Source organism: Pseudomonas sp. FP1154, from assembly GCF_030687245.1.
Classification (GTDB): Bacteria; Pseudomonadota; Gammaproteobacteria; order Pseudomonadales; family Pseudomonadaceae; genus Aquipseudomonas; species Aquipseudomonas rhizophila.
In genome coordinates this window covers 3,675,944-3,791,286 of record NZ_CP117465.1, presented here as the reverse complement: position 1 = coordinate 3,791,286, position 115,343 = coordinate 3,675,944, and the positions used below count along the sequence as shown (strand labels likewise).

The window sequence follows — 115,343 nt, the reverse complement described above, 5'->3', positions numbered from 1 at the left end:
GCCCTGGCAACAGAAAACCAGATGCCGAGCTGGCATGTGGAGCCGGCCCAGAGCTTGCCGGACTTCACCACCCTGGTGCTGAAGAAACGCCTGGAAGAACTGCTTGAAGCACCGTCGCGCACCACGCTGGAGCAAACCATCCTGCCGAGCTGGCTGCAGAACCGTCGCTGGTTTGCCGGCAAAGACAGCGCGATCGAGAAGGTCAATATTGTCTATGGCGTGCGTTTCGGCGATCCGCAGCACCCGGTGCTGCTCAGCGAAATCGACGTCACTAGCGCTGGCCAGACACTGCGTTACCAACTGCCCTTCGGTCTGCTGGCCGAAGACCAGGTGGGCGCGGCGTTGCCGCAGCAATTGGCACTGTCTCGGGTTCGCCGGGTTCGTCAGGTCGGTTTGATCACCGATGCGTTCAGCCTGGAAAGTTTCGTGCGGGCGGTTCTGCAAAGTATGCAGGCCAATACGGTGCTGCCTTGCAGCGAAGGCGAGCTGCGGTTTGAACCCACCGAAGGCCTGGCCCCATTGAACTTGGGAGACGAGCCGGAGGTGCGTTACCTGTCCGCCGAGCAGTCCAACAGTTCGGTGGTGGTGGGCGGCAGTCTGGTGCTCAAACTGATCCGCAAAGTGGCGTCGGGCGTACACCCGGAGCTGGAAATGAGTGCCTACCTGACAGCCGCAGGTTTCAGCAATATTTCGCCGCTGCTCGGTTCGGTGATTCGCCGTGACACCGAGGGCGAAGATGCGCTGCTGATGATCGCCCAAGGCTACCTGAGCAATCAGGGCGACGCCTGGGAATGGACCCAGAACAACCTCGAACGCGCCCTGCGTGATGAGCTGGCCGATGCCGTGTCCGAGCAGGAACAGCACTACAACGCCTTGGGCGAACTCAAGGACTTCGCCGGCATGCTCGGCCAGCGCCTGGGGGAAATGCACGAGGTACTGGCTCAGGCCACCGATAACCCGGACTTCGCGCCCCAGGCCACCAACGCCAAGGAGGCCCAGGCCATCGGCAAGGATGTGGCCGCGCAGGTTGAGAACGCCTTGCGCCTGCTCAAGCAGAACCAGGGCCAATTGAACCCGGCGGACCAGGCCTTGGTCGCCCGCTTGCTGGAACACAAGAAGACCGTTCTGGCGCACATCCAGGAACTGGCCGGCAAGGCTGTCGGTGGCTTGCGCATCCGCGTCCACGGCGACCTGCACCTGGGGCAGGTACTGGTGATCAAGGGCGACGCCTACCTGATCGACTTCGAGGGCGAGCCGGCACGACCACTGCATGAGCGCCGCGGCAAGCACAGCCCGTACAAGGACGTCAGCGGCGTGCTGCGCTCCTTCGATTACGCAGCCGCCATGGCGATCCACCTGAACACCGTCGACAGCACCGCCGACGCCGACGCGGCGCGGCAACGGGTGGCTGATCGTTATTTGAAAGAGGCCCGTCAGGCATTTGTTGAGGCATATCGGCTGGCGGCAGCTAGTCTTGCCCATGAGTGGAAGGATGCTGAAGGCGAAGACGCCGCACTGGCGTTGTTCGGCCTGGAGAAGGCGGCCTATGAAGTGGCCTATGAAGCCGAGAATCGCCCCGCCTGGCTGCCCGTGCCATTGCACGGTCTGTACGGGTTATTGAGCGGGCTGAAACCCTTTTCCGACATAGCCGGACCGATTTAGTGGAGAGAATCATGAGTGTCTCGAACAAAGAACCACAGGGGCAGGCCAAAGAGTCGTTGCTGCCGTCCCCCCATGACATCGACGCGCTGGTGCGCGCAGAACATCAGGACCCGTTTTCCATCCTTGGCCCTCACGGCGATGGTGCCGGCGGACAGTTCATCCGGGCGTATCTGCCCGGCGCCTTGAGCGTGCAAGTGTTGGCCCGCGAAGGCGACGAAGTCCTGGGCGATTTGCAGCTCAGCGAAACCCCGGGGCTGTTTGTCGGCCATTTCGACCGCGCCCAACCCTACCTATTGCGCACCCGCTGGGCCGGCGGTGAGCAGGTGGCCGAAGACCCCTACAGCTTCGGGCCACTGCTGGGGGAAATGGACCTATATCTGTTTGCCGAAGGCAATCATCGCGACCTTAGTTCCTGTCTGGGGGCGCAGTTGACCACTGTCGATGGCGTCGACGGCGTGCGCTTTGCCGTATGGGCACCGAATGCGCGACGAGTCTCGGTGGTGGGCGATTTCAACGTCTGGGACGGGCGCCGGCATCCAATGCGCATCCGTTATCCGTCCGGGGTATGGGAGTTGTTCATCCCGCGGCTTGGCGCGGGCGAGGGTTACAAATATGAAATCCTCGGCGCCCACGGCATTTTGCCGCTCAAGGCTGACCCGGTGGCGCTGGCCACTCAAATGCCGCCGGATACCGCTTCCAAGGTCGCCGCGCCGCTGAAAATCGAGTGGCAGGATGGGCAATGGATGCAAGATCGTCGCGAGCGGCAGTTGCCTGGCGCACCGCTGTCGATCTACGAATTGCACGCCGGCTCCTGGCAGTGCGAAATCGACGAGGCGGGAGAAGTTGCCCGGCAATACACCTGGCACGAAATGGCCGAACGGCTGATTCCGTACGTCAAGGACCTGGGGTTCACCCACATCGAGCTGATGCCGATCATGGAGCATCCGTTCGGGGGGTCCTGGGGTTACCAGCCGCTTTCACAGTTTGCCCCGACGGCGCGTTTCGGCTCGCCGGACGATTTCGCGGCGTTCGTCAATGCCTGTCACCAGGCCGACATCGGCGTGATTCTCGATTGGGTGCCGGCGCATTTCCCCACCGATACCCACGGTCTGGCCCAGTTCGACGGCACCGCGCTGTACGAATACGGCAACCCGCTGGAAGGCTTTCACCAGGATTGGGACACCCTGATCTACAACCTGGGACGCACCGAAGTCCATGGTTTCATGCTCGCTTCGGCGCTGCATTGGCTGAAGCACTTCCACATCGACGGCCTGCGTGTGGATGCCGTCGCCTCGATGTTGTATCGCGACTATTCACGCAAGGCCGGCGAATGGGTGCCCAATCGCCACGGTGGACGGGAGAACCTGGAAGCCATCGACTTCCTGCGGCACCTCAATGACGTGGTGGCGCTGGAAACCCCCGGTGCGTTGGTTATCGCCGAAGAGTCCACCGCCTGGCCCGGCGTCAGTCAGAGCACGCAACAGGGCGGCCTGGGTTTCGCCTATAAGTGGAACATGGGCTGGATGCACGATTCGCTGCATTACATCCAGCAGGACCCGGTGTACCGCGCTCACCATCACAACGAACTGAGTTTCGGCCTGATGTATGCGTGGTCCGAGCGCTTTGTCCTGCCGATTTCCCATGACGAAGTGGTGCATGGCAAACGCTCGCTGATCGACAAGATGCCGGGCGATCGCTGGCAGAAATTCGCCAACTTGCGCGCCTATCTGAGTTTCATGTGGGGCCATCCCGGCAAGAAGCTTCTGTTCATGGGCTGCGAGTTCGGCCAATGGCGCGAGTGGAACCACGACCAGCAGCTGGACTGGTACCTGTTGCAATACCCGGAGCACCGTGGGGTGCAGAAGCTGGTGAGCGACCTGAACCGTCTCTATCGCGAGGAGCCGGCGCTGCACGATCAGGACGACGCGCCTCAGGGGTTCCAGTGGCTGATTGGTGATGATGCGGTGAACAGCGTCTACGCCTGGTTGCGTTGGAGCAAGGAAGGTCGACCGGTGCTGGTGGTTGCCAACTTCACGCCCGTGCCGCGCGCGGCATACCGCATCGGCGTGCCGTTCGCCGGGCGCTGGGTGGAATTGCTCAACAGTGACGCCGACACCTATGCCGGTTCCAACTACGGTAACAGCGGCGGTGCCTTCACCGAAGAAGTGCCCAGCCATGGCCAGGCGCTTTCGCTGGAACTCAACTTGCCGCCATTGGCGGTGTTGATTCTGCGGCCGGAGGGTTAGGAGCAGGTCCTATCATGCACTAACCCTGTGGGAGCGAGCCTACTCGCGATGCGGTTGCGATGTTGGATGTGCCGCCTTCATCGCGAGCAGGCTCGCTCCCACCTGGATAGGTGCTCAGCCAGAAGGTTCGTTCAGCGCACCAGGCACGGCTGCTTGTTGTTGAACGTCCAGCCCGGAATCAGATACTGCATTGCGACCGCATCATTACGTGCGCCAAGCCCCATCCCTTTGTACAGTTCATGAGCCTTGGCCAATTGGTCGGTGTCCAGCTCGATCCCCAGTCCCGGTTTTTTCGGCACCTGCACGCAGCCACCCTGGATCTGCAACGGAGCCTTGGTCAGCCGCTGCCCATCCTGCCAGATCCAGTGCGTGTCGATCGCCGTGATGTCACCCGGTGCGGCCGCAGCTACGTGGGTGAACATCGCCAGGGAAATGTCGAAGTGGTTGTTGGAGTGCGAGCCCCAGGTCAGGCCCCATTCGTTGCACATCTGCGCCACTCGAACGGAACCTTGCATGGTCCAGAAGTGTGGGTCGGCCAGGGGAATGTCCACCGACTGCAAGGTGATGGCATGGCCCATTTCGCGCCAATCGGTGGCGATCATGTTAGTGGCGGTTTTAAGACCGGTGGCGCGGCGGAACTCGGCCATCACCTCACGGCCCGAATAACCGTTCTCGGCACCACAAGGATCTTCGGCGTATGCCAAGACCTTGTGCTGGTCCCGGCAGAGGCGGATGGCCTCCTTGAGTGACCAGGCGCCGTTCGGGTCCAGGGTGATACGTGCCTGAGGGAAGCGTTCGGCCAGGGCGGTGACGGCTTCGATTTCTTCGTCGCCCTTGAGCACGCCGCCCTTGAGCTTGAAGTCCTGGAAGCCGTAACGCGAATGAGCGGCTTCGGCCAGGCGCACCACGGCGTCGGCGTCCAGGGCTTTTTCGTGGCGTACGCGGAACCAGTCGTTGTCGGCGTCCGGCTCGCTGCGGTAGGGCAGGTCAGTTTGCTGGCGATCACCCACATAAAACAGATAACCGAGCATTTTCACTTCATCACGCTGCTGGCCTTCGCCGAGCAGGGCGGCTACCGGTACATCCAGGTGCTGGCCCAGCAGGTCCAGCAACGCCGCTTCCAGGCCGGTGACCGCGTGGATGGTGATGCGCAGGTCGAACGTCTGCAAGCCACGACCACCGGCATCCCGGTCGGCGAAGGCCTGGCGTACGGTGTTGAGAATCTTCTGATAGGTGCCGATGGGGCTGCCGACCACCAGCGAGCGGGCGTCTTCGAGGGTCTGGCGAATGCGCTCGCCGCCGGGCACTTCGCCCACGCCGGTGTGGCCGGCGTTGTCTTTGAGAATGACGATGTTGCGGGTAAAGAACGGGCCATGGGCGCCACTGAGATTCAGCAGCATGCCGTCATGACCGGCCACCGGCACGACCTGCATGCTGGTGATGATGGGGGCTTTGGTGGCTTCTTGGGTCTGCATGTTTTTCCCACTCGTTGTTTTTATGCGGGGCATCGCAGGAGGGCGATGTTGATAGACATCATATAACTTGATTTTTTTATCTTACAAGGGAGGCTGGTCGGTTTTTTTGGATGGTTTGCCTTAAAAAACTCGGAAATACCTTTATTTGCTGGATTTTTTAGCAAGGAAAAGAAACATGGGGAAGATCAGTTTAGCGCTGGCGGAACCGTTCGATGACTGAGATGATTGCACTTGTCATACAAGCTAAGGGCCGTGGAGTTTTTACCTCACGGCCCGCCTGCTCCGTTTCGAGGACCCACGGCCCATGCACCCAGACATCGAGGCAACGCCGCGCAAACGCACCCACAACCTGGCCCATGACCTGGTGGCGAAGCTAAGCCAGAGCATTTTGCTGGGGCAGTTGAAACCGGGGGAAAAACTGCCGTCGGAAGGTGCCATTGTGCAGGCCCATGGTGTCAGCCGCACGGTGGTGCGCGAGGCGATATCCAAGCTGCAGGCCTCGGGGCTGGTGGAAACTCGCCACGGCATCGGCACCTTTGTGCTGGAGCAGACCGGTGAGCCGGGCCTGAGGCTCAATGTCGACACCGCCGCAGGTGTGCGGGGGATCTTGGAACTGCGCCTGGGCCTGGAAACCCAGGCAGCGGCCCTGGCGGCCTTACGGCGCAATGAACGCCAACTGCAGCAGATGCGCCAGGCCCTGGATGATTACCAGCGGTTGCTCAGCAATAACGACAGTTGCGTCGACGCCGACCGGCGCTTTCATTTGCTCATCGCTGAAGCCACGGACAACACCTGTTTTGTCGAAATCATGCAGCACCTGGGCAGTGCGATGATTCCCCGAACCCGGGTGAACGTGGTCGAACGCGGTCAAGCGGACCTGGGGAAACTGGCGCAGTTGGCTAATTTGGAGCACGAGGCCATTTTCAATGCCATCAAACGCCAGGACCCGGACGCCGCCCGCGCCGCCATGTGGCTGCACCTGACCAACAGTCGCGACCGGTTTGGCGCGGGGGCCTGAAGGCTCATCGTCGCCTGACCCACCGCCATCGCGAGCAGGCTCGCTCCCACAATGGATCGGTGGTGGACGCCAATCTTGCAACCGCCCGAGATCCCTGTGGGAGCGAGCCTGCTCGCGATGAGGCCGGCAGATCATGCTCAAAACCAGCAGGCAAAAAAAACCGGCGCAACCCAGGTTGCGCCGGTTGTGTTGCCAGTGGATGGGCGGATGTTCGTGGGTCCGCTCAACCACTGTTGAACCCTTTGCCGGTTACGCTCGTTCCAGCGCCAAGGCCACGCCTTGACCGCCGCCGATGCACAGCGTGGCGAGGCCTTTCTTGGCGTCGCGCTTGATCATTTCATGGAGCAGCGACACCAGCACTCGGCAACCCGAAGCACCGATCGGGTGGCCCAGGGCGATGGCGCCGCCATTGACGTTGACCTTTTCCATGTCCCATTTCAGCTCTCTGGCCACGGCCAGTGACTGGGCGGCGAAGGCTTCGTTGGCTTCGATCAGGTCCAGTTGGTCCAAAGACCAGCCGGCCTTGTCCAGGCAGCGGCGGGTAGCCGACACCGGGCCGATGCCCATGATTGCCGGGTCTACCCCCGCATTGGCATAGGCGCTGATTTTCGCCAGTACCGGCAAGCCCAATGCCTTGGCTTTTTCCGCGCTCATCAGCAGCACGGCGGCGGCGCCATCGTTCAGCGACGAGGCATTGCCGGCGGTAACGCTGCCGTCCTTCTTGAACGCCGGCTTGAGCTTGCCCAGGGATTCAGCGGTGGTGCCGGCCCGGGGTTGTTCGTCGGTGGCGAAGGCCACAGGATCGCCTTTGCGCTGGGGAATCAGGATCGGCGTGATCTCATCAGCAAACCGGCCACCTTCAATCGCCGCCACGGCCTTCTGCTGGGAAGCGGCGGCAAAGGCGTCCTGCTCCTCGCGGCTGATCTCGTACTTGTCCACCAGGTTTTCGGCGGTGATGCCCATGTGGTAATCGTTGAACGCATCCCACAGACCATCGGTAATCATGCTATCGATCATCTGCGCATGGCCCATGCGCAGGCCAGTGCGGGCAGCCGGCAGTACGTACGGAGCCAGGCTCATGTTTTCCATGCCGCCGGCAATGATCACCTCGGCATCGCCACAGCGGATCGCCTGGGCACCCAGGTGCAAGGCCTTGAGCCCCGAGCCGCAGACCTTGTTCAGGGTCAGCGCCGGCACCGCGTGGGGTAGGCCGGCGAGGATCGACGCCTGGCGCGCCGGATTTTGTCCGGAACCTGCGGTCAGCACTTGGCCAAGAATCACTTCATCGACCTGCTCGCCGGACAAACCGGTCTGTTCCAGCAACCGACGAATCACCGCGGCACCGAGTTGCGGTGCGGGAATGGAGGCCAGCGAACCCTGGAAACTGCCAATGGCGGTACGGGTGGCGGCGACAATCACGACTTCTTGCATCGAATCTCTCCTCACTGGGCAGCGAACTGCATTTCAGGCACGTGGTCCGGCACGATCAGTTTGCCGGCAGTCTTGGCGACGATTTCCTCGACGCTGACGCCTGGGGCACGTTCTTTGAGAATGAAGGCGCCGTCCTGGATTTCCAGGTAGGCCAGGTCGGTCAGCACGCGCTTGATGCAACCGGCACCGGTCAGCGGCAGGCTGCACCGGGGCAGCAGTTTCGACTCACCGTCCTTGGACGCGTGAGTCATGGTGACGATGATGTTCTCGGCACCGGCCACCAGGTCCATCGCGCCGCCCATGCCCTTGACCAGCTTGCCAGGGATCATCCACGAGGCAATGTTACCTTCCACGTCTACCTCGAAGGCGCCCAGCACGGTCAGGTCGATGTGCCCGCCACGGATCATGGCAAAGGATTCTGCCGAAGAGAAGATCGAGGCGCCGATACGTGCGGTGACGGTCTGCTTGCCGGCGTTGATCATGTCGGCATCGACCTCCGCTTCGGTAGGGAACGCGCCCATGCCGAGCAGGCCGTTTTCCGACTGCAGCATGACTTCCATGCCTTCGGGGATGTAGTTGGCGACCAGGGTCGGAATGCCGATGCCCAGGTTCACGTAGTAGCCGTCCTGCATTTCGCGGGCGACGCGTTGAGCCATTTGTTCGCGGGAAAGTGCCATGTTGTTATTCCTTCATTCGGGCCGGGGGCAGGGGATCACTTACGCACGGTGCGCTGTTCGATGCGCTTTTCGAACGTGCCGCAAATGATCCGGTCGACGTAGATGCCTGGGGTATGGATCTGCGTCGGGTCCAGCTCGCCCGGTTCGACGATTTCTTCGACTTCAACCACGGTGATCTTGCCGGCTGTGGCCGCCAACGGGTTGAAATTCTGGGCGGTATGGCGATAGACCACGTTGCCGAAATGGTCGGCTTTCCAGCCTTTGACGATGGCGAAGTCGCCGGTGATGGATTCTTCCATCAGGTACTGGCGGCCATGGAATTCACGCACTTCCTTGCCTTCGGCCACTGGCGTGCCGACCCCGGTGGCGGTGAAGAAGGCCGGAATGCCCGCGCCGCCGGCGCGCATTTTTTCGGCGAGGGTGCCTTGCGGGGTGAGCACGACTTCGATTTCGCCGCTCAGCAGCTGCTTTTCGAAAAGAGCGTTTTCGCCGACGTAAGAGGCAACCACCTTGCGGATCTGCCGATCTTCCAGCAATACACCCAGACCGAAACCGTCGACGCCGCAGTTATTGGAAACCACGGTGAGGTCGCGGATACCCTTGCGCTTGATCTCGGCGATCAGGTTCTCCGGGGGATGCCGCAGAGGCCGAAGCCGCCAGCGATCACCGTCATGCCGTCTTGCAAGCCTTCCAGCGCTTCTTCGTAGCTACTCACACGTTTGTCGAAACCTGCCATAGACACCTCTTTTATTCTTGATGGGGTCGCAATGAAACGCAGTGTTGCGCCAAGTCATATATTTGTTAAGTTGATTTTTAGGTTGGATTGATTGATAAAACTCACTAATTGCCGATATCCGTTTGCGGCTTGAAACTGACCGCTTGCCGCCGGGAGCACAGCGACCCATGACCCTCAAGCAAATCCGCGCTTTTCTCGCCGTGGCCCAAAGCCTGAGCTTCGCCGTGGCCTGCGAGCGGCTGCACCTGTCCCAGTCGGCCCTGAGCCTGACCATCAAGGCCTTGGAAGAAGGCTTGGGCGGGCGTCTGTTCAGTCGCAATACTCGCAACGTGGCGCTGACGCCTGAAGGCGAATCGCTGCTGCCCCTGGCCCGGCGCCTGGTTGCCGATTGGGACAACGCCGAGGATGAAATGCGCCAACGCTTCACCTTGCAACGCGGCCGCGTCACCTTGGCGGCAATGCCGTCCTTTGCCGGCAACCTGCTGCCGCCGATCCTCAGGACCTTCCGCGCCCGCTATCCGAATGTCAACGTCACGGTCAACGATGTGATCAACGAACAGGTGCTGGAAATGGTTCGTGATCGGCACGTTGAACTGGGGGTCGCGTTCGAGCCGATGCAGAGCTCGTCGCTGGCCTTTACCCCGTTGTATCTGGACCGCTTCGTCGCGGTGGTGCCGCTGGACTCGCCACTGGCGCAGCGCAGTGAGATCCAGTGGCAGACGCTGCTGGAGCAGCCGTTTATCACGCTGCAAAGGCCCTCCACCGTGCGGGTGATGCTGGAGGAGCATTTGCAAAACCGAGGCATGAAACTGCCGGTGGAATTCGAGAGCCATCAGTTGGCGACAGTTGGACGGATGGTCGCCAGCGGGTTGGGGGTGAGTGCGGTCCCGGCGCTGTGTGTCGGGCAGATGCATGAGCTGGGCGCCCGCTGCATCACCCTCAGCGATCCAGTGATAGAACGGGCCATCGGTGTGCTGACCAAGCCGGGGCATGAACTGTCGGCGGCGGCGCAGGCGTTGTTCGATACGCTCAGGGATCAGGACATCGGTGCGCAGTTGACCACGCGGTAAACCACGGTTCCCTTGTGGGAGCGAGCCTGCTCGCGATAGCGGCGGCACATCCAGCATAGAGGCTAGTTGAACCAGCGCAATCGCGAGCAGGCTCGCTCCCACAGGGGGGCTGCGGTGCTGTTAGAACTGGCGTTGAGTCAGCAGCGGCAGCAGTTGCTCACAAGGCTCTTCAAGCTTGAGATCCAGCAACTCGTCGGCCCGTGTCTTGCCCCGGTTGATCGCCAGCAGCGGCTTGCCCCGTTCCTTGATCGCCCGGCACAGGCGAAACGCCGACCACGCCATCAGCGAGGAGCCCACCACCAGCAGGCCGTCCGCCTGTTCGACGGCTTGCATGGCGCGAGTGGCGGTGACGGCGGCGACGTTTTCGCCGAAAAACACCACGTCGGGTTTCAAGCGCTCGCCGTCGCAATGAGGGCAGCGGGGCACCTGGAAGCGCGCCTCGAACGCGGCATCCAGCAGGGTATCGCCGTCCGGCGCCTGAACCGCGTCGACACCGGCCAGGTAAGGATTCTGCGCTTGCATCAACAGCTGGATCTGCTGGCGCTCACTGTGCTGCTCGCAATCGAGGCACACCACCCGATGCAGGCTTCCGTGAAGTTCGATTACGTCGTGGCTGCCAGCCTGGTCATGCAGGGTGTCGACATTCTGGGTGATCAGGCCGCTGATGCGTTGGTGCGCCTGCAACATCGCCAACGCCTCGTGGGCCACGTTCGGCCGGGCCTGATGGACCCGCGGCCAGCCCAGCATCGCCCGCGCCCAGTAGCGCCGCCGTGCTTCGGGTTTGGCGAGAAACTCCTGGTACATCATGGGTTGCCGACCCCGTCGCACACCCTCGCTGTCCCGGTAGTCGGGAATGCCCGAAGGGGTGCTGATGCCGGCACCGGTGAGCACCAGAAAACGGCGCCCGGCCATATGCTCCAGCAATTGATCGATCGGTTGACGGTGAAAGTCGTCGGGCATAGAGGTCGCTCCGCTGGCCTGGAGTCGTTGAGGTTAGCATCGTGGTTCGTCGAGAGGGCGGTGGGAATGCCTTTCGTCGCACAGCGTTGTTGTTTCTTCAAACTTTCCCCGGTTGCGCGACATCCACCTCTATGAACGGCACTCAAAACTGTCGTGTTGCAATGCTGTGTCGACCCCAAGCGCTGAGTGTGAAAAATGCTGCCGCTGACGTGCTTCGGCATTTAACGCACCGAGAAGAGGAGGCGTATGAAACAGACCACCGGTGAAGTACGGGCCATCAATCGACAGAGAGCAATGGTCGGTGTGTACGTCGAGGAGGAAGACAACCACACAGTCCTTGAGCTCGATTCCGCCAACGACATCGATATTGGTGACGTCATGGAGTGGGACAGTGGCAAGGCCTTGGGCACCCAGTCTTATCGCAACCTGACCAAAGGCTGGACCGCCGAGGTTTATGTGGCGAACCATGGCGTTGCGGCGGCGAACCTTGAGGTTCAATTGCTGGTGTGATCCTGACGACAGCTTTAAAACCGGAACCCAGGAGAACGAACATGAGCGAGTTAAAGTGCGGTTGCCCCGATTGCCAATGCGATGTGGACCCGCAACAGGTGTTCAATCGCGATGGCGAGGCCTATTGCAGTCAAGCCTGCGCCGACCAACATCCAAACGGTGAACCTTGTCCGGCACCGGATTGCCATTGCGAACGCAGCGGCAAGAATGGCGGGCCAGACATGGATGGCAATTAACGGGATGAAGCGCTGGAGGACACCTTTGCGCCCAGCTATCCCATTTCATCCTGAATATAAACCGAGATTGCGGCCCGCTAACGATGGGTATCGCTCAAGTTGAGTAGTTGAATTCATTATTGGGCGTCATTTCTTTGAAAGGCCGTTGTAACTCGACGCCGCAGTGAGAGTGTGGGATTGCATGAGCCGTTCGTCGCTGTTTTCAAGATGTGTTTAAAACCTTGTCGGCGCCAGACTTTCAGATTGTTAGGAGTCAGCAGGTTCGCAACATCAACTAACGAGGTGAATGAAATGGCTAACACAGGAAATAAGAATCCTGGCAATTTCGCTAACGATCGTGAAAAGGCATCGCAAGCGGGGAAGAAGGGCGGCCACGTGTCAGGTGGTAACTTCGCGAATGATCCGCAGCGCGCATCCGAGGCCGGGCGCAAGGGGGGGCAAGCTTCGGGCGGCAATTTTGCCAATGACCCGGAACGAGCCGCCGCCGCCGGCCGAAAAGGTGGCCAAGCCTCGGGTGGCAATTTTGCCAAAGACCCTGAGCGGGCCTCCGAGGCCGGTCGAAAGGGCGGTCAGGCATCCGGCGACAACGTTACCAGCGACCGCTAGACAGTTTCCGAAACAAGTCAAAAAGGCCCTGGAAACAGCCAGGATCATGGGCGCAACTCTGAATACTCAATGACGTTACGGGCCCTGTGTTAATCGCATGGGGCCTGTCGGATTTATATACAACGGGATCGCGGCAAGGAATGTCTTCAAGCGTGAGGGGAGGGTAAGTTGTTCAGTTACCTGGCATTTCTGCAAGTGCGCCTTACCGATTACCGTTCGTCTCGTTTATTAAATAAAAGATAAATTTTAACTGTTTAACTTCTTCAGATTTTCTGTGGGCCTGCTCCCGGCAGTGTCCCTTTGGCTTGTGTCCTGAACGAGGAGTTTCATCATGTTCTTACATAACAAAAGACTGCAGTACACCGTACGTGTCGCCGAGCCTAACCCAGGGCTGGCTAATCTGTTGCTTGAACAGTTCGGCGGTGCCCAGGGCGAGTTGGCGGCGGCGTCGCGCTACTTCACCCAGGCCCTGTCCGAGGATGATCCCGGCCGCAAGGATTTGTTGATGGACATTGCCACCGAAGAGCTCAGTCATCTGGAGGTGATCGGCTCGATCATCGTGATGCTCAATAAAGGCGCCAAGGGCCGAATGGCCGAGGGTGTGGAAAAGGAAGGCCAGCTGTACCGGGACATCAACGGTGCCGGCAACGACTCTCACATCACCAGCCTGCTTTATGGCGCCGGTTCCCCGCTGACCAATTCGGCCGGTGTACCTTGGACAGCCGCTTACGTCGACACCATAGGTGAGCCGACAGCGGACATGCGGTCCAACATCGCCGCCGAGGCACGGGCGAAAATCATCTATGAGCGCCTGATGAATCTCACCGATGATCCTGGGGTAAAAGAAGCGCTGGGCTTTTTGATGACCCGTGAAATCGCGCACCAGATGTCCTTCGAGAAAGCCCTGCACTCGATCCAGCCGAATTTCCCTCAAGGTAAACTGCCAGGCATGCCAGAGTTCACCAACGTGTACTTCAACATGTCCCAAGGCGAGCCTTCGGTGCGTGGCCCATGGAACCAGGGCGATGAGTGGGAATTCGTCGAGAACCCAACGCCGGCGGTGGATGGCGGCGATGGTCTGGCGAGTGTGCAACTGAGCAAGAAAGACGAAGCGCTGCTGATGGACATGAAGGCGCGGACCATGTCCAACCCGGAAAGCGACCCCATGACAGGTGCCGACTTGGGTTCAGGGATGCAAGGTGACAAACTGTAGGAAACCGGCGAGGGGGCCTGGCTCCTTCGCCTGAAAATTGCGTTTGAGCGGACCCCTCGTTGGGGGAACGATCAGACATGACCTGGCGCAAAACCAGTAAGGATATTCGATGGACCAGCCCACCTCCCGGATCCGATCACCCTGGCGTACCTGGCTGGATCCTGTGCAAAACAACCTGCTGCTGGGGGTAAGCTTCTGGCTGGGGCTGGCGGTGATCGCCGCGCTGTTGCTCTACAGCGGTTACAACGCATTGGTGGGGGCCGACCGGCACAACCTGGGCTACGCCGTTCTGGGCGGCACCGCCGGTTTCGCCGCCACGGCGCTGGGCGCGTTGATGGCGGTGGTGCTGCGTGATATCTCCTCGCGGACCCAGGACATCATGCTCGGTTTTGCCGCGGGCATGATGCTCGCCGCCAGTTCGTTTTCGCTGATCCTGCCGGGTATCGAAGCGGCACAAAGTATCGTGGGCAATCAACTGCTCGCCGCGTTTGTCGTTGTGGTCGGCCTGGGTCTGGGCGTGCTCCTGATGATCGGCCTTGACCGTTTCGTGCCCCACGAACATGAAGTGAGTGGCCGGCGCGGTCCGCAATCGGAACGCATCAACCGTGTCTGGTTGTTCGTGCTCGCCATCACCTTGCACAATTTGCCCGAGGGCATGGCCATCGGCGTCAGTTTTGCTAACGGTGATCTGCGGGTCGGCATGCCCCTGACCACTGCCATTGCGATCCAGGACATCCCCGAAGGGCTTGCCATCGCCATGGCGCTGCGAGTCACCGGGATCAGTGCGCTGCGTGCCGCGCTGATCGCGGTGGGCTCGGGGCTGATGGAGCCACTGGGCGCGGTGATCGGGCTGGGCATGTCTTCGGGCGTGGCCGTGGCGTATCCCATTAGCCTGGGGCTGGCGGCGGGGGCCATGATCTTCGTGGTGTCCCACGAAGTGATTCCGGAAACCCACCGCAACGGCCACGAAACGCCAGCCACGCTGGGGTTGATGATGGGGTTTGCGGTGATGATGTTCCTCGACACGGCACTGGGTTAGCAGGCCGTCGAGCACTGAACCACGAAGGGTATCAGCAGGATCGAAATCGGGCCTGGCGAATGCGCCAGGGCCCGATTTTTTTGTGCCCGCAGACAAACCAGCGGCCTGTGATACCGCACGGCGTCCCGCAGTGAAACTCGTTTGAACTACGCCTCAACCTGCTCCGTCATCTGTACTGAGAGGCACGTAGTCGGGCACCCCTCGGGGCTTCCCGGTATCGAGTATTCATCACGGAGGCGATGGGCAGACATGACTATCCCGGACAACAACCCCGAGCGAGAAAACGGCACGTCGGGCCAGGCCCGACCCGAGGATCACCTGAACCACATCAAGGAGGACGTGAGCGAGGCCATAGGCAGCGCTCGTGAGCAGGCCGATGCGCATTTCGGCCAATACCGCGATACGGCAGCGGATCAGATCGATGCACTGGCGCGTGGTGCCAAGTCAGCCGTGTCGGAAATCGAAGCCAACGACACCCTGGGCCTGTCCCACTATCTGGCAGACATGGCCGATTCGATGAGCGGCCTGTCCAGCAAATTACGCCACATGAGCGCCGAGCAATTGCTGCACGATGGTTCTCGACTGGCTCGGGAAAACCCGGGTCTGTTCCTGGTCGGCAGCGTAGCGGTGGGGTTTGGCCTGTCGCGGTTTCTGAAGGCCGGCAGCTCGCCTGTCCCGGCCGAAGTAGTCGATCCCGCCGCCGGCCACTCAAGCCCGCCAAGCGGAGGATTTGCCGCCCGTGGACCCTTTGATCCGAACCCGGATCCTATCGCACCGGGCGTCAATTCTGCCGGCGGCCACGCCACCGCCAGCACTCCCGCTGCGTCCGGCACCCAGGACCAGCCCAGTGATGCCACTACCGGCTCGTTGCCCGGTTCGGCCAATACCCGAGGAGAATTGCAATGAACCGACCAGACCCAGATATTCAGCGTCCCGTCGGGACGTCGGTGCCCGATAACGATGCGTCAGTGATGGGGCTGTTAAAGCAATTGACCCATGAAGTCCCATCGCTCTTTACCAAGGAGCTGGCGCTGGCCAAGGCCGAATTCCAAGCGAGCCTGAACACTTTGAAAGCGGGTATCGCCGGGGTGGCCGGTGGTGCGATGGTGCTGCTGGCCGGTTTCATTATCCTGCTGATGGCGGTGGTCTACGGCTTGAGCACGATCATGCAGCCCTGGCTCGCAGCGTTGATCGTCGGCGCAGTGGTCATGATCATTGGTTTCATCATGGTGCAGTCGGGCAAGAAGCAATTCGAACCGTCCCACTTCAAGCCTGAGCGAACGCTCGATGCGTTGAACAAAGACCAGGAAGCCCTGCGGAGGAAAGTCTCATGAAGGATGAATTCAAAACCGAATCCCAGAAGAGCCCGGAAACCATCGAGCGCGAGATCGACGAGCAACGGGCCCACATCAGCCATATCGTCGACGCCCTGGGCAGCAAGTTCACGCCGGGGCAGATGCTCGACCAGGCGCTGACCCTGGCCAAAGGCAACGGGTCGCAGTTTTTTGGCAACCTGGGTACCACCGTGCGCAACAACCCAGTGCCCACCGTGCTGACCACCGTGGGGCTGTGCTGGCTGATGCTGGGTCAGAACCGTCCGCCACGGGTCGGTTATCGCGTCGGGCCGGACCAGGATGCCAGCGGCTGGAGCGAAGGGCTTGCCGGTGGCCTGGACAGTGCCAAGGAGCATCTGCACAGCACCACCGACTCGTTGCGCGACGGGTTTCATCATCTCAAGGACAAGGCTTCGCATCTGGCCGACGGTTTGGGCGCCAGCGCCAGCCATGCCCGGAGCAAAGCTCACGAGACGGGTGAGCGCGTGGCCCATGGCTCGCAGGACCTGGGTGATCAATTCAGCCGTCTGCTCAAGGAGCAACCGTTGATGATGGCGGCCGCGGGAATCGCGCTGGGCGCCATGCTCGGCGCCGCACTGCCCAGTACTGCCACTGAGCAGCGGGTGATGGGCAAGACCAGCGCCGATCTGGCCGACAAGGCCAGGCAAGCGGCACGCGAGGGGTATGCAACGGTGCGCGATAGCGTGAGCAAGACCACCGAGCATCGTGACGAAACTTCACCGCGTGCTCAGGCGCGTTCCGGTACGGACCTGTCTGAGGGGCTGGGCACGTCTTAAGTTGAACGCGGTCCACGGCGCAGGGCCGGCAACGCCTGCGCCGGGTGCCTGTCGAGCCTGACAGTAGCCAAAGTCCGGTGACCGGTATTTCATGGCTCCATCGTCAACGTTCCGGGGAGACTGCACATGAAGCACCGGGTCAGGTTTTCGGGCCATCTGATCTTCATCGGATTTGGCTCCATTACCCGGGCCACGCTGCCGCTGCTGTTGCGGCAGGATCACGTCCCGGTCAATCAGATCACGGTCATTGCGCCCGTGATCGAGAAAAATATCTGGTTCAAGGAGCGGGGCATTTGCTTTGTCCGCAAAGCGCTGACTGAACACACCTTCACGCAGACCCTGGACCGCTTCATCAAACCTGGCGACTTCATCGTCAACCTGTCGGTGGAAGTCAGTTCGCTGGCCCTGATGACTTATGCCTTCGGCAAGGGCGCGCTGTACCTGGATACCTGCATTGAGCCTTGGGCCGGCGGCTACGATGACCCTTCATTGGATTTATCGCATCGCACCAATTACGCGTTGCGCTACCAGATGCTGGGCCTGCGCAAAAAACTGGGCCATGGCCCGACCGCCGTCGTGGCCCATGGCGCCAACCCCGGTTTGATCACTCATCTGCTCAAGGCTGGCCTGGTGGAACTGGCCGTGCAATTGAACCATCGCTTGCCACAGAACCGCGAAGGCGTGGACTGGGCCAGGCTGTGCATGGAGACCGGCATCAAGGTGATTCATTTTGCCGAGCGCGACACTCAGCGCTCCAGCCGCCTCAAGCAGGACGATGAGTTCGTCAATACGTGGTCGGTGGAAGGCTTGATCAGCGAGGGCCACCAACCGGCCGAGTTGGGCTGGGGCACCCACGAGCGCACCTGGCCAACGTCTGCCAGGCGCCACCGCTTCGGCAGTCGCAATGCCATCTACCTCGAGCGCCCGAGCGCCACTGTGCCGGTCAAGACCTGGACACCGTTGGGCGGGCCGTGCCTGGGGCTGATGATCACCCATCACGAAACCGCCTCTACAGCGGATCTGCTAACACTCAAGGACCAGCAGAAACTGATCTATCGCCCCACACTGCATTACGCCTATCACCCGTGTAACGATGCCTTGCTGTCGATCCATGAGTTGATCGGTCGAGACTGGCAGAGCCAACAGCAGCAACGCATTCTCAACGGTGAAATCGACAGCATCGGAGCCGATGCGCTGGGCGTCTTGCTGATGGGGCATGAACTCAATGCCTACTGGTTCGGCTCGGTATTGACCATCGATGAAGCCCGGGCGCTCTTGCCCTTCAACAATGCCACCAGTTTGCAAGTGGCGGCGGGGGTTTTGTCGGGGATTGTCTGGGCGGTGGAAAACCCGGATCGCGGCATCGTCGAGCCAGAGCACATGGACTACGAACGTGTGCTGGAAGTGGCCAGGCCTTACCTCGGTACCTTGGTGGGCAAGCAGACCGACTGGAGGCCGACCGGCGCGGTGCACACGTGTTCCCTGGACGGGGCGGCGGATGATTGGCAGTTCGAGCATTTCACGCGGTTTTGAGCCGCCATCGCGAGCAGGCTCGCTCCCACATTGGTTTGTGTTTTTCCTCCAGGCCCGTGTTCCTCGCGACCTATACTCAACCCCGTGGATGACTTGACCTCGGGATGGCGCAATCGTGCGGCGTTCACTGATGCTGGCCGTTTTGTTGGTTCTGGCGGGGTGCGCCACGTCGCCGCGCGAGCAGCAGGTCGCCACCGTGGCGGTTTCCCAGGATACCTGGCGGCAGGTTGACCGGCAGATCGTCGCCGCGTCGAAAAGCGCTATCGAACAGGCCGGGCTCTACGCTCGTGGTTCGATGGAGCATTGGCGCCGGCTCGTGTATGAACGGACCGAGATTCAATTCATCCCCTGGTTCAGCAGCTACTGGACCCAGGAATGGCTGGCGGTGAAGGTCAGTTGGTATGCCGCCAGTGCCGAAGGCGAAGAGGACTCCGCGGCCAGACGTCTGGCGGTTTATCTGCAAGAGCAGTACCGCGAGCAGGTGCTGGCACCTGTGGCGGTGGAAATCGACCCCGAGGCGATCAGGGCCAACGCGACGGGCTACTACGTGCGCCTGCTCAATCAACAGGTCCAAGTGATTGCCCGCCAGCACCGAATCCCGCCGGAGCTGATGAGTCGGCGCCTGCACGGCATTCCTGCCATCAGCCTGGGGCCGCCAGCGGCGCGTAACGCCTCGTTGTATGAGATGGCGCATACCGAGCCCCTCAATACATTGCCGGCGTACGCCGCGCTGATCGACCACGTCAACAAAGCCGCTGTGACAGGTTCGGGGCCATCGGATGCGGTGATCGCCACGGTGGCACAACGCACCAGTGAAAAAATCGAAGCGCAATTCGCCACGCGAGGTGCGGCCGGTGCGGCGGCAGCCGTGGCCGGGAAAGCGGCGGGGGCGTTGATCTCAGTTGGCGTGGCGGGGATTCGCGCGATCATTCATGAGGGCGAGCGTCCGGAAATGGAGACTCAAATCCGCAAGAGCCTCAGCGCAGCGTTCGACGAAGCCTGGTTCCAGTCGCTCAAGCATCCCCTCAGCGGGGTGATGGCACCGGTGTACTACCTGGCCGAGGAAATCGAAGGCAGCCTGGTGGCGGCGGACCTGGCCAATCGCGCGGTGGAGTTGCCAGCCATCAAACCGTGACGGACGGTTCATTCTGCCCCGAGGGTGACGCGGCAACCCTTGCGATGACGGATCTGTTCGTCCGAGGGCCGCTCCTTGATGAATTCGAAGCGCGGCTCTCCTTCGCTGTAGATCACCAGCCAGCCCCATTCCAGCTCACTTTCATCTTGACCGGGTCTGGGGGGCGAGGCCCACCAGGGTTCCTTCTGCATGATCTGTCGCATCGATGTCTCCTGCCGATTGATCCCTTCAACTATAGACCGCTCGATTGGATGACAAGCGCCCATGAAATCTCTTGAATTCTGTGGGAGCAAGGCTTGCCCGCGAAGCAGGCGATTCGGTTCCAGAAAGACCGCGTGAGCTTGATCGCGAGCAAGCTTTGCTCCCACGGATCGCCTCGCAACAGATGTTGCTGGTCTATTGAGTGTGCTCTGATCGCACCCATCAGCGTCTAGCGTCTGTATCCCCGCACTCGAACGGGGAATGATTGGACCCATGCGCATATGCAAGCATTGTTGAACGAGATCCTCGATGCGGTTCGCCCCCTGATCGGTCAGGGCAAGGTGGCCGACTACATTCCCGCCCTTGGCACCGTTGCGGCCAACCAGTTGGGCATTGCCGTCTACGGCAACGATGGCGAAATGTATTGCTCAGGTGACGCTGAAACGCCGTTTTCGGTGCAGAGTATTTCCAAGGTTTTCAGCCTGGTGCAGGCCATCGGCCATTCCGGCGAGGCAATCTGGGAGCGTTTGGGCCATGAGCCCTCCGGCCAGCCCTTCAATTCTCTGGTGCAGCTGGAATTTGAACGCGGTCGGCCGCGCAACCCGTTCATCAACGCCGGCGCCTTGGTGATCTGCGACATCAATCAGTCGCGTTTTGCCGCGCCAGCGCTTTCGATGCGTGATTTCGTACGGCGCCTGTCGGGCAATCCACAAGTCATGGTGGACGGCAAGGTCGCTGAGTCGGAATACCAGCACCGCGCCCGCAATGCGGCGATGGCCTACCTGATGCAGTCCTTCGGTAATTTTCATAACGACGTGGAAGCGGTGCTGCGCAGCTATTTCAGTCACTGCGCGTTGCGCATGAGCTGCATCGATCTGGCCCGGGCGTTCTGCTTCCTGGCCAACGACGGCTTCTGCAAGCACAGTGGCGAACAGATCCTGAGCGCCCGCCAGACCCAGCAGGTCAACTCCATCATGGCCACCAGCGGGCTGTACGATGAAGCCGGCAATTTTGCCTATCGCGTTGGCCTGCCGGGCAAGAGCGGGGTGGGCGGCGGGATTGTTGCCGTGGTGCCGGGGCGTTTCACGGTGTGCGTCTGGTCGCCGGAACTCAATGTCGCGGGCAATTCCCTAGCAGGCATGGCGGCGCTGGAATTGCTCAGCCAACGAATCGGCTGGTCGGTGTTCTAACGCCCAAAAAAAGGGCCCGTTCCAATCAGGAACGGGCCCTTTGTTTTAAGCGCGATCAGCAGAGGCGGTCGATGACCCGAACTTCAGAGGTGTTCTGCATCGACTGCCACGCCTGGGTCAGCGTTTGCAGCACGCGACCCATGAAGTCTTTGTCGGCCGCGGCCTTCTTGCCGACGTAGCCCTGGCCACGACGGTACATCTTCAACCGGGCACACAGGTCCTGCTGATTCTTCTCGAATTCGTCTTCCTGGGTGAACGGCGACAGGCAGTCCATATGGACCTGGCCATTCTTGCTGATCCACAGGATATGGCTGTCCAGGGTGTCTTTGTGTGCTGCGAACATGCGAGCCAGTTCATCAATAGATGGTTGATTATTCAGATTCATGTGTAAGCCCCTTGACCATTTGGTTGATCTGTCTGGTGGTTCGCAAAAACTTCGCTTCTTTCGGTAAGTGCCTGTCCAGTGCTGCATGGCTAGCACCGAAACCAGGCCGTCAGCACCCGGCCGTCTGACTTCGACGGGGTCGTGCATCGGTTGTGTAGTGTTATCGAAGGGCTGCTACGCAAATGCGCTACAACGAAGAGAAACAGCGAAGAACCTTCAGGCATTGTCAACTTTCGAGGGTCGACCACGCGCGTCATGAGGATCGTCGCCGACGTTTCTCGTCCTTGTCACCGGACGGTCATGCCAGGTCAGCACCTTCAATCTGCCTTGTGGGCAGTCCCTTATCCAAAAAACAGCTCGGCGGTCAGACGAGCTTGCTCAAGCATTTACCTGTACTCCCGATCGGGGAGACGTCTGCATCATGCAAGGCCAAATCGGAGGCGTCAACGGTTTTGTAGTGATTATTTTTGGTCACTACATATTGTCGGACAAAATGGTTTTGTTATGAAAATTCTGGATCAGGGCAGATATCCCTGTGGGAGCGAGCCTGCTCGCGATGGCGGTGTATCAGTCGGTATCCATGGTGACTAACATAACGCTATCGCGAGCAGGCTCGCTCCCACAGGGCGACGCGTCGAACATGTATTTATCAGGTCGTCTTGGCTTTGCTCGCCTTGCGAGGTGTACCGCTGGCCTTGCGCTTGGCCGGCTTGCGTTTGCTTTTCCATGGGGTGGCCCCACGGCCGGCAGGGCTGGCAGGGCCGTTGATGGTCAGGTTCATGCCCTGGCAGCGGGCGATGTGCTTGCTCATCCAGGCGGCCTGGCGGGTCACGAACTCTTCCAGGCTCATCTCTCCGCTTTGCACCATGTCCAGCGCCTGCTCCCAGATGGCGGTAGTGCCTGGATCGGCGATGGCGCGGGGCACCGCATCGATCAGGCTGAAGGCCGCCGGTGTGGCAGACAGGGCCTTGCCGTTTTTCACCAGGTAACCGCGGTCGAGCAGGCCCTGGATGATCGAGGCCCGGGTCGCTTCGGTGCCGATGCCGGTGGTGTCCTTGAGCTTTTGCTTGAGCAGCGGATCCTCCACCAGCCGGGCAACGTTCTTCATCGCCTTGATCAGGTCGCCCTCGGTGAACGGTTTGGGGGGCTGGGTCCACAGGTCCTTGAGTTTGACCTCGTCCACGGCGCAGTCGCGACCTTCGACCAGGGCCGGCAAGGTTTGTGGTGCCGGTGCTTCACGGCCTCGTGCCGGAGCCAGCGCTTCGGGCAGGGCGCGTTTCCAGCCGGGTTCGACGATTTGCTTGCCCACGGCCCGCAATGCCTGGGCGGCGCAGTCGAAGTCGGCCTGGGTCCGGTCGTATTCGTGGTTGGGCAGGAACTGCGCCAGATACCGCGCCCGTATCAGCGTATAGACGGCCCGCTGCTTGCCGGCGAGCTTGTCGAGGTTCTTCGCCGCAGCGGTAGGGATGATGCCGTGGTGGGCGCTGACCTTGGCGTCGTTCCAGGCCCGGGATTTGCGTTGGGGCTGCAAGTGCTCGCGCAGCGGCGCAAGACCCGGGTCGGCCTGGGCGAGGGCGGCGAGGATGGCCGCAGCTTCGCTGTGCTGGCTCAAAGGCAGGAAACCGCAATCGCTGCGCGGATAGGTAATGAGCTTGTAGGTCTCATAGAGCGACTGGGCAATGTCCAGGGTTTCCTGGGCGCCGAGGCCGAGTTTCTTCGAGCAGACTTCCTGCAGGGTGCCCAGGTCGAACGGCAACGGCGCCGCTTCGCGCAAGCGCTCGGTGCGCACTTTCATCACCCGGGCGGTGGCAGCGTTGCCCATGGCTTGGGCGGCGTCCTGGGCGAGGGCCTGGTTCAAACAACGTTCCTGATCGTCGCAGGCATCCGGGTCGGCGCGCCACTGGGCGGTGAACACAGTGCCGTCGTGGCGCAGTTGCACGTCGATGGCCCAATAGGCGACCGGTACGAAATCCGCGATGCTGCGGTCGCGATCCACCACCAGGCGCAGGGTGGGGGTCTGCACGCGGCCCACCGGCAGCACGCCCTGATAACCGGACTGGCGCCCCAGCAACGTGAACAGGCGGCTCATGTTCATGCCGATCAGCCAGTCGGCCCGGGAGCGGCCGAGGGCCGAATGGTAGAGGTTGAAGGTTTCGGCGCCCGGCTTGAGTGCGGCCAGGGCCTTGCGGATCGACGCTTCGTCCAGGGCCGACAGCCACAGACGCTGGATCGGTCCACGGTAGCGGCAATGCTCCACCAGTTCCCGGGCAATCATTTCGCCTTCACGGTCGGCGTCGGTGGCGATGACCAGCGTCTTGGCTTCCCCCAACAGGCGCTTGACCGCCTTGTACTGGCCCGCGGTTTTCGGCTTGACCGTCATTTTCCACTGCGTCGGCACGATAGGCAGGTCTGCCAGTACCCAGCGCTTGTAGCGGGCATCGTAGGCGTCGGGCGGGGCGGTCTCCAGCAGATGGCCGATGCACCAGGTGACTGTGATGTTCGCGCCCAGCCAGCAACCGTCACCGCGGCGCGTGGCACCGAGCACGGCAGCGATGTCTTTGGCCTGGGACGGTTTTTCACACAGGTACAGCTGCATAGCGCCCTTTTCCTAAGCAGATTTCATGGGGCTGTAGCATGGTCATGGATGGGCGTCGGAGCAAGTTTTATCTGTATGGATATACAGATAAAGCGTTGCGATGCGTTGCTCCAGGGCGGTTATCGCAACGTTTGGCGGTGTATTTGCACGCAGAATGAATTTCTCGCAAGGGCATCGCTCATAACTTGCAGAGCGGTTGAAACCGCAAAGAACGTTTATGGGGTCAAGGAGAGTCACTTACATGAATTCGATGCCAAAGGGCAACGGACAGGCGGCCGCGCGTTTGATTCTCGTCGTTGAAGATGATCAGACCATTCTGGAGTTCCTGTGTGAGATCCTGCAAGACGAGGGCTTTGCCGTGGAGCCCCGGGAAAGCGCCGACGCGGCGCTGGAATTCCTCAAGCAGAGCGCTGACGATGTGGACTTGTTACTCACCGATATCACCATGCCCGGCAAACTGAACGGCGCGGACCTGGCCAATTTGACCGGCGACCGGTGGCCACAGATACCCTTGTTGATCATGTCCGGTTTCGAAACCCCGGAAAGCGCCGGGATCAAGCATCATGCCTCGTTCATCGCTAAGCCCTGGGCGCTGGGGCAGATGCTGGATCTGGTGGAGAGCACGGTGAAAAATCACTCTGTGCATTGAGCAATGCCAAGAGGGTGAGGTGGCAGGCCTGGGACTGTGCATGTTTGGGTTGCAAGCGGCGATGCGCTCCATGACAATGCGAGTCATTATCAGTCGCGAATTATTCCATTGCCATGCCCGCCAACGATCTGTCCTTACGCAGTGCCGTCGACGTTCTGTACAGTGATCATCACAGTTGGCTCCAAGGCTGGCTGCGCAAGCGTTTGGGCAATGCTTTCGATGCCGCGGACCTGACCCAGGATACCTTCGTGCGTGTCATTAAGGCTCGCTCCGCGTTGGATATTCGTGAGCCGCGACCGTACCTGTCGATGATCGCCAAGGGGCTGTTGATCGATCTGTTTCGCCGCCGTTCGTTGGAACAGTCCTACCTCGAAGCCTTGGCCGCCATGCCGCAAGAGCAGCACCCGTCGCTGGAAGAACAGGCCATCCTGCTCCAGGCCCTGATGGAGATCGACCGCTTGCTGCTAGGGTTGGGGCCGCGTGTCAGGCAGGCGTTCATCCTGTCGCAGTTCGACGGCCTGACTTACCCGCAAATTGCCGAGCGCCTGGGCGTCAGCGTACGCACGGTGAATAACCACATGGCCAAGGCCATGGAACATTGCTGCCTGATGCAGATTCAATTACAACTTTCATGAACCTGCCAGCCGAAGAGTTGCAAGCCATCCGTGTGGCGGCGCAGTGGTACGCCCGGCTTCACTCCGGCATCACGACCGACGCGGATCGAGCCGGGTGGAATGCCTGGCTGAGTGCAGACCCGCTGCATAGCCAGGCCTGGCAACGAATGACAGCGGTGGCTGAACAGATGGCGAGTGTGCCGGGCGCCCTGGCGGCACCGACCTTGAGCGAACGCCACAATCGATCCCGTCGCCAGGTATTGCGCAGCGTCTTGTTGCTCACGTCCGCCAGCGGCCTGGGTTGGTTGGGCTGGCGCAGCCAGGCTACGCAGAACCTGCTTTGCGATTACCGCACCGCAGTGGGCGAGCGCCGCGAGTTTCAGCTGGCGGACGGCAGCACCGTGCTGCTCAACACCGACACCTCGGTCAATGTTCGTTTCGATGGGCGCCAGCGGCTACTGGAGCTGTTGTGGGGGGAGATCCTCGTCACGACGGCGATCGATCCCTTGCAGCGGCCTTTCAAGGTCATCACCGGTCATGTCGAAGTGCTTGCGCTGGGCACGCGTTTTATCGTCCGAGGCCAGGCGCGGGGCGGTGAGGTGGCGGTGCTTGAAAAAGCGGTCGAGGTGAGTCTCCCGGCGATTGGCTCGAGGATGCGCGTCGAAGCCGGCCAGCGCCTGGATTTCAATGACCGGTCGCTGGGTACGCTGCGCGGCAACGATGTGTCGGTCGGTGCCTGGCAGAAGGGAAGCATCATCGCCATTGACCGTCCTCTGGCGGTGCTGCTGGATGAACTGTCGCGTTACCGCAACGGCGTGTTGCGTTGTGATCCGGCCATTGCCGACTTGAAGGTTTCCGGCGTGTTTCCCGTCGATAACACCGATCTCGCCCTGGCGGCGCTGGAGAGTGGCTTTTCGTTACGCGTGACCCGCTACAGCCGATTTTGGGTCCGGGTATCGAGCGGCGATCAGCGCTGACGTGGCGGCGCGATAAAAAAGAACACTGTCCTGCACTTTTTATCTCCATCGTTCGGCTCTTCCTCAGTGAGTTTTTATCGACCGTTTGGGGGAGGGGAAGCATGTCTTGGGTAAGCGCGCCAGGTCGTCTGGTGTTTGCAGTGAAAATCGGCTTGCTGGCAGCCGTGACCGGCAGCGTCGGGGTCGTGAATGCCAGTCCGGCTCCAGGTGCCTCGGCGCAGCAGCGTTCGGTGCAGGCCTACGATATCGGGGCCGGCAGCCTGGTGGATGTCCTGACCCGGTTCTCCAGTGCCGCCGGTGTCGCCATTTCGTTTGATGCCCGGCAACTCCAGGGCCTGCAATCGCCCGGCCTGAGAGGTTCGTTCGGCGTGGGCGATGGATTTGCCCGCATTCTTGGCGGTAGCGGCCTGCAAGCCGACCGCCAGGCCAACGGCACGTACGTGCTGCGCTCCGTGCCCGCCAACGGTTCGGCCATGCAACTGGGAGCAACCACCATCGAGGCGCAGATGCTCGGAGCGACCACCGAGAACAGTGGCTCCTACACGACGGGGGCGGTCACGATCGGCAAAGGCGAGCACTCCTTGCGCGAGACGCCGCAATCGGTGACAGTGATCACTCGCAAGATGCTCGATGACCAGAACCTGAACACCATCGATCAAGTGATGGAAAAAACGCCCGGCATTACCGTCTACGACTCGACCATGGGCGGCAAATATTTCTACTCCCGTGGGTTCCGGATGTCCGGTCAGTATCAATACGACGGTGTTCCGCTGGACATGGGCAACAGCTATGTCCAGGCCGACAGTTTCAGCAGTGACATGGCGTATTACGATCGGGTCGAAGTCCTGCGCGGTGCCGCCGGGATGATGAAGGGCGCCGGCGGCACGTCCGGTGGCGTCAATTTCGTCCGTAAACGCGGCCAGGCCACGGCCCAGACCGAACTCAGCCTCTCGGGCGGCACCTGGGACAACTACCGCGGGCAGGTCGATACCGGTGGCCCGCTGAATGATTCCGGCACCCTGCGGGGCAGGGCGGTGATCGCCGAACAGAGCCGGCATTATTTCTACGACGATGCTCGGCGCAAGGACCAGATTTACTACGGTGCCCTGGACTTCGACCTGACGCCCGACACCACCCTCGGCCTGGGCCTGGCCTATGAGGACGTCGATGCGAGTCCTTGCTGGGGCGGGCAGCCGCGCTACAGGGATGGCAGCGATTTGAAACTCAGTCGCTCTACTTGCCTGGATCCGTCGTGGAACACTTGGCGTAGCCAGCGGACCACGGTGTTCAGCGATCTCAAGCATCAACTCAATGACGACTGGGCCGTGAAGGTGGCCGGTGTCTATACGAAAAACACCCAGGACATCAAATACGCCTTTGCATCCGGCTCGGTGACGCCGGGTGTCTCGACCACCAATGTGCTGGGCAGCATGTACGACTATGACCAGGTCGATTACGGCCTCGACGCCTATCTGGACGGCAAGTTCGACGCCCTCGGGCAGCAGCATGAATTGATCGTCGGCTTCAACGCCAGCCGTTCGGACAAGGACGATTTTTTCTCGGTCGCCTTCCTGCCGCAGCAACAGAACGTATTCGATCCGGATCGACACATTCCGGAACCGGATGACAGTTACTTCATCGAGAACTCGACGCGCGGTGGCCCGGTGAAAACCGTCACCCGGCAACAAGGCCTGTATTCGACCCTGCGCCTGAAACTGGCGGACCCATTGACCTTTGTCGTGGGCAGCCGGGTGAGTTGGTACAACTCCAAGACCGACTCGGTGTTCCTCACCGGCGGTTCGGAACACGCCAAGAGCACGGAGACAGGCCAGGTCACCCCGTTTGCCGCTGTGTTGCTGGACCTCAACGAACACCTGACGGCCTACGCCAGTTACTCGGACATTTTCACGCCCCAAGGCAACTACCGTTCCGAAAGCGGTTCGGCACTCAAGCCCCTGGTGGGTGAAAGCTATGAGCTGGGGATCAAGGGCGAATGGTTCGAGGGACGCCTGAACAGCGCCTTCAACCTGTTCCGCACGTTGCAGAAAGACCAGGCCCAGACCGACTACAACTCAAGCTGTGCGTCCTCGGACGGTTACTGCTACGAGAACGCCGGCAAGGTTCGCGCCCAGGGTTTCGAAGCCGAGATCAGCGGTGAAGTCATCGAGCGCCTGCAACTGCTTGCCGGTTACACCTACACCCAGACCAAGACCCTGAACGACATTGATACCAGCCTCAACGGCGGCTCGTTCAACAGCTATGTGCCGCGTCATGTGCTGCGTCTGTGGGGCGATTATGCCCTGGGTGGGGCGTTCGAACGGTTCAGCGTCGGTGCGGGGGTCAATGCCCAAAGCGACAATTTCCGGGTATCGCCGGCGACGGGGGAGAAGATCACCCAGGCCGGTTATGCCGTGTGGAATGGTCGGGTCGGCTACCGCATTGATGACACCTGGTCGCTGGCCCTCAACGGCAACAACCTGTTCGACAAGCGCTACTACAGCACCATCGGGACCGAGAGCTTCGGTAACTATTACGGTGAGCCGCGCAACCTCACCATGACTCTGAAGGCGCACTTCTGATCCGCTGGCGAGGGAACAAACGCCCTCGCCACGGTTTTGCCCTCAGTTTTTATCCAGGTCCACGTTCCGGGTTTCCCGCAGGCAAATCATGCCCACCACCAGGCTCACCCCGGTGATCATCACCGGGTACCACAGCCCGTAGAAAATGTCCCCGGTGTAGACCACCAGGGCAAACGACACGGTGGGCAGGAAACCGCCGAACCAGCCGTTGCCGATGTGGTAGGGCAGGGACATGGAGGTGTAGCGGATCCGAGTGGGAAACAGTTCGACCATCAGCGCCGCCAGTGGGCCGTAGCACATGGCTGAAATGATGATCAGCGCCACGATCAGTGCCACGATCATCGGCCGGTTGATCTGCTGGGCATCGGCCTGTTGTGGGTAGCCCGCCAGGGTCACCGCGCCGCGCAGGGCGGCTTCGTCGTAGCCTTCAAGCTTCACATCACCGACGCTGACCTGCACATCACTGCCGGCCGGCGCCGCGACACTGCTGTAGGGCAGGCCTTGCTTGACCAGGAAGGTCTTGACCTTGTCGCATGGGCTATCGAAACGGGCCTTGCCCACCGGGTCGAACTGGAAGGTGCACGTGGCCGGATCGGCGATCACGGTGATCGGCGCCTGACGGCTCGCCAGGTCAATGGCCGGGTTGGCGTAGTGGGCCAGTGTCTTGAAGATCGGAAAGTACAACGCCGTCGCCAGCAACAGGCCAATCATCAGTACCGGTTTGCGCCCGACCTTGTCCGACAGCCAGCCAAAAAAGATGAAGAACGGTGCGCCGATGACCACGCTGACGATCAGCAGGCTGTTGGCCAGGGCCGGATCCATTTTCAGGAACTGGGTGAGGAAAAACAGCACATAGAACTGCGCGGCATAGAAGGTCACCGCTTGCCCGGCGTTGATGCTGAACAGCGCGATCAGCACCACCTTGAGATTTTCCCACTTACCAAAGGATTCGCGGATCGGCGCCTTGCAGCACTTGCCTTCTTCTTTCATTTTCAAGAAGGACGGCGATTCATGCAGGCTCAGGCGGATCCAGGTGGAGATGCCCAGCAACACGATCGACAGCAGAAACGGAATGCGCCAGCCCCAGACTTCGAACTGATCGCCCGTGAAATAACGACAGCCCAGTACCACCAGCAGCGAAAGCAGCAGCCCGAGGGTGGCGGTGGACTGAATCCAGCTGGTGTGGAAACCGCGCTTGCCCATCGGCGCGTGTTCGGCGACGTAGGTGGCAGCACCGCCGTACTCACCGCCCAAGGCCAGGCCCTGGAGCATGCGCAGCACCACGAGGATGATGGGCGCGGCAATGCCGATGCTGGCGTAGTTGGGCAACAGGCCGACGCAGAACGTCGCCAGGCCCATGAGTACGATGGTGGCCAGGAAGGTGTATTTGCGTCCGATCATGTCTCCCAGCCGTCCGAACACCAGTGCGCCGAAAGGCCGCACGATGAAACCGGCGGCGAATGCCATCAGGGCGAAGATGAATGCCGTGGTGTCGTTGACCCCGGCAAAGAACTGCTTGCTGATCACCGCCGCCAGGGCGCCATAGAGGAAAAAGTCATACCACTCGAACACCGTCCCCAAGGACGAGGCGAAGATGACTTTCTGGGTTTCCTGGCTGGTGCCGGCGCTGCGCGTGGCTTCCAGGGACTGAACATGTTCAGACATTTGGGTATCCCTCACAGTGATTGTTTTTGTTGTTCCACTGTCGACGCCGGTACAGCGTCTCCTGTTTTGCTGCATACCTTGAATTCAAAGGGTTCTCCTTGTGGGAGCGAGCCTGCTCGCGAAAGCGGTATGCCGGTCGACATCATCGTGAGCTGATACACCGCCTTCGCGAGCAGGCTCGCTCCCACAGGGGGATTCTGTTGTTCTTCAGACCGTGGCAGGTTCCTTTTGGGGCGTGGTGCTGCGGATGTCCGCCTCGAGGATCATCTGCGCCGCCTTCTCGGCAATCATCAGCGTCGGCGAGCAGGTGTTGCCCGAGGTGATGCGCGGCATGATCGAGGCGTCAACGACGCGCAGGCCGTTGATGCCGTGAACCCGCAGTTGCGCATCCACCACTGCGTCGCGGTCCTGGCCCATGCGGCAGGTGCCCACCGGGTGGAAAATCGTCGTGCCTATACGGGCGGCGGCCTGGTGCAGTTCTTCCTCGGTTTGCAGGCTTGGTCCCGGCAGGTATTCCACCGGCTTGAAGGCGCTCAACGCCGGGGCGGCGACGATGCGTCGGGTCAGGCGGATGGCGTCGGCGGCGACCCGCAAGTCTTCGGGATGGCTCAGGTAGTTGGGCTGGATCAGCGGCGCCTCGTGCGGGTCGGCCGAGCGAATGTCCACCCGGCCACGGCTTTGCGGACGCAGGTCACAGACCGACGCAGTGAACGCCGGGAAACTGTGCAGTGGTTCGCCAAAGCGTTCCAGCGACAAGGGCTGCACGTGGTATTCGAGGTTGGCCGAGGTCTGTTCCGGCCCCGAGCGGGCGAACGCGCCGAGTTGGCTGGGGGCCATGGACAGCGGGCCGCTGCGATCATAGAGGTAGCGCAGCCCCATGCCCATCTTGCCCCATAAAGTGCCGGCGATCTGGTTCAGGGTACGGGCGTTTTCCAACTGGTAGATCAGCCGCAGTTGCAAGTGGTCCTGCAAGTTGCCGCCCACGCCGGGCAGCTCATGAACCACGCCAATGCCCAGGCGTTGCAACAGGTTGCGCGGACCGATTCCCGAGCGCTGCAAAATACCCGGCGAGCCGACGGCGCCGGCGCACAGCACGATTTCCTTGCGCGCCTTGAACGTCATGCTTTTGCCTTGCCAACGGGCGCTGACGGCGTGGGCCCGGTTGTCACGCAACAGCACGCGGTCGACTTCGACATCGGTCATTACCGTGAGGTTGGGGCGCTGGCGAACCGGTTTGAGGAAGGCCTTGGCCGCGTTCCAGCGCACCCCGGCTTTCTGGTTGACCTGGAAATAGCCGCAGCCTTCGTTGTCGCCGCCGTTGAAGTCGTCGACGCTGGGGATACCGCTCTGCTCGGCGGCGGTGCGAAACGCATCGAGAATCGGCCATGACAGGCGCTGGCGTTCGACCCGCCATTCCCCGGCGGCGCCATGGAGCTCGGAGTCTCCGGCAAAGTGGTTTTCGCTCTGTCTGAACAACGGCAGCACGTCTTTCCAGGCCCAGCCAGGGTTGCCCTCGGCGGCCCAGCTGTCGTAATCCGCGGCCTGGCCGCGCATGTAGATCATGCCGTTGATGGAGGAGCAGCCACCCAGCACCTTGCCCCGTGGGTAACTCAGTGCGCGCCCTTGCAAACCCGCTTGCGCCTCGGTCTTGAAGCACCAGTCGGTGCGCGGGTTGCCGATGCAGAACAGGTAGCCGACCGGGATGTGAATCCACGGATAGTTGTCGCGCCCGCCCGCTTCAAGCAACAACACCCGGTGCTGCGCGTTGGCGCTAAGCCGGTTGGCCAGCAGGCATCCGGCAGGGCCGGCGCCCACGATCACGTAATCGTATTCATCGACGACAGGTTGCATTCGCGACCTCATTTTTGTTCTTGTGGGATGCATCCTAGTTGTTAGGTTTCGTCAAAAGAATGTTAGTTTTTGCGCAACCACTGTGCGTTTTTAAACAGTCCTGCCTTCAGGCGTGTTCAAGGATGGCCCATGTTCGACTGGAATGACCTGCGCTACTTTCTGGAACTGCAACGCAGCGGCCGTTTGCTCACGGCCGCACGACGCCTGAACACCACCCATGCCACTGTGGCCCGGCACATCGAAGCCATCGAGAAAAGCCTGGGCACCGCGTTGTTTGTCCAGCATGCCCAGGGTTATGAACTGACCCCCGCGGGCGAATCGTTGCTCAAGCACGCCGAAGCCATGGAAAACGTGGCGCTACTGGCTCAGGAGGACATCACCCAGTCCAGCGCGCCCTTGGGCAAGATCCGCGTGGGGGTGACGGAAGGGCTGGGCATCATGTTTTTAGCCAGCCGCATGGACGGTCTGTTCCAGCGCTATCCGGGGCTGGAGGTGGAGTTGGTGGCGGTGCCGCGTTTTGTCAGCATCCTCAACCGCGAAGTGGAAATCAGCATTCACCTCGAACGCCCGGTGGCCGACCTGCTGGTGACCCGCAAGCTCACCGACTACAGCCTGGCGCTCTACGCCAGCCAGGCCTACCTGGACCGCTCGCCACCGTTGCGCAGTCGCGAAGACCTGGCCCGCCATGCCTGGATCGGGTATGTCGACGACCTGCTGTTCAGCCAGGAACTGATGTTTCTCAACAGCTTTTGCCGCAACCCTCGGGTGGTGTTCCACAGCACCAGCGTCATCGCCCAGCAACAGGCTGCACGCTCGGGATTGGGGATTGCCGTACTGCCTTGCTACATGGCCAGCAGCGACCCGGCCCTGGTCCCTTTACTGCCCGATGAAACCATCCGCCGCAGCTACTGGATCAGCACCCGCCGCGAACTGCACAAATCCGTGCGCCTGCGGGTGCTCTGGGATTATGTGGTGCAGTTGTGCGAGCGCGAGCAGGGGCTGCTGCTGCCCTGATCGCCAATGTCCCTGGCCATCGATCATCCAGCGCTGGCCGCGCAAGTCCCCTTTTATGGCCCCCAATGACCTCAAGCCAACGCGCGGGCGTGCCTTAGTGTGAGTCTGTCTGACCCAACACAATAAAGGCGTGCTCATTGCGCCACCAAGAGGGGCCCCATGTCGGTACCAACGTCTTCAGCCTGGACTCACGCCGCGGCGATTCTTTCGCTTGGCGTATTGCTCGCCGGTTGCGGCGAAGAGGCCAAAACGAGCCCGCCCAGGGCCTTAACGAGTGTGCCCGCCGACGGAGCGCTGGCACAAATCTACGACAGCAGTTGCAAGCTCTGCCACGCCAACCCCGGCGCCGGAGCGCCCCTGACCGGCGACGCCAACGCCTGGGCGCCGCGAGTGGCCCAGGGCAGCGACACCCTGCTTGATCACACGATCAACGGCTACAACGGCATGCCGCCGATGGGGCTGTGCATGCACTGTTCCGAAGAGCAGTTCCTGGCCCTGATCGGCTTCATGTCCGGCCAGCCATTGCAATGACCAACAGGGGAACGACGGCATGACGATGGACTATTCACGGCGCCAGTGGCTGCAACGGGCCGCCGCTGTCGCGGCCTTCACGGCGCTGGGCAGCCAGGGCGCCCTGGCCGAGTTGATGCGCGCCCCGCGACTGATTCCGTGGCGCAATTGGTCCGGTGCGCAAAGTTGCCTGCCGGGAGCGCGTCTGGCTCCCAAGAATCTGGATGAACTGGTGCAAATCGTGGCCCGCGCCGAAGGGCGGATTCGTCCGGTGGGTTCAGGCCATTCCTTCAGCGCCCTGGTGCCCACGGACGGGACTTTGCTGTCGCTGAGTTTTTTCAGCGGTCTGCTGGATCACGATGTCGCCAGCCTGCAGGCTGAGTTCGGTGGCGGCACGCCCATGTCGCGCATGGGCACAGCGCTCAAGGCCATCGGTCAGGCGCTACCGAACATGGCCGACGTGGATTACCAGACCCTGGCCGGGGCCATCGCCACCTCGACCCACGGCACCGGCAAGGCATTCGGTTCGTATTCGGCGCAGGTGGTCGGGCTGCAACTGGTGACGGCCGGCGGCGAGGTGCTTGATTGCGATGCCAACCGCCATCCCGAAGTGTTCAAGGCCGGGCGGGTGTCACTGGGTGCGCTGGGGCTGGTGACCCGTGTGCGTTTGCAGAACCGTCCTGCTTATCGGCTGCGCGAGCGCCAGTGGGTGGCGAAAACCGAAGAGTTGCTCGAGGACCTGGACACCAACACTCGGGACAACCAGCATTGGGAAATGCAGGTGGTCACCCATTCCGACTATGCGTTGTCGATTGCCTTGAACGAAACCACCGATCCGGCCACTGCACCGGTGAGCCCCGAGGAGGAGGGTGGCAACGAATTCGTCACCCTGATCGAAAAGCTCGACAAGTATGGCAGCGACTTTCCGACGATCCGGCGCACGTTGCTCAACAGCCTGCGACTGGTGGCCGACTTCGAGGATCGGGTTGGCGATTCCCACGACATCTACGCCAATGCGCGCACCGTGCGCTTCAACGAGATGGAATATTCGGTGCCAGCTGAACACGGTCCGGCGTGCCTGCGGGAAATCCTCAAACTGATCCGCGACAAAGACCTGCGCACCTGGTTTCCCATTGAGTACCGCTACGTGAAGGCCGATGACATCGCCCTGAGCATGTTCGAAGGCCGCGACAGTTGTTCGATCTCCGTGCACCAGCATTACCAGATGGACCATCACAATTTCTTCGCCGCCATTGAGCCGGTCTTCTGGAAATACCAGGGGCGCCCGCATTGGGGAAAACTGCATTCCTTGAACGCCAGGACGCTCCAGGCGCTCTACCCACGCTGGAATGAGTTTGCCCAGGTGCGCCAGGCCCTGGACCCTGGCGGAAAATTCCTCAACGGGCATCTTTCAACGATTCTGGGAGCGAGCTGATGGGTTTCAATCGTCGAGGGTTCCTGGCTGGGACGGTGGGCGCCGGACTGTTGCTGGCCGGCGCGTCGGTGCCTGGCTGCGACCGCCGGGACCAGGGCGGGCCGTACAGCGATTATTTCCGCCAGTTGAACCGGGAACTCAAGGCCCACGGTCCCATGCGACCAGTGATGCTGATTGACCTGGACCGACTCGATCACAACATCGACGTGGTAATGGCCTCGGTCCGGCGCGCCGGCAAACAGCTGCGCTTGGTGGAGAAGTCCCTGCCATCGCCGGGGCTGTTGAACTACATTGGCCAGCGAGCCGAGACTCGACGGTTGATGTCGTTCCACCAACCGTTTCTCAACCACGATGCGTTGCAGTTTCCCACGGCTGATATTTTGCTGGGCAAACCTCTCCCAGTGCGCAGCGCCGCGTTGTTCTATGAGCTTCACAAAGGACCCTTCGATCCGTCACGCCAGTTGCAGTGGCTGCTGGACACACCTGAACGGCTTGAGCAATACCGGGCCCTGGCCCAGGGGCTTGGTACTCGCTTGCGGATCAATATCGAACTGGATGTAGGCCTGCACCGGGGCGGAGTAGCCGACGATGCCACGCTGGAGGCGATGCTCAAGCTGATCCGGGCGAACCCGACGCACTTGGAATTCACCGGGTTCATGGGCTACGACCCGTTCGTGGGCATGGGCGTGCCCGAGCTGCTGGCAACCCCTCAGGAGCTGCTGGCGCGGGTCATGGCGATCTACACCGCACGGGTGGATTTCGTGCGTCTGCGCTACCCCGACCTCTGGCATCCTGGCCTGACCCTCAACACCGCCGGCAGCCCCAGCTATCGCTTGCACGAACGGGAGAAACTGAGCAGTGAAGTCTCGGTGGGCACGGCCATGCTCAAACCCAGCCACTACGACCTGCCATCGTTGAGCGAGCACGTTCCGGCGGCCTACATCGCCACGCCTGTCTTGAAGCGCACCGGCCCGGTCAACATCCCGGCACTGGACGACAAGTCGCGGATTTTTTCCTGGTGGGACGTGAACCAGCGCGGGACTTTTTTCATCTACGGCGGCAACTGGATGGCCAATCTCGAATCACCCTCAGGCTTGAAGCACAACGACCTCTACGGTCGCAGCTCCAATCAGGAAATGGTCAATGGTTCTGAAACGGTGGGGCTGGCGGTGGAGGACCAGGTGTTCCTACGACCGACCCAGAGCGAGTCGGTGCTGTTGCAGTTCGGTGATCTGCTGGCCGTGCGCGGAGGGCGGATAGTCGAGATGTGGCCGGTCTATAACTGACGACGGATCCTGTGGGAGCGAGCCTGCTCGCGATGACGGCGGTACATTCAGCATCAATGTAGGCCGATCCACCGCTATCGCGAGCAGGCTCGCTCCCACAAGGGATTGCTGGTGAGCCTGCCGGAACCGAATAGAGCGTTCACAACGCAAACGGAATACTGATCTTGGCCCAGAGCATTTCGCCTTCGGGGCGGTTCTCTACGTTGAACTCCTTGGCCCAGCGGATCTCGGCGCTGGCGTATTTGAGAAAGGTCAGGTGCAGCGCCGGACCGATGGCGAACACCTGGCCGCGCACGCCGTCATCCACGTCCTGACCGGCGAACTGCACGGTGCGGCCGTATTGTTTGTCGTCGGTGGTCTGCTTGAGGTAGTAACCGTTGAGCCCCAGCATCACGTTGTCCGTCAGCCGGTAACTGGCGGAATAATCGAAGTGGAAAATCTGCCCTGAGCGGTAGTCGGTGTCCTTGTTCTCGCGATTGAAACTGTAAGTGCTTTTCATCGACACCTCGGTGTTTTCCGTGGGCAACCAGGTGAAGGAAAACAGCGGCTTGTAGGTGTAGAAATTGGTGCTGGTGTTGGCCAGGCGGTCGGTGCTGTATTCGCCGGTCGGCACGGTGATTTCCAGTGCGGCGGCCAGGGTCAGGTTTTTGCCCATGTCCCACAGCACGATGGGCGAAATGGTGGTGTCGCCCATGCCTTCGCGAGTGTCCTGCAGGCCGAACACCGAGATTTCCTGTTTGATCCAGGGCTGGCCAACGTAGATACCCAGGCGTCCACCGGCCACCCGCAAAGGGCTCAGGTAATCGATCCGGGGGACCACCGCCGTGGATTCGATTTCGACATCCGGGACTTCGCCGCCCAACGAACTGATGTTGAATTTCCTGGCCTTGTAATGGTTGTAGTAGAGGTTGAACGCAAACATGTGGTCGGGAAGGTTGTCGACGTCCAGCGGCAACACGAAGAAACCGTCGGTGCCGGTGCCGATGTTATCGACTCCGGTTTCGGTGGCCAGGGCCGGCAGGGCACAGGCCAGGCCGAGGGTCAGTTGCAAGGCGAATGTCGTGCGGGTCGGGTTCATGCGGGGGCTCATTATTATTGTTGGAAATGCACCAAAGGTCCGAGCCATACAAATAAGCCGTTCGCCGCCGGTAGGGCAGGGTATTGGCGGCCACACAGGGGACATGGGCGGCCAGATTTTTGTGCCCCTCTATACGCTGGGTCATGCTAACGTTTATGAAACAACCGGTTACAAAAACGCCGCCTAACGTACCCCGGAACCCGCCCATGCAGATGAAAGTCATCGACCCGACCTATGAACTGGCGCTGGTGTCGCCGTTTCTTTTGCAAACCTTGGCCGACGTGGTGGCAGACCAGGGTTTCGATGCCGCCAGCCTGTGTCGCGGCCTTGGTTTCGGGCTCGACGATCTGCAGGATCCTGCCCAGCGGATTTCCTATCGCCAGGCCGTGGTCATGATCCAGCGGGCGCTCAAGCTGTTGCCTGATCGGGGCCTGGGCTTGTGGGTTGGCGATCGCAATGTATTGGGTACCCTGGGCCTGCTGGGCCACGTGTTGTCGCTGTGCGAAACCCTGCGCGATGTCTTTGCCCTGGGGATTCGGTATCAACACACCACCGGCGGTATCGCAGTCTCGAGTGTTGAAGAGGCCAGTGACCGGATCATGGTCGAGGCGACTTGCCGCCTGCCTTTTGCCGAGGTCCAGGTCTTTGCGGTCGAAGAGTTTTTCGCCAGCCTGATGGTGTACGGCAGGGCGTTGGCAGGGCCTGACTTCAGGCCCCAGGCCGTGGAGTTCATGCACGCTGCGCCGTCTTATGCCCAGGAATACCAAAGGGTCCTGGGGCCGGATGTGCGTTTCGGTTGTCGTCACAATCGCATGCTGATCGATGCCTGCTGGCTCGGCGTACGCCTGCCCAACCATCACCCGCTGGCCTTGCGTCAGGCCCTGGCCTTGCTGGAACAGGAGGCCACTGAGGTCCATCGCAAGATCGATCTGATCCAGGCGGTGGAGCGGGCGATTGCCCGGGACCTGACCCGTGGCAGCCACATCGAGAAAATCGCCAGCGACCTCAACATGAGCAGCCGCACCCTGCGCCGACGCTTGACGGAGCACAACCTGACCTTCGAAGCCTTGCTGGAACAGGTGCGTCGTGGCCGGACCCTGAACCTGCTGGCCAACCCCGACTGGTCCATCGAGCGCATCACCGAAGAGGTCGGCTACAGCGATGTGCGCAGTTTCCGCCGGGCGTTCCGGCGCTGGACCGGGATGAGCCCGAGCGCGTTTCGGACCGAGGGGTCGACACCGGCTTAGCCGGGACGGTCAATGGTCGGCTCCCTGTGGTTGACTGACTGGCGGTGCTTGTCAGAAAAAACCGACAAGAGTACAAATGTACTCCATGACGACTCTCACCCCCCGCCGTACCGCCATCCTGACCTTCATCCGCGAACGCATCGCCGAGCAGGGCCAGCCCCCCAGCCTCGCTGAAATCAGCGAGGCGTTCGGTTTCGCCTCCCGCAGCGTGGCGCGCAAGCATGTGCTGGCGTTGACCGAAGCCGGTTTCATCGAAGTCAATCCGCACCAGGCCCGGGGTATTCGCTTGCTGAACCAGCCGCCGCGTCCCGAGCTGCTGGACGTACCGGTGCTGGGGCGGGTGGCCGCCGGCCTGCCGATCGGTGCGGATGCCGAGGTCCACAGTCGCCTGATGCTCGACCCGGCGATATTCACCAAGGCGCCGGATTACCTGCTACGGGTCCAGGGGGACTCGATGATCGAGGATGGCATTCTCGACGGCGACCTGGTGGGCGTGCAGCGTACGCCCCAGGCCTCCAACGGCCAGATCGTCGTGGCGCGCCTGGACGGTGAAGTCACCATCAAGCGCTTCGAGCGAATCGGCGAGCGGATACGTTTGCTGCCGCGCAACCCGGCCTACCAGCCGATCATTGTCGAAGCCGACCAGGACCTGGCCATCGAAGGCGTGTTCTGTGGCTTGCTGAGGCAAGGCTGATGGGCGCTGTCGTTGCGCTGGACACGCTGTTCAACGGTGGCCAGGTCTGGAAGGGCCGGCCCGCGCCCCCGGCTGCCAGCCCGCAGCCCACCGGTCATGCGGCCCTGGACGCGGCGTTGCCCAGCGGTGGCTGGCCGGAAGCGGCGCTGACGGAACTGCTGGTCGCCGCGCCGGGCGTGGGCGAGTTGCAACTGGTCTGGCCAACCCTGGCGCGGCTGACGGCGGCGGGGGAGCGGATCGTGCTGGTGGCACCGCCATTCGTGCCCTATCCCCAGGCCTGGCAGAACGCCGGGGTGGACCTGCGCCAGTTGTCAGTGATCCGGGCCGATGAGCGCGACGCCTTGTGGGCCGCCGAACAATGCCTGCGTTCGGGCAGTTGTGGCGCGGTGCTGTGCTGGCCCCGCCAGGCTGATGATCGCGCCCTGCGCCGCTTGCAAGTGGCGGCGGAAACCGGCCAGACCCTGGCGTTCGCCTGGCGCTCGATTCAGGAAGCCATCAACCCCTCGCCGGCGGCCCTGCGCATCGCCATCGATGGCCGGCCAGGGCAATTGCGAGTGCTCAAGTGCCGGGGCGGGCTGGCCCGTTCGACGCCGATTGCCTTCGCCACGCTCAGCACACCGACCGAGCATTGAGGTTGCGATGCGCTGGGTCTGCATACTCTTCCCGCAACTGGCGCTGGACGCCGCGCTGCGTCAGCGTCCCGATCCCGACGAGCCCTTGGCGCTGTTGACCGGTCCGGCCCAGCGCCGGGTCCTGCAAGCGGTCAATGACCCGGCACGGGCCCTGGGTTTGCGCCCCGGCCAGACCATGACGGCCGCCCAGGCCCTGAGCAAAGGCTTTGCCACGGCCGAATACGATGCGGCGCAGATCGAACACTGGCAACAGTTCCTGGCGGCCTGGGCCTACCGTTTCAGCTCCCAGGTCAGCGTGCATTACCCGCGCACGGTGGTGTTCGAGATCGAGTCGAGCCTGGGCCTGTTCGGCCCCTGGCCGGTGTTCGAGAAGCGCCTGCGGGCCGAGCTGACGCAACTGGGATTCCGGCATCGCATTGTCGCCGCCCCCAACCCGGTGGCGGCGCGGGTGTTGGCCAATGCCTACGACGCCCTGGTGGTGCCCGATATTGAAACCCTGCAAGCCTGCCTGGGGCAGATGCCGGTGGAGCGTATCGGCCTGGAACCCGACGTCGCCACGGCACTGTCACGCATGGGGCTGCGCCAGTTGAGCCAGGTCCAGGCCTTGCCCCGACACACCCTGGCGCGGCGTTTTGAGGCCCAGGTGCTCAAGCATCTTGACGCGCTGACGGGCAGCCGCACCCTGGCGCTGTCGTTTTACCTGCCGCCGGACCGTTTCGATGTGCGCATCGAGCTCAATTACGACGTGCAATCCCACCAGGCGTTGTTGTTTCCGTTGCGCCGGTTGACCGGTGATCTCTCGGCTTTCCTGTGCGGTCGCGACAGCGGCGTGCAACGCTTTGACCTGCACCTGGAACACGCCGGGTTGCCGGACACGCTGATCAAGGTCGGCTTGCTCAGCGCCGAGCGGGATCCTGCGATGCTTTTCGAACTGGCTCGTGGTCGGCTGGAACAGGTGCAGGTCGAGGCACCGGTACGTGGCTTTCGCTTGTGTGCTGAAGACCTGCCCAGTTTCGTGCCCCAACGCCTGGAGCTGTTCGACGAGCGCCCCCAGCAGTCCTTGCCTTGGGAGCAATTGCGCGAGCGGCTGCGGGCCCGGCTGGGGGACGACGCAGTGCAGGGCCTGGGGTTTCGCGATGACCATCGGCCTGAATGTGCCTGGCAGATGACCTCTCAACGCCAGGCCCTGGCATGTCCGGTGCGCGAGGGCGTCCGGCGTCCCGGCTGGCTGCTGGACGAACCCCAGGCCTTGCAGGAGAGCCAGGCGCGAATCCTCATGGGCCCGGAGCGCATCGAGTCCGGCTGGTGGGACGGCGCCGACGTGCGCCGGGATTACTATCTGATCGAAACCCGCGCTGGCCAACGGGGCTGGGCCTATCGACCGGTGGGCGAGGGTGGCCCGCTGTGGCTGCAGGGCTGGTTCGCATGAACATCGAATATGCCGAGCTGCATTGCCTGTCGAACTTCAGTTTCCAGCGCGGTGCCTCCAGCGCCCTGGAGCTGTGCCGTCGTGCGCAACAACAAGGTTACAAGGCCCTGGCAATCACCGATGAGTGCACCCTGGCCGGGATTGTCCGAGCCTGGCAGGCTGCCAGGGAGCTGGACCTGCACTTGATCGTCGGCAGTGAGATCCAGATCGAGAACGGTCCGAAACTGGTGCTGTTGGTGGAGAATCTGCAAGGCTATCAAGCCTTGTGCCGGCTGATCACCCGCGCCCGCCGCCGCAGCGAGAAAGGTCGCTATCGCATCGTGCGAGAAGACTTCGACGAGCCCTTGCCGGGGTTGCTGGCGTTGTGGGTGCCCGGTGACAACGATTCCGAAGAGCAGGGGCGCTGGTTGCGGAAGATATTCGCCGAGCGCTTGTGGCTGTCGGTCCAGTTGCATTGCGGGCAGGACGACCGGCGTCGGCTGGCGGACTTGCTGGCGCTGGCCGAGCGTTTGGACCTTCCGGCCGTGGCCACGGGAGACGTGCACATGCATGTGCGCGGCCGGCGCGCCCTGCAGGACACCATGACCGCCATCCGACACCACGTCACGGTGGCCGAGGCCGGCCAGCGCCTGCACCCCAACGGCGAGCGCCACCTGCGCAGTCTCCCGGCCCTGGCCGAAATCTACCCGCGCGCCTTGCTCGACGAAACGTTGAACATCGCCCGGCGCTGTACGTTCGACCTTGGCCAACTGCGTTATCAATACCCCCGTGAACTGGTGCCTGAGGGGCATGATCCAGCGTCCTGGCTGCGGGAATTGACCGAACGCGGTATGCGCGAGCGATGGGCCAAGGGTGTGGAAGACAAAGTACGGGTACAAATCGATAAAGAACTGACTCTGATCGCCGATCTGGGCTACGACAGCTATTTCCTGACCGTACAGGACATCGTCAGCTTCGCCCGCAGCCGCAATATTCTTTGTCAGGGGCGTGGCTCGGCGGCCAACTCGGCGGTGTGCTACGCCTTGGGGATCACCGAAATCGACCCGAGCCAGACCAGCATGCTGTTCGAGCGATTCCTGTCCCGGGAGCGCAACGAACCGCCGGACATCGACGTCGATTTTGAACACGAGCGTCGCGAAGAAGTGCTGCAGTACGTGTTCCAGCGCTATGGCCGCCATCGTGCGGCATTGACGGCGGTGGTCAGCAGCTACCACGGTGCCGGCGCGGTGCGGGACGTCGCCAAGGCCTTGGGCTTGCCGCCGGATCAGGTCAACGCGCTGGCCGACTGTTGTGGGCGCTGGAGTGACGAGGCACCGCCAGTGGATCGCCTGCGCGAAGGTGGCTTCGACCCGGACAGCCCGGTGTTGCGCCGGGTCCTGAGCCTGACCCAACAACTGATCGGTTTTCCCCGGCATCTGTCCCAGCACCCTGGCGGCTTCGTGATCTCCGAACAGCCTCTGGACACTCTGGTGCCGGTGGAGAACGCCGCTATGGCCGAGCGCACCATCATCCAGTGGGACAAGGACGACCTGGACGCGGTCGGGTTGCTCAAGGTGGATATCCTGGCCTTGGGCATGCTCAGCGCAATTCGTCGCTGTTTTGATCTGATCGCGCAGTACCGCGGCCAGCACTACACCTTGGCGACGTTGCCCAAGGACGACGCGGCCACTTACGAGATGATCACCCGCGCCGACACCATTGGCGTGTTCCAGATCGAGTCGCGCGCACAGATGGCGATGTTGCCTCGGCTCAAACCCGAGTCCTTTTATGACTTGGTTATTGAAGTGGCCATCGTGCGACCGGGGCCGATCCAAGGCGGGATGGTGCACCCGTATCTGCGGCGTAAAAACAAGGAAGAAGCGGTGACTTACCCCTCCAAAGCGTTGGAAGAAGTGCTCAAGCGCACCTTGGGCGTGCCCCTGTTTCAGGAGCAGGTCATGCAGATCGCCATCGTTGCGGCGGATTACAGCCCCGGCGAAGCTGACCAGCTGCGTCGTTCCATGGCTGCCTGGAAACGTCACGGCGGCCTGGAACCGCATCGGGAACGCCTGGCGGCGGGGATGGCGAAAAACGGCTACACCGCCGAATTCGCCGCGCAGATCTTTGAACAGATCAAGGGGTTCGGCAATTACGGTTTTCCCGAGTCCCATGCCGCCAGCTTCGCCTTGCTGACCTACGCCAGCAGTTGGCTCAAATGCCATGAACCGGCGGCGTTCGCCTGTGCCCTGATCAACAGCTGGCCCATGGGGTTCTACAGCCCGGACCAGATTCTGCAGGATGCCCGCCGGCATCAGTTGCAGATCCGCCCGGTGGACGTGCGCGCCAGTGACTGGGATTGCAGCCTCGAACCCATGGAAGGCCGACAACCGGCGCTTCGCCTGGGTTTGCGCATGATCAAGGGCTTTCGCCAAGAGGATGCCCATCGTATCGAAGCGGCCCGCCGGCATCGGCCCTTCAGTGACGTGGCCGACCTTGGCGAGCGCGCGCAACTCGATGCCCGGGCCCAGGCGCAACTGGCCGACGCCGGTGCCTTGCGGGGCTTGGCCGGTGATCGTCATCGCGCTCGCTGGGAGGTGGCCGGGGTACAGAAACAGCTGGGCTTGTTCGCCGGTTTGCCCAGCCAGGAAGAACCGCCCGTGGACCTGCCAAAACCTACGGTGGGGGAGAATCTGTTCGCCGATTACGCCAGCGTCGGTACGACACTGGGCCCCCATCCACTGGCTTTGCTGCGCCCCGAACTGCGCGCCCGGCGCTGTCGCAGCTCGCGGGAGCTGCAGGATGTGGAGCATGGCCGCAACGTCAGCGTCGCCGGGCTGGTCACCGGCCGCCAACGGCCAGGTACGGCCAGCGGCGTGACTTTTGTCACCCTGGAGGATGAGTTTGGTAACCTCAACGTGGTGGTCTGGCGCGATCTGGCCGAGCGCCAACGCAAAGCGTTGGTGGGTTCGCAATTGCTCAGGGTCGACGGGCGTTGGGAAAGTGTCGGTGAGGTTCGTCACCTGATCGCCGGCCGCCTGAGCGACCTGACCGAGTTGCTGGCGGGTATCCAGGTGCATAGCCGCGATTTCCGCTGAACCCGGCTGCCACACAGCAAGCATGTCGCCAGCCCGGACAGGTTTGCATCATGACCTGCCCATGAAACCAAACGCCAGCGCAGCGCTCGAAGCTCTGAGCACAAGGGACTTGTGGTATGCCGATTCCCTGCTGGCATTTTCGAGGTTCAGAATCGACTCATGCAGTTCTTATCCCAGAATCATGGATGCCCCGGTTGGGGCGGTGAAATGGCCGGGCGTATCCGGTCGTTCGATTGGAGCCAGACCGAACTGGGTGCCATCGAGCACTGGTCCGCCAGTCTGCGCAGCGCAGTCCAGGTGCTGCTGGCGTCGCCTTTGCCGATGGTCATGTTGTGGGGCCGTCAGGGCTTCATGATCTACAACGATGCTTATGCCGAGTTCGCCGGCGGGCGCCATCCGTACCTGCTGGGCTGCGCGGTAGAGTTGGGCTGGCCGGAAGTGGCCGAATTCAATCGTCACGTACTGGATGTCTGCCTGGCCGGTGGCACCTTGTCCTATCGCAGCAAAGAGCTGGTACTGCTACGCAATGGCAAGCCTGAAGATGTCTGGATGGACCTTTATTACAGCCCGGTGCCCGACGATGATCAGTCTCCGGGCGGCGTTTTGGCGATCGTCGTGGAAACCACCGAGCTTGTGCTGACCGAGCGTGCCCGCCAGGAGGCCGAACGCAGCTACCGCGCCGTCAACGAGCGCATTCAGTTGGCCCTCTCGGCCGGGCCACTGCTGGGGTCGTTTGTCTGGGATATCCAGAACGACACACTTTCCGGCGATGAGCGTTTTTCCCGCACGTTCAATTACCCGCCAGACACGCCTCTGGATGCACTGCCTGTCGAGATTGCCCGCCAGAACATCCACCCCGATGACCTGGAGGAGGTGAACCGGCGGGTCGAACTGACCTTGCGTACCGGAACCCCCTACAACGCTGAGTATCGGGTGCGTCGACTCGGCGGTGATTACCTGTGGGTGCTGGCCAGCGGCCGATGTGAATTCGATACGTTGGGCCGGCCGTTGCGTTTCCCCGGTGTGCTGATTGATATCAACGAACGCAAGGCGGCTGAAGCCTCGCTGCTCAAGTTCACCCGTGATCTGGAGCAGCGTGTCGCCGAGGAAGTGCATGCGCGGTTGACGGCCGAAGAGCAGTTGCGCCAGTCGCAGAAACTCGAAGCCATTGGCGGACTCACCGGCGGTGTGGCTCATGACTTCAACAACTTGCTGCAGGTGATCGCCGGCAACCTGCACCTGTTGGCTCGCCACGAACCGCACAACGCCAATGTGCAGCGGCGGGTCAGTGCCTCCATTGAAGCGGTGGAACGGGGCGCCAAACTGTCCTCGCAATTGCTGGCGTTTGCCCGCCGCCAACCGTTGTCACCGGCGGTCTACAACCCACGACGAATCTTCGACGGTCTGGGCGAATTGTTGCAGCGGGCCTTGGGCGAAACCATCCAGATCGAAGTGACCTTGCCCGCCGAGCCCTGGTGCATCCACGTCGATCGCAATCAGCTTGAAAACGCTTTGCTGAACCTGGCGATCAATGCCCGCGATGCCATGTGTGGAGAGGGCACCATCGGCCTGATCGGCGAAAACATCGTGCTCGACGAATCGTCCTGCGCCGGTAAAGACATTCCGGCCGGTGACTATGTGCGCCTGTCGGTGATCGACCGCGGCGCGGGCATGCCACCCGATGTCCTGGACCATGTGTTCGAGCCGTTTTTCACCACCAAGACTGACGGCCAGGGCACCGGGCTTGGGTTGAGCATGGTGTTCGGGTTCGTCAAGCAAAGTGGCGGGCATATCGAGATTACCAGTGACGTGGGAGAGGGCACGCGAGCACAGATGTATTTCCCCCGCAGTCGGCAACCTGAAACAGGTGAAGAGGCCCCACACAGCCCGCTTCTGACTGGTGGGCAAGAGACGATTCTGGTGGTGGAGGATAACGAAGAGGTGCGCAGCGCGTCGGTGGAGCTGCTGGAACAGTCCGGTTATCGGACCCTCACGGCCGCCAATGGTGACGAGGCCATGAAACTGCTGCTGGAGGGTGTCGTGGTGGACCTGATCTTCACGGATGTGGTCATGCCCGGGCTGATCAAGAGTTCCGACCTGGCCGCTTGGGCTAAGGTGCAGTCACCACCGGTACCGGTGCTGTTCACCTCGGGCCACACCCGGGACATCATCTCCCGCAACCACCAGTTGAGCCCCGACACTCATTTGCTGAGCAAACCCTACGGCTCGGACGCGCTGACCCGGATGGTGGGAACCGTGTTGGGGCGCTGAGCGCGGCACCGTAAACAAATGGAACCGAAGCCGCCATGCCACCTTCAAATGACCATGACCGGTCATCAATCCGGCCTGTCATGAATGAGGTGCCTATGAACCAAGATCCTGCAAACACCCAGCAACAAGGCCAGACGCAGGCCCCGTCACCGCGCAATGATCCGGCTATCGATCCTCAGGTTCCGACCGAGCCCGCGGGCACCCAGCCAGTAAGCCCGGCTGGGGCAGGCCAAGCCCAAAGCGCCGACAGCGAAGTCGATCAAAAAAATCACCACCAGGACAACGACAACACCTTCAGCCCTGGCTTCAAGCCTGACCCGGACCGCCCGGAATCCGGTGAGAGCACTGACGCCGATATCGACACCGATGGCGGCTAGCAGAGCCTAGAAAAAGCCCGACTCGATGGTCGGGCTTTTTCAGGTTTCAAGCTTTATTTGCTCGGATGGGCTGCCTGGAGTTTCTTGGCCATCTGCAGATGTTTTTCCAGGTCTGGAAGCATTTTCTGCGCGAACGCCTTCAGCTCGGTGTTGCCGGGCTTCTTGTCGTCAGTGACGGTCTCGGCTTCTTTCTTGAACAGGGCAATGGTTTCTTCGTGGGCCATCACCTGGTTGTTGGCGTAGGCCGCATCAAACGATTCCTCGCGCATATCGAGAATCTTGGCCTTGGCCTTTTTCACCAGCGTGGTTTCGTCCGGCACTTCGATATCGTGTTTTTTCGCCAGCGAGATCAACTCCTCGTTGGCTTTGGTGTGGTCGGAAATCATCATGTTGGCGAATTCCTTGACGTCCGCCGAACTGCTTTTTTCCAGGGCCAGTTTGCTGGTTTCGATTTCCGCGATACCACCGGCCGCCGCGTTGTCGACGAAGTCGCTGGAAGTCGCGGCCCAAGCCATTCCCATACTGGTGCTCAAGGCAACTGCCAGGCCGAGTTGACGCAGGTTGAATCCGTCCATAGGTAAGTCTCCACACAGGTTGTACAAGGGACTTGTGTCGTCCTGTTCAATGGAGAGCGGCGGGCGGACAAAGGTTTGATTGCAAAGCGGTGCGGTACGACGAACGGTCACCGCTGGTCGGATTGACGGTCGACAGAACCCCGTTGGCGAGGCCATTCTGATAGTCGACGAGCGCCGTAGAAGGCGTTAGCCATCGTTCTACCAAAGGAGGTGTTCCATGCCGGTGATCCACGATTTGTGCCAGGATCTCAACTGCACAAAAGACGACATCCAGCAAAAGCGCAGCGAGAATCCCAGGCTCGACTCGTTACTTCTCAAGTATTCCCAAATAGATGCCGAAGTGGTCGACGCCGAGAAACCGTCCTCCGCGGCACTGTCCGATGTTGCCCTGAAGACGCTCAAGGAGAAACGTTTGCAGGTCAAGGACGAGATCGCGCAGTACTTGCAGGGATAGTCCTAGGGCCGGGCTGTCGGTGAGGAGCCCTCTGCTTGCAGGAGGGCTTTTTTCGGCAGACTCGTCAGGTCAGCGGGTCCCAGCGCTGGGACCAGTCGCTGCCGGTCGTGACGATCTGGCGCAGCACTTCGAACGCTTGCTGCAACGCCGCCGAATCCCGATCCCTGGAGTACACGAGGTAAGTCGGGTAGTTGAATTCCGGCGCCTTGGGCACCCGCTCCAGGATGCCGCTGTCCAGATAGCTCTGCACCACTCGGGTCCGGAAGTAGCCGCTGCCGCCGTTCTCCAGGATGTACTGCAGGGCCAGGGGGCCGAGGTTGAACGTCACGGCCGCCTTGGCCTTGTCCGGCAGCGCAGTGTCGTGCTGACGACGGAAGTCGGCACTCCAGTCGATGTACACGTAGGGCTCTGGACGGGTCGCCAGGCGCACCAGGATCAGTTTCTCTTCCAGCAACTGTTCCACTTGCAGCCTCGGCCAGTATTCGGGCTGATACACCACGGCGGCATCCAGCAGGCCCAGTTCCAGTTGTTGCAGCAGTTTTTCGCCATCGCGGATGTCCATGCGCAGGGCATGGCCGGGGATTTTATGGCGCAGTTCCTCGGCCCAGGCGAGCATCAAGGGGTTGCATAGACTGACCTCGCCACCGAGGTGCAAAACGTTGCGAAAGCCTTCGGGCAAGGGCAGGTCTCGGCGGGCCGCTTCCCAGGTCTGCACCAGTTGATTGGCATACACCACGAACGTTTCACCGTCGGCAGTCAGGCGCGCGCCGGCACGGTTGCGCACAAACAGCACGCAGCCAAGCTGGCTTTCAAGCTTCTGGACTCGCGCCGTGATAGCCGTCTGGGTGACGTGCAGCTTGTCGGCCGCGGCGGCGAGGCTGCCGTGGCGGACGATTTCCAGAAAGGTGCGGGCGAGGTCGATGTCCATGGTCAGGCCGATACGGGGAAAGCGGGGATTGTACGATACCTGCGAACTACCGCAGGGTCCTTTGCTGAATGTACCGGCGCTATCGCGAGCAGGCTCGCTCCCACAATTGCTCCGGGTGATGAGGATTGAGCATCGCCCCAGATCCCCTGTGGGAGCGAGCCTGCTCGCGATAGCGATGGACCGGCCAGTGGAAATGCTCAAGTAAAAACACAAATCCCGCCACAGAGGCGGGATTTGTTTGCAGCCAAGGCGCCCGTAGAAAGGGCAAGCAGACTCAGGCCGGGAACAATTCGGACAGCTTCATCGACAGCATCATGTCGCCTTCGACGCGCAGCTTGCCGCCCATGAACGCTTGCATGCCGTCGGTATCGCCGCTGACGATGCCCTTGAGGGTTTCGCTGTCCATGATCAGCGTGCAGTTGGCGTTCTCATTTTCGCCTTCTTGCAGCTCACAGGTGCCATCCTTGACGATCAGGGCGTAGTGCTTGTCTTCGTCAGTGATGTTGAAACCAAATATCAAGTCCAGGCCGGTAGCGGCGTCTGGGTTGAACTTGGCTTTCATGGCTTGTACGGCGTCGGCTACGGAGGTCATGGTTTCGATCCTTATTTGGGTTATACAGCAAGGGTCTACAGTGATCCGGACTCAGCGAAAGGTGATGAGGTCCGGGGCCTTCAGCAGTTGCAGGTGGGCATGACTGTTGAAGGAAGCCAGGGCCACCTCGCGGCCCCTGAATTTCAGGTGGTTGAGCGAGGTGTTGACGATTTGCCAGTTCAGTTCGAAGGCCTGCCGCGCAGGCATCTGGGTGATCAGGTGGAGCAGGGCGGTGATGGTCCCGCCGGAAGTGAACACGGCGATTTTCTGGGAATTGTCGGCTTGCTCCAGAATGCGCTGCAGGCCGGTCTGCACGCGTTCGACGAAACCCAACCAGCTTTCCAGTTCGGGCGGGTCGTACTGGCCGCTGAGCCAGCGCTCGATGATCAACGCGAAGATGCGCTGGAACTCGGCGCGGTTCTGTGCGGCATTGCGCAGGATGTACAGGGCTTCGGGTTCCTGGGGCAGCATGTCCGGCAGCAGGGCGCGGATCACCGCGTCGGCATCGAACTCATTGAACGCCGAATCGATCTCCAGCCCGGGAACCGGCAGCCCGGCGGCGGACATCTGGCCCAGCGCACCTGTGGCGGTATCCTGCTGGCGACGCAGGTCGCCCGAGAGGCAGCGATCGAACACGACACCCAGTTCGGCCAGATGGCTGCCCAGCACTTGTGCCTGGCGTACACCGTTTGGCGAAAGGACATCGTAGTCGTCCGCACCAAAGGAGGCCTGGCCATGTCGAATCAGATAGATACTGCCCACGTCCGCGTCATCCCGGTACGTTGAAGGTTTGGCGAGGTTATGAGGATGGCGGTGAGCTGTCAATGAAAAAACATACGCTTGTTTGAAATGCCCGTTACAGCCTTGTCCAGCTACGCTCCCGTTAAGGTAACCACAGGTTTCACGGCTGGTCGTGGCGCAGGCGCATGGGTATGCTGAACGTGTTGAGTGCCCGCCCTTGAGCGGCGTTTTGAATTTATTAGGAGCCATCGTGGAGTTTTTCATCGAATACGCCAGTTTCCTGGCCAAGACCGTGACGCTGGTGATCGCCATCCTGGTGGTGCTGGCCAGTTTTGCTGCCCTGCGCAGCAAGGGCCGGCGCAAGTCTGCCGGCCAGTTGCAGGTGAGCAAACTCAACGACTTCTACAAGGGACTGCGTGAGCGCCTGGAGCAGACGCTGCTGGATAAAGACCAGCTCAAGGCCCTGCGCAAGACCGAAGGCAAGGCTGAAAAGGCCGCCAAGAAACACAAGGACAAGCCGGCGGCCAAGCCTCGGGTATTCGTGCTGGATTTTGACGGTGACATCAAAGCCTCGGCCACCGAGAGCCTTCGTCATGAAATCACCGCATTGCTGACCCTGGCGACCCCGAAGGATGAAGTGGTGTTGCGCCTGGAAAGCGGTGGCGGCATGGTCCACAGCTACGGTCTGGCCTCCTCGCAACTGGCCCGGATCCGTCAGGCCGGCGTGCCGCTGACGGTGTGCATCGACAAGGTCGCGGCCAGCGGCGGCTACATGATGGCGTGCATCGGCGAGAAGATCATCAGCGCGCCTTTTGCCATTCTTGGCTCCATCGGCGTCGTGGCCCAGTTGCCAAACGTCAACCGTCTCCTGAAGAAGCACGACATCGATTTTGAAGTGCTGACGGCCGGTGAATACAAGCGCACGTTGACGGTGTTTGGCGAAAACACCGAGAAGGGTCGGGAGAAGTTCCAGGAAGACCTGGACATCACCCATGAGTTGTTCAAGAACTTCGTGTCCAACTACCGTCCGCAACTGGCCATTGATGAAGTGGCGACTGGCGAAGTCTGGCTGGGCGTCGCAGCATTGGACAAGCGCCTGGTGGACGAGCTGAAAACCAGCGATGAATACCTGGCCGAACGAGCCAAGAGTGCCGAGCTGTACCACTTGCACTACGCCGAGCGCAAAAGTTTGCAGGAGCGTATTGGCATGGCGGCCAGTGGTTCGGTGGACCGGGTGCTGCTCAGTTGGTGGAGCCGCCTGACCCAGCAGCGGTTCTGGTAACGGCTAACCCTGTGGGAGCGAGCCTGCTCGCGATGACGGTGGTTCATCCAGCATCACCTGCTCAGGCGAGCCGCTATCGCGAGCAGGCTCGCTCCCACATTGGGTTCAGGGTGAGCTGAAGATCAGGTTCCGCACCAATCATCCATCCATAAAAAAGCCCTGAACCGGAACACCCGGATCAGGGCTTTTTTTGTATCAGGTTTCAGCGACGACGAAACAACGGCAACGGTTCGTCAGTGGCAGCCTGGTAGGTCACCGAGAAATCCTTGAGGCTTTCGAGGGCTTCAAAGGGGTCCTTGTCGGCGCGCAAGGCAAAGGCGTCGAAACCGCAACGGCGCATGTAGAACAGTTGGTCGCGCAGCACATCGCCAATCGCCCGCAATTCGCCCTTGAAGCCATAACGCTCACGCAGCAGGCGAGCGTTGGAGTAGCTGCGCCCGTCGGTGAAGGCCGGGAAGTTCAGGGCGATGACCTGGAACTGATTGGCGTCATCACCGATTTCCTCCGCCTCTTCGTCGGCGTCCAGCCACACACCCAGGCCGCCATCGCGGGCCTTGAGGGCGTGAGCATGATCGCGCCACAGGGCCAGGGGCACGATCAGGTCGTCGCAGTTGGAAATACCATCGAGGGTCGCGTCCTTGGGCAGCAGGTGCCAGGTTTCGTCGATAACCTCGTCGTTCTTAATTATTCGCTGCATAGACGCGTTCCTTGAAGAGGTCGATGCCGATACGTTGATAAGTGTCGATGAAACGCTCGTCTTCGGTACGTTGTTCGATGTAAACGTCGATCAGCTTCTCGATCACGTCAGGCATGTCGTCCTGGGCAAACGATGGGCCGAGGATCTTGCCCAGGCTGGCGTCGCGGCTACCGCTGCCGCCCAGGGAGACCTGGTAGAACTCCTCGCCTTTCTTGTCCACGCCCAGGATGCCGATGTGGCCGACGTGGTGGTGACCACAGGCGTTCATGCAACCGGAAATGTTCAGGTCCAGCTCGCCGATGTCGAACAGGTAGTCCAGGTCGTCGAAACGACGCTGGATCGACTCGGCGATAGGGATCGACTTGGCGTTGGCCAGGGAGCAGAAATCGCCGCCCGGGCAGCAGATTATGTCGGTCAGCAGGCCGATGTTCGGCGTGGCGAACCCTTGCTCGCGCAACTCGCCCCACAGGGTGAACAACTGGCTCTGTTCAACGTCCGCCAGGATGATGTTCTGTTCGTGGGAGGTGCGCAGTTGACCGAAGCTGTAGCGCTCAGCCAGGTCGGCCACGGCGTCCAGCTGCTTGTCGGTGATGTCGCCCGGCGCGACGCCGGTCGGCTTCAGGGACAGGGTCACCGCGACGTAGCCCGGTTTCTTGTGGGCCAGGGTGTTGCGAGTGCGCCAACGGGCGAAGCCCGGATGTTCTTTGTCGAGCGCGGCCAGCTCGGCGTCCTGGTTGCTCAGGGCCTTGTAGTCCGGGTCGACGAAATGCTTGGCTACGCGATGGACTTCGGCTTCGGTCAGGGTGGTCTGGCCGCCGCGCAGGTGAGCCATTTCGGCTTCGACCTTTTCGGCGAACACTTCTGGCGTAAGGGCCTTGACCAGGATCTTGATCCGCGCCTTGTACTTGTTGTCACGACGGCCGTAGCGGTTGTACACCCGCAGGATGGCGTCGAGGTAGCTCAGCAGGTCCTGCCATGGCAAGAACTCGTTGATGAACGCGCCGACCACCGGCGTACGGCCCAGGCCGCCGCCCACCAGCACACGGAAGCCCAGCTCGCCGGCGGCGTTGTAGACCGTCTCCAGGCCGATGTCATGGACTTCAATGGCCGCACGGTCCGAGGTCGAGCCATTGATGGCGATCTTGAACTTGCGCGGCAGGTAGGCGAATTCCGGGTGGAAGGTGGTCCACTGGCGAACGATCTCGCACCAGGGGCGCGGGTCGATCAACTCATCGGCCGCGACACCGGCGAATTGGTCGGTAGTGACGTTGCGCAGGCAGTTGCCGCTGGTCTGGATCGCGTGCATCTGCACGGTGGCCAGTTCAGCCAGGATCTGGGGCACATCTTCCAGGGCCGGCCAGTTGTACTGGACGTTCTGGCGGGTACTGATGTGGGCATAGCCTTTGTCGTAGTCGCGGGCAATCTTGGCCAGCATGCGCACCTGACGCGAGGTCAGTTGGCCATAGGGCACCGCTACGCGCAGCATCGGGGCGAAGCGCTGGATATACAGGCCATTCTGCAAACGCAGAGGGCGGAATTCTTCTTCGCTCAGCTCGCCTGCCAGATAGCGTCGGGTCTGATCACGGAACTGCTTGACGCGGTCCTCGATGATCCGCTGATCGTACTCGTCATATACGTACATATAAGTCTCGTTCTCAGGCTTGGGCCGATCAGAAACAGCTGCGTGTTGGCTCGCTGGAATCGGATTCTGCCTCGGCAATTCTGCGCGCACGGCCGCGCACTCCTACAGGAGCCGGTGCAAGATACCTGTTTTGAGTTATGCGCAAAAGTGATGTTTGAGTATATGTAAAGAACCAAATCGACTAATGGGATTGATTATTGCCTAACCCACATTTGTCGTGCGGGCAATCATCGTCTTAACTGTGGTCGAGTCCCTATGCAATCACCTACAAAACCGACAAGAGGCGATGCAATGAGCAATCCGACCAAAGCAAGGAAAAGCGACAGTACTGTTGATGCCTGGGCCATTTTGTTCCTGATTATCCTGGTGGTGGGCACCGCGGTGTTCTGGGTCAGTCACCAATAGAGTGGTGGTGAAAAAACTGTGGGAGCGAGCCTGCTCGCGATAGCGGTGGTTCAGTCAGCCATGAGGTGACTGACAAACCGCTATCGCGAGCAGGCTCGCTCCCACAGGGGGGTTATGTGTGTCGTAGACAGATTTACAACCCCGCCAGATGCACCACCAGCTTGACGATGCCAAACAGTGTCAGGGCGAAGATCACCGTGAAGGCGATGCCCAATACCACGAAGTGACTCGGCTTGCCGTGGGTGAAGTCACGGGCGCGATTCTTGCCGCTCTGCACGCCGAAGGCGGCAGCCAGCACACTGTGCACCATCTGCCACAGGGTCGGCGGCTTGTTGTCGATCGGATCGTCCATAAATCCCTCGTCTGCCATGGGTTTGGAACAAGCATAGACAAAAGATCGCAACCTGCGGCAGCCCCTACATCAATACACAAAACCCTGTAGGAGCCTGCGATCCTTTAAGGCTCTTAGTTGTCGTAACCCAAATTCGGCGCCAGCCAGCGCTCAGTCACGCTCAAGTCCTGGCCTTTGCGCGCGGTATAGCTCTGGACCTGATCCTTGTCGATCTTGCCCACGGCGAAGTATTGCGCCTGGGGATGGGCGAAATACCAGCCGCTGACGGCTGCCGCCGGGAACATGGCGTAATGCTCGGTGAGGAATACGCCGCTGCGTCCAGCTTTCAGTTCGCTGGCCTCGGGGTCGAGCAGGCGGAACAAGGTGGCCTTTTCGGTGTGATCCGGGCAGGCCGGGTAACCGGGGGCAGGGCGGATGCCGGTGTATTGCTCCTTGATCAGGGCGTCGTTGTCCAGGCTTTCGTCCTTGGCGTAGCCCCAATGCTCCTTGCGCACCTGCTGGTGCAGCCATTCGGCGCAGGCCTCGGCCAAGCGGTCGGCCAGGGCCTTGACCATGATCGAGTTGTAGTCGTCGCCGGCTTCCTGGTAGGCCTTGGCGACTTCTTCGGCGCCGATGCCGGCGGTGGTGATGAAGCCGCCCACGTAGTCGGTCACACCGCTGTCCTTGGGCGCGACGAAGTCGGCCAGGGAGAAGTTCGGCTTGCCATCGGTCTTGATGATCTGCTGGCGCAGGTGATGCAGGCGGGCCAGTGGCTTGCCATCCTCGCCATAGACTTCCAGATCGTCGTCATGCACCTGGTTGGCCGGCCAGAAGCCGAACACGGCGCGGGCGCTGATGAGTTTCTCGTCGATGAGCTTGCGCAGCATCGCCCGGGCATCGGCGTACAGGGCAGTAGCCGCTTCTCCGACCACTTCGTCGGTGAGGATGCGCGGGTACTTGCCGGCCAGGTCCCAGGAAATGAAGAACGGTGTCCAGTCGATGTATTCGGCCAGGACGTTGAGGTCAATGTTGTCCAGCACCTTGGCGCCGGTAAAGGTCGGCTTGACCGGCTGGTAGCTGCTCCAGTCGAACTGCGGTTTTTTCGCCACGGCGGCCGGGTAGCTCAAGCGTTCGGTACGGGCGCTGCGGTTGGCGGTGCGCTCGCGAACGTCGATGTACTCCAGGCGGGTTTTCTCGACGAATGCCGGCTTGAGTTCCTTGGACAGCAACTGGGTGGCCACGCCCACGGCGCGCGAGGCGTCGGTGACGTAGATCACCGCGTCGTTGCTGTACTTGGGTTCGATCTTCACTGCCGTGTGGGCCTTGGAGGTCGTGGCGCCACCGATCATCAGGGGCAGGTGGAAATCCTGGCGCTGCATCTCGCGGGCCACATGCACCATCTCGTCCAGGGACGGAGTGATCAGGCCGGACAGCCCGATGATGTCGCACTTCTGCTCCTTGGCCACCTGCAGGATCTTCTCTGCCGGCACCATCACGCCCAGGTCGACCACGTCATAGCCGTTGCAACCGAGCACCACGCCGACGATATTCTTGCCGATGTCGTGGACGTCGCCCTTGACCGTGGCCATGAGGATCTTGCCCTTGGCTTCTGGCTTGTCGCCTTTTTCCGCCTCGATGAATGGAATCAGGTGGGCCACGGCCTGCTTCATCACCCGGGCGGACTTCACCACTTGGGGCAGGAACATTTTGCCGGCGCCGAACAGGTCGCCGACGATATTCATGCCGGCCATCAACGGGCCTTCGATGACTTCGATCGGGCGGGCGAACGACAGCCGCGATTCCTCGGTGTCTTCGACGATGTGCGTGGTGATGCCCTTGACCAGCGCGTGTTCCAGGCGCTTGTTCACTTCCCAGCCACGCCACTCTTCGGTTTCCGCTTCCTTGACGCTGCCGTCGCCCTTGTACTTGTCGGCGATGGCGAGCAGGGCGTCGGTGCCTTCAGGCGTGCGGTTGAGGATCACGTCTTCCACCGCGTCGCGCAGTTCCACCGGGATCTGGTCGTAGATCTCCAGTTGGCCGGCGTTGACGATACCCATGGTCAGGCCCGAGCGGATTGCATAGAGCAGGAACACCGAATGAATCGCCTCGCGCACCGGGTTGTTGCCCCGGAACGAAAAGGACACGTTGGACACGCCACCCGAGGTCAGCGCATAAGGCAGTTCGTCGCGGATGTAGGCGCAGGCGTTGATGAAATCCACGGCATAGTTGTTGTGCTCTTCGATACCGGTGGCGACGGCGAAGATGTTCGGGTCGAAGATGATGTCTTCCGGCGGGAAGCCGACTTCATTGACCAGGATGTCGTAGGAGCGCTTGCAGATTTCCTTCTTGCGCGCTTCGGTATCGGCCTGGCCGGCTTCGTCGAAGGCCATCACCACCACGGCGGCGCCGTAGCGTTTGCACAACTTGGCGTGATGGATGAACTGCTCGACGCCTTCCTTCATGCTGATGGAGTTGACGATGCCCTTGCCCTGGATGCACTTGAGGCCGGCCTCGATCACTTCCCATTTCGAGGAGTCGATCATGATCGGCACCCGGGAAATGTCCGGTTCACCGGCAATCAGATTGAGGAAGGTCACCATGGCCTTCTTCGAATCGAGCATGCCCTCGTCCATGTTGATGTCGATCACCTGCGCGCCGGCCTCGACCTGCTGCAGGGCCACTTCCAGGGCTTCGGTGTAGTTGTCTTCGCGGATAAGGCGGGCGAACTTGGCCGAACCGGTGATGTTGGTCCGCTCGCCGACGTTGACGAACAAGGAGCTGCGATCGATGGTGAACGGTTCCAGGCCCGACAGGCGGCAAGCCCGCGGGATCTCCGGAATCTGGCGCGGTGCGTAGCCGGCCACGGCCTTGGCGATGGCTTCGATGTGCGCCGGGGTGGTGCCACAGCAGCCGCCGACGATGTTCAGGAAGCCGCTTTGGGCAAACTCTTCGATGACTTTGGCGGTGTCCACCGGCAGTTCGTCGTATTCACCGAATTCATTGGGCAGACCGGCGTTCGGGTGCGCCGATACGTGGGTGCTGGCCTTGTTCGACAGTTCTTCGAGGTACGGGCGCAGTTCGCTGGCACCGAGGGCGCAGTTCAACCCAACGGAGATCGGCTTGGCGTGGGCGACGGAGTTCCAGAAGGCTTCGGTGGTCTGGCCGGACAGGGTGCGGCCGGACGCGTCGGTGATGGTGCCGGAGATCATGATCGGCAGTTCGACGCCTAATTCCTCATATACCCCTTGCACGGCGAAAATCGCTGCCTTGGCATTGAGCGTGTCGAAAATGGTTTCGATGAGGATCAGGTCGGCGCCGCCTTCGATCAGGCCCTTGGTGGCCTCGGTGTAATTCTCCACCAGCTCGTCGAAGGTCACGTTGCGGTAGCCGGGGTTGTTCACGTCTGGCGACAGCGAGCAGGTGCGGCTGGTCGGGCCCAGCACGCCGGCTACGAAGCGCGGCTTGTCCGGTGTTTCCAGGGTCTTGGCGTCGGCGACCTTGCGGGCCAGGCGCGCGCCTTCCAGGTTCAGCTCGTAGGCCAGGCCCTGCATGCCGTAGTCGGCCTGGGACACCTGGGTGGCGTTGAAGGTGTTGGTTTCCAGAATGTCGGCACCGGCATCCAGGTAGGCTTTTTCGATGGCGCCGATCACATCCGGACGGCTCAGGACCAACAAATCATTGTTGCCCTTGACGTCGCTCGGCCAGTCGGCGAAACGCTTGCCACGATAGTCCTGTTCCTCAAGCTTGTAGCTCTGGATCATCGTACCCATGCCGCCGTCGAGGATCAGAATGCGTTCCTTGAGGGCCTGCTGGAGAAGATAAAGGCGAGCGCTGCGATCGGACATAGGACTACCTGGAAAAAGACCATTACGAAGGCGGGGATGATAGCAAACCTGTACAGGATTTGATCATGGGTGGCTTTTGCATGAATCCTGCTCATGTTTGCATCGCGATGGCGGCCCGGTAGAATCGCCGGATTATCTCTTAGGGACCCGAGACATGCCGTACCGCGTCTTATTCGGCAGTCTGTTGCTGCTGTTGTCTTTTCACTCAGTGGCAAAGGATCCCGCCCCGGCGATTTCCTACACTCGCGATATCCAGCCGATCTTCACGGAAAAATGCGTCGCCTGCCACGCCTGCTATGACTCTGCGTGCCAATTGAACCTGGGCAGTGGCGAAGGCGTGTCCCGGGGCGCGAGCAAGCTGCCAGTCTATGACGGTGAACGACGCCAGGCTGCCGAACCCACCCGTTTGTTCTATGACGCCTCCGGCCAGCGGGCCTGGCAGCGCAAAGGCTTCTATTCCGTGCTGGATGCTCAAGGCAGTCAGGCCGCGCTGATGGCGCAGATGCTCGAACTGGGCCACAACACACCGTTGCAGCCCAACGCCAAGCTGCCCCAGGACATCGTGCTTGGGCTTGAGCGTGACAACAGCTGCCCGATGCCGGGGCAATTCGACGAGTACGCCGCCGCGCATCCCAAGGAAGGCATGCCTCTGGCGGTCACTGGCCTGACCGACCAGCAATATCAGACCTTGCAGCGCTGGCTGGCCGCGGGTGCACCCATCGATCAGCAAGCGCTGGCGCCGAGCGCCGCCGAAGCCTTGCAGGTGGTGCAGTGGGAAAACCTGCTCAACGCCCCTGGCGCCCGGGAAAGCCTGGTGGGCCGGTGGTTGTTCGAGCACTGGTTTCTGGCGCACATCTATTTCAAGGATGGCGAGCCGGGGCATTTCTTCCAGTGGGTACGTTCGCGCACGCCTACCGGCCAGCCAATCGATCTGATCAACACCCGCCGCCCGAACGATGACCCTGGCACCCGTGTGTATTACCGGCTCTGGCCGGTACAAGGGGTGATCGTGCACAAGACCCACATTACCTACGGGTTGAGCGCGGCAAAAATGGCGCGGATCAAGAGCCTGTTCTACAGCGGCAGATGGCAGGTCACTGCGTTGCCAGGGTACGGCCCGGAGCGCCGGGCCAACCCGTTTTCCACCTTCGAGGCGATCCCGGCCCAGGCCCGCTATCAGTTCATGCTCGATAACGCCGAGTATTTCGTGCGCACATTTATCCGCGGCCCGGTTTGCCGGGGCCAGATCGCCACGGACGTGATTCGCGACAACTTCTGGGCGTTGTTCCAGGCCCCGGAACATGATCTGTACATCACCGACCCCAATTACCGCGGCCAGGCCACACCGTTGCTGGCGATGCCGGGGCAGAATGACGATGTGGGCAGCGTCCTGAGCCTGTGGCTGGACTACCGGGACAAGCGCAACGAGTACGAAGCCTTGCGTCGCGACAACTACGCCGACCTGCCTGCGCCCAGTTGGTCGACGCTGTGGGCCGGCAACGACAATGCCTTGCTGAGCATTTTCCGGCATTTCGACAGTGCTTCGGTCACCAAGGGCCTGATTGGCGAGGTGCCGCAGACGATGTGGCTGTTCGACTTTCCATTGCTGGAGCGCACTTATTATCAGTTGGCGGTGAACTTCGACGTGTTCGGCAACGTGTCCCACCAGGCCCAGACGCGACTGTATTTCGACCTGATTCGCAACGGCGCGGAGCAGAACTTCCTGCGCCTGATGCCAGCCGACTCCCGTGAGGATTACCTCAACGATTGGTATCAGTCGGGCGGAAAATTCAAGATGTGGCTCGATTACGAGGCTATCGACGACGATAAACCCACCGCTCTCAAGCTTGACGAAGATGACCCCAAGCGCGATTTCGTCCAGCAATTGCTGGTTCGTTATGGTGACTTGAACGCGCGGCCCGATCCGATCAACCGGTGTGATGGCGCCTATTGCTCACGTCCGAACATTGATCCGGCCTTACAGAACGCCGAACAGGCCCTCAGTCGCCTGGCTTCCAGACCGGCGGCGGGCCTGAGCGTCATCAACCAGTTGCCGGAAGCGACCATGCTGCGCGTCGAAACCGTCAGCGGTCGCCGTGAGGTCTACAGCCTGCTGCGCAACCGCGCTCACAGTAACGTGGCATTTTTGCTCGGCGAGGCGCTGCGATACCAGCCGGGGCTGGACACCTTGACGGTCTATCCGGGCGTGCTGAGCAGCTACCCGAACTTCATCTTCAACATTCCCGCCGAGCAAGTACCGGCCTTTGTCGATGCCATGGAGGGCGCCCGGGACGGGCAGGCGTTCGAGCGGATTGTCGAGCGCTGGGGCATTCGGCGCAGTCACCCGCAGTTCTGGCAGTACTTCCATGACCTGAGCCACTACCTGCAGGAGACGGAGCCGCTGGAAAGTGGGGTGCTGGACATGAATCGCTACCAGAACCTCTGACCAGGATATCCGGGCGCTTTCCTGACAAAAATACTAGGACTTTGTCCGGCGCGATGATTGGCGTAAACTGCCGACAAGCCTGCGAGGAGTTTCCATGACCGCCATTACCATTACCGATGCCGCCCACGATTACCTGGCCGACCTGCTGTCCAAGCAGAACACCCCAGGTATCGGGATCCGCATCTTCATCACCCAGCCCGGCACCCAGTACGCTGAAACCTGCATTGCCTACTGCAAGCCGGGGGAAGAGAAACCTGAAGACACCGCGCTGGGGCTCAAGAGCTTCACCGCGTACATCGACTCGTTCAGCGAAGCGTTCCTGGACGACGCGGTGGTCGACTATGCCACCGACCGCATGGGCGGCCAGTTGACCATCAAGGCGCCGAACGCCAAGGTGCCGATGGTCAATGCCGACAGCCCGGTCAACGAGCGCATCAATTATTACCTGCAAACCGAAATCAACCCGGGGCTGGCCAGCCACGGCGGCCAGGTATCGCTGATAGACGTGGTGGAAGACGGCATCGCCGTGCTCCAGTTCGGCGGCGGTTGCCAGGGCTGCGGCCAGGCCGACGTGACCTTGAAGGAAGGCATCGAGCGCACCTTGCTTGAGCGTATCCCGGAGCTCAAGGGCGTGCGCGACGTGACCGACCACACGCAGAAAGAAAACGCCTACTACTGATAGGTGTTCGCTGCGGATAGAAAAAACGGCGCCCGTGAGCGCCGTTTTTTATGGGTGGATCCGACATCCGCGCAAGCTGATCCACCGCTTTCGCGAGCAAGCCCGCTCCCACATTGGGGCGGCGGTGATGTTCGATTTTTTAATCGCCGCAAATCCCTGTGGGAGCAAGCTCGCTCTTAAAGTTGTATTTTCAGGGCCTGTAGAGATGCGCGTGCCCGGCGCGGTAGAGCGACGACTCACTGAACACATCATTACCCAGCACGCGTCCCACCAGGATCAGCGCCGTGCGTCGAAAGCCCTTGGCCTGGACCTTTTCGGCAATGTCAGCCAGCGTACCCACCACCCAATCCTGATCCGGCCATGTCGCCCGGTGAATCACGGCAATCGGGCAATCCGCGCCGTAGTGGGGCAGCAGTTCGCTGACGATTTTTTCCAGATGATTGACGCCCAAGTGAATCGCCATGCTCGCCCCGTGCTGCGCCAGGCTGCCCAGTTCTTCGCCGGCGGGCATCGCGGTTTTGTCTGCGTAGCGGGTGAGGATCAGGCTTTGGGACACGTCCGGCAAAGTCAGTTCGGCGCCCAGCAGGGCGGCGCAGGCGGAGGTCGCGGTCACGCCGGGGATGATCTCGAACGGGATGTCCAGTTCCCGCAGGCACCGAATCTGCTCGCCAATGGCGCCATACAGGCTCGGGTCGCCGGAGTGCACCCTGGCCACGTCCTGGCCCTTGAAGTGAGCGGCCTTGATCAACTCGATAATCTGCTCCAGGTGCAGCTCGGCGCTGTTGACCACCTGTTCGGCGCTGTGGCCTTCCAGCACGGCTGTGGGCACCAGGGAGCCGGCGTAAATGATCAGCGCGCAGCTGCGGATCAGTCGCTGACCTTTGACAGTGATCAGTTCCGGGTCGCCAGGGCCGGCGCCAATGAAATAAACGGTCATGACCGGTTCCTAAAGGTGAGTGGGCGACCCTTTGAATGAAGATCGCTCATGATCCAGGGCGTGAATTATCGGGTTTTACGACGTCACCGCCAATGCCAGCGTGGCGCTTGGGGTCTTTTGGCGAGGAATCAACAGCGTCGCAGGTGTCGCGCCCAACCGGTCGGCCAGGGCCAGGGCAGCGCTTTCGGCGATGCCATAGCAACCGGTGCGTTCAAAAGCGATCTCGGAGCGGTGACTGAGCCGCTGCTGGTAGCTGGACAATTGCTCGGCATTGAAACAGGTCAGCGGCAACTCCAGTTGCTCGGCCAGCTCCAGCAGGCCCGGCTCGTCACGCTTGAGGTCGATACTGGCCAAGGCGCGAACCTCAGAGAGCTCGATGCCGTGTGCCCGCAAAGTCTGATCAAGCAGTTCTCGCAGCGTGCTGGCCGGGCAGCCGCGTTGACAGCCCAGGCCGACCACCAGGATCGGCCCGGTGCTCATGCGTCGTGCTGAGCCTGGTCGCCACGCCGGAACAACCATGCGCTGACCAGGCCCAAGGCCAGCCAGAACGCGACGTTGGTCAATTGCGAGGCGAGCTTGAACTGGCTTTCAAGTGCTTCGGGCGCCAGCATCGAGTGGACCTCAGGCTGCGGCGCACCGATGACATGGGGCAGCAGCAAGGTCGCCACGCCCAACAGTTTGAGCAACCAATGCCTGCCGAAGACAATCAGGGCGATACCTACCGCAGTGGAGGCCGCCGTGCCGATCCACCACATCTGCCGTTGGGCCAGATCGGCCGCCGCCGTACCAGGCAGCTCCGGTGGCAGGCCGAGGGTGGGGGCCAGGACAAACGTGGCATAACCGGCCAAACCCCAAAGCAATCCCTGGGACGTGCGAGTCGGCGCCCGCAGGGTGTACAAGCCCGCCAACATCAGGGCGAAACCCACCGCGACTACCAGATTGCCGCCGGTGGTGGAGAGCAGTCGTTGCCAACCGTCTTCCGGCTCCCACGCTTGGGCATCATGGGAGTGAACGGCCCCAGCGGCGTGCTCATGGTGCTCGGTAGCCGGTGCGCTTTCGTAGGTTTCGGCCTGCAGAATCAGCGGCGATACCCAGAAACTCTGGAGGAGGGTTAGCAGCAGGGCGGCCAGCAACCCGCTGAAACCGGCGGTTTGCGCGATACGCTTGATCATGTCGTCAGGTCTCAATGGCACGGGAATGCGGCGCTGTGGCGGGTGTCGTGGGCCGCGTTGTGCACCGCTTCGATGTGGGAGAAACCGGCGAAATAGACCAGGCCTGCACCGAGGATCGAGGCGAAAATCGCCGCGCTCAGGCGCTGACTCAGGGTCGTGGGGCTGCTGGCGGTACGGGCGGTGCTGCTGATGGTCGACATGGCGCTTCCCTATGGTCTCTTGTCATCGGGTGAAGCGAGCGCAATGAAACCCCGGGCGCAGGCCCGCCAAGGTTCGAACAGCGCCCGCCCACCGCGGGTTTGTTGATGCATGTGTCATGGGCCGGTCTCCGGGCTCGCGAGGGGCAGGGCTTGTGCCTGGCCGACAAGCGTCACCTTCCCATGCCGTGAGGCACAGTGGATCTGACGCTTCTCTCGCTTACCGTTGCGGGGGCAGCACCGGACTGACGTGGCCTTGAAGTAAAGCACACGATTCACCGGTTTCCCGTTTCACCCTGTGAAGGGCACCCGTAACTAGGCGCACAGGAGAGCATGGGCGGGGGCGGGGCGTCAATTGGCTGATACCCGTTGCGCCCATCGCGAGCAGGCTCGCTCCCACAGTTGAGCTTTGTTGAACATGAATTTTGTGATCGGCGAGATTTACTGTGGGAGCGAGCCTGCTCGCGATAGGGCCCGCAAGACACCACAGAACTCACCTGCGAACATTGACCCGCCCCCACACCCTGCGTAGCCTTGCGCCTTCGAGGTTCTTCGGCATTGGCCGAAGCTAAGAAGGGAACGCGGTCCAAGCCGCGGCTGCCCCCGCAACTGTGAACGGTGATGTTTCTGCAAGGCCACTGTGCATGCTCTTGACCAAGGGTGCACGGGAAGGCGCAGTCACTGCCAGTCGAATGACTGGCCCGCCGTCAGCCAGGAGACCTGCCTCGACACAGATTCTCACTACAACCGGGCGGGGTGATCCGGTGGCGAAATCTTCCGCGTGCGCCCATGCGTGCGGGTTGTCGTCCCGTTTGCCCGCCACCTTGCCAAAGGGCATCCGATGAAAACACTGGCCAAACTCCCTGTCACCATCGTCACCGGCTTCCTCGGCTCGGGTAAAACCACCTTGCTGCGGCACATGCTCGACAACGCCCAGGGCCGCCGCATCGCCGTGATCGTCAATGAGTTCGGCGAGCTGGGCATCGACGGCGAGATCCTCAAGCAGTGCTCGATCGGCTGCACCGAAGAAGAAGCCAACGGTCGCGTCTATGAACTGGCCAACGGTTGCCTGTGCTGCACCGTGCAGGAAGAGTTTTTCCCGGTGATGCGCGAGTTGGTGGCGCGGCGCGGTGACCTCGATCACATCCTTATCGAAACCTCGGGCCTGGCCCTGCCCAAACCGCTGGTCCAGGCTTTCCAGTGGCCGGAAATCCGCAGCGCCTGCACCGTCGATGCGGTCATCACCGTGGTCGACAGCCCGGCCGTGGCCGCCGGCACGTTCGCCGCGTTCCCGGACCAGGTCGATGCCCAGCGCAAACTTGACCCCAACCTGGACCACGAATCACCGCTGCACGAGCTGTTCGCCGATCAACTGGCGAGCGCCGACCTGGTGATCCTCAACAAAGCCGACCTGATCAGCCCTGAAGACCTGGCCAAGGTGCGCCTGGAAGTGGCCGAAGAACTGCCGCCGGCGGTCAAGGTCATCGAAGCCAGCAGCGGCCGCTTGCCTTTGGAAGTGTTGATCGGCCTGGGCGCCGGCTCCGAGGAGCACATCGATAGCCGCCACAGCCATCACGATCATCACCATGACGGCGACGATGATGATCATGATCATGACGCGTTCGACTCCATTTCCATCGAACTGCCCCAGGCCGACGAAAGCCTGCTGCTGGACGCGCTGACCCAGCTGGTGGTCCAGCACGGCGTGCTACGGGTCAAGGGGTTCGCGGCCATTCCTGGCAAGCCGATGCGTTTGCTGATCCAGGGCGTGGGCACGCGCTTCGACAAACATTTCGACCGGCAGTGGGGCGCCGATGAAGCGCGGGTGACCCGTCTGGTGCTGATCGGCCAGGCGCTGGATGCCGGGCTGCTCGAAGCGCAATTGCGCGCCGCCCTCAGCGTCTAAGCCATGCACCTGCTCAGGACCCAGCCCGGCGGTTTCGTGTCGGACGACAACATTGCCGATCTCGGACAAACCCCCGCCGAGCTGGTGATCCTGTGCAGCGGCGACTCCAGCCTGGCGCTGCTGGCCGAAGCGGCGCGGCAGTTGCCGGACGACTATCCGCAGTTTCGCCTCGCCAACCCGATGCAGGTGCAAAACCACGCCTCGGTGGATCTGTATTTCGACGACGTGTTGCGTCACGCCAAGGTCATCCTGCTTTCCCTGCATGGCGGTATCGGTTATTGGCGCTACGGCATTGAACGTCTTATGGAACTGGCCGAGCGCGGGGTGAAGCTGATCCTGGTGCCGGGGGACGATCGACCCGACCCGGAACTCAGCGACCTGAGCAACGTGCCCAATGAGGATCGGGACCGGCTCTGGCAGTTCCTGCGCCAAGGCGGTTTGGGCAATGCCCTGGACCTGTTCCATAACCTGGCCAGCCAATGGTTCGGTCGCGACTATCCTTGGGGCGAACCGCAAACCCTGCCGCGCACGGCGATCTACCATCCGGAACGAACCAACGCCAGCCTGAGTGATTGGCAAAGCGACTGGCGGGCCGGGCAGCCGGTGGCGGCGGTGCTGTTTTATCGCTCCCACCTGCAAGCAGCGAACACGGCGTTCATCGACGTGTTTTGCCAGCGTCTGCAAGCGGCGGGGCTCAATCCCTTGCCCATTGCCGTGGCGAGCCTCAAGGAGCCTACTTGCCTGGCCTTGGTTGAAGACTGGCTGGATGAGGTGGCGGCGGGGGTGATCCTCAACACCACCGGTTTCGCCCAATCGAGCCCCGAAGCGCCGCACTTGCGACCGTTTCGCCGCAATATCCCAGTGATCCAGGCGATCTGCGCCCAGGACAACGAGCCTGGCTGGCGCGCCAGTGAGCAGGGTCTGGGCCCGCGGGACCTGGCGATGCACATTGCCCTGCCAGAACTGGACGGGCGGATCATCAGTCGCCCCATCAGTTTCAAGGACCTGGCCTGGCGCAGCGAGCGCAGCCAGAGCGATGTGGTCTGCTACCGGGCCGTGCCCGAGCGCATGGATTTTGTCGCTGAGCTGGCGTGGCGCTGGACTACCCTGGCGTGCCTGCCCAACTCGCAAAAGCGTGTGGCGCTGATCCTCGCCAATTACCCGACCCGGGATGGGCGCATCGGTAACGGCGTCGGCCTGGACACCCCGGCGGCGGCAGTGAATATCCTGCGGGCCTTGCAGGCCGAGGGCTATCCGCTGCCGGCTGAACTGCCTGCGAGCGGCACCGCGCTGATCCAGCAGTTGCTCGGCGGGGTAAGCAACGACTTGGACAGTCTTGACCAGCGGCCCTGTCACCAGAGCCTGGCGCTGGATGCTTACCGGGCCATGTTCGACGCATTGCCCGAGGCCAATCGCCAGGCGGTGCTGGAGCGCTGGGGCGCGCCCGAACAGGACCCGATGTTCCGCGATGGCCGGCTGATGATCGCGGGTGTGCGCCTGGGCCTGACGTTCGTCGGCATCCAGCCGGCTCGAGGCTATCAGGTCGATCCGAGCGCCGTGTACCACGACCCGGACCTGGTGCCGCCCCACGGCTACCTGGCGTTTTATTTCTGGCTGCGCAACACCTACGGGGTTCACGCGCTGATTCATGTCGGCAAGCACGGCAATCTCGAATGGCTGCCGGGCAAGGGCGTCGGGCTGTCGGAAAACTGCTGGCCGGATGCGCTGCTGGGACCGTTGCCGAACATCTATCCGTTCATCGTCAATGACCCGGGCGAGGGCGCCCAGGCCAAACGTCGCACCCAGGCCGTGATTATCGATCACTTGATGCCGCCGCTGACCCGGGCCGAAACCTATGGGCCGCTGCGTAACCTTGAGCTGTTGGCTGACGAATACTACGAAGCGCAACTGCTCGACCCACGCCGCGCCCGGGAACTGCAGCGAGACATTCTGAATCTGGTGCGCGAAACCCACATCGACCGCGAGTTGCAACTGGACGGCGACGCTGACGTGGCAATCTGGCTGCCGCGCCTGGACACTTACCTGTGCGATCTGAAGGAGTCGCAGATCCGCGACGGCCTGCACATTTTTGGCGAGTCGCCCACACAACGGTTGCGCATCGACACCTTGCTGGCGTTGCTGCGCATTCCCCGGGGGGATGGCAAGGGCGCGCAGTCGAGTTTGCTGCGGGCGCTGGCCAAGGCCTTTGCACTGGGTTTCGATCCGCTGGATTGTGCGCTGGCCGAACCTTGGACCGGCGCGTGTCCCGAAGCCTTGGCTCGGCTCAGCGACGAACCTTGGCGGACCGCTGGCGATACTCGTGAACGTTTGGAATTGTTCGCCGGGCAATTGATCGAGCAGGCCCTGGAGGGCGTGGTCGCGCAACTTGAGGCGCCGGGTTGGGAAACGGTGAACAGCATTATTGAAAACCTGCGCGGCGTCGTGGCTCCGCGTCTGGATGCTTGCGGCCCGGCGGAAATGCGCGGTTTGCTCGATGCCTTGAGCGGGCGTTTCGTGCCGGCCGGCCCCAGCGGTGCGCCCAGTCGCGGGCGCCTGGATGTGCTGCCCACCGGGCGCAACTTCTTCTCGGTGGACGTGCGCAACCTGCCGACTACCACAGCGTGGCGCATCGGTTTTCAGTCGGCGTCCCTGATCCTTGAGCGGCACTTGCAGGACCACGGCGATCACCTGCGTCAATTGGGGCTTTCGGTGTGGGGCACCGCCACCATGCGCACCGGCGGTGACGACATTGCCCAGGCCATGGCGTTGATGGGCGTGCGTCCGGTGTGGGCCACGGGCAGCCAACGAGTCGACGATTTCGAGATCCTGCCGTTGAGTCTGCTGGACCGGCCTCGGGTCGATGTCACGCTGCGGGTCTCCGGGTTCTTCCGGGACGCCTTTGCCAATCTGATCCGCCTGTTCGATGCAGCGGTGCAGGCCGTCGCCGCCCTCGACGAACCGGACGACATGAACCCCTTGGCGGCGAAGGTGCGCAGCGAGCGCCAGGCCCTGTTGGAATCGGGCCTTGAACCCGAGGTCGCGGCCCGTCAGGCCGGGTGGCGGATCTTCGGCGCCAAGCCCGGCGCCTACGGCGCGGGTGTGCAGGGTGCCATCGACGGCCGCCTGTGGCAGAGCCGCGAAGACCTGGCGCAGGTCTACCTGAATTGGGGTGGCTACGCCTACGGCGCCGGCGATGAAGGCACTGCCGCCCGGGAGCAGTTCTCCCGGCGCCTTAGTCAGGTGCAGGCGGTGTTGCAGAACCAGGACAACCGCGAACACGACCTGCTCGACTCCAACGATTACTACCAATTCCAGGGCGGCATGCTGGCGGCGGTGGAGACGCTTGGCGGCGCAACGGCGGCCAGTTACCACGGCGATCACAGCCAGCCGGACTTGCCCAAGATCCGCACGTTGAAAGAAGAGCTCAACCGCGTCATTCGTTCCCGGGCGGCTAATCCGAAGTGGATCGACGGGATCAAGCGCCACGGCTATAAAGGTGCGTTTGAACTGGCGGCGACGGTGGACAACCTGTTCGCCTTCGACGCCACCACGCAGTTGATCGACGATCACCAGTACGCCTTGCTGGCCGAGGCTTATCTGCTCGACCCCGATACCCGCGATTTCGTTCGCCAGCACAACCCCGATGCTTTGCGCGACATGACCGAGCGCATGCTCGAAGCGCAGCAGCGCGGAATGTGGCAGGAGCCCGGGGAGTATCGAGAGGCGCTGGAGAACTTGTTGTTGGACATAGAAGAAGACAGCTGACTTGCCCATTCGACGGGCTATACACAACCCCTGTGATGGGTTGACCTGTGGTGAGGGAATTTATCCCCGCTGGGCTGCGAAGCGACCCTCTTGTCCACATTGGGAGGCCTGCTTTGCAGTCCAACGGGGATAAATCCCCTCGCCACAAGTACTCTGTTCACATCGACGTTACCGACCACCTTTGAGAATTAGATATGACCGACACCCCTCATTTCCCGCTCTGCGCCGTGGTCGGGGCCGATGACCTGAAACTTGCCCTGTGCCTGGCTGCGATCGATCCGAAAATCGGCGGTGTGCTCATCGAAGGCCCACGGGGCATGGCGAAGTCCACGCTGGCCCGGGGGCTGGCGGACCTGTTGGCCAGCGGCCAGTTTGTCACCTTGCCTTTGGGCGCCACTGAAGAGCGGCTGGTGGGCACCCTGGATCTGGACGCGGCCCTGGGGGAGGGGCGCGCGCAGTTCTCTCCCGGCGTTTTGGCCAAGGCCGACGCCGGGGTGTTGTATGTCGATGAAGTGAACCTGCTGCCCGACCACCTGGTGGACCTGTTGCTGGACGTGGCCGCCAGCGGCACCAACCTGATCGAGCGTGACGGCATCTCACACCGGCATTCGGCGCGTTTTGTATTGATCGGCACCATGAACCCGGAAGAGGGTGAATTGCGTCCGCAGTTGCTCGACCGTTTCGGCCTGAACGTGGCGCTGGACGGCCACACCGCACCGCTTGAGCGCGGGCAGATTATTCGTCGGCGGCTGGATTTCGACAGTGATCCGGCGGCGTTCTGCGCGGAATGGGAACCGACCCAGCGGCAGTTGCGCGAACGCTGCCAACAGGCTCGCGACCGGTTGATGCAGATTCCTCTGGATGACCAGGCGCTGGCGCAGATCACCGAGCGTTGTTTTGCCGCTGGGGTCGATGGCTTGCGCGCGGACCTGGTCTGGCTGCGGGCCGCCCGCGCCCATGCTGCGTGGCGCGGGGCGGATGCCATTGCCGTTGAGGACATTGATGCGGTCGCCGAGTTTGCATTGCGTCATCGCAGGCGCGAGCCTTCGGCCCCTGCGCCGTCCCAGGCGCCGCCAGCCACCGCCGATCAAACCGCCAGGCCTGACGAAGGCCAGGGCCAGTGGGGTGACCTGCCGGCCCGGGCATTGCCCATCGGCACTCGGCGTGACGTGCCGAGCTGGCCAAAAAAGCCCTAGGCATTCGCCCCCGTTCGCCCGCGGGGGTGAATGCCAGACCCCGTGCGGGACGGTTGGACCAGGGGCGCCAGGGCCGCAGCAAAGCGGCGGCCAGCGGGGCGGTGAACTGGCCAGGCACCTTGCTCGCTGGCCGTCCACGCCTGCGTGAAGACCTGCGTTTTCAGCAACGCCATCGTTCGCCCCATGAACTGTGGCTGGTCATCGTCGACGCCTCGGCCTCGACTCGTCGTCATCAAGCCTTGAGCGATGGCAAAGGCCTGCTGGCGCAACTGTTCGATGACGCCTACCGCCAGCGCGCCCGGCTGGCCTTGCTGACGGCCAGCGGCAGCGCACCAGCCTGGCAGGTGCAAGGGCTCAAGGCCTCGGCGGGGCTACGGGACTGGCTCGACGGCCTGGGCGCCGGCGGCGGCACGCCGTTGCTGGCGGCGCTGAACGAGGCCGGACGCTGGTTGACGGCCCGGCGCAAGCGCTACCCGACCGAGCAACAGCGGGTGTTGCTGATGACCGACGGGCGAGTCAAACAGCAGCTGACACTGCCGCCCCTTGATTGCCCAAGCCTGTTGATCGACATCGAACGCGGACCGATTCGCCTGGGCCGGGCCCGGCAATTGGCGGGGCAGTTGGGGGCGCAGTATCGGCATATTGATGAAGGACTACCGGGCTCGGATGTTCGCTGACTGACATGGCCTCATCGCGAGCAGGCTCGCTCCCACATTTGTTCTGTGGTGAACACTCGATCGATGAATCCCCTGTGGGAGCGAGCCTGCTCGCGATAGCATCGCCCCGGTGTCAGATCCGCACGCTCAATAAGCATCGCTGTTCTATGCTCAGCCAGACCTCACAGGAGTGAACCATGCGCGTACTCGTCACCAACGCCCAGGACGATTTTCGGGTCAAGGCCTACGCTGGCACCAACGGTGTATTGCTCGCCATGGACCTGGCCGAACCCCGGCGCAAGGGCTTGCTCGGCTTTGCCATCGAGAAGCAGCACGGCGCCAAGCCCTGGCTGTTCCTGTTCAACAGCCTGACCTTCCCCGACAAGGTGCACACGTTCCCGCAATTTCGCGCTACGCCGAGCGATAAAGCACCGTTGCAGAAATTTCGCTGGGCCGACTACGCCATCAACCCAGGCGTGGCAATTCACTACCGTGTGCACCTGGCCTATGGCAGCCCTGACGCGCCGCAACTGGGGGAATCACTTGAGGTGTCAGTGACCAGTGACGATGGTCAGCCAAGCAACCAGGGGGTCATCTTCAATCGTGCCGTGGCCGCGAGCCAGGCCTTCCAGCGCAAATTTCCCGAGCTGGATGCGCTGATCGACGCCAACAAAAACCTGTCCATCGATGCTTGGCCCGACGCGCCGCGCCGCTGGCTGGAAAACGGTTTGCTAGGGCGCTTGACCGGTTTTATCGACCGGGCCCTGAACGCCAGTTGGGCCCTGGACGTCGCCATCTATGAATATGAACTGCCGGTGATCGTCGAGGCTGTGAACGCCGCTTTCGCACGGGGGGCGCGGGTACGGGTGCTGTACCACGCTGAGCCGGGAGACGACGGCACATTGCGCAACGAAGCCAGTCTGGCAGCGCTGCCGGCGGCCAACAAGCGCGGGCGCGTCACGCACAATATTTTCCACGACAAGTTCATCGTGCTGAGCAAGGTCGACGACACCGGTTCATTTCACCCCGAGGCCGTGCTGTGCGGCAGCACCAATTTCACTGCCAACGGCGTCTACCGCCAGGCCAACGTTATTCATGTGCTGGACGACGCGCGGGTCAGCAACAGCTATCGCCAGGTGTTCGAGCAGATCTGGGCCGCACCCGAGGACGTCGGGGCCACGCGGCAGTGGATCAACCGGAACAACCCCATGGTCCCCGAGGAGCCATTGTTCACCGGGTTCTCGCCGCGTACGGGAGAGGGCGACCTGGATCGCTTCGTCGATATCATCAATGGCGCTCGCAAGGACCTGCTGTTCGTCACGGCCTTCGCCTTGCCCGACCGGATCCTCGATGCCTTGCTCGGTCAACCCAACGACGACGTGCTGCGTTACGGCCTGCAGAACACCACCAGCCGCATCACTGGCTTTCATGCCGACCGCACCGCCGAATTCGCCGCCACCGCGCTGCTCAATACCGGCCTGGAGGGCTGGCTCAGGGAAAACATGAAAGGCCAGAAAGGCAATCTGCTGGTGCACACCAAAGCCGTCGTCACCGACTTCACCAGCGACACGCCGACCATCATCAGCGGCAGCCACAACCTGAGCGCCGCGGCCAGCAGCGGCAACGACGAGAACTACCTGATCATTCAGGGCGACACCGACCTGGCCGACCGCTACGGGCTTGAGCTGCTGCGCTTCTACGAGCATTACCGCTTTCGCTATTTCGCGAAAAAACTGGCGCTCAAGCAGGTCAAGCCGCTGGCGGTGGATGACAGCTGGACGGACGATTATTACCGCGACGGGGATTTGCGGATGTTGTCCAGAGTGAGGTTTTGCGGGCGCTAGGTGCAGTAAGTTACCCAGTGATGGCATGGGGCTGTTTATCGGCCAGGAAGCTGTCATGAACCTCTGTCACGGAAGGTACAACACTGCCTGACACTCCGCCATCGCGAGCAGGCTCGCTCCCACAGGGTACTTATTTGCCATTCCAAGAAACACGCCGTTATCCAAGCGTTGCTCGCAACCTTACAAGCTCCCGTGCCCGGCGGGTGGTGCACAAGGTTCGCAGTTGCTCGTGCAACCAGTGCAAGTCACGGCGAGGCGAACGACGCGGCCGTCTGGGTTTGGTTCGGCCGATGTGTTCGGCAAAGTTCTGGGTCAGCGAGGCCTGATCACCGACGCCCTTGAGCTTGCGGCGTAACTTCCCATCCTTATAAAACAGCACCGTGGGTGTCCCGGTAACGTCCGGGTGTCGGGGCGATTCGCTGGTACTCAATTTGTAGATCACCGCCCGATCCTTGAATGTCTCGGCAACGCTGCAAAACAGCGGCTCGGCCCAGCTACAGGCGTAGCAGTGGGGGTGGCCGAAATAGAAAACTACCGGGCGCCAGGTCTTGAGAGCCGTGCGGTAGTCCTTCGATGAGGCGATGTGAGTGATGAACGAACTCATGGCGGGCCTCCCTTCATCGACAGAGCGAGTGTTTGCCACCATAAGCAACACGGCCGGGCATCGCTACTGTCAGAGTTGACAGTAGCGTGGCTCCGTTTTGGTGCGCAAAAGCGTCGCTTGCTCCCTGTCTGGGGCCTTGCTACCCGAGGCTGTAGCCAACAGTAGCAGTCCCTGCGCAGATGCCCGCGTTCCTATTGAAACGTCTGGGCGTGCCATCCTTTTGATTTCATTGGTTTTCCATTTTCCTTATCCATACACCGCATGCCTGTGGCACACTTTCTGCTGTCTATTCCGTTGTTACATACTAAGTTCCGGTATAGCGGAATAAACTGACTCAGGAGTGCTTGCCATGCATCGCCGACCTTCCTTGTTCAAAGCGTGTGTTTTTATCTTCGCGGCCACGACGGCTGCCATGGGTGTCGCTCAGGCGGCGGACAGCAAGCTCGATAGCGTGCTGCAGCGCGGGAAATTGATCGTGGGCACGGGCAGCACCAATGCGCCGTGGCACTTCCAGGGAGCGGATGGCAAGTTGCAGGGTTTTGATATCGACATCGCACGGATGGTGGCCAAGGGTCTGTTCAATGACCCGGAGAAAGTCGAGTTTGTGGTGCAGTCGTCCGATGCACGCATTCCGAACCTGTTGACCGACAAGGTCGACATGAGCTGCCAGTTCATCACCGTCACCGCCAGTCGTGCCCAGCAAGTGGCGTTCACCCTGCCGTATTACCGCGAAGGCGTGGGCCTGCTGCTGCCGGCCAACAGCAAGTACAAGGAAATCGAAGACCTCAAGGCCGCCGGCGATGACGTCACCGTGGCTGTGCTGCAGAACGTCTACGCCGAGGAATTGGTGCACCAGGCGCTGCCCAAGGCCAAGGTCGATCAGTACGACAGTGTCGATCTGATGTATCAGGCGGTGAACTCCGGCCGCGCCGATGCGGCCGCCACCGACCAGTCTTCGGTCAAGTACCTGATGGTGCAGAACCCTGGTCGCTACCGCAGCCCGGCCTACGCCTGGAGCCCGCAAACCTATGCCTGCGCGGTCAAGCGCGGCGACCAGGACTGGCTGAACTTCGTCAACACCACCTTGCATGAAGCCATGACCGGCGTGGAATTCCCCACCTATGCGGCATCGTTCAAGCAATGGTTCGGCGTCGAGCTGCCGTCGCCGGCCATCGGTTTCCCCGTCGAATTCAAATGATCCCGTGAGCCCGGGGCGCCCTTGAGGGCGCCCCGTTGAAGGTACTGCCGACCATGAATTATCAGTTGAACTTTGCCGCCGTCTGGCGCGATTTCGACACCTTGCTGGCGGGGCTCGGCCTGGGGCTTTCCCTGGCGCTGGTGTCGATCGCCATCGGTTGCGTGATCGGCCTGGCGATGGCGTTCGCGCTGCTGAGCAAGCACCGCGTGTTGCGGGTGCTGGCCTCGGTGTATGTCACGGTGATCCGCAATACGCCGATCCTGGTGCTGATCCTGCTGATCTACTTCGCCTTGCCAAGCCTGGGTATTCGCCTGGACAAAATTCCCTCGTTCGTCATCACGCTCTCGCTGTACGCCGGGGCCTACCTGACCGAAGTGTTCCGCGGCGGGCTGTTGAGCATTCACAAGGGCCAGCGTGAAGCGGGGCTGGCCATCGGTTTGGGCGAGTGGCAAGTGAAGGCCTACGTCACCGTGCCGGTGATGCTGCGCAACGTGTTGCCGGCGTTGTCGAACAACTTCATTTCGCTGTTCAAGGACACCTCACTGGCGGCAGCGATCGCTGTGCCGGAGCTGACTTATTACGCCCGCAAGATCAACGTGGAGAGCTACCGGGTGATCGAAACCTGGCTGGTGACCACGGCCCTGTATGTCGCGGCCTGTTACCTCATTGCCATGCTGCTGCGTTATTTCGAGCAGCGTCTGGCGATCCGCCGTTAGGAGTCTTTCATGTACGAATCCCCCAGTTGGTTGCATGAGTTGTGGGTCGCCCGGGAGACGCTGTGGGCCGGGTTCCTGACCAGCGTGCAGTGCTCGGTACTGGCGATTTTGTTAGGCACGCTGATCGGCCTGTTCGCCGGGCTGGTGCTGACTTACGGTCGCTTCTGGATGCGCGCGCCGTTTCGTTTCTACGTCGACGTGATTCGCGGCACTCCGGTGTTTGTGTTGGTGCTGGCCTGTTTCTACATGGCCCCGGCCCTGGGCTGGCAAATCGGCGCATTCGAGGCCGGTGCCTTGGGCCTGACACTGTTTTGCGGCTCCCATGTGGCCGAGATCGTGCGCGGTGCCTTGCAGGCCTTGCCCCGTGGGCAGATGGAGGCAAGCCAGGCCATCGGCCTGACGTTCTTCCAGGCGCTGGGTTACGTGCTGTTGCCCCAGGCACTGCGGCAGATCTTGCCGACTTGGGTCAATTCCTCCACCGAAATCGTCAAGGCTTCGACCCTGTTGTCGGTGATCGGCGTTGCCGAACTGCTGCTCAGCACTCAGCAGATCATCGCCCGGACCTTCATGACCCTGGAGTTTTACCTGTTCGCCGGTTTTCTCTTTTTCATCATCAACTACGCCATCGAATTGCTCGGGCGGCACATTGAAAAGCGGGTGGCCTTGCCATGACTGATGTTTCGACCTCTACCAATGCTCAACCGCTGCTGGACATTCGCGGTCTGCGCAAACAATACGGCCCGGTGGAAGTGCTCAAGGGCGTGGACCTGAGCATGCAGCGCGGCAATGTCGTCACCCTGATCGGCTCCAGCGGCTCGGGCAAAACCACGTTGCTGCGTTGCGTGAACATGCTTGAGGAGTTCCAGGGCGGGCAGATCGTGCTCGATGGCGAGGCCATCGGCTATGACGAGGTGGGCGGCAAGCGCGTGCGCCACCCGGAAAAAGTCATCGCCCGGCATCGGGCCATGACCGGCATGGCCTTCCAGCAATTCAACCTGTTCCCGCATTTGACGGCGTTGCAGAACGTCACCCTGGGCCTGCTCAAGGTGAAAAAGCTACCCAAGGACGAAGCCGTGGCCCTGGCCGAGAAATGGCTGGAGCGGGTCGGCTTGCTGGAACGGCGCAATCATTTTCCCGGTCAGTTGTCCGGCGGTCAGCAGCAGCGTGTGGCGATCGCTCGGGCGATTGCCATGAACCCCAGCCTGATGCTGTTCGACGAAGTGACCTCGGCCCTGGACCCGGAATTGGTGGGTGAGGTGCTGAACGTGATCAAGGGGCTGGCCGAAGACGGCATGACCATGCTGCTGGTGACCCACGAAATGCGTTTTGCCTTCGAGGTGTCCGACAAGATCGTGTTCATGAATCAGGGCCGCATCGAAGAACAGGGCCCACCGAAAGAACTGTTCGAACGGCCACAGTCGCCACGACTGGCTGAGTTTCTCAAGAACACCCGTTTTTAATTTTATTGAACCTCTGATTGATACAGGCAAGGAGAAACACCCATGAGCATTACGCGCTACGGCACCGGCAGCACCGCAGGCGGCGGTCAGCCACGGCCCTTCGCCCGAGCCGTTGAGGCCGACGGCTGGCTGCACGTGTCCGGTCAGGTGCCGGCGGTCAACGGCGAGATTATTGTCGGCGGGATCGTCGAGCAGACCCACCAGACCATGAAGAACCTGATCGCGATTCTTGAAGAAGCCGGATACGGCCTTGAAGATGTGGTGCGCTGCGGGGTATGGCTGGAAGATCCGCGGGATTTCTGGAGTTTCAACAAAGTATTTAGTGAATACTTCAGCCCCGAACATGCCCCTGCCAGGGCTTGTGTGCAAGCGAACATGATGGTTGATTGCAAGGTTGAGATTGATTGCATCGCCTACAAGAAAAAGGCCTGAGTCACTGAGGACTCATCGCGGGCACGCCTTGCTCCCACAAGGCAATGCAAACTCCTGTGGGAGCAAGGCTTGCCTGCGATAGCAATCTATCAGGCGGTGCAGCACTCTGGTTAAACTCCCGGCCAATTGAATGGGAACCCAAGACATGACCGAAGACACCATCAAACGCCGGGCCCGAGGGTTGGACCGGGCGTTCGATATCCTCGACTTCCTCAAGGAAATCGGCCAGCCGTTGCGCCCCAATGACATCGCCAGCGGCATCGGCAGTCCCAAGTCCACGGTCTACGAGCTGGTGGCGTCGCTGCTGGAGCGACGCATCCTGGAGCCGGTGGGCAAGGACGGCCACGTCTATCTGGGCCGCCAGTTGTACTTTCTCGGGCAGGCGCACCTGCGGCATTTCGACCTGAGTCGCGAGGCCGATCACGCCTTGCAGGAAATCGTCAGCCAGACCCGGGAAACCGCCCAGATGTGCCTGCTCAACGGGCGCAAATACACGGTGGCGCTGATGAAGGAGGGGGAGCGGCATTTTCGCATTTCCTCGGACATCGGCGAGAACGCGCCGATTCCCTGGACCGCTTCCGGACGCCTGCTGCTGGCGCATCTGAGTGACCAGCAGATCGTCGACCTGATCGACCCCGACGACTTCATCCTGCCGGACGGCGAGCGCCTGCCCCTGGAGCGGTTTCTCGCGGAGATCCGCCAGGCCGGGCTCGATGGATTTTTCTCCTTCGACAGTGTGGCCGACACCTTCACCCACTGCTTCGCCGCGCCGGTCAAAGACGCCAATGGCGTGGCCATCGCGACCCTGTGCATCGTCGCCCCACGGGCCGACGCCAAGAACAACTACGCCGACTACCGCCGGGTGCTGATCGAAAGCGCCAACAACCTGGCCCGTCGCATCAATGAATAGACAGCCGCGGCTGTGTGAGGAGTGTGAACATGTCTTCTGCCATTCATAACGCTGCCGTGGAGAAGGGGGCCGCCCAAGCGGGCGATCACCTGCTGCGCGACATCAGCCTGCCGGCGCTGGTGCTGCATCGCCAAGCGTTGGAGCACAACATTGACTGGATGCAAAAGTTCGTCACGGACAGTGGTGCCGAACTGGCGCCCCACGGCAAGACCAGCATGACCCCGGCGCTGTTTCGCCGCCAACTCGAGGCCGGCGCCTGGGGACTGACCCTGGCCACCGCAGTGCAGACCCGTGCCGCTTACGCCCATGGCGTGCGCCGGGTGCTGATGGCCAACCAATTGGTGGGCACGCCAAACATGGCGCTGATCGCGGATCTGCTGGCAGATCCAGCGTTCGAATTCCATTGCATGGTCGACCATCCCGACAACGTTGCCGAGCTGGGCGCGTTCTTTGCCTCTCGCGGTGCGAAGTTGAACGTGATGATCGAATACGGTGTGGTGGGTGGTCGGTGTGGCTGCCGGACCGAGGCCGAGGTGCTGGCCCTGGCCGAGGCGATCGGGGCGCAACCGGCGCTGGCGCTGACCGGTATCGAAGGCTACGAAGGCGTGATCCATGGTGACCACGCCATCAGTGGCATCCGTGCGTTTGCCGCATCCCTGGTGGGGCTGGCGGTGCAACTGCAGGACAACGGTGCGTTCGCCATCGACAAGCCGATCATCACCGCCTCGGGTTCAGCCTGGTACGACCTGATTGCCGAGTCTTTCGAGGCGCGGAACGCCCACGGACGTTTCCTCAGTGTGCTGCGTCCTGGCAGTTACGTGGCCCATGACCATGGCATCTACAAAGAGGCCCAGTGCTGCGTGCTGGAACGGCGTAGCGACCTGCACGAAGGTCTGCGCCCGGCCCTGGAAGTCTGGGCCCACGTGCAATCGCTGCCTGAACCCGGCTTTGCGGTGATCGCCCTGGGTAAACGCGACGTGGCCTATGACGCCGGGCTGCCGGTGCCGCTCAAGCGTTACCAACCCGGCTCCGACTCCATAGCGGGGCAGGACCTGGCCGGCTGCAAGGTCACGGCGGTGATGGACCAGCATGCGTTCATGACGGTGGCGACCGGGGTGGAACTGCGGGTAGGCGACATCATCTCGTTCGGTACGTCGCATCCGTGCCTGACTTTCGACAAGTGGCGGGTGGCGTGCCTGGTGGATGAGCAGTTGCGGGTGGTCGAGAGCATGGAGACTTGTTTCTAGCCTTGAAACCGAGTCGCGGCTATCGCGAGCAGGCTCGCTCCCACAGTGGGGGCGGTTGTGAACAGAGGATTTATGTTCACCAATATCCCCTGTGGGAGCGAGCCTGCTCGCGATAGCGGCCTGGCAGACACTATCGAAATATCAGGATCGCCCATGAGCTACCCCAACCCAAAACCTCGCATCGCCCTGATCGGCGAGTGCATGATCGAACTGCAGCAGCGCGCCGATGGCAGTCTGCAACAAAGCTTCGGCGGCGATACCCTGAACACCGCTGTGTACCTGTCCCGCGCCCTGGGTGACAAGGGCGCGGTGGATTACGTTACCGCCTTGGGCGACGACAGTTTCAGCGATGCCATGTGCCAGAGTTGGGCCGCCGAAAATATCGGCCTGGATCGGGTCCAGCGCCTGCCCGGTCGTTTGCCGGGTTTGTATTGCATCCAGACCGACGCGGCGGGTGAGCGGCGGTTTTTGTACTGGCGCAACGAGGCGGCGGTGCGTGATTGCTTCACCACCCCGGCCGCCGCACCGATTCTGGCGGCGCTGCCGGATTACGACGTGCTGTACTTCAGCGGCATCACCCTGGCCGTGCTCGGTGAGCAAGGTCGTGGCAAGCTCATCGAAACCCTGATCCAGGCCCGCCGGCGCGGGGCCGAGGTGGTGTTCGACAATAACTACCGGCCAAGGCTCTGGGCATCAGTGGATGCAGCCCGTGCGGCCTATCGCAGTGTATTGCCTTACGTGGAGCTGGCGCTGCTGACGGTGGACGACGAGCAGGCGCTGTTCGGTTATGCCGACAGCGCTGAGGTGTTCGCCGCGTACGCGCAGTTGGGCACTTCGGAAGTGGTGCTCAAGCGCGGTGCTGAGCCCTGTCTGATCTGTTGTGATGGTGAGTCTTTCGAGATTCCGGCCCAGCGAGTGGAGCGGGTGGTGGACACGACGGCGGCGGGGGATTCATTCAGTGCTGCTTACCTGGCAAGCCGCCTGCTCGGTGGCAGCCCGGTGGAGGCCGCCCAGGCTGGACATCTGTTGGCGAGCCGGGTCATCCAGGTGCCGGGGGCGTTGATGCCCAAGGACTGAAGGGGCCGGGAAGCACCTGTGGGAGCGGGCTCGATCATTAGTCCCGGTAGAACACCTGCACCAGGTGATAGCCGAACTTGCTCTTGATCGGCCCATGCACCACCCGCAGGGGCTTTTTGAAGATTACCGTATCGATCGCACCGACCATCTGCCCGGGCCGTACTTCACCCAGATCACCGCCGCGTTTGCCCGAGGGGCAGGTGGAGTATTTCTTGGCCAGTACATCGAAGGCTTCGCCTTTGGCGATGCGTTGCTTGAGCTGTTCGGCTTCTTCGGCGGTTTTCACCAGGATATGGCGGGCTTGGGCTTTCATTGCAGCAGTGACCTGAACGGTGCGACGGGGCGGCGATTATGCCTCAAGTCAGGCGCCATGGTTGATCATCGTCCGAATCTTGTTCGCCAGCAGATCGAGGCTGAAGGGCTTGGCAACCATATCCATGCCCTGCTCGAGAAAGCCCTGGCGCTCGGTGGCCTTCTGCGCATAACCGGTCATGAACAGCACCTTCAGATCGGGCCGATGCTGGCGGGCGATTTCCGCCAGTTGCCGGCCATTCATGCCTGGCAGGCCGACATCGGTCACCAGCAAGTCGATGCGCTGGCTGGACTCCAGTAGCCCAAGGGCAGCCTTGGCGTCCTGGGCTTGAAGGGTGGTGTAACCCAGGGCGTCGAGCAGATCGAGCACCAGCATGCGCACGGCCGGTTCGTCTTCGACCAGCAACACGGTTTCACCGGCGACGGCGGCCGGTGCATCCAGCGCTACCGGCGCCGCAGTCTGCTGGACAGACGCGACGTACAGCCGCGGCAGGTACAACTGCACCCGCGTGCCCTGGTCCGGCACACTGTCCAGGCTCAGCAGGCCACCCGACTGTTGGGCAAACCCGTAGATCATCGACAAGCCCAAACCGGTGCCCTGGCCGATGGGTTTGGTGGTGAAGAACGGATCAAAGGCCTTGGCCAGCACGGATGGGGTCATGCCGCTGCCATTGTCGCTGACGGCAATCATCACGTAGTCACCGGCCTTGACCGGTTCCAGGGCACTGAGGTCATTCCCGTCGAGGTAGACGTTGGCGGTTTCGATGGTTAATTCGCCACCCTCAGGCATGGCGTCCCGAGCGTTGATCACCAGGTTGAGCAGGGCGTTTTCCAGCTGGCTGGCATCGGTGCTGACCGGCCACAGTTCATCGGCCAACTGCAGGCGCAGCACGATGTGATCGCCGGTGGTTCGGCTCAGCAAGTCTTCAAGTGAACGCACCAGGTCATTGGGGTCCAGCGGTTTGCGGTCCAGCGACTGGCGGCGGGAAAACGCCAGCAGGCGGTGGGTCAGGGCCGCCGCACGATTGGCCGAGGACACGGCCGCTTCGGTGAAACGACCGATCTCGGCGGTGCGACCGCTGGCAATGTAGCGCTGCATCAGGTCGAGACTGCCGAGAATGCCGGTGAGCATGTTGTTGAAGTCATGGGCAATGCCGCCAGTGAGTTGGCCCACGGCCTCCATTTTCTGGGCGTGTCGCAGCGCCTCCTCGGCACGTTCGCGTTCGAACATCTCGTTTTGCAGGCGGTGGTTGGCTTCGGCCAGTTGCTGGGTGCGGGCGATGACGCGTTCTTCGAGCGTCTCGTTGAGGTTGCGCAGGGCCTCTTCGGTTTTCTTGCGCTCGGTCTCGTCGATCACAAAGATGTAGAAACCGTTCACCGCACCATCGGCCCCACGGCGCGGCAGGTAGTTGATCAAGGCATGGCGGGGACGGCCGTCGCGGTGATCCGATTGCACGGTGAAACTGCACGGCTTGCCTGCCAGGGCGTCGGCGATCTGCTCGGCGCGGGCGGCGTAGGCTGAATCGCCAAGCACTTCGCGAATGGTCTTGCCATACAGCTCTTGGGGCGTCAGGCCATACCAATCCAGATAGGCGCTGTTGTTGAGGCGAAAACGTTCTTCCCGGTCCACATAGCTGATAAGGATCGGCATGGCGTTGATGATCAGTTGCAGTTCGGTCTGGCTCTGACGCAGGGCCTGCTCGGTACGCTTGCGATCGGTCAGGTCCAGGGCCGCGCCGAGAAAGCGTTTGGGCCGGCCATGGCGATCCTTGTAGCAACGACCGCGCACGAACACCCAGCGCAGTTCGCCGTCAGGCCGCAGGAGACGGTACTCCTCGGCGTATTCAGTGCTGTGGGTGATGCAATGCTTGATGCTGCGGGTGACCATGGCCCGGTCTTGGGGATGCACGCCTTCAAGGTAAGCGCTGATGGGCAACTGGCGCGACAGGTTCGGGTCGACGCCATGCAGCACCGCGAAGTGCTCGTCGGCAACAAAGCGGTCTTCGCTGATGTCCCAATCCCAGGTGCCTAGCGTATCGGCAGCGGCCAGGGCCAGTTGCAGGCGTTCCTCGCTTTCCTGCTGGGCCTTGAGGCTGGCTTCTGAGCGTCGCTCGAACTCCAGGGCCAGGCGTCGTCGTTCACCGGTCTCGATGGCTGTGACCAGAATACCGGCCACGGCGCCGTCTTCATCGCGCACGGGGCTGTAGGTCAGGTCCAGCCAGACATCGCAGAGGCGACCGGCGAAGGGCACTCGCCATTGCTGATCGCGACAGGTGTGCCCGTGGCCTTGCAACACGCGGTGATAAATCGGCCCGCTCAGGTCTTTGAGTTCGGGCCATGCTGAATGGGTCGGCTGGCCGAACGCCTGGGGGTGTTTGTCGCCCGTCAGGCGGGTAAAGGCGTCGTTGTAGAAATGAATCAGCTGTGGCCCCCACAGCAGGGACATCGGCAGCGGCGAGTGGAGCACGATGTCCAGGGCGGTACGCAGGCTCTGGGGCCAGGTTTGGGCAGTGCCCAGCGGGCTGTTGGCCCAGTCACGTCGGGCGAACAGGCTTTGTATGTCAATGCCGGTGGGTGTTGCGTTCATCACGCAAACCCTGCAAATCGTGTCGCAGCCACGGTGTCTACTATCCTCTGAAGAAGGTAAGCGCGGGTTGGTCTGAAAAGTTTGCTCATCGGGTCAGCTTGTTTCATTGAAGTCTCGCGGAAGTCAATCAGGCCATGGAAATCGATCCCTTGTTACGCATCCTGGCGAGCCAGGATGGCTCCGACCTCTATATGTCCACCGGTGCGCCGCCGTGCGCGCGTTTCGAGGGGGTGCTCAAACCCTTGAGCAACCAGCCCTTCAAGGTGGGCGACATCGCCGGGCTCGCCGAGTCTTTGATGGACGCCGAACAGCGGCTTGAGTTCGATCGAGAACTGGAAATGAACCTGGCTATCTCCCTGGCTGGGGTCGGGCGGTTTCGCGTCAATATCTTCAAGCAGCGCAATGACGTGTCCATGGTGATCCGCAACGTCAAGCTCGACATCCCTCGGTTCGAGGACCTGAAACTGCCAAATGTGTTGCTGGACACCATCATGCAGAAACAGGGGCTGATGCTGTTCGTCGGCGCGACAGGGTCGGGCAAGTCGACTTCCCTGGCGGCGCTGATCGATTACCGTAATCGCAACAGCAGCGGCCATATCATCACCATTGAAGATCCGGTGGAGTATATCCATCGACACAAGAAATCGATCATCAATCAACGGGAAGTCGGTGTCGACACCCGCAGCTTTCATGCCGCCCTGAAGAACACCTTGCGCCAGGCACCAGACGTGGTACTGATCGGCGAAATTCGTGATCGCGAAACCATGGAACATGCCCTGGCCTTCGCCGACACCGGGCACCTGGTGATCTCCACCCTGCATGCTCACAATGCCAACCAGGCGCTGGACCGGGTGATCAATTTCTTCCCGGAAGAACGCCGGCCGCAGCTGCTCAATGATCTGGGCAACAACCTCAAGGCGTTCGTGTCGCAACGCCTGGTGCGCACTCGCACCGGCCAGCGCCGGGCCGCGGTGGAGGTCATGCTGGGCTCGCCCACGGTGGCCGACCTGATCCGCCGCAATGAGTTCGGCGGGCTCAAGGGCATCATGGAAAAGTCAGAAGAACTCGGGATGCAAACCTTCGATCACGCCCTGTACAACCTGGTGGTGGAGGGTGCTATCGATGAGGAGGAAGCCCTGAAAAACGCCGATTCGGCGAACAACCTGCGGTTGCGCCTGAAGTTGCATGCCGAGTCGGGGGCAGCGGTGCCCCCGGCCGATCCGGCGGCGGGGGAGTGGGGGTTGATGGATTGATGGTTCTACAGGCATACCGCGTTGTCGTTCATCGCGAGCAGGCTCGCTCCCACAGGGAATCGATGGTGATTGCCAATCCTGTGTTCACCACCGACCAATGTGGGAGCGAGCCCGCTCGCGATGAGGCCAGATGGCCCATACGGCTTTAACCTCAGGTGGTCAGTTCCAGCCGATCCCTGAACTGCTCCAGCGCCTCGGGATTGGCCAGGGCATCGGTGTTTTTCACCACCTGCCCATGCACCACGTTGCGCACCGCCAGTTCCACCACCTTGCCGCTGATGGTCCGCGGGATGTCGCTGACTGCCAGGATCTTCGCCGGCACATGACGCGGTGTGGTATTGGCGCGGATCACCTGGCGGATCTGTTGCTCCAGGGCCTCATCCAGGGTCACGCCGTCGCGCAGGCGCACAAACAGTACCACGCGCACATCACCCTGCCATTGCTGGCCGATAGCAACGCTGTCCAGCACCTGCTCGACCTTTTCCACCTGCCGATAGATTTCCGCCGTGCCGATGCGCACGCCACCGGGGTTGAGCACTGCATCCGAACGCCCGTGGATCAAGAAACCGCCGTGAGGCAGTTCCTCGGCGTAGTCCCCCTGGGCCCACACACCGGGGAACTGGCTGAAGTAGGAGGCCCTTAGCTTTTCCTGCTGCGGATCATTCCACAGGCCAATGGGCATGGCCGGGAAGTGCCGGGTGCAGACCAGTTCACCTTTCTCACCGATGACCGCCTGGCCTGCCTCGTTCCAGACCTGCACCGCCATGCCCAGACTCTTGCCCTGCATCTCGCCACGGCGAACGGCGGACAACGGATTGCCATTGACGAAGCACGACACAATGTCGGTGCCACCGGACATCGAGGCCAGGCACACCTGGGTCTTGAAGTCGCGATACACGTAGTCGTAGCTATGGGGCGCCAGGGCCGAGCCGGTGGACAGGATGGTTTTCAGGCTGCCCAGGTCATGGGTCTGTCGCGGTTTCAAACCCTGGCTTTCCAGGGCCGCCAGGTATTTGGGGCTGGTGCCGAATACGCTGATGCGCTGCTGGTCGATCAGGTCCAGCAGGCGCTTGGGGCCAGGGTGAAAGGGCGAGCCGTCGTAGAGCACCACCGCACTGCCGACGGCGAGGGCCGACACCAGCCAGTTCCACATCATCCAGCCACACGTGGTGTAGTAGAACAGGCGATCTTCGGGGCCAAGGTCTACATGCAGGCCATGTTCCTTGAGGTGTTGCAGCAATACGCCGCCGGTGCTGTGGACGATGCACTTCGGCACGCCGGTGGTGCCACTGGAATAGAGGATGTACAGCGGATGATCGAACGGCACGTCAACGAACGCCGGTTCGCCGCCACAGCGGTAGAAGTCGCTCCACAACGCGACGCTGGCCGTTGTCTTGAAGTCTTCGGCGCGGGCGTCAGGGCATGCGTAGGGCAGGATGATCAATTGCTGCAGCGAAGGCAGGCGCTCGAGGATTTCGTTGACCTTGGCTCGCTGGTCGATGACCTTGCCGGCGTAGCGGTAACCGGCGCAGGTAATCAGCACCTTGGGCTCGATCTGGCCAAACCGGTCGATGACCCCGTGGGTGCCGAAGTCAGGCGAGGAGCACGACCAGATCGCCCCCAGGCTGGTGGTGGCGAGCATGCCCACCAGGGTCTGCCAGGTGTTGGGCATGCACGCGGCTACCCGGTCGCCCTTGCTCACACCTGCCGCTTGCAGGCTTTTTTGCAGGCCAGCGACGTGGGCGGCAAGTTCGGCCCAAGTCAGTTGTTCTTGCCCGCCACTTTCGTCGAGGGCAACCACGGCCACGGCGTCATCGCGCCGGCGCAGCAGGTGTTCGGCAAAATTCAGTGTCGCCCCGGGAAACCACCGGGCGCTGGGCATTTGCTCACCTTCGACCAGCACATCGCTGGGCGCCTGGTGAAAACGGATCTCGAAGAAGTCGACGATGGCCTGCCAGAAGGCTTCACGCTGGTCGATGCTCCAGGCGTGCAGCGCCGGATAATCGCTCAGTTGCAGCTGATGCCGTTCGTTGATGAACCGGCGAAAGGCGTCCATGCGTGACTGGGCGATGCGATCGGGGGTGGGTTGCCAGAGGATGTCGGACATGGGGTGCCTCTTTTTCTTTTATGTACACACAAACTATAGAGCGACCCAATCTTGTGGCGAGGGGATTTATCCCCGACTTGTGGGAGCAAGGCTTGCCCGCGATGAACGAAAACGCGGTTTAGCTGTTAAACCGCGGTGCGGCCATCGCGGGCAAGCCTTGCTCCCACAGATAAATCCCCTCGCCACAAGGGATCGCAAGAAATTTACTGAGCCAGCCACCCACCATCAATATTCCACGCCGCGCCACGTACCTGGCTGCCGGCTTCGCTGCACAGAAACAGCACCAGTTCCCCCAGTTGCGGCGGGGTGACGAATTCCAGGGAAGGCTGTTTTTCGGCCAGCAGGTCATGCTGTGCCTGTTGCGGGTCGATGCCCGTGGCAATGCGGTCGTCGATCTGTTTCTGCACCAGCGGTGTCAGCACCCAGCCAGGGCAGATGGCGTTGCACGTCACGTTACTGGTGGCGGTTTCCAGGCCGACCACTTTGGTCAGACCGATCACCCCGTGTTTGGCCGCGACGTAGGCGGCCTTGCCCACCGAGCCGACCTGGCCGTGCACCGAGGCAATGTTGATGATCCGCCCCCAGCCCTTGGCGCGCATGCCCGGCAGGCTCAAGCGCGTGGCATGGAACACCGAGGACAGGTTGATGGCGATGATCGAGTCCCAGCGCTCCACCGGAAAATCTTCCACGGCGGCCACATGCTGGATACCGGCGTTGTTCACCAGAATGTCCACGCCGCCGAACTCCCGTTCGGCGTAAGCGAGCATGTCGGCGATCTGCGCCGGATCACTGACATCGGCCGGATGATGGCCGACCTTGCCGCCGAACTGTTTCACCTCGGCGATCACCGTCGAGGCATCGCCGAAGCCGTTGAGGATCAGGTTGGCGCCGGCCTTGGCAAGGCTCAGGGCGATGCCCAGGCCGATGCCGCTGGTAGAGCCGGTGACCAGGGCGGTCTTGCCCGAAAGAGGGGTTGTCATGGGGAGCCTCACACAATGCCAGTGGCGTAGAACACAGCGATCACGAAGAACACCGCGAGGGTCTTGATCAGCGTAATGCAGAAAATGTCTTTGTAGGCTTCACGGTGGGTCAGACCGGTCACCGCCAGCAGGGTGATCACCGCGCCGTTGTGGGGCAGGGTGTCCATGCCGCCGCTGGCCATGGACGCGACCCGGTGCAGCACTTCCAGAGGAATGTTGGCGGCGTTGGCGGCGCTGATGAACGTTTCGGACATCGCCGCCAGGGCGATGCTCATGCCGCCCGAGGCTGAACCGGTGATGCCCGCCAGCAGCGTCACGGTCACGGCTTCATTGACCAGTGGATTGGGGATGTTTTTGAGCCAGTCGGCCAGCACCAGAAAACCCGGCAAGGACGCGATGACTGCGCCAAAACCGTATTCCGAAGCGGTGTTCATTGCCGCCAGCAGCGCACCGCCCACCGCGCTCTTGCTGCCTTCGGCCAGCTTGCTGCGAATGGTGCTGAAGGCGAACAGCAGCACCAGGACAATGCCCACCAGCAACGCGGCCTGCACGGCCCAGATCGCGGTGAGCTTGGCGATGTCGCTGGTCACTGGTGTGGTCATGCCCGGCAGCGCCAGGCTGTGGGTCTTGCCATACCACTGGGGAATCCACTGGGTGAACAGCAGGTTCATGATCCCCACCGCCAACAGCGGCGAAATGGCGAGCCAGGGATTGGGCAGTTTGATGTCTTCGGCAGTCTCCGGCTCGTTGCGCAGTTCGGTGCCGTAGCCTTCGCCTAGGCGCTGGGCCTTGTTGCGCTGGCGTTGCAGGAACAGCATGCCGAAGCTGAACACGAAGATCGTGCCGATCACACCCAGCCAGGGCGCAGCCCAGGCGGTGGTGTTGAAGAAGGTGCTGGGGATGATGTTCTGGATCTGCGGCGTGCCGGGCAGGGCGTCCATGGTGAACGAGAACGCGCCAAGGGCAATGGTGGCCGGGATCAGTCGCTTGGGAATATTGCTCTGGCGGAACATCTCGGCGGCGAACGGATACACCGCGAACACCACGACGAACAGCGACACGCCGCCATAGGTCAGCAAGGCGCAGACCAGCACGATCACCAACATGGCCTGGCGCGTGCCCAGCAGGCGAATCGCCGCCGCGACGATAGAGCGGGAGAAACCCGACAGCTCGATCAATTTGCCGAACACCGCGCCGAGCAGGAACACCGGGAAATACAGTTTGATGAAGCCGACCATCTTCTCCATGAACACCCCGGTGAAAGCAGGCGCGACGGCGGAAGGGTCAGTGAGCAGGACGGCGCCGAGGGCGGCGATGGGGGCAAAAAGGATAACGCTGTAGCCACGGTAGGCGGCCACCATCAGCAGCGTGAGGGCTGCCAAGGCAATGATCACACTCATGGTGTGTCTCCTGGATTGTTATTTTTGTGGTGAAGCGGTGCGGAGGGCTTTAGCGAGTTTTGTGCCAGGTATGTAATTTATTGAAATATAAGGAAATTATTGATTTTTGTGCGAGTGGTTGGAGGGTTTTGTCTCCGCTTGGAGATTTTCAGGGGCTGTGCTGGCCTCATCGCGAGCAGGCTCGCTCCCACAGGTTGACCGAGTTCGTCAGGAAAGTACGGCCACTGTGGGAGCGAGCCTGCTCACGATGAGCGCGAAGCGCTCAAAAGGAGCTGTCTATATCTAGAGATATGCGTCTCTTTATTGAGACTCTGCAATCCCCAGCGCCACCATTTTCTTATACAAGGTCGACCTCCCCAGCCCCAACCGCTCAGCCGCTTCAACTACCTTGCCGCCGCATTGCGCGAGGGTGGTTTCGATCAAGTGACGGTCGAATCGTGCCCGGGCCTGGCTGAAGGTTTCTTGCGGCAGCGGTTCCTGATGTGGATTCAACGCCCGGGTGACCGGCGTGAAAGTCCCAATGGCCGCTCGAATATCGGCGGCAGTGAGCAGCAGGTCGTCGCTGAGCAGCGCGGTTCGTTCCAGCACATTGCGCAACTCCCGGATGTTGCCCGGCCAGGCGTGTTGCCCCAGCAGGTCGAGTGCGTCGCGGTCCAGTTCGTGCTGGCTGCGCAGTTCTTCGAGGATCGCCTCGCTCAGGGCCGGCAAATCATCCAGGCGTTCGCGCAGCGGCGGGACCTGGATCGGCAACACATTGAGGCGGTAATACAGGTCGGCGCGAAATTCTCCGCGTTTGATCGCCGCTTCCAGATCCATGGACGTGGCAGCGATGATCCGCACGTCGCTTTGCAGCACCTCGTTGGAGCCCACGGGTTCGTATTCTTTTTCCTGCAAGACCCGCAGCAGTTTGCTTTGCAGCGGCAGTGGCATGTCGCCAATTTCGTCCAGGAACAGTGTGCCGCCCTGGGCGATCTGCAGCTTGCCGGCGCGGCCTTTGCGGTCGGCGCCGGTGAAGGCGCCCGGGGCGGTGCCGAAAAACTCGGCTTCCAGCAGGGCCTCCGGGATCGCCGCGCTGTTGATGCTGACGAACGCCTTGTGCGCCCTCGGCGAAGCACCGTGGATTGCCTGGGCCAGCAGTTCCTTGCCGGTCCCGGTTTCGCCGAGCAACAGCACCGGCGAATCGGCGCTGGCGCTGCGCCGGGCACGACGCTTGACCTCCAGGCTGGCGCTGCTGGTGCCGATGAAGTGGGCGAAGTTGTACCGAGTCTGCCGTGCCCGCAACAGCGAGCGGGTGGAGGCCAGTTCCTCCTGCATGCTCAGGTAGCGCTTGAGCATCGGCGACAGACTGCGCAATTCATCGAACAGGGCAAAACCGATGGCGCCGATCACCGCGCCCGCGCTGTCGTGGATCGGCAGGCGCATCACCACCAGCGGCTCCTTGGGCGTGTCCTGCATGTCCAACAGAATCGGTCGGCCAGTACGTACCACTTCGCGCAGCAGGCTGCTGGGGATCACGCTCTCGCACGCCCGGCCGATGGCTTCTTGCGCTGAGTTCAGGCCGAAGCGCCGGGCGTAGCGTTCGTTCATCCAGACGATGTTCGCGTCACGGTCGACAATCACCGTGCCTTCGCTGGACTGTTCGATGATCTCGAACAACGAACGGATCGCCAGCGTGCGCACGCGCTTGTAATCCTTGAGGCTTTCGGTGGGGTTCATCGGGCATTTCCAGAAGGTGGGATTTGCCGGCATCCTCCGATCAAAGGGGTTGCCAAAGAGCGGCATTATGCCGGGAGGGGCCGGCCGAGCACTACTCCGCCCGCATTCTTTGCCGTGGCGTATCAATGGCAAACCCTAAGCCTTAGTGGATCTGCTCAGTGGTGGGCAGTCTGATAAACTTGTACAGTTTTCACTAATATGTACATTTTTCTGAGAGCGCTCATGAATAAATTCAACCCTCGCAAGCTGCAGCTCTCCAAATGGACGGCCTGTGCGCCGACTGATCGGGAAAAGCATTTTCTCGTCACCAAGCTGCTCTGTGATGAGGAGGGGACACCCATTCAGATTGAGCTTGAGGCTGTATACAGCGCTCGTGTGACGTTGCTCGACTGGCGCGAGTTGCGCGACAGCAAGCATTGGAAAATGGGCTGGTGCTGAATGTCTTGGGCTGTGCCATAGAGATCCGTATGACTTCTGATAGTTATACATAATAATAAAGTTGTACAAGTTTTCCCGCGATGGTGGCTTAATGCAGCTACCTAGCGATGGCATCTCTGCCTTCGTGTGGCTACAGCCACGCATTCACGCCTCCGGGAGCGCCACCCATGTTCATTCGTACTCGCAAGCATCAGGACGCCTTGCACGAAATCCAGGCCAGGCAGGCTTTTCTCGAAGCCGAACGGACGGCCTTGCAGCAATGCATGGCGATCATCGAGTTCACCCCGACGGGCGAGGTGCTCGACGTCAGCCCGGTTTTTTTGAAAATGATGGGGTATTCACTCAGCGAAACCCTCGGTCAGCATCATTCGATGTTTTGTGAGCCTGCCTATTCACGCAGTGCCGAATGCTCGGCGTTATGGCGGCAGTTGGGGCAGGGTTCTCCAGCCGACAGCCAGTTTCTGCATTTGCGGCGTGATGGAAGCTGGCTGTGGGTGCACGCAAGCTACGTCCCTGTGCTGGATCACCATGCAAAGGTGCAGCGCATCATCCTGATTGTTCGCGATATCAACGAGCGGGTGTTGCGCGCCCAGGCCGAAACCAGTTTCATGCAAGCGATCGACCGTTCCATGGCGGTTATCGAATTTGATCTGAGCGGTCAGGTCGTGAATGCCAACGAGAATTTCATGAACGTCATGGGGTACCGCCTGCAAGAAATTCGGGGCCAGCATCACCGGATTTTCTGCAAACCAAGCGAGGTCCAGAGTGAGGCTTATCGTGGCTTCTGGGCCGGGCTCAATCGCGGTGAATACAGGACCGGCCTTTTCGAGCGCGTCGACAATCGAGGCGCGACTGTCTGGCTGCAGGCTACCTACAACCCTCTCTACGATGCACGGGGGCGCTTGTATGGCGTGGTCAAGTTCGCCACTGACAGCACTCGCGAAGTCGAGCAACGCCAAAGTGAATCAAAAGCCGCCGGACTTGCTTTCGAGACGTCCCGGCAGACCGATGAGCAAACCCGGCTTGGCACGTGTGTGGTTCAGCAAACCGTTACGGTGGTGCAAAGCATCGCCGATGAGCTTCAGCAGGTGTCAGCCGGGATAGGTGCCCTGAGCGCGCAGTCCGAAGAAATCGGCAGCATCGTCGATGCCATCCGGGGCATTGCCGAACAGACCAATCTGCTTGCCCTCAATGCCGCCATCGAAGCGGCTCGCGCCGGGGAGCAGGGACGCGGTTTCGCGGTGGTGGCCGATGAGGTGCGCAATCTGGCGCGTCGTACCAGCCAGTCAACTGTGGCCATTACTCAGGTCGTCGCCAAGAACCGTGAATTGGCCAGGCAAGCGGTGAGCAGCATGCAATCGAGCACGCTCAAGGCAGAGCAGGGCGTGAAACTGGCTAACCAGGCCGGCACTGTCATTCTGGATATTCATCGAGGCGCGCAGCAGGTGGTGGAGGTGATGGGTGAATTCGCTCAAGCGCTGGATCAACGACGTGGCGCCTGAGCGAACCCGGGATTACTGCGGCTGCGCCGCCGCCAACAGCTCCTTGGTGTAGGGATGCTGGGGCGAGTCGAACACTTCATGGCTGGCGCCGTGCTCCACCACTTTACCGTCCTTGATCACGATCATGTCGTGGGCCAGGGCGCGGACCACCGCCAGGTCATGGCTGATGAACAGGTAAGTCAGGCCATGCTTTTCCTGAAGCTGGCGGAGCAGGGCGACCACTTGCTTTTGCACGGTGCGGTCCAGGGCTGAGGTCGGTTCGTCCAGCAGAATCAGGGCCGGCTTGAGCACCAATGCCCGGGCGATGGCGATGCGTTGGCGCTGGCCACCGGAGAATTCGTGGGGGTAGCGGTGGCGGCTCTGCGGGTCGAGGCCGACTTCCTGCAGCGCCTGGATCACCTGCGCTTCACACTGCTCGGAACTGGACGAGCTGTGGACCTCAAGGCCTTCACTGATGATCTGCTGCACCGACATGCGAGGGCTGAGGCTGCCGAACGGGTCCTGGAACACCACCTGCATCTGCTTGCGCCACGGTCGCAGGTCTTTCTGCGACAGATGATCGAGGGCTTGTCCCTGGAAGCGGATGCTGCCTTCGGATTCGATCAGTCGCAGGATCGCCTGGCCGAGAGTGGATTTGCCGGAACCGGATTCACCGACGATGCCCAGGGTCTTGCCGCGCTGGATCGTCAGGCTGATGCCGTCCACGGCGCGCAGGTATTCCTTGCGCCGGAACAGCCCGCCGCCCAGGGCAAAGCTGACGCGCAGATCCTGCACTTGCAAGACGTCTTCGCGTTCGTCACGGGGCAGGGCTTCGCCTTCCGGTTCGGCGTGCAGCAACTCGCAGCTGTAGGGATGTTTCGGCGCGCTGAAGAGCGTTTCGCACGGCGCCTGTTCGACGATTTCCCCGGCCTTCATCACGCACACCCGTTGCGCGATGCTGCGCACCAGGTTCAGGTCGTGGCTGATCAGCAGCAGTGACATGCCGAGTCGTTGCTGCAGGGACTTAAGCAGCAGCAGAATCTTGCGCTGCACCGTCACGTCGAGCGCGGTGGTCGGTTCGTCGGCAATCAACAGTTCCGGTTCGCAGGCCAGGGCCATGGCAATCATCACCCGCTGTCGTTGGCCGCCGGAGAGTTGATGCGGGTAGGCCTTGAGGCGTTCGGTGGGTTTCTGGATGCCCACCAGGGCCAGCAACTCCAGAATGCGCTGGCGCGCGGCCTTGCCGCCCAGGCCCTTGTGCAGCATGAGGGTTTCGCCAATCTGCTTTTCGACGCTGTGCAGCGGGTTCAGCGAGGTCATGGGTTCCTGGAAGATCATCGCGATCCGGTCCCCGCGCAGTTCGCGCAGGACCCTGGCCTCGGCGCCCACCAGTTCCTGGCCGCGATAGCGAATGCTGCCGGTGGTACGGCTGCCGGTTTGCGGCAGCAGTTGCAGGATCGAATGGGCCGTTACCGACTTGCCGGAGCCTGACTCGCCCACCAGGGCCAGGCATTCGCCGGGGCGGATATCCAGGCACAGGTTGCGCACCACGGTTTGGTCGTTGAAGGCCACGCTCAAGTCGCGGATTTCGATCAGGTTGTCGCTCATCTCAGGGTTCCGCTTCATGGCCGTGGATCAGGATCGGGGGTCGAATGCATCGCGCAACGCCTCGCCAATGAACACCAGCAGAGAAAGAATCAGCGCCAGGGTGAAGAACGCCGTCAGGCCCAGCCACGGCGCTTGCAGGTTCTGTTTGCCCTGGCCGATCAACTCGCCCAGCGACGCGCTGCCCGCCGGCATGCCGAAGCCGAGGAAGTCCAGGGCGGTGAGGGTGGAAATCGCCCCGGTGAGGATGAACGGCAGATAACTCAGGGTGGCGTTCATCGCATTGGGCAGGATATGCCGCACGATCACCTTGCGGTCGGACAGGCCCAGGGCTCTGGCGGCCTTGACGTATTCAAGGTTGCGCCCGCGCAGGAACTCGGCGCGCACCACATCCACCAGGGCCAGCCAGGAAAACAGCGCCATGATTCCCAGCAGCCACCAGAAATTCGGCTCGACGAAGCCGGACAGAATGATCAGTAGATAGAGCACCGGCAGCCCGGACCAGACCTCCAGCAGGCGTTGCCCCAGCAGGTCCACCCAGCCGCCGTAATACCCCTGCAAAGCACCGGCGCTGATGCCGATCAGCGCGCTGATGGCCGTCAGGGCCAAGGCGAACAGAATCGACACCCGTGCCCCGAAGATCACCCGGGCCAGCACGTCCCGGGCCTGATCATCAGTGCCCAGCCAGTTCACCGACGAGGGCGGGCTTGGGGTCGGCTGGTTCAGGTCGTAGTTGGGCGTGTCGTCGCTGAACGGGATCGGCGGGAACAACAGCCAGCCGCCGTCCTTGTGGATCAGATCCTGCACGTAGCTGCTGCGGTAATCGGCCTGGAACGGCAACTGCCCGCCAAACTCCTGTTCGGTGTAGCGCTTGAACACTGGGAAATACAGCGACCCCTGGTAACTCACCAGCAACGGCTTGTCGTTGGCGATCAATTCGCCGCCCAGGGTCAGCATGAACAGGCCGATGAACAGCCACAGCGACCACCAACCCCGGCGATTCTTCTTGAAACGCTCAAAACGCCGGCGGCCCAAGGGTGACAACTTGAACATCAGGCGTTCCTCGCGGCGAAGTCGATACGCGGGTCCACCAGGGTGTAGCACAGGTCGCCGATGAGTTTGATCAGCAAGCCGAACAGCGTGAAGATGAACAGCGAACCGAACACCACCGGATAGTCCCGGGACACCGCGGCTTCATAGCTCATGCGTCCCAGGCCATCGAGGGAGAAGATCACCTCGATCAGCAAGGAGCCGGCGAAAAACACGCTGATGAACGCCTGGGGAATCCCTGACACCACCAGCAGCATCGCATTGCGGAACACATGGCCATACAGCACGCGTCGTTCGCTCATACCCTTGGCTCGCGCGGTGACCACGTACTGGCGGGTGATTTCGTTGAGGAACGAGTTCTTGGTCAGGATCGTCAAGGTGGCGAAACCGCCAATCACCAGCGAAGTGACCGGCAGGACCAGGTGCCAGAAATAATCGGTGATCTTGCCCAGTGTCGACAGCGACTCGAAGTTGTCAGACACCAGCCCGCGCACCGGAAACCAGTTCAACGACGTGCCGCCGGCAAACATCACGATCAGGAACATGGCGAACAGAAATGCCGGCATGGCGTAGCCGATGATGATCGCCGTGCTGCTCCACACATCGAAGGCCGAGCCATGGCGCACCGCCTTGCGGATGCCCAGGGGAATCGACACCAGGTAGGTGATCAGCGTGGCCCAGAGCCCGAGGGAAATGGTCACCGGCATCTTCTCCAGGATCAGGTCGGTCACCGTGGCGCCGCGAAAGAAACTCTTGCCGAAGTCCAGTCGGGCGTAGCTGCTGAGCATCAACCACAAACGCTCATGGGCCGGTTTGTCGAAGCCGTATTGTTTTTCAATGTCCTTGATCAGCTGTGGATCGAGGCCGCGACTGGCTCGCGAACTGCCGGTCATGGCAGTGCCCGAACTGCCGACGCTGGCGCCGCCGATGCCTTGCAGTTGGGCGATGGCCTGTTCCACCGGCCCGCCCGGAGCGGCCTGCACGATGACGAAGTTCACCAACAGGATGATGACCAGCGTCGGAATGATCAGCAGCAAGCGCCGCGCGATATAGGCCCACATCAATGCCGCCCTCCAGGGGAGCCGCGTTTGAGGCGTTCGGCGGCCATCTGCTCGTTGGTCAGCGGTGTGGTGCTCATTTCCCACCAGCTCTCGATGGCTTCGTCATTGCTGGCCTGCACTTTGGGTCTGCCAAAGCGGTTCCACCAGACGGTCGAACTGCCCGGCGGGTAGTAGTTGGGGATCCAGTAGTAATTCCATTGCAGCACCCGGTCCAGGGCGTGGGCATGGCGGAGCATGTCGCGCTGGGTGGTGGCTTTGACCAGTCCGTCGATCAGGGCATCGACGGCCGGATTCTGCAAGGCCATGTAATTGTTGGCGCCCGGATCGTTGGCCGCCGCCGAGCCGAAATAGTTGTAGAGCTCCATGCCCGGCGAAGTGCTGACGGGATAGCCGGTGATGATCATGTCGTAGTCGCGACTCATCAGGCGATTGACGTATTGGGAGGCGTCGATGCGCCGGATGCTCATGTCGATGCCGATCTGTGCCAGGGTGCGCTTGTAGGGCAGCAACAGCCGGTCGAGGCCGTTCTGGCTGATCAGGAACGTGAAGCTCAGCGGTTCCCCCTCGGCATTGACCAGGCGGTCGCCGTCGGGTTTCCAGCCGGCCTGTTGTAGCAGCGCCAGGGCTTGCAGTTGTTTGTCACGGATCACGCCGCTGCCGTCGGTTTTCGGTGCGTGGAAGACCTGGCTGAAGACTTCCTCTGGGACTTTGCCGCGCAACGGCTCGAGAATCGCCAGTTCGTCGGCATCGGGCAGTTGCCGGGCGGCCAGGTCGGTGTTGGAGAAAAAACTTTGCTGGCGCACATAGAGGTTGCGCATCATCTGGCGGTTGCTCCACTCGAAATCCCAGAGCATGGCCAGGGCCTGGCGGACGCGCCGATCCTGGAACTGCGGTTTTTGCAGGTTGAACACGAAGCCTTGGGCTGTTTGGGGAGCCTCGGTGGCCAGGTGGGCCTTTTGCAGGCGACCGTCATGCAGGGCCGGGCTGTCATAGCCGATGGAATAACCGGTGGCGGAAAACTCGCGATTGTAGTCATAGGCGCCGCCACGCAAGACCTGCCGCGCCACATCGGTATCGCCGAAATACTCGATGCTGAAATGGTCGAAATTGTAGAGCCCGCGACTGACCGGCAGGTCCTTGCCCCACCAGTCGGGGTTGCGCTCGAAGGTGATGCTGCGTCCCGAGTCGATCCGGCCCACCCGATAGGGGCCACTGCCCAGCGGGGCTTCGTAGCCACCTCCACTGGCAAAGTCGCGGGTTTTCCACCAGTGCTCGGGAAAGACCGGCAGTGTGGCGATGTCCAGAGGCAGGGTACGGTTTTCGTTGTTCTTGAAGTCGAAGCGAACGGTGCGCTCGGATTCCACTTCGACGCCTTTGACGGCGGCGAACTGGGTGCGATACCGCAGGCTGCCCTGGGTCATCAACAGCTCGAAGGTGTAGCGCACGTCCTCGGCGGTGATGGGCTTGCCATCGGCAAACCGGGCCTTGGGATTGAGGTAGAAGCGCAAGGACAGGCCATCGTCGGCGCGTTCCATCTTCTGCGCCACCAGGCCATAGACGGTGTAGGGCTCGTCCAGCGAGCGCTGAGCCAGCGGCGAATACAGCATTCCATCGATCTGGCTGACGCCGATGCCTTTGTCGATGTAGGGCAGGACGTGGTCGAAATGGCCGATCTCGATGGCCGAGCGGCGCATGGTGCCGCCTTTGGGGGCCTGGGGATTGGTATAGGCGAAGTGGCTGAAGCCCTGGGGGTACTTGGCCGGTTCGCCATACACCGTCAGGGCATGTTGCGGTGTGGCATCCACACCGGCGGCACCTGTCAGCAGGACCACGGCAGTGAACAGCAGTGAAGGGAACGCCAGTCGCATTGTCAGCCTTAAAGCCGGGTGATAGATGACCACGATTTGTACGCGAGCTACGCCTTGATCGCTAGCCCCTTGGCCTGACACAAACACAACGGCCCACCGAAGGGCGGGCCGTTATGTCGATAAGCCGGGATCAGTCCTGGCGGCTGGTCACTTCCAGCAGGTGATAGCCGAACTGGGTCTTGACCGGACCCTGCACCACATTGATCGGGGCGCTGAATACCACGGTGTCGAATTCCTTGACCATCTGGCCTGGACCGAACGAACCCAGATCGCCGCCCTGACGGCTGGACGGGCACGAGGAGTTGGCTTTGGCAACTTCAGCGAAATCGGCGCCGGCTTCGATCTGAGCCTTGAGTTCGTTGCACTTCTCTTCGCTGGAAACCAGGATGTGGCGGGCAGTGGCTTTGGCCATGGGTAAAATTCCTTTCAATAGCTTTAAAGGTGTTGAGCCTACCGGAATCACTGACCGGTTGTTGTCAAAAATGCGTCAAAACCTTGAGTCTGTCGATCAAAGGCCGGCTTTGCGCAGGCGTTCGGCGTGGCGCACGTAAAGCTCCACCGGGTCTGTACCCTTGCGGCTGCAACCGGCTGTCTGGTTGATGGCGTCCATGTGGTCCAGTGGATAGTCAGAGCGAATAACCTTGCCCAGGTGCGAGCTGAAGCGTCCCACCAGGCCGTCGTTCTGCCCGGCTTCGGTGATGAAATACTCGGAAAAGGCCCGGCAGAAACCCTGCAGTGGGTCCATCGCATTGCACGCTCCGTTCTCGGAGTCCGGCAACGTGCCGCTCCATGAGTAGTAGCGCACCCCGTTGACCCTTTGTGCTCCGTTGCCGCCCCAGTGTTTGGGCAGGCCTTGGGGGTATTTGTCATTGAACGCGCCTACGCCTTCGGTGGTCAGCGCCGTCAGTGCTGCGATGGCTGCGTGTGGCAGTTGCGCCTGGCCGCCCAGCAGCGAGATGAAGTCAGCAAAAAGCGTGGCGACTTTATCCGCCACATGCTCTGGCAGACGCCCCGGGGTCAGGGCTTTGTAGAGGAAATCAATCAGTTCGGAGCCATGATTGGGGCCGCTGACCGAGGTCACCGAGGCCACCCTGTCGGGGGCAACAGCGCCGGCGTATCGGGCGGCCAGCGCGCCCTGGCTGTGACCGATCAGGTTGACCCTGGTGGCGCCGGTGCCGCTCAGGATCCGATCGATCTGTGCCAGCAGTTGTTCACCACGGGCTTCATTGGAATGTGTCGCTGACAAATAGGGGATGAACACCCGGGCACCGGCGGCGCGTAATGCCTGTTTGATCCCGTGGAAGAGTTCGAAGCCGCCGACCCTGTCAAACCCGAACAACCCATGGACCAGCAGGATGGGAAATTGAGTGGTTGCATTCCGTTGCATGTTCGTACCTTTTTCGAAGAGGTTCCTGTTGAATTCGCGACGTCACTCTAATGCAGGCTTGTGCTGGACGGTGTAGGAAGAAACCGCAGTGCTCTGCTGAAAACGGAATAGAAGAAGTGGGAAGGGTCGGACTGGAGCCGGACGGATCTGAGCGTATCGGGATACTTCCGATTGCCCTTGGCGCTTGCGGCTACAACTTCACCGGCACCAGGCCACTCCCGTGGTCGTCTTGTCTGACTGTGGGTTTGGGACGGCCGAGGTTTAATGGCTTCATCGGGTGCCGCGATATGAACGCGGTGCCTTTATCCAAGGACTGGAGCCTATGTATGACCACTTACCCATCTGCCCCGCGAGCCCGGCTCGCACCCCTGACGAAATTGCCGGCCCCGTTTCTGGCAGCGGCCACGGCAGGGGTGATCAACCCCGCTTGGCGCAAGGTCGTCATCACCGTCAAGCCATATCCAATGATGACGTGCGGAGATGAGGTGCTGCTGTTCTGGCACGGACTCAATTCAGACGCCGAACCCTATCGGCATGAAGTGCGAAGGTTCATCACTGAGCGACATGTGGGGCGAGATGTCGTTTTTGTTGTGCGCGAGCCGCATATCGCCGAGCTGGACGGCGGCTCGCTGGAGATCAGCTACCAAGTGACGAGCAAACGGCTGCCGGCCACGCTGGTTTCCCAGCCTTTGCAACTGGATATCGGCGATGTTTCCTTGCAACTGCCGGCCGCCGTTGCCAACGATGCCGTGGGCGGCAGCCTGGACCCGGCGCGGGTGCCCGAAGGAACGTGCGTGACCATCAAACCCTATTCCAGAATGGCCGTCGGCGACCGGTTGATCCTGATTGCCAGCAACGATTCCAGGGCCGTTTGGCGCGATGTGCTGGATATCGAGGCTCATGCCGTCGGCCGCGAGGTAGCGTTCTGGGTCGATCATGCGCTGATTGCCCCTCATGAGGGTCAAAGCCTGAGCCTGACCTATGTCGTCCGGCGCGGACATTCGGTGCGTCGCGCCGAGCCCCTGTCGTTGCACTTGGGGCCTTTGCGACGTCCTGCTCTGAAAGCGCCGCGGATTGCGGGATTGAACGCGGGCGGGCTGGATGTCGACGGGTTACAGGAAGGGGTGAGTGTCGTCATCGACGATGCCGGGCTTGAGGCTGGCGAGCTGGTCTGGCTGCAGTGCAACGGCAGTTACGCGCATGTCGCCGAGCGCGAAATCACCGCGGCGACGGCAGGTCAAGCGCTGACCTTTGTAGTGCCTGCGGCGTTCTGGCAGGACCAGTGCGGCAGATCGGTGCACTTGTTTTATCAGGTCGAGCGCCTGGACGATGTGAGCCAGCATTCGGAGTGGGTCACCGTCCAGGTTCGCTCCGAGACAAAAAGCTGAGCGCCCTCGCTGGGGAGGGCGCTTTCAGGATTCAGGCCGACACCAGTTGACGATGGGCCTGACGCAGCAGTTGCTCGGTGGTCGCCCAACCCAGGCAGCCATCGGTCACCGATACGCCGTAACGCAGCGACGGGCCCAACGACTGGCAACCTTCGAACAGGTGGCTTTCCAGCATCATGCCGATGAGGGAGTGGTTTCCTTGCAGGCGCTGTTCCAGGACGTCGTTGAACACCTGAGGCTGGCGCAACGGGTCTTTGCCACTGTTGGCGTGGCTGCAATCCACCATGATCCGGGTCGGTATTTTCAGGCGGGTCAGGTCATTGTGTATCTGTGTGACGCTCTGGCGGTCATAGTTCGGCCCGCGATGGCCGCCGCGCAGCACCAGATGAGTGTCGGGGTTGCCCTGGGTCTGGATGATCGCCGGATGCCCCTGGCTGTCGACGCCGAAATGCCGATGAGGATGGGCTGCCGAGCGCATGGCATCGCAGGCGATGCCAACACCGCCGTCCGTGCCGTTCTTGAAACCGACCGGCATGCCCAGGCCGCTGGCCATTTCCCGGTGGATCTGCGATTCGGTGGTACGCGCGCCGATGGCGACCCAACTGAGCAGGTCATCGAAGTAGTTGGCGGCCATGGGTTGCAGCAGTTCGGTGGCCACAGGCAGGCCCAACTGGAGCATTTCGCGCATCAGTTCCCGGGACAGCGTCAGGCCGCCGGCCATGTCATCGCTGCCATCCAGGCCAGGGTCGTAAGCGAGGCCTTTCCAGCCTACCGTCGTGCGGGGTTTTTCCACGTAGGCGCGCATCACCAGCAGCATGCTGTCGCTGACTTCATGGGCCACGCGCGCCAGGTTGGCAGCGTATTCGAGGGCCGATTTCGGGTCGTGGATGGAGCAGGGGCCGACAACGACCAGCAGGCGGGAGTCCTCACCGTCGAGAATCGCGCGGATTGCCTGGCGATGGACATTGACCTGTTGGCTCAGCGCCGAACTGAGGGGCAACTGTTGCTTGAGTTGCAATGAGCTGGGCAGACGCAGGGTCAGGGCTTCATTGGCGGGGTTGAGCGTGGACAGCGGCAAAGCAGAGACGGACGAATTCATGATCTGGTTTCCTGGGCGGGCAGCGGGTTCATTCCCGCGCGCCGGCCCTATTGGGGTGTTCGACAATTGGCCGTATTGGCCCGCAACTGAGGCTTGCCACCGGTAGGTGACCGATCGGAGGCGGCAGGCTGTCCCGAGCGGTGGCTGGTAAATCGCCAGGCGGAAAAACTGTCGTAACGGTAATAAGTGGCGTAGTTCATGGCTCAATCCTCAAGTTTGTCTGGTGTCGCAAAAATGTGTGGGGCTGAAAAAACAAAACCCCCGGTCGGGAGGCCGACCGGGGGTTAGAAAACTCTGGAAGGCGACCCGTTTAAATTGGGCGCCGGTTGGGTATCAGGCGCGCCAGTGGCTAAACCAATACCCAAAATAAAAGCTGACCGGAGTCTGAACACTGTTCTCCCAGGCAGCCGCAACCGAGCGCGGGGCGCTGGCGGTTTGAAGCGATGCGAGGGCGTTGAACATGGTCTGTCTCCGATGAATGGCCCTGAGCTTACTAGAGCAGGGCGGGCCGGTTCAATCAGAAAATTCTATCGTGGGCATGTGATTGTTCATCCTGGCTTGAGTCCGGCGGGCTTTATGACAAACTTTGGGTTTGCACCTTCTCTCGATCTGGCTTTCGGCCTGAGCGAGTTGTGGTGCCCGACGGTTATCGGGCCCAGTCGTATGGGTGACCATTCTTTGAAGAGGTACACATGAGTTTCCAGTGGCGTGCGGCAACGGCCGAGGACATCGCCTTTGCCCGGCAACTGACGTGCATCAACATGCTTCCCTATTACTTGCACCATGATTTGTTATGGCAGGACGAAGCATTCGATCTGGCCTGGATCATTCGTCAGAACTGGATCATCTGCCGCGAGGGGCAAGCGTTGGGTTTTGTGAGTCTGAGTCGTGATGCCCGGGCGTTGTATATCCGGGAGCTACAGATTGCCGAGGCGTTTCGGGGGCAGGGCGCCGGCACCTGGGCGATCGGTCAGGTTTGGGACATGATGATGCAGGAGCGTCGCCCGGCGTTACGCCTGACGGTTTTCAAGAACAATCCGGCCAGGGTGCTCTACGAGCGCATGGGGCTGCAGGTGGTCGGCGAGGATGAATGTTTCCTGAGGATGGAACGGGCCGCCAGGGCTTGAGGCCTCGGATTGCGTGCCTGTGAAAGACGCGTTGTAACTTTTATATGTCCCTTTGCGCTAGGTCTGCCGGATGGTTTTTGCTAAGGTGTTGGGCAACCCAAATAAGACCAAATCGTGAGGTGTCTGCTTGATTAGGGTGTTAGTGGTCGACGACCATGATCTCGTCCGTACGGGCATTACACGAATGCTGGCTGATATCGACGGTCTGCAGGTGGTTGGTCAGGCTGAATCCGGGGAAGAGTCCCTTATCAAGGCGCGTGAACTGAAACCCGACGTGGTACTGATGGACGTCAAGATGCCAGGCATCGGCGGTCTTGAAGCCACGCGTAAACTGCTGCGCAGCCACCCGGACATCAAGGTGGTCGCGGTGACCGTGTGTGAAGAAGATCCGTTCCCGACCCGCTTGCTGCAGGCGGGCGCTGCGGGTTATCTCACCAAGGGCGCCGGCTTGAACGAGATGGTCCAGGCCATTCGCCTGGTATTTGCCGGTCAGCGTTACATCAGCCCGCAAATTGCCCAGCAGCTGGCAATCAAGTCGTTCCAGCCGACCAATGAATCGCCCTTCGATGCGCTGTCGGAGCGGGAAATCCAGATTGCCCTGATGATTGTCGGTTGCCAAAAGGTGCAGATCATCTCCGATAAGCTGTGCTTGTCGCCTAAAACCGTCAACACCTACCGTTACCGAATCTTCGAGAAGCTGTCGATCAGCAGCGATGTCGAGTTGACGCTGCTGGCGGTGCGCCACGGCATGGTCGATGCCAGCGCCTGATAATGACTGAACTGTTTGATCCAAGTGCTTTCCTGTCCACATGCAGCGGTCGCCCAGGCGTCTATCGCATGTTCGACAGCGATGCGCGTCTGCTTTACGTCGGTAAGGCCAAGAACCTCAAGAAGCGTCTGGCCAGCTACTTTCGTAAAACCGGCCTCGCGCCAAAGACCGCCGCCCTGGTGGGGCGCATCGCGCAAGTCGAAACCACCATCACCGCCAATGAAACCGAGGCCTTGCTGCTCGAGCAGACGCTGATCAAGGAATGGCGGCCGCCGTACAATATTCTGCTGCGTGACGATAAGTCCTACCCGTACGTGTTCCTGTCCGACGGGGCATTTCCGCGCCTGAGCATTCACCGCGGGGCCAAGAAGGCCAAGGGCCGGTATTTCGGCCCTTACCCCAGCGCCGGGGCGATCCGTGAAAGCCTGAGTCTGCTGCAGAAGACCTTCTTCGTTCGCCAATGCGAAGACAGCTATTACAAGAACCGTACCCGACCATGCCTGCAATATCAGATCAAACGCTGCAAGGCGCCTTGCGTCGGGTTCGTCGAACCCCAGGTCTACGCCGAAGACGTGCGCCACTCGGTGATGTTTCTTGAAGGTCGCAGCAATGCGTTGACCGACGAACTGTCGGCGGCGATGGAGGACGCGGCGGTCAATCTTGAGTTTGAGCGGGCTGCCGAGCTGCGTGACCAGATCGGGCTGCTGCGCCGCGTGCAGGATCAGCAGAGCATGGAAGGTGGCAGCGGCGACGTTGACGTGATCGCCGCGTTCATCAACCCGGGTGGCGCCTGCGTTCACCTGATCAGCGTGCGCGGCGGTCGGGTGCTGGGCAGCAAGAACTTCTTTCCCCAGGTGGGTATCGAGGAAGACGTGGCCGAAGTCATGGCGGCGTTTTTGGGCCAGTACTACATCAGCAGCCCGGAGCGCGACCTGCCTGCCGAGTTGATCGTCAATGTGGTCCACGAAGACTTCCCAGCCCTGGTCGAGGCCATTGACAAGCTTCGTGGTCGTGAACTGACCATCAGCCATCGCGTGCGTGGCACCCGGGCGCGCTGGCAGCAACTGGCCGTGACCAACGCCGAACAGGCCCTTGGCGCACGCTTGGCCAACCGCCAGCATGTGGCGGCACGGTTCGATGCCTTGGCCGATGTCCTTAACCTGGACGAGCCGCCGCAGCGGCTGGAGTGCTACGACATCAGCCACTCCAGTGGCGAAGCGACCGTGGCATCTTGTGTGGTGTTTGGTCCGGAGGGCCCGATCAAGTCCGATTACCGACGCTACAACATCGAAGGCGTTACCCCGGGCGATGATTATGCGGCGATGCATCAGGCGCTGATGCGCCGGTTCGGCAAGCTCAAGGACGGGGAGGGCAAGCTGCCGGACATCCTGCTGGTGGACGGCGGCAAAGGCCAGCTGTCCATGGCCCGCGACGTATTGAACGAGCTGATGGTCCCCGACCTGATCCTGCTGGGCGTGGCCAAGGGCGCAACCCGCAAGGCCGGTTTCGAGACCTTGTACCTGAACGATGCGGCCCATGAGTTCACCCTGAAAGGGGATTCGCCGGCGCTGCACCTGATCCAGCAGATCCGTGACGAAGCACACCGTTTCGCCATTACCGGACACCGCGCCCGCCGGGGCAAGACCCGCCGTACATCGACGCTGGAAGGTGTGGCAGGGGTCGGCCCGACGCGACGTCGCGATCTATTGAAACATTTTGGTGGATTGCAGGAGCTGTCTCGTGCCAGCATCGAAGAGATAGCCAAAGCTCCCGGTATCAGTAAAAAGCTCGCTGAGTCGATTTATGCAAGCCTGCATAGCGAGTAGAATGCCCGTCAACCTCGCAGCCAGTTGTGCCGATGAATATCCCAAATCTGATTACCGTACTCCGCGTCCTGCTCATCCCGATCTTCATTTTGCTGTTCTATTTGCCGTACCACTGGAGCTATGTGGCCTCCGCCTCGGTCTTTGCCTTCGCCGCCGCCACCGACTGGCTGGACGGCTACCTGGCCCGACGCCTGGAGCAGAGCACGCCTTTCGGCGCCTTTCTGGACCCTGTGGCCGACAAGCTGATGGTCGCGGTCGCCTTGGTACTGCTGGTGCAGGAGCACGGCAACCTCTGGCTGACCCTGCCGGCAGCGGTGATCATCGGCCGCGAGATCGTCGTATCGGCACTGCGCGAATGGATGGCCGAACTGGGCGCCCGTGCCCAGGTAGCGGTATCGAACCTGGGCAAATGGAAAACCGCCGCGCAGATGCTGGCGCTGGTGATCCTGCTGGGCAACCCGGCCAACTTCAATTTCTGGGTGCTGTTGGGCTATGCACTGCTGCTGATCTCCGCAGGCCTGACATTGTGGTCGATGGTTCAGTACCTGCGCGCCGCCTGGCCGCATCTGCGCACTGACGTAGACCCGAAATAAAAGTTTTTTGAATCAAAGGGTTGACGGCGTAATCTGAATCTATAGAATGCGCCACACCAAGACGCGGGAATAGCTCAGTTGGTAGAGCACGACCTTGCCAAGGTCGGGGTCGCGAGTTCGAGTCTCGTTTCCCGCTCCAAGATTCAGAAAAAAGCCACTCAGATGAGTGGCTTTTTTTTGTGCCTGTGAAATACAGGCCCAATGCAAGCTCGCCACAGTTCTGAGTCCTGGGCGGCAAAGCATGTTGGCAATAGCTTGCGGTGGGATGAGAATTAGCGGTTTTCAGAGAATAATCCTACGCGCAACTCAGTTGCGCCTAGGATCTTCGTACTTTCAGTACGCGGCCACCAGACCATCCTTCCGGGGATCAGTGCCACCCACATAGCCATGAGTGGTGCGCTGGATAATCTGCGCGCCGCCAAAGGCGAATACGCCGTTAGGTTCTTCGATAACTATGTCGTGGCCTTTGGCACGCAAGGCTTCGACCACCTGTGGGTCGAATGCACGTTCCACTGCGACTTTCAGGCCAGATTCGAGCCTCCAGCGCGGTGCGTCTGCGGCGGCTTGCGGGTTCTGTTTGTAGCGCAGGATGCGCATCATCATCTGCAAGTGACCCTGTGCCTGCATCGGGCCGCCCATCAGGCCGAAGGACATCAACGGCGTGCCGTCGGCGTTCATCACAAAGCCGGGGATGATGGTGTGGAACGGACGTTTGCGCGGTGCAACGTAGTTGACGTGCTGCGGATCCAGGGAGAAGCCCGCGCCACGGTTTTGCAGGCTGATGCCGGTGCCAGGCACCACGACACCTGAGCCGAAGCCCATGTAATTGGACTGGATGAACGAGATCATCATGCCGCTTTCATCGGCCGCCGACAGGTATACAGTGCCGCCCGGTTTAGGCGAACCATGCCCCGGATTGGCGGCCTTGTCGGTGACGAGACCGGCGCGCTCCATCAGGTAGGTTTTGTCCAGCAGATGCTCGGAAGGCACGCGCATGTGGTCGTTATCCGCCACGTGTTCGTTCAGGTCGGCAAGGGCCAGCTTCATGGCTTCCAACACTGGGTGCACGGTTTCCAGGCTGTCCACTGGATGCTCGCCGACGCCCAATGCTTCGAGCATAGTCAGGCCGGACAGGGTAGCGATGCCCTGGCCATTAGGTGGCAATTCATGAACGACGGCGCCGGCGTAGGGCACCGACAGGGTGTCGATCCAGTCCACAGTGTGGGTCGCCAGATCGTCGAGGCTCATGACGCTGCCATTGGCGTTGGCATGGGCGATGATGGCTTGGGCCAGTTCGCCGCGATAGAACGCTTCGCCTTTGGTTTGGGCGATCAGCTCCAGGGTGCGGGCGTGATCCTTGAGCCGGATTTTGTCCCCGGCCTGTGGTGCTTGGCCGTCGGGCAGGAAGCACTCGGCAAAACCCGGCTGATCCTTGAGCCGTTCAGCGCCGAGCTTCCACAGCTGGGCTATGATCGGGGTGACTTGGTAGCCATCCCGAGCATAGCCGATGGCCGGTTCAGCCAGGCTGGCGAAAGGCAGTTTTCCGTAACGCTCGGACAGCTCGACCCAGGCCGAAACCGCCCCCGGCACAGTCACCGCTGGCCAGCCGCGCTGGGGCATTTTGCTCTGCCCGGCGAAAAACTCAGGGGTCCAGGCTTGCGGTGCGCGACCGGAAGCATTCAGTCCCTGCAACTTGCTGCCGTCCCAGACGATAGCGAAAGCGTCGCTGCCGATCCCGCAACCGGTGGGCTCGACCACGGTCAGGACCATGGCGGCTGCGATGGCCGCGTCGACGGCGTTGCCGCCCTTGCGCAACATGTCCAGCCCGGCCTGGGCGGCCAATGGCTGGGAGCAGGCGACCATGCTACTGCCCATCACTGGCGAGCGTGCCGAAGCGTAGGGTTGGCTGTAATCCAGATCATCAAACATTAGCGTTTCTCTTTGGCAGAAAAAGTTAGCCCTTGGGGTCCAGCGCATCACGCAAACCATCCCCCACCAGGTTGAAACACAGGACCGTAATGTAGATCGCCACGCCAGGCGCAATCGACATCCAGGGTGCCTGCTCCATGAAGTTTTTCGCGGTGTTGAGCATCGATCCCCAGGAAGGCGAGGGCGGTTGCTGGCCCAGACCGAGGAACGACAGACTGGCTTCAGCCAGAATCGCCGAGGCGATGGTCAAGGTGGCTTGCACAACCAATGGCGACATCACGTTGGGCAGCACGTAGCGCAGGATGATCCAGCGATCCGGCAAGCCAATGGCACGAGCACCTTCCAGGTAATCTTCGTGTTTGATGGCCAGCACCTGACCACGGGTCAGTCGGGCAAAGATCGGCATGGCTGACAGGCCGATGGCGATCATTGCGTTGGTCAGGCTCGGGCCAAGGAAGGCGCCCAGCGCAATCGCCAATACCAGAAACGGGCAGGACAACAGCGCGTCCATGACACGGGAAATCATCGCTTCGAGTTTGCCGCCGAAATAACCGCCCAACAGGCCCAAAGGCACGCCGATGGCCATGGCGATGACCACCGAAACACCACCGGCCAGCAACGAACTGCGAGCGCCCCAGAGCAGGCGGGAAAACAGATCGCGACCCAGTTCGTCAGTGCCCATCCAGTAGATCAGCGATGGTGCCTTGCGGACCGCGAGAAAGTTGGCTTTCAGCGGGTCATGGGGCGCAATCCAGGGCGCCAGCAAGGCCGCCAGGATAAACAGCAGCAACACCGCCGCGCCGAGTACCGCGCCTTTGTTGGCGAGGAATTTCTTCACGAACGGCGAGCGACTGCGGGGTGCGATCACGCTATGAGGGAGGCTGGAAATAGCGGTCATGAAGCAGTCCTCAGACGCGGATTAATCATCCGGTACAGCACGTCGGCGAGCAGGTTCAGCAGCAGGAAGCCAATTGCGATGCACAGCACCACGCCTTGCACCACGGCGTAATCACGATTGAACACGGCGTCGACAATCATCTTGCCGAAGCCAGGGATGCTGAAGACTTGCTCGGTCAGCACTGCGCCGCCGAGCAGTTCACCAAACAGCAGGGTGGTCAGGGTCACAATAGGCATCAATGCATTGCGCAGGGCATGCTTGAGGATCACCGTGCGCGGGCGCAGGCCCTTGGCCCGGGCGGTGCGCACGTAGTCGGTGCGCAACACTTCAAGCATGGCGCTGCGGGTATGGCGCATGAGAATCCCCGACAACCCTGCGCCGAGCACGAAGGCCGGCAGGATCAAGGTCTTCAGGTTTTGCCCGAAGTCCTCGCCCACGGGCACGAAACCCGAGGCCGGCAGCCATTGCAGTTTCACGGCGAAGACCATGATCAGCAGGATCCCCAGCCAGAAGTGCGGAATCGAGATCCCCGACAGCGCGATGACATTGGCCCCGTAATCCACGACGGTGCCTTTGCGTACGGCCGAGATAATTCCAGTGGGGATGCCGATCAGCAGTGCGATCAACAAGGCCAGCACTGCCAGCTCCAGGGTCACCGGCAACTTGGACGCCAACAGCGTGGTCACCGGTTGCTCGGTGCGCAGCGAAGTGCCGAAGTCGCCGGTCAGCACATTGCCGACCCAGTTCAGGTACTGCACGGGGATCGGGTCGTTGAGCCGATACTTGTCGCGCAGGTATTGCATCACCGCCGGATCGCGCTCTTCACCGGCCATGGCCAGCACCGGGTCACCCGGCAACAGTTTCTGCAGGGTGAAGACGAAGAGCGAAACCAGGATCAGTGTCGGGATCGCACTGAGCAGGCGTCGCAGGATAAACATCAGCATGCCGGACCCTCGTTTGTGCGGTGATCATTCACAGTCATGGCTTGAACGCGACGTTGTTCAGACGAATCAGGCCATCCGGGCTTGGCACGAAACCCGTCACGTTGTTACGCATGGCCATGATTCGCGGATCGAAATACAGATACGCGGTCGGCACTTCGTCAGCCAGCAAACGCAGGGCTTCGTTGTACAGGGCCTGGCGCTGGGCAACATCGTTGACAGTGCGGGCCTTATCCAACAGCTCGTCGAGTTTGGCGTTGCAGTATTTGCCGTCGTTCTGGCCGCCCTTGCAGGTCACGAACTGGTGAATGTCGCCATCCGGATCAGGACGGCCCGACCAGGCGCTCATGCCGATCTGGAAGTTGCCGCTTTGCTGTTCGCTAAGCATGGTGGCGTATTCAGTGGCAATCAGATTGACCTTGAAACCCGCTTCTTCAGCCATGGCCTGAATGATCTGCCCGACCTGTTGTGCGATAGGGTTGTTGGCGACTTTCAGGTCCACTGCCAGTGGCAGCTTCACGCCTGCTTCGGCCAGCAAGGCCTTGCTCTTTTCCACATCGCGGGTCGGGATCGGCAGATCCTTGTCGTAGTACGGGCTGTTTTTCGGAAACGGCTGGGCGCTTGGCGCATACAAGCCTTCGAACACCACCTGGTTGATCGCATCGCGGTCGATGGACAGCTCGAATGCCTTGCGCACGCGCTTGTCTTTGCCCATCGGCGAGTTGGCCTTTTCGCCGTTGTTGATGTTGAACATCAACTGCATGTAGCCAAGCCCTGGCGTGTTATAGACCGCCAGCTTGCTGTCCGCCTTGGCGGTTTTCACGTCGGTAGGGGCAACCCGTTCGATGATGTCCAGGTCGCCGGAACGCAGGTTGGCCAGACGCACCGAGGTGTCCGGAATCGGCAGGAAAATCACCTTGTCGAAGTGATAAGCCTGCTTGTTCCAGTAGTTGTCGAAGCGCTCCAGCACAATGCGATCCTGCTGCACGCGCTGGACGAATTTGTAAGGGCCGGAGCACACCGGTTTGGAGGCGAACTCACCCTGGGCGGCCTTCGGCGCAAGCATCATTCCGGCGCGGTCCGAGAGTTGGGAGACCAGGGTGGCGTCCGCTTGCTTGAGTTTGATGGCAACGGTTTTGGCGTCGATCACTTCAACACTGTCCACCGAGGCCAGCTCGCTCTTGCGCAGGGAGTCGGGCAGGGTGCGAGCGCGGTCCAGGTTGAACTTCACCGAGGCAGCATCGAACGCTTCGCCATCGTGGTAAGTCACGCCTTCGCGCAGAGTCATGGTCAGGATCTTGCCGTCTTCGCTCCAGTTCCAGGCAGTGGCCAGTTGTGGGGCGAAGGTCAGGTCCGGGTTCACATCCACCAGCTTGTCGCACAGTGCGGTATAGACCAGACGGCCCGCATAGGTACGCGAACGATGCGGGTCGAGCCCATCAGGATCGTCCTGAATGCCGATGCGCAGGGTGGATTCGGCAAAGGCGGCGTTGGCGGCCAGCAATAACAAGGTTCCTGTCATGACGCGTGCAATTTTCATGGCTGGCTCTCCACTGCAAGGGATTGATGGTTCTTGAACAGATTCAGGCGCTGGGTGTAGGCAGCGCTGGGTGTCGGCAAAATCAGGGTGCCTGCACCGGCATTGGCGATTTCACGCCAGAAGTGGCACGCCACCTGACGCTCGGCCTCGACGGTTTCCATCACCGGCACCACTTCTTTGCACAGCGCCCGGGCGTGCGGGCAGCGGGTATGGAAGCGGCAACCCGATGGCGGGCGGCTTGGGCTCGGCATGTCGCCGCCCAGCAATGGGCGCGGCCGGCGCAGGTCCGGGTGGCTGACCGGCACGGCGGCCATAAGCGCCTGGGTGTAAGGGTGCAGAGGGTTTTCAAACAGGCCGTTGACCGGCGCCAGTTCGACGATTTCCCCCAAATACATCACGGCTACTCGGTCGCTCATGTGGCGGATCACGGCGAGGCCGTGGGCGACAATCATCAGGGTCAGACCGAATTGATGCTTGAGGTCCTCCAGCAGGTTGACCACTTGCGCCTGCACCGAAACGTCCAGCGCGGACACGGGTTCGTCACCCAGAATCAAACGCGGGTCAGACGCCAGGGCTCTCGCAATGCCGATGCGCTGACGCTGGCCACCGGAGAACTCGTGAGGGTGGCGGCCGCCGTGCTCGGGCGCCAGGCCCACGGTGCGCAGCAACTCGGCGACTTTGGCCTGGCGGTCGCTGCGGCTGGCATCGCTGTGCAGCCAGATAGGCTCACCGACGATGGACTCCACAGTCATGCGCGGATTGAGCGAGGCAAACGGATCCTGAAAGATGATCTGCAAATCACGCCGCACTTGGCGCAGCTTTTCCGGGGTCAGATTGGCCAGGTTGCGGCCTTCATAAATGATGTCGCCCGCCGTAGGTTTGAGCAGGTTGAGCAGTAGACGGCCGAGGGTTGATTTACCCGAGCCAGACTCGCCCACCAGCGCCAGGGTTTCCCCTTTGCGCACCGACAGATTGACCTGATTGACCGCTTGCACCGGCGGCTTCTTGCGCTGGAACAAGCCGCTTTCCACCCCGAAGTGTTTGCTCAGGCCGATGCCGTCGAGAATGATTTCAGGGCTTGCACGCTTAACTATTTGGCGTTCAGAAAGGCTCACGCGCTGACTCCCATATGCTGTTCCAGTGGCGCACGAATGCACGCGGCGAAATGTCCGGGGGAAAGCTCAAGTAGCGGCGGGCGCGCCTCGCGACATGCCTGAATCGCAAAAGGGCAGCGCCCGGCGAATCGGCAACCGGTGGGCATTTGCGCAGGCGTCGGGACGCGACCATTGATGGTTGCCAGGCGACCTTCACGTGGGCCAATCGATGGCATCGAACCCATCAGGCCGATGGTGTACGGGTGCTGCGGGTCATCGAACAGGGTTTTTACCGGGCCGCTTTCCACCACTCGCCCGGCGTACATCACCATCACGTCGTCAGCGACTTCGGCGACCACGCCCAGATCATGGGTGATCAAGATCATGGCCGTGCCGGTTTCAGCCTGCAGATTGGCGATCAGCGACAGGATCTGCGCTTGAATGGTCACGTCCAGAGCAGTGGTGGGTTCGTCGGCAATGATCAGCGCCGGATCGTTGGCCAGGGCCATGGCAATCATTGCCCGCTGCCGCATGCCGCCGGACAGTTCATGGGGGTAGGCGTCCAGGCGTTGCGCAGCGTCAGGTACGCGGACCTTTTCGAGCATTTGCAGGGCGCGCTGACGGGCGTCCCTGGCCGACAGACCCTGATGGCGGATCACGCTTTCGGCGATCTGCTCGCCAATGGTGAAGACCGGGTTCAAGGAGGTCATGGGCTCTTGGAAAATCATCGCCATGCGGTTGCCGCGCACATCCAGCAAGCGCTCGTCGGGCATGCCCAGCAAGGCTTCATCGAGAAGGGCGGATGTACGGGCGGCGATCTTGGCGGTGTCGGGTAGCAAGCCCATCAGCGCCATGGACGTAACGCTTTTACCACATCCGGACTCTCCGACGATGGCCAGGGTCTTGCCGCGCTGGACCGAGAACGAGACGCCGTCCACGACATTGGCGGGCGCGCCTGCAAAGCACACGGTCAAGTTGCTGACACTCAATACCGTGTCGGTGGCCTGAGTTGTGGTGCTCATAAACTTGCCTCCAGATCTTGATTGATGACGTTGTCCAGCGCTTGTTGCAGCGCGCGCAAATGGCCACGCATGGCCGTGGCGGCCTTGATCGGATCACGGTTTTCGATAGCGTCGACAATGTCGTTGTGGTCGTGGCTGTAGGTGTCGAGGCGATCGGCGTTGCGAGCCCGCTGACGCAGCTCACGCCAGGCCGGGTCGAGCCGGATCGCATCGAGCATTTCAAAGATATCCAGCATCAGGCGGTTACCTGCGGCCTCGGCGATCCCGCGATGCAGGGCGCTGTCCCACAGCTCAATGCCCTCGGCATCGGCAGGCTCGGCGGCCTGTTGGTGTCTGGTGCGTTCGGCAAGGCGGCGCAAAATTGCTATCTGGTCGCCGTTGGCTCGAACCGCCGCTAGGGACGCCAGTGCCGGTTCCAGATGCAGGCGCGCTTCCATAACCTCGCTGAAGTTGGTCCGCCCGGACAACCGTGCAAAGCTCATGGCCGCACTCGGTGGCGTAGGGCC

General features: G+C 61.5%; 98 protein-coding genes, 1 tRNA gene, 1 pseudogene and 2 riboswitches (2 of these 102 running past the window's edge). Of the genes and pseudogenes, 56 read left to right on the top strand and 44 right to left on the bottom strand.

The features are described from left to right. On the top strand, positions 1–1,662 hold the final stretch of the coding sequence (gene treS / locus PSH91_RS16930) for a maltose alpha-D-glucosyltransferase (RefSeq protein WP_076384012.1). It extends 1,683 nt beyond the left edge of the window; 1,662 of the gene's 3,345 nt are visible here — the last part of the coding sequence; its start codon lies beyond the left edge, outside the window; it ends in the stop codon at positions 1,660–1,662. A gap of 11 nt (positions 1,663–1,673) precedes the next feature. Then, positions 1,674–3,908 (top strand): 1,4-alpha-glucan branching protein GlgB, encoded by a 2,235-nt coding sequence (glgB, locus tag PSH91_RS16925; RefSeq protein WP_047227775.1) that lies wholly within the window; start codon positions 1,674–1,676, stop codon positions 3,906–3,908. A gap of 131 nt (positions 3,909–4,039) precedes the next feature. Here glgB and gudD read toward each other — a convergent pair whose 3' ends face one another. After that, positions 4,040–5,383, bottom strand: coding sequence for a glucarate dehydratase (gene gudD / locus PSH91_RS16920; protein ID WP_139049631.1), 1,344 nt, complete (start codon positions 5,381–5,383; stop codon positions 4,040–4,042). Positions 5,384–5,687: 304 nt separating this feature from the next. On the opposite strand from gudD, the gene PSH91_RS16915 reads away from it, so the two are divergent. Then, a complete protein-coding gene (locus tag PSH91_RS16915) occupies positions 5,688–6,401 on the top strand; it encodes a FadR/GntR family transcriptional regulator (protein WP_047227777.1) in 714 nt (237 codons plus the stop codon). Between the two features lie 249 nt (positions 6,402–6,650). Here PSH91_RS16915 and PSH91_RS16910 read toward each other — a convergent pair whose 3' ends face one another. From PSH91_RS16910 to PSH91_RS16900, 3 genes and pseudogenes are all read right to left on the bottom strand, one after another. Beyond that, the gene (locus PSH91_RS16910) at positions 6,651–7,832 is read right to left on the bottom strand and encodes an acetyl-CoA C-acetyltransferase (protein WP_047227778.1); all 1,182 of its coding nucleotides are present in this window, start codon (positions 7,830–7,832) and stop codon (positions 6,651–6,653) included. 11 nt (positions 7,833–7,843) lie between these two features. Next, complete coding sequence (locus PSH91_RS16905) at positions 7,844–8,509, bottom strand: CoA transferase subunit B (RefSeq protein WP_003180355.1); 666 nt, start codon at positions 8,507–8,509, stop codon at positions 7,844–7,846. A gap of 35 nt (positions 8,510–8,544) precedes the next feature. Continuing rightward, a pseudogene (locus PSH91_RS16900) lies at positions 8,545–9,245 on the bottom strand (CoA transferase subunit A). Between the two features lie 167 nt (positions 9,246–9,412). Between PSH91_RS16900 and PSH91_RS16895 the strand changes: the two are divergent. Further along, positions 9,413–10,315 carry a LysR family transcriptional regulator gene (locus PSH91_RS16895; protein WP_281460025.1) on the top strand — a complete coding sequence of 301 codons (903 nt, stop codon included), beginning with the start codon at positions 9,413–9,415 and terminating at the stop codon, positions 10,313–10,315. 120 nt (positions 10,316–10,435) lie between these two features. Here PSH91_RS16895 and PSH91_RS16890 read toward each other — a convergent pair whose 3' ends face one another. Beyond that, complete coding sequence (locus PSH91_RS16890) at positions 10,436–11,275, bottom strand: NAD-dependent protein deacetylase (RefSeq protein WP_173406783.1); 840 nt, start codon at positions 11,273–11,275, stop codon at positions 10,436–10,438. Positions 11,276–11,521: 246 nt separating this feature from the next. Here PSH91_RS16890 and PSH91_RS16885 point away from each other — a divergent pair, with 246 nt between their 5' ends. The 10 genes from PSH91_RS16885 (at position 11,522) to PSH91_RS16840 (ending at position 19,678) form a co-directional block, all read left to right on the top strand. Beyond that, positions 11,522–11,785, top strand: coding sequence for a hypothetical protein (locus PSH91_RS16885; RefSeq protein WP_047227782.1), 264 nt, complete (start codon positions 11,522–11,524; stop codon positions 11,783–11,785). Between the two features lie 41 nt (positions 11,786–11,826). Beyond that, positions 11,827–12,021 carry a metallothionein gene (locus PSH91_RS16880; protein ID WP_047227783.1) on the top strand — a complete coding sequence of 65 codons (195 nt, stop codon included), beginning with the start codon at positions 11,827–11,829 and terminating at the stop codon, positions 12,019–12,021. A gap of 291 nt (positions 12,022–12,312) precedes the next feature. Continuing rightward, on the top strand, positions 12,313–12,627 hold the full coding sequence (locus tag PSH91_RS16875; RefSeq protein WP_047227784.1) for a general stress protein: 315 nt from the start codon (positions 12,313–12,315) through the stop codon (positions 12,625–12,627). A 331-nt stretch (positions 12,628–12,958) separates the two neighbouring features. Next, positions 12,959–13,840, top strand: coding sequence for a manganese catalase family protein (locus PSH91_RS16870; RefSeq protein ID WP_047227785.1), 882 nt, complete (start codon positions 12,959–12,961; stop codon positions 13,838–13,840). Positions 13,841–13,949: 109 nt separating this feature from the next. After that, positions 13,950–14,879, top strand: coding sequence for a ZIP family metal transporter (locus PSH91_RS16865; RefSeq protein WP_047227786.1), 930 nt, complete (start codon positions 13,950–13,952; stop codon positions 14,877–14,879). 249 nt (positions 14,880–15,128) lie between these two features. After that, positions 15,129–15,785, top strand: coding sequence for a hypothetical protein (locus tag PSH91_RS16860; RefSeq protein WP_107322635.1), 657 nt, complete (start codon positions 15,129–15,131; stop codon positions 15,783–15,785). After that, the gene (locus tag PSH91_RS16855) at positions 15,782–16,213 is read left to right on the top strand and encodes a phage holin family protein (protein ID WP_076384020.1); all 432 of its coding nucleotides are present in this window, start codon (positions 15,782–15,784) and stop codon (positions 16,211–16,213) included. The genes PSH91_RS16860 and PSH91_RS16855 overlap by 4 nt, the downstream gene beginning before the upstream one ends. Continuing rightward, positions 16,210–17,010 carry a DUF3618 domain-containing protein gene (locus PSH91_RS16850; protein ID WP_047227789.1) on the top strand — a complete coding sequence of 267 codons (801 nt, stop codon included), beginning with the start codon at positions 16,210–16,212 and terminating at the stop codon, positions 17,008–17,010. Before PSH91_RS16855 ends, PSH91_RS16850 begins: the two co-directional genes overlap by 4 nt. A gap of 126 nt (positions 17,011–17,136) precedes the next feature. Continuing rightward, complete coding sequence (locus PSH91_RS16845) at positions 17,137–18,543, top strand: saccharopine dehydrogenase C-terminal domain-containing protein (protein WP_076384021.1); 1,407 nt, start codon at positions 17,137–17,139, stop codon at positions 18,541–18,543. A gap of 130 nt (positions 18,544–18,673) precedes the next feature. Further along, positions 18,674–19,678 carry a hypothetical protein gene (locus PSH91_RS16840; RefSeq protein WP_223194382.1) on the top strand — a complete coding sequence of 335 codons (1,005 nt, stop codon included), beginning with the start codon at positions 18,674–18,676 and terminating at the stop codon, positions 19,676–19,678. An 8-nt stretch (positions 19,679–19,686) separates the two neighbouring features. Here the strand turns inward: PSH91_RS16840 and PSH91_RS16835 are convergent, their stop codons facing one another. After that, positions 19,687–19,881, bottom strand: coding sequence for a hypothetical protein (locus PSH91_RS16835; RefSeq protein WP_047227792.1), 195 nt, complete (start codon positions 19,879–19,881; stop codon positions 19,687–19,689). Positions 19,882–20,160: 279 nt separating this feature from the next. Between PSH91_RS16835 and glsB the strand changes: the two genes are divergently transcribed. Continuing rightward, complete coding sequence (gene glsB, locus PSH91_RS16830) at positions 20,161–21,069, top strand: glutaminase B (protein ID WP_047227793.1); 909 nt, start codon at positions 20,161–20,163, stop codon at positions 21,067–21,069. Positions 21,070–21,124: 55 nt separating this feature from the next. Here glsB and PSH91_RS16825 read toward each other — a convergent pair whose 3' ends face one another. Together PSH91_RS16825 and PSH91_RS16820 are read right to left on the bottom strand one after the other, a co-directional pair. Continuing rightward, complete coding sequence (locus PSH91_RS16825) at positions 21,125–21,454, bottom strand: hypothetical protein (protein WP_047227794.1); 330 nt, start codon at positions 21,452–21,454, stop codon at positions 21,125–21,127. 649 nt (positions 21,455–22,103) lie between these two features. Continuing rightward, a complete protein-coding gene (locus PSH91_RS16820) occupies positions 22,104–24,050 on the bottom strand; it encodes a DNA topoisomerase III (protein ID WP_305466260.1) in 1,947 nt (648 codons plus the stop codon). Between the two features lie 241 nt (positions 24,051–24,291). Between PSH91_RS16820 and PSH91_RS16815 the strand changes: the two genes are divergently transcribed. The 4 genes from PSH91_RS16815 (at position 24,292) to PSH91_RS16800 (ending at position 28,869) form a co-directional block, all read left to right on the top strand. After that, on the top strand, positions 24,292–24,699 hold the full coding sequence (locus PSH91_RS16815) for a response regulator (protein ID WP_047227796.1): 408 nt from the start codon (positions 24,292–24,294) through the stop codon (positions 24,697–24,699). Between the two features lie 113 nt (positions 24,700–24,812). Beyond that, on the top strand, positions 24,813–25,334 hold the full coding sequence (locus tag PSH91_RS16810) for a sigma-70 family RNA polymerase sigma factor (RefSeq protein ID WP_047227797.1): 522 nt from the start codon (positions 24,813–24,815) through the stop codon (positions 25,332–25,334). Next, entirely contained in the window at positions 25,331–26,290 is a 960-nt protein-coding gene (locus PSH91_RS16805; protein ID WP_047227798.1) for a FecR domain-containing protein, read from the top strand. Before PSH91_RS16810 ends, PSH91_RS16805 begins: the two co-directional genes overlap by 4 nt. A 101-nt stretch (positions 26,291–26,391) precedes the next feature. Further along, positions 26,392–28,869 (top strand): TonB-dependent receptor, encoded by a 2,478-nt coding sequence (locus PSH91_RS16800; protein ID WP_047227799.1) that lies wholly within the window; start codon positions 26,392–26,394, stop codon positions 28,867–28,869. 42 nt (positions 28,870–28,911) lie between these two features. Here the strand turns inward: PSH91_RS16800 and PSH91_RS16795 are convergent, their stop codons facing one another. After that, positions 28,912–30,534 carry an MFS transporter gene (locus PSH91_RS16795; protein WP_047227800.1) on the bottom strand — a complete coding sequence of 541 codons (1,623 nt, stop codon included), beginning with the start codon at positions 30,532–30,534 and terminating at the stop codon, positions 28,912–28,914. Between the two features lie 207 nt (positions 30,535–30,741). After that, positions 30,742–32,385, bottom strand: coding sequence for a GMC family oxidoreductase (locus PSH91_RS16790; RefSeq protein ID WP_047227801.1), 1,644 nt, complete (start codon positions 32,383–32,385; stop codon positions 30,742–30,744). Positions 32,386–32,514: 129 nt separating this feature from the next. Here PSH91_RS16790 and PSH91_RS16785 point away from each other — a divergent pair, with 129 nt between their 5' ends. The 4 genes from PSH91_RS16785 (at position 32,515) to PSH91_RS16770 (ending at position 36,630) form a co-directional block, all read left to right on the top strand. After that, positions 32,515–33,399, top strand: coding sequence for a LysR family transcriptional regulator (locus PSH91_RS16785; protein WP_305466257.1), 885 nt, complete (start codon positions 32,515–32,517; stop codon positions 33,397–33,399). A 159-nt stretch (positions 33,400–33,558) separates the two neighbouring features. Continuing rightward, complete coding sequence (locus PSH91_RS16780; RefSeq protein WP_047227803.1) at positions 33,559–33,930, top strand: cytochrome c5 family protein; 372 nt, start codon at positions 33,559–33,561, stop codon at positions 33,928–33,930. Between the two features lie 115 nt (positions 33,931–34,045). Then, positions 34,046–35,344 carry a D-arabinono-1,4-lactone oxidase gene (locus tag PSH91_RS16775; protein WP_305468556.1) on the top strand — a complete coding sequence of 433 codons (1,299 nt, stop codon included), beginning with the start codon at positions 34,046–34,048 and terminating at the stop codon, positions 35,342–35,344. Continuing rightward, positions 35,344–36,630 carry a DSD1 family PLP-dependent enzyme gene (locus PSH91_RS16770; protein WP_305466256.1) on the top strand — a complete coding sequence of 429 codons (1,287 nt, stop codon included), beginning with the start codon at positions 35,344–35,346 and terminating at the stop codon, positions 36,628–36,630. The genes PSH91_RS16775 and PSH91_RS16770 overlap by 1 nt, the downstream gene beginning before the upstream one ends. A gap of 139 nt (positions 36,631–36,769) precedes the next feature. Here the strand turns inward: PSH91_RS16770 and PSH91_RS16765 are convergent, their stop codons facing one another. Continuing rightward, on the bottom strand, positions 36,770–37,708 hold the full coding sequence (locus tag PSH91_RS16765; protein WP_047227806.1) for a transporter: 939 nt from the start codon (positions 37,706–37,708) through the stop codon (positions 36,770–36,772). Positions 37,709–37,914: 206 nt separating this feature from the next. Between PSH91_RS16765 and PSH91_RS16760 the strand changes: the two genes are divergently transcribed. The 7 genes from PSH91_RS16760 to PSH91_RS16730 all read left to right on the top strand — a co-directional run bounded on the left by PSH91_RS16760 (position 37,915) and on the right by PSH91_RS16730 (position 47,432). Next, entirely contained in the window at positions 37,915–38,955 is a 1,041-nt protein-coding gene (locus PSH91_RS16760) for an AraC family transcriptional regulator (protein ID WP_047227807.1), read from the top strand. Between the two features lie 76 nt (positions 38,956–39,031). Then, positions 39,032–39,649 (top strand): transcriptional repressor LexA, encoded by a 618-nt coding sequence (gene lexA, locus PSH91_RS16755; RefSeq protein WP_305466253.1) that lies wholly within the window; start codon positions 39,032–39,034, stop codon positions 39,647–39,649. After that, positions 39,649–40,281 (top strand): translesion DNA synthesis-associated protein ImuA, encoded by a 633-nt coding sequence (gene imuA / locus PSH91_RS16750; RefSeq protein ID WP_047227809.1) that lies wholly within the window; start codon positions 39,649–39,651, stop codon positions 40,279–40,281. The genes lexA and imuA overlap by 1 nt, the downstream gene beginning before the upstream one ends. A 7-nt stretch (positions 40,282–40,288) precedes the next feature. Then, positions 40,289–41,710 (top strand): DNA polymerase Y family protein, encoded by a 1,422-nt coding sequence (locus PSH91_RS16745; protein WP_139049648.1) that lies wholly within the window; start codon positions 40,289–40,291, stop codon positions 41,708–41,710. Continuing rightward, the gene (locus tag PSH91_RS16740) at positions 41,707–44,784 is read left to right on the top strand and encodes an error-prone DNA polymerase (RefSeq protein ID WP_173406787.1); all 3,078 of its coding nucleotides are present in this window, start codon (positions 41,707–41,709) and stop codon (positions 44,782–44,784) included. Before PSH91_RS16745 ends, PSH91_RS16740 begins: the two co-directional genes overlap by 4 nt. Positions 44,785–44,943: 159 nt before the next feature. Further along, a complete protein-coding gene (locus tag PSH91_RS16735) occupies positions 44,944–47,055 on the top strand; it encodes a PAS domain-containing sensor histidine kinase (protein WP_076384031.1) in 2,112 nt (703 codons plus the stop codon). Positions 47,056–47,150: 95 nt separating this feature from the next. Then, positions 47,151–47,432, top strand: coding sequence for a hypothetical protein (locus PSH91_RS16730; RefSeq protein ID WP_281460028.1), 282 nt, complete (start codon positions 47,151–47,153; stop codon positions 47,430–47,432). A 53-nt stretch (positions 47,433–47,485) separates the two neighbouring features. Here the strand turns inward: PSH91_RS16730 and PSH91_RS16725 are convergent, their stop codons facing one another. Further along, on the bottom strand, positions 47,486–48,007 hold the full coding sequence (locus PSH91_RS16725; RefSeq protein ID WP_076384033.1) for a DUF4142 domain-containing protein: 522 nt from the start codon (positions 48,005–48,007) through the stop codon (positions 47,486–47,488). A 217-nt stretch (positions 48,008–48,224) separates the two neighbouring features. Between PSH91_RS16725 and PSH91_RS16720 the strand changes: the two genes are divergently transcribed. Next, positions 48,225–48,461 carry a YdcH family protein gene (locus PSH91_RS16720; RefSeq protein WP_047227816.1) on the top strand — a complete coding sequence of 79 codons (237 nt, stop codon included), beginning with the start codon at positions 48,225–48,227 and terminating at the stop codon, positions 48,459–48,461. A gap of 64 nt (positions 48,462–48,525) precedes the next feature. Here PSH91_RS16720 and PSH91_RS16715 read toward each other — a convergent pair whose 3' ends face one another. The 3 genes from PSH91_RS16715 to PSH91_RS16705 form a co-directional block, all read right to left on the bottom strand. Further along, positions 48,526–49,389 (bottom strand): LysR family transcriptional regulator, encoded by an 864-nt coding sequence (locus PSH91_RS16715; protein WP_047227886.1) that lies wholly within the window; start codon positions 49,387–49,389, stop codon positions 48,526–48,528. A 274-nt stretch (positions 49,390–49,663) separates the two neighbouring features. Continuing rightward, positions 49,664–49,981, bottom strand: a complete 318-nt coding sequence (locus PSH91_RS16710) for an SCP2 sterol-binding domain-containing protein (protein ID WP_160894175.1) — start codon at positions 49,979–49,981, stop codon at positions 49,664–49,666. Positions 49,982–50,032: 51 nt separating this feature from the next. Continuing rightward, a complete protein-coding gene (locus tag PSH91_RS16705; RefSeq protein WP_047227818.1) occupies positions 50,033–50,743 on the bottom strand; it encodes a histidine phosphatase family protein in 711 nt (236 codons plus the stop codon). A gap of 229 nt (positions 50,744–50,972) precedes the next feature. Between PSH91_RS16705 and sohB the strand changes: the two genes are divergently transcribed. Next, positions 50,973–52,004 carry a protease SohB gene (gene sohB / locus PSH91_RS16700; protein ID WP_047227819.1) on the top strand — a complete coding sequence of 344 codons (1,032 nt, stop codon included), beginning with the start codon at positions 50,973–50,975 and terminating at the stop codon, positions 52,002–52,004. Between the two features lie 202 nt (positions 52,005–52,206). On the opposite strand, the gene PSH91_RS16695 is transcribed toward sohB, so the two are convergent. From PSH91_RS16695 to metH, 4 genes are all read right to left on the bottom strand, one after another. Then, positions 52,207–52,701, bottom strand: a complete 495-nt coding sequence (locus PSH91_RS16695) for a DUF934 domain-containing protein (RefSeq protein ID WP_047227820.1) — start codon at positions 52,699–52,701, stop codon at positions 52,207–52,209. Continuing rightward, positions 52,685–54,343, bottom strand: a complete 1,659-nt coding sequence (locus PSH91_RS16690; protein WP_047227821.1) for a nitrite/sulfite reductase — start codon at positions 54,341–54,343, stop codon at positions 52,685–52,687. Before PSH91_RS16690 ends, PSH91_RS16695 begins: the two co-directional genes overlap by 17 nt. Before the next feature lie 538 nt (positions 54,344–54,881). Next, positions 54,882–55,100: a DUF2970 domain-containing protein gene (locus PSH91_RS16685; protein ID WP_047227822.1), complete on the bottom strand. Its 219-nt coding sequence runs from the start codon at positions 55,098–55,100 to the stop codon at positions 54,882–54,884. A gap of 113 nt (positions 55,101–55,213) precedes the next feature. Then, the gene (gene metH, locus PSH91_RS16680) at positions 55,214–58,924 is read right to left on the bottom strand and encodes a methionine synthase (RefSeq protein ID WP_047227823.1); all 3,711 of its coding nucleotides are present in this window, start codon (positions 58,922–58,924) and stop codon (positions 55,214–55,216) included. 154 nt (positions 58,925–59,078) lie between these two features. On the opposite strand from metH, the gene PSH91_RS16675 reads away from it, so the two are divergent. Beyond that, positions 59,079–61,370 carry a fatty acid cis/trans isomerase gene (locus PSH91_RS16675; RefSeq protein WP_305466249.1) on the top strand — a complete coding sequence of 764 codons (2,292 nt, stop codon included), beginning with the start codon at positions 59,079–59,081 and terminating at the stop codon, positions 61,368–61,370. A gap of 94 nt (positions 61,371–61,464) precedes the next feature. Beyond that, positions 61,465–62,049, top strand: coding sequence for a Fe-S biogenesis protein NfuA (nfuA, locus tag PSH91_RS16670; RefSeq protein ID WP_003182850.1), 585 nt, complete (start codon positions 61,465–61,467; stop codon positions 62,047–62,049). Between the two features lie 190 nt (positions 62,050–62,239). On the opposite strand, the gene cobM is transcribed toward nfuA, so the two are convergent. The 4 genes from cobM to PSH91_RS16650 all read right to left on the bottom strand — a co-directional run bounded on the left by cobM (position 62,240) and on the right by PSH91_RS16650 (position 64,358). Next, positions 62,240–62,986 carry a precorrin-4 C(11)-methyltransferase gene (gene cobM, locus PSH91_RS16665; protein ID WP_107322653.1) on the bottom strand — a complete coding sequence of 249 codons (747 nt, stop codon included), beginning with the start codon at positions 62,984–62,986 and terminating at the stop codon, positions 62,240–62,242. A gap of 75 nt (positions 62,987–63,061) precedes the next feature. Then, positions 63,062–63,466: a cobalamin biosynthesis protein gene (locus tag PSH91_RS16660; RefSeq protein ID WP_076384038.1), complete on the bottom strand. Its 405-nt coding sequence runs from the start codon at positions 63,464–63,466 to the stop codon at positions 63,062–63,064. Then, positions 63,463–64,158 (bottom strand): CbtA family protein, encoded by a 696-nt coding sequence (locus PSH91_RS16655; RefSeq protein ID WP_305466247.1) that lies wholly within the window; start codon positions 64,156–64,158, stop codon positions 63,463–63,465. The genes PSH91_RS16660 and PSH91_RS16655 overlap by 4 nt, the downstream gene beginning before the upstream one ends. Positions 64,159–64,169: 11 nt before the next feature. Beyond that, complete coding sequence (locus PSH91_RS16650; RefSeq protein WP_305466246.1) at positions 64,170–64,358, bottom strand: CbtB-domain containing protein; 189 nt, start codon at positions 64,356–64,358, stop codon at positions 64,170–64,172. 101 nt (positions 64,359–64,459) lie between these two features. Further along, a riboswitch (cobalamin riboswitch) is annotated at positions 64,460–64,683 on the bottom strand. A 200-nt stretch (positions 64,684–64,883) separates the two neighbouring features. Continuing rightward, positions 64,884–65,098: riboswitch (cobalamin riboswitch) on the top strand. A 98-nt stretch (positions 65,099–65,196) separates the two neighbouring features. Here PSH91_RS16650 and cobW point away from each other — a divergent pair. From cobW to PSH91_RS16625, 5 genes are all read left to right on the top strand, one after another. Beyond that, complete coding sequence (cobW, locus tag PSH91_RS16645; protein WP_047227829.1) at positions 65,197–66,261, top strand: cobalamin biosynthesis protein CobW; 1,065 nt, start codon at positions 65,197–65,199, stop codon at positions 66,259–66,261. A gap of 3 nt (positions 66,262–66,264) precedes the next feature. Then, complete coding sequence (gene cobN / locus PSH91_RS16640; protein WP_305466244.1) at positions 66,265–70,026, top strand: cobaltochelatase subunit CobN; 3,762 nt, start codon at positions 66,265–66,267, stop codon at positions 70,024–70,026. Positions 70,027–70,220: 194 nt separating this feature from the next. Next, positions 70,221–71,222: an ATP-binding protein gene (locus PSH91_RS16635; protein WP_107322655.1), complete on the top strand. Its 1,002-nt coding sequence runs from the start codon at positions 70,221–70,223 to the stop codon at positions 71,220–71,222. Positions 71,223–71,275: 53 nt separating this feature from the next. Then, the gene (locus PSH91_RS16630; RefSeq protein WP_370695202.1) at positions 71,276–71,899 is read left to right on the top strand and encodes a VWA domain-containing protein; all 624 of its coding nucleotides are present in this window, start codon (positions 71,276–71,278) and stop codon (positions 71,897–71,899) included. A gap of 176 nt (positions 71,900–72,075) precedes the next feature. Then, complete coding sequence (locus PSH91_RS16625; protein WP_107322656.1) at positions 72,076–73,722, top strand: phospholipase D-like domain-containing protein; 1,647 nt, start codon at positions 72,076–72,078, stop codon at positions 73,720–73,722. Positions 73,723–73,879: 157 nt separating this feature from the next. Here the strand turns inward: PSH91_RS16625 and PSH91_RS16620 are convergent, their stop codons facing one another. Then, positions 73,880–74,326 (bottom strand): thioredoxin family protein, encoded by a 447-nt coding sequence (locus PSH91_RS16620; RefSeq protein WP_076384043.1) that lies wholly within the window; start codon positions 74,324–74,326, stop codon positions 73,880–73,882. Positions 74,327–74,675: 349 nt separating this feature from the next. Between PSH91_RS16620 and PSH91_RS16615 the strand changes: the two genes are divergently transcribed. From PSH91_RS16615 to PSH91_RS16580, 8 genes are all read left to right on the top strand, one after another. Then, entirely contained in the window at positions 74,676–75,524 is an 849-nt protein-coding gene (locus PSH91_RS16615) for a transporter substrate-binding domain-containing protein (protein WP_047227834.1), read from the top strand. A 53-nt stretch (positions 75,525–75,577) separates the two neighbouring features. Continuing rightward, positions 75,578–76,240 (top strand): amino acid ABC transporter permease, encoded by a 663-nt coding sequence (locus PSH91_RS16610; RefSeq protein ID WP_076386604.1) that lies wholly within the window; start codon positions 75,578–75,580, stop codon positions 76,238–76,240. A gap of 9 nt (positions 76,241–76,249) precedes the next feature. Further along, positions 76,250–76,912: an amino acid ABC transporter permease gene (locus tag PSH91_RS16605; RefSeq protein ID WP_047227835.1), complete on the top strand. Its 663-nt coding sequence runs from the start codon at positions 76,250–76,252 to the stop codon at positions 76,910–76,912. Then, positions 76,909–77,700, top strand: a complete 792-nt coding sequence (locus PSH91_RS16600) for an amino acid ABC transporter ATP-binding protein (protein WP_047227836.1) — start codon at positions 76,909–76,911, stop codon at positions 77,698–77,700. The genes PSH91_RS16605 and PSH91_RS16600 overlap by 4 nt, the downstream gene beginning before the upstream one ends. 42 nt (positions 77,701–77,742) lie before the next feature. Then, positions 77,743–78,132, top strand: coding sequence for a RidA family protein (locus PSH91_RS16595; protein ID WP_305466242.1), 390 nt, complete (start codon positions 77,743–77,745; stop codon positions 78,130–78,132). 145 nt (positions 78,133–78,277) lie between these two features. Next, a complete protein-coding gene (locus tag PSH91_RS16590; RefSeq protein ID WP_047227838.1) occupies positions 78,278–79,042 on the top strand; it encodes an IclR family transcriptional regulator in 765 nt (254 codons plus the stop codon). 29 nt (positions 79,043–79,071) lie between these two features. After that, positions 79,072–80,289, top strand: a complete 1,218-nt coding sequence (locus tag PSH91_RS16585; protein ID WP_047227839.1) for an amino acid deaminase — start codon at positions 79,072–79,074, stop codon at positions 80,287–80,289. Positions 80,290–80,442: 153 nt separating this feature from the next. Beyond that, on the top strand, positions 80,443–81,366 hold the full coding sequence (locus tag PSH91_RS16580) for a sugar kinase (RefSeq protein WP_305466240.1): 924 nt from the start codon (positions 80,443–80,445) through the stop codon (positions 81,364–81,366). A 37-nt stretch (positions 81,367–81,403) separates the two neighbouring features. Here the strand turns inward: PSH91_RS16580 and PSH91_RS16575 are convergent, their stop codons facing one another. Together PSH91_RS16575 and PSH91_RS16570 are read right to left on the bottom strand one after the other, a co-directional pair. Next, on the bottom strand, positions 81,404–81,679 hold the full coding sequence (locus PSH91_RS16575) for a peptidylprolyl isomerase (RefSeq protein WP_076384045.1): 276 nt from the start codon (positions 81,677–81,679) through the stop codon (positions 81,404–81,406). 48 nt (positions 81,680–81,727) lie between these two features. Further along, positions 81,728–84,265: a PAS domain-containing protein gene (locus tag PSH91_RS16570; protein ID WP_107322661.1), complete on the bottom strand. Its 2,538-nt coding sequence runs from the start codon at positions 84,263–84,265 to the stop codon at positions 81,728–81,730. Between the two features lie 134 nt (positions 84,266–84,399). Between PSH91_RS16570 and PSH91_RS16565 the strand changes: the two genes are divergently transcribed. Beyond that, positions 84,400–85,518 (top strand): PilT/PilU family type 4a pilus ATPase, encoded by a 1,119-nt coding sequence (locus PSH91_RS16565; RefSeq protein WP_107322662.1) that lies wholly within the window; start codon positions 84,400–84,402, stop codon positions 85,516–85,518. A gap of 151 nt (positions 85,519–85,669) precedes the next feature. On the opposite strand, the gene PSH91_RS16560 is transcribed toward PSH91_RS16565, so the two are convergent. From PSH91_RS16560 to PSH91_RS16545, 4 genes are all read right to left on the bottom strand, one after another. After that, positions 85,670–87,625: an acetoacetate--CoA ligase gene (locus PSH91_RS16560; RefSeq protein WP_305466236.1), complete on the bottom strand. Its 1,956-nt coding sequence runs from the start codon at positions 87,623–87,625 to the stop codon at positions 85,670–85,672. Between the two features lie 203 nt (positions 87,626–87,828). Continuing rightward, positions 87,829–88,605 (bottom strand): 3-hydroxybutyrate dehydrogenase, encoded by a 777-nt coding sequence (hbdH, locus tag PSH91_RS16555; RefSeq protein ID WP_076384048.1) that lies wholly within the window; start codon positions 88,603–88,605, stop codon positions 87,829–87,831. Positions 88,606–88,613: 8 nt separating this feature from the next. Beyond that, positions 88,614–90,005 carry a GntP family permease gene (locus PSH91_RS16550; protein WP_047227845.1) on the bottom strand — a complete coding sequence of 464 codons (1,392 nt, stop codon included), beginning with the start codon at positions 90,003–90,005 and terminating at the stop codon, positions 88,614–88,616. Between the two features lie 300 nt (positions 90,006–90,305). Next, positions 90,306–91,721, bottom strand: a complete 1,416-nt coding sequence (locus PSH91_RS16545) for a sigma-54-dependent Fis family transcriptional regulator (RefSeq protein ID WP_139049660.1) — start codon at positions 91,719–91,721, stop codon at positions 90,306–90,308. Positions 91,722–91,943: 222 nt separating this feature from the next. Here PSH91_RS16545 and PSH91_RS16540 point away from each other — a divergent pair, with 222 nt between their 5' ends. Further along, positions 91,944–92,159 carry a TIGR02450 family Trp-rich protein gene (locus tag PSH91_RS16540; RefSeq protein WP_160894197.1) on the top strand — a complete coding sequence of 72 codons (216 nt, stop codon included), beginning with the start codon at positions 91,944–91,946 and terminating at the stop codon, positions 92,157–92,159. A 167-nt stretch (positions 92,160–92,326) separates the two neighbouring features. Further along, positions 92,327–93,661 (top strand): methyl-accepting chemotaxis protein, encoded by a 1,335-nt coding sequence (locus PSH91_RS16535; RefSeq protein WP_281460035.1) that lies wholly within the window; start codon positions 92,327–92,329, stop codon positions 93,659–93,661. Positions 93,662–93,673: 12 nt separating this feature from the next. Here PSH91_RS16535 and PSH91_RS16530 read toward each other — a convergent pair whose 3' ends face one another. The 6 genes from PSH91_RS16530 to PSH91_RS16505 form a co-directional block, all read right to left on the bottom strand. Further along, positions 93,674–95,248, bottom strand: coding sequence for an ABC transporter ATP-binding protein (locus tag PSH91_RS16530; RefSeq protein ID WP_288915348.1), 1,575 nt, complete (start codon positions 95,246–95,248; stop codon positions 93,674–93,676). Between the two features lie 27 nt (positions 95,249–95,275). After that, positions 95,276–96,298 carry an ABC transporter permease gene (locus tag PSH91_RS16525; RefSeq protein ID WP_047227850.1) on the bottom strand — a complete coding sequence of 341 codons (1,023 nt, stop codon included), beginning with the start codon at positions 96,296–96,298 and terminating at the stop codon, positions 95,276–95,278. Next, positions 96,298–97,356, bottom strand: coding sequence for a microcin C ABC transporter permease YejB (locus PSH91_RS16520; RefSeq protein ID WP_047227851.1), 1,059 nt, complete (start codon positions 97,354–97,356; stop codon positions 96,298–96,300). The genes PSH91_RS16525 and PSH91_RS16520 overlap by 1 nt, the downstream gene beginning before the upstream one ends. Next, on the bottom strand, positions 97,356–99,224 hold the full coding sequence (locus PSH91_RS16515) for an extracellular solute-binding protein (protein WP_288915352.1): 1,869 nt from the start codon (positions 99,222–99,224) through the stop codon (positions 97,356–97,358). The genes PSH91_RS16520 and PSH91_RS16515 overlap by 1 nt, the downstream gene beginning before the upstream one ends. Before the next feature lie 130 nt (positions 99,225–99,354). Then, positions 99,355–99,636: a peptidylprolyl isomerase gene (locus PSH91_RS16510; protein ID WP_007898306.1), complete on the bottom strand. Its 282-nt coding sequence runs from the start codon at positions 99,634–99,636 to the stop codon at positions 99,355–99,357. A gap of 96 nt (positions 99,637–99,732) precedes the next feature. After that, positions 99,733–100,611, bottom strand: coding sequence for a triacylglycerol lipase (locus PSH91_RS16505; protein WP_305466231.1), 879 nt, complete (start codon positions 100,609–100,611; stop codon positions 99,733–99,735). Between the two features lie 326 nt (positions 100,612–100,937). Here PSH91_RS16505 and PSH91_RS16500 point away from each other — a divergent pair, with 326 nt between their 5' ends. Then, on the top strand, positions 100,938–101,999 hold the full coding sequence (locus PSH91_RS16500; protein WP_305466230.1) for a hypothetical protein: 1,062 nt from the start codon (positions 100,938–100,940) through the stop codon (positions 101,997–101,999). Between the two features lie 31 nt (positions 102,000–102,030). Here PSH91_RS16500 and PSH91_RS16495 read toward each other — a convergent pair whose 3' ends face one another. Continuing rightward, positions 102,031–103,098: a 3-deoxy-7-phosphoheptulonate synthase gene (locus tag PSH91_RS16495; protein WP_305466229.1), complete on the bottom strand. Its 1,068-nt coding sequence runs from the start codon at positions 103,096–103,098 to the stop codon at positions 102,031–102,033. Positions 103,099–103,790: 692 nt separating this feature from the next. Here PSH91_RS16495 and PSH91_RS16490 point away from each other — a divergent pair. The 5 genes from PSH91_RS16490 (at position 103,791) to PSH91_RS16470 (ending at position 107,552) form a co-directional block, all read left to right on the top strand. Next, positions 103,791–104,225, top strand: a complete 435-nt coding sequence (locus PSH91_RS16490; RefSeq protein WP_076384052.1) for an N-acetyltransferase — start codon at positions 103,791–103,793, stop codon at positions 104,223–104,225. Between the two features lie 127 nt (positions 104,226–104,352). Beyond that, complete coding sequence (gene uvrY, locus PSH91_RS16485; protein WP_024781217.1) at positions 104,353–104,994, top strand: UvrY/SirA/GacA family response regulator transcription factor; 642 nt, start codon at positions 104,353–104,355, stop codon at positions 104,992–104,994. Between the two features lie 2 nt (positions 104,995–104,996). After that, on the top strand, positions 104,997–106,820 hold the full coding sequence (gene uvrC / locus PSH91_RS16480) for an excinuclease ABC subunit UvrC (RefSeq protein ID WP_047227858.1): 1,824 nt from the start codon (positions 104,997–104,999) through the stop codon (positions 106,818–106,820). Between the two features lie 32 nt (positions 106,821–106,852). Continuing rightward, positions 106,853–107,413 carry a CDP-diacylglycerol--glycerol-3-phosphate 3-phosphatidyltransferase gene (pgsA, locus tag PSH91_RS16475; RefSeq protein WP_047227859.1) on the top strand — a complete coding sequence of 187 codons (561 nt, stop codon included), beginning with the start codon at positions 106,853–106,855 and terminating at the stop codon, positions 107,411–107,413. 63 nt (positions 107,414–107,476) lie between these two features. Beyond that, positions 107,477–107,552, top strand: a tRNA-Gly gene (locus PSH91_RS16470). A gap of 194 nt (positions 107,553–107,746) precedes the next feature. On the opposite strand, the gene PSH91_RS16465 is transcribed toward PSH91_RS16470, so the two are convergent. The 7 genes in view from PSH91_RS16465 to PSH91_RS16435 are tightly spaced (at most 34 nt apart) and all read right to left on the bottom strand, a layout consistent with a single transcriptional unit that may run on beyond the window. Then, entirely contained in the window at positions 107,747–109,342 is a 1,596-nt protein-coding gene (locus PSH91_RS16465; protein WP_305466227.1) for a gamma-glutamyltransferase family protein, read from the bottom strand. Positions 109,343–109,367: 25 nt separating this feature from the next. After that, positions 109,368–110,240, bottom strand: coding sequence for an ABC transporter permease (locus PSH91_RS16460; protein ID WP_160894208.1), 873 nt, complete (start codon positions 110,238–110,240; stop codon positions 109,368–109,370). Then, positions 110,237–111,184: an ABC transporter permease gene (locus tag PSH91_RS16455; RefSeq protein ID WP_305466223.1), complete on the bottom strand. Its 948-nt coding sequence runs from the start codon at positions 111,182–111,184 to the stop codon at positions 110,237–110,239. Before PSH91_RS16455 ends, PSH91_RS16460 begins: the two co-directional genes overlap by 4 nt. A gap of 34 nt (positions 111,185–111,218) precedes the next feature. Further along, positions 111,219–112,721 (bottom strand): ABC transporter substrate-binding protein, encoded by a 1,503-nt coding sequence (locus PSH91_RS16450; protein WP_305466222.1) that lies wholly within the window; start codon positions 112,719–112,721, stop codon positions 111,219–111,221. Continuing rightward, positions 112,718–113,836: an ABC transporter ATP-binding protein gene (locus PSH91_RS16445; RefSeq protein ID WP_305466221.1), complete on the bottom strand. Its 1,119-nt coding sequence runs from the start codon at positions 113,834–113,836 to the stop codon at positions 112,718–112,720. Before PSH91_RS16445 ends, PSH91_RS16450 begins: the two co-directional genes overlap by 4 nt. Then, positions 113,833–114,837: an ABC transporter ATP-binding protein gene (locus tag PSH91_RS16440; protein ID WP_109755293.1), complete on the bottom strand. Its 1,005-nt coding sequence runs from the start codon at positions 114,835–114,837 to the stop codon at positions 113,833–113,835. The genes PSH91_RS16445 and PSH91_RS16440 overlap by 4 nt, the downstream gene beginning before the upstream one ends. Continuing rightward, positions 114,834–115,343, bottom strand: the 3' portion of a protein-coding gene (locus tag PSH91_RS16435; protein ID WP_076384075.1) for a FadR/GntR family transcriptional regulator. It continues 228 nt past the right edge of the window; only the last 510 of its 738 coding nucleotides appear in the window; its start codon lies off the right edge, out of view — the gene reads right to left on this strand; the stop codon is at positions 114,834–114,836. Before PSH91_RS16435 ends, PSH91_RS16440 begins: the two co-directional genes overlap by 4 nt.

Bases quoted from the DNA above. Each gene is read 5' to 3' on its own strand.
- PSH91_RS16620 (WP_076384043.1), bottom strand. From the start codon at position 74,326: ATGAGTTCGTTCATCACTCACATCGCCTCATCGAAGGACTACCGCACG.
- PSH91_RS16500 (WP_305466230.1), top strand. From the start codon at position 100,938: ATGACCACTTACCCATCTGCCCCGCGAGCCCGGCTCGCACCCCTGACG.
- PSH91_RS16580 (WP_305466240.1), top strand. From the start codon at position 80,443: ATGAGCTACCCCAACCCAAAACCTCGCATCGCCCTGATCGGCGAGTGC.
- PSH91_RS16465 (WP_305466227.1), bottom strand. From the start codon at position 109,342: ATGTTTGATGATCTGGATTACAGCCAACCCTACGCTTCGGCACGCTCG.
- PSH91_RS16575 (WP_076384045.1), bottom strand. From the start codon at position 81,679: ATGAAAGCCCAAGCCCGCCATATCCTGGTGAAAACCGCCGAAGAAGCC.
- PSH91_RS16570 (WP_107322661.1), bottom strand. From the start codon at position 84,265: ATGAACGCAACACCCACCGGCATTGACATACAAAGCCTGTTCGCCCGA.
- PSH91_RS16530 (WP_288915348.1), bottom strand. From the start codon at position 95,248: ATGAGCGACAACCTGATCGAAATCCGCGACTTGAGCGTGGCCTTCAAC.
- PSH91_RS16815 (WP_047227796.1), top strand. From the start codon at position 24,292: ATGAATTCGATGCCAAAGGGCAACGGACAGGCGGCCGCGCGTTTGATT.
- PSH91_RS16655 (WP_305466247.1), bottom strand. From the start codon at position 64,158: ATGATCAAGCGTATCGCGCAAACCGCCGGTTTCAGCGGGTTGCTGGCC.
- cobW (WP_047227829.1), top strand. From the start codon at position 65,197: ATGAAAACACTGGCCAAACTCCCTGTCACCATCGTCACCGGCTTCCTC.
- PSH91_RS16505 (WP_305466231.1), bottom strand. From the start codon at position 100,611: ATGCAACGGAATGCAACCACTCAATTTCCCATCCTGCTGGTCCATGGG.
- PSH91_RS16690 (WP_047227821.1), bottom strand. From the start codon at position 54,343: ATGTACGTATATGACGAGTACGATCAGCGGATCATCGAGGACCGCGTC.
- PSH91_RS16870 (WP_047227785.1), top strand. From the start codon at position 12,959: ATGTTCTTACATAACAAAAGACTGCAGTACACCGTACGTGTCGCCGAG.
- PSH91_RS16545 (WP_139049660.1), bottom strand. From the start codon at position 91,721: ATGAACCCCACCGAAAGCCTCAAGGATTACAAGCGCGTGCGCACGCTG.
- PSH91_RS16865 (WP_047227786.1), top strand. From the start codon at position 13,950: ATGGACCAGCCCACCTCCCGGATCCGATCACCCTGGCGTACCTGGCTG.
- PSH91_RS16710 (WP_160894175.1), bottom strand. From the start codon at position 49,981: ATGACCTCCGTAGCCGACGCCGTACAAGCCATGAAAGCCAAGTTCAAC.
- PSH91_RS16875 (WP_047227784.1), top strand. From the start codon at position 12,313: ATGGCTAACACAGGAAATAAGAATCCTGGCAATTTCGCTAACGATCGT.
- PSH91_RS16725 (WP_076384033.1), bottom strand. From the start codon at position 48,007: ATGGACGGATTCAACCTGCGTCAACTCGGCCTGGCAGTTGCCTTGAGC.
- PSH91_RS16745 (WP_139049648.1), top strand. From the start codon at position 40,289: ATGCGCTGGGTCTGCATACTCTTCCCGCAACTGGCGCTGGACGCCGCG.
- imuA (WP_047227809.1), top strand. From the start codon at position 39,649: ATGGGCGCTGTCGTTGCGCTGGACACGCTGTTCAACGGTGGCCAGGTC.
- PSH91_RS16585 (WP_047227839.1), top strand. From the start codon at position 79,072: ATGTCTTCTGCCATTCATAACGCTGCCGTGGAGAAGGGGGCCGCCCAA.
- PSH91_RS16770 (WP_305466256.1), top strand. From the start codon at position 35,344: ATGGGTTTCAATCGTCGAGGGTTCCTGGCTGGGACGGTGGGCGCCGGA.
- PSH91_RS16650 (WP_305466246.1), bottom strand. From the start codon at position 64,358: ATGTCGACCATCAGCAGCACCGCCCGTACCGCCAGCAGCCCCACGACC.
- glsB (WP_047227793.1), top strand. From the start codon at position 20,161: ATGCAAGCATTGTTGAACGAGATCCTCGATGCGGTTCGCCCCCTGATC.
- PSH91_RS16720 (WP_047227816.1), top strand. From the start codon at position 48,225: ATGCCGGTGATCCACGATTTGTGCCAGGATCTCAACTGCACAAAAGAC.
- PSH91_RS16905 (WP_003180355.1), bottom strand. From the start codon at position 8,509: ATGGCACTTTCCCGCGAACAAATGGCTCAACGCGTCGCCCGCGAAATG.
- PSH91_RS16490 (WP_076384052.1), top strand. From the start codon at position 103,791: ATGAGTTTCCAGTGGCGTGCGGCAACGGCCGAGGACATCGCCTTTGCC.
- PSH91_RS16590 (WP_047227838.1), top strand. From the start codon at position 78,278: ATGACCGAAGACACCATCAAACGCCGGGCCCGAGGGTTGGACCGGGCG.
- PSH91_RS16795 (WP_047227800.1), bottom strand. From the start codon at position 30,534: ATGTCTGAACATGTTCAGTCCCTGGAAGCCACGCGCAGCGCCGGCACC.
- PSH91_RS16740 (WP_173406787.1), top strand. From the start codon at position 41,707: ATGAACATCGAATATGCCGAGCTGCATTGCCTGTCGAACTTCAGTTTC.
- PSH91_RS16800 (WP_047227799.1), top strand. From the start codon at position 26,392: ATGTCTTGGGTAAGCGCGCCAGGTCGTCTGGTGTTTGCAGTGAAAATC.
- PSH91_RS16730 (WP_281460028.1), top strand. From the start codon at position 47,151: ATGAACCAAGATCCTGCAAACACCCAGCAACAAGGCCAGACGCAGGCC.
- cobM (WP_107322653.1), bottom strand. From the start codon at position 62,986: ATGACCGTTTATTTCATTGGCGCCGGCCCTGGCGACCCGGAACTGATC.
- PSH91_RS16760 (WP_047227807.1), top strand. From the start codon at position 37,915: ATGCAGATGAAAGTCATCGACCCGACCTATGAACTGGCGCTGGTGTCG.
- PSH91_RS16910 (WP_047227778.1), bottom strand. From the start codon at position 7,832: ATGCAAGAAGTCGTGATTGTCGCCGCCACCCGTACCGCCATTGGCAGT.
- PSH91_RS16685 (WP_047227822.1), bottom strand. From the start codon at position 55,100: ATGGACGATCCGATCGACAACAAGCCGCCGACCCTGTGGCAGATGGTG.
- gudD (WP_139049631.1), bottom strand. From the start codon at position 5,383: ATGCAGACCCAAGAAGCCACCAAAGCCCCCATCATCACCAGCATGCAG.
- PSH91_RS16615 (WP_047227834.1), top strand. From the start codon at position 74,676: ATGCATCGCCGACCTTCCTTGTTCAAAGCGTGTGTTTTTATCTTCGCG.
- PSH91_RS16890 (WP_173406783.1), bottom strand. From the start codon at position 11,275: ATGCCCGACGACTTTCACCGTCAACCGATCGATCAATTGCTGGAGCAT.
- PSH91_RS16915 (WP_047227777.1), top strand. From the start codon at position 5,688: ATGCACCCAGACATCGAGGCAACGCCGCGCAAACGCACCCACAACCTG.
- PSH91_RS16610 (WP_076386604.1), top strand. From the start codon at position 75,578: ATGAATTATCAGTTGAACTTTGCCGCCGTCTGGCGCGATTTCGACACC.
- PSH91_RS16625 (WP_107322656.1), top strand. From the start codon at position 72,076: ATGCGCGTACTCGTCACCAACGCCCAGGACGATTTTCGGGTCAAGGCC.
- PSH91_RS16790 (WP_047227801.1), bottom strand. From the start codon at position 32,385: ATGCAACCTGTCGTCGATGAATACGATTACGTGATCGTGGGCGCCGGC.
- PSH91_RS16850 (WP_047227789.1), top strand. From the start codon at position 16,210: ATGAAGGATGAATTCAAAACCGAATCCCAGAAGAGCCCGGAAACCATC.
- PSH91_RS16605 (WP_047227835.1), top strand. From the start codon at position 76,250: ATGTACGAATCCCCCAGTTGGTTGCATGAGTTGTGGGTCGCCCGGGAG.
- pgsA (WP_047227859.1), top strand. From the start codon at position 106,853: ATGAATATCCCAAATCTGATTACCGTACTCCGCGTCCTGCTCATCCCG.
- PSH91_RS16525 (WP_047227850.1), bottom strand. From the start codon at position 96,298: ATGTTCAAGTTGTCACCCTTGGGCCGCCGGCGTTTTGAGCGTTTCAAG.
- PSH91_RS16600 (WP_047227836.1), top strand. From the start codon at position 76,909: ATGACTGATGTTTCGACCTCTACCAATGCTCAACCGCTGCTGGACATT.
- PSH91_RS16455 (WP_305466223.1), bottom strand. From the start codon at position 111,184: ATGCTGATGTTTATCCTGCGACGCCTGCTCAGTGCGATCCCGACACTG.
- PSH91_RS16660 (WP_076384038.1), bottom strand. From the start codon at position 63,466: ATGAGCACCGGGCCGATCCTGGTGGTCGGCCTGGGCTGTCAACGCGGC.
- PSH91_RS16550 (WP_047227845.1), bottom strand. From the start codon at position 90,005: ATGAGTGTGATCATTGCCTTGGCAGCCCTCACGCTGCTGATGGTGGCC.
- uvrC (WP_047227858.1), top strand. From the start codon at position 104,997: ATGACTGAACTGTTTGATCCAAGTGCTTTCCTGTCCACATGCAGCGGT.
- PSH91_RS16515 (WP_288915352.1), bottom strand. From the start codon at position 99,224: ATGCGACTGGCGTTCCCTTCACTGCTGTTCACTGCCGTGGTCCTGCTG.
- PSH91_RS16810 (WP_047227797.1), top strand. From the start codon at position 24,813: ATGCCCGCCAACGATCTGTCCTTACGCAGTGCCGTCGACGTTCTGTAC.
- PSH91_RS16845 (WP_076384021.1), top strand. From the start codon at position 17,137: ATGAAGCACCGGGTCAGGTTTTCGGGCCATCTGATCTTCATCGGATTT.
- PSH91_RS16635 (WP_107322655.1), top strand. From the start codon at position 70,221: ATGACCGACACCCCTCATTTCCCGCTCTGCGCCGTGGTCGGGGCCGAT.
- hbdH (WP_076384048.1), bottom strand. From the start codon at position 88,605: ATGACAACCCCTCTTTCGGGCAAGACCGCCCTGGTCACCGGCTCTACC.
- PSH91_RS16895 (WP_281460025.1), top strand. From the start codon at position 9,413: ATGACCCTCAAGCAAATCCGCGCTTTTCTCGCCGTGGCCCAAAGCCTG.
- PSH91_RS16675 (WP_305466249.1), top strand. From the start codon at position 59,079: ATGCCGTACCGCGTCTTATTCGGCAGTCTGTTGCTGCTGTTGTCTTTT.
- PSH91_RS16560 (WP_305466236.1), bottom strand. From the start codon at position 87,625: ATGTCCGACATCCTCTGGCAACCCACCCCCGATCGCATCGCCCAGTCA.
- PSH91_RS16765 (WP_047227806.1), bottom strand. From the start codon at position 37,708: ATGAACCCGACCCGCACGACATTCGCCTTGCAACTGACCCTCGGCCTG.
- PSH91_RS16450 (WP_305466222.1), bottom strand. From the start codon at position 112,721: ATGAAAATTGCACGCGTCATGACAGGAACCTTGTTATTGCTGGCCGCC.
- PSH91_RS16785 (WP_305466257.1), top strand. From the start codon at position 32,515: ATGTTCGACTGGAATGACCTGCGCTACTTTCTGGAACTGCAACGCAGC.
- PSH91_RS16880 (WP_047227783.1), top strand. From the start codon at position 11,827: ATGAGCGAGTTAAAGTGCGGTTGCCCCGATTGCCAATGCGATGTGGAC.
- PSH91_RS16860 (WP_107322635.1), top strand. From the start codon at position 15,129: ATGACTATCCCGGACAACAACCCCGAGCGAGAAAACGGCACGTCGGGC.
- PSH91_RS16835 (WP_047227792.1), bottom strand. From the start codon at position 19,881: ATGCGACAGATCATGCAGAAGGAACCCTGGTGGGCCTCGCCCCCCAGA.
- PSH91_RS16440 (WP_109755293.1), bottom strand. From the start codon at position 114,837: ATGAGCACCACAACTCAGGCCACCGACACGGTATTGAGTGTCAGCAAC.
- PSH91_RS16510 (WP_007898306.1), bottom strand. From the start codon at position 99,636: ATGGCCAAAGCCACTGCCCGCCACATCCTGGTTTCCAGCGAAGAGAAG.
- PSH91_RS16535 (WP_281460035.1), top strand. From the start codon at position 92,327: ATGTTCATTCGTACTCGCAAGCATCAGGACGCCTTGCACGAAATCCAG.
- PSH91_RS16495 (WP_305466229.1), bottom strand. From the start codon at position 103,098: ATGAATTCGTCCGTCTCTGCTTTGCCGCTGTCCACGCTCAACCCCGCC.
- PSH91_RS16820 (WP_305466260.1), bottom strand. From the start codon at position 24,050: ATGCAGCTGTACCTGTGTGAAAAACCGTCCCAGGCCAAAGACATCGCT.
- nfuA (WP_003182850.1), top strand. From the start codon at position 61,465: ATGACCGCCATTACCATTACCGATGCCGCCCACGATTACCTGGCCGAC.
- glgB (WP_047227775.1), top strand. From the start codon at position 1,674: ATGAGTGTCTCGAACAAAGAACCACAGGGGCAGGCCAAAGAGTCGTTG.
- PSH91_RS16460 (WP_160894208.1), bottom strand. From the start codon at position 110,240: ATGACCGCTATTTCCAGCCTCCCTCATAGCGTGATCGCACCCCGCAGT.
- PSH91_RS16780 (WP_047227803.1), top strand. From the start codon at position 33,559: ATGTCGGTACCAACGTCTTCAGCCTGGACTCACGCCGCGGCGATTCTT.
- PSH91_RS16825 (WP_047227794.1), bottom strand. From the start codon at position 21,454: ATGAATCTGAATAATCAACCATCTATTGATGAACTGGCTCGCATGTTC.
- PSH91_RS16775 (WP_305468556.1), top strand. From the start codon at position 34,046: ATGCGCGCCCCGCGACTGATTCCGTGGCGCAATTGGTCCGGTGCGCAA.
- PSH91_RS16805 (WP_047227798.1), top strand. From the start codon at position 25,331: ATGAACCTGCCAGCCGAAGAGTTGCAAGCCATCCGTGTGGCGGCGCAG.
- metH (WP_047227823.1), bottom strand. From the start codon at position 58,924: ATGTCCGATCGCAGCGCTCGCCTTTATCTTCTCCAGCAGGCCCTCAAG.
- PSH91_RS16520 (WP_047227851.1), bottom strand. From the start codon at position 97,356: ATGTGGGCCTATATCGCGCGGCGCTTGCTGCTGATCATTCCGACGCTG.
- PSH91_RS16695 (WP_047227820.1), bottom strand. From the start codon at position 52,701: ATGCAGCGAATAATTAAGAACGACGAGGTTATCGACGAAACCTGGCAC.
- PSH91_RS16595 (WP_305466242.1), top strand. From the start codon at position 77,743: ATGAGCATTACGCGCTACGGCACCGGCAGCACCGCAGGCGGCGGTCAG.
- PSH91_RS16885 (WP_047227782.1), top strand. From the start codon at position 11,522: ATGAAACAGACCACCGGTGAAGTACGGGCCATCAATCGACAGAGAGCA.
- PSH91_RS16855 (WP_076384020.1), top strand. From the start codon at position 15,782: ATGAACCGACCAGACCCAGATATTCAGCGTCCCGTCGGGACGTCGGTG.
- lexA (WP_305466253.1), top strand. From the start codon at position 39,032: ATGTACTCCATGACGACTCTCACCCCCCGCCGTACCGCCATCCTGACC.
- PSH91_RS16540 (WP_160894197.1), top strand. From the start codon at position 91,944: ATGAATAAATTCAACCCTCGCAAGCTGCAGCTCTCCAAATGGACGGCC.
- PSH91_RS16735 (WP_076384031.1), top strand. From the start codon at position 44,944: ATGCAGTTCTTATCCCAGAATCATGGATGCCCCGGTTGGGGCGGTGAA.
- PSH91_RS16840 (WP_223194382.1), top strand. From the start codon at position 18,674: ATGCTGGCCGTTTTGTTGGTTCTGGCGGGGTGCGCCACGTCGCCGCGC.
- PSH91_RS16715 (WP_047227886.1), bottom strand. From the start codon at position 49,389: ATGGACATCGACCTCGCCCGCACCTTTCTGGAAATCGTCCGCCACGGC.
- cobN (WP_305466244.1), top strand. From the start codon at position 66,265: ATGCACCTGCTCAGGACCCAGCCCGGCGGTTTCGTGTCGGACGACAAC.
- PSH91_RS16565 (WP_107322662.1), top strand. From the start codon at position 84,400: ATGGAAATCGATCCCTTGTTACGCATCCTGGCGAGCCAGGATGGCTCC.